This is a genomic window from Marinobacterium litorale DSM 23545 (assembly GCF_000428985.1).
In the GTDB taxonomy this organism is placed as follows: domain Bacteria; phylum Pseudomonadota; class Gammaproteobacteria; order Pseudomonadales; family Balneatricaceae; genus Marinobacterium_D; species Marinobacterium_D litorale.
Window position 1 is genome coordinate 1 of record NZ_AUAZ01000014.1, and the last position, 113,946, is coordinate 113,946.

Sequence of the window (113,946 nt, forward strand, 5' to 3'; positions counted from 1 at the left end):
GGTAGTTCAGTTGGTTAGAATACCTGCCTGTCACGCAGGGGGTCGCGGGTTCGAGTCCCGTCCGTTCCGCCACTTATTCGCACCTTTTCGGTGCTCCCTTCCCGGATGTAATCTTGTCGTCTTTCCGGCGGTCCAAGGAAAATGATCTCTGTCACAAAGCTTAACTCCCGGTTCCTGCTAGAGCGGGAAGTTCAGATGGGAATGCTCAGGCTCGATAAGCTTCACCCCCATATCAGTGGTAACAAGTGGTTCAAACTTCATCGGTTGATTCAGCGGCTGGAAAAAGGGGAGCGTCCCAATCTGATCAGCTTCGGTGGAGCCTGGTCCAATCATCTGCATGCACTGGCGTATGTGGGCCACTGCTTTGGTGTTAAAACGCTGGGTTTTGTGCGCGGGCATCCCGAGAGCCCTCCTACGGCCATGTTGGACGATGTGCGTGGCTGGGGGATGGAGATCCGGTTTCTTGGTCGCGAGGCGTATCGCCAGAAAGATAAGCCGGCATTCCTTGCGGAGCTAACCGCCGAGTATCCTGGTTGGGTTGTTATTCCCGAAGGGGGGAGCGGTGCAGACGCCGTACATGGGTGCCGACAGATCTGGGCCGATATGGAGGTGGGCGAGTGGTCGGAGCCCGATATACTGGCTTGTGCCGTGGGTACGGGTGGAACCTTGGCGGGACTGGTGGCGGGTAAGCCCCCAAGTACAGAGGTTATTGGTGTTCCCGTTCTTAACCTCGGGGAAAACGCCGTGGCCATGGTGCGCGGTCTCCTTGAGCAGGCGGGCTACGTCGATCCGGGTGGTTGGCACATCGACAGTCAGGGAGTGTTTGGTGGATATGCGCGGTTACCGGGGCAGTTGGCGCTGTTGGATCAGTTATTCTCGGCTAGGCACCACTTTGATCTCGACCCGGTGTACACATTGAAGTTGGTGATGTCGATTCATCGTGGAATCTTGAGGGGCTCGATTCCTGCGGGAAGTCGTGTCTTGCTGGTACACTCTGGAGGCTTGCAGGGGCGTCGAGGTTTCCAGGATAGAATCCAGAGGGCTGTTTCTGACTTTTATGGGCCGCTACCCCTATAATAGCGAGCGTTTACGCCTCTGTAAGGGAGGGTCGGGCTAAGCTAAGGGCATATTCATGGAAAATTTTCGCAATATCGGGTTGATTGGTCGCCTGGGTAGTAAAAAGGTGATCGATACGCTCAAAGCGCTGATCCGTTTTCTGGATGAGCAAGGCCTGAATGTCATTCTCGATCAGAAGATCGCCGAAGTGATGCCCGGGCACGGGCGTCAAGTCGCCAAGCAGTCACGAATGGGCGATAGCTGTGACCTGGTTATCGTGGTGGGGGGAGATGGAAGTCTGCTGGGGGCTGCCCGTTCGCTGGCCCAAAGTCATGTGCCGGTATTGGGCGTGAATCGCGGTAATCTGGGCTTTCTTACCGATATAGCACCGGCTGAGATCGAGGAGAAGGTTGCCGAAGTGCTGGCCGGGCGTTATGCCGTGGATACGCGCTTTCTGCTCGACGTGACAGTGAAGCGTGAAGGGGAGCCGATCGCTGAATCGACAGCGCTTAATGACTGCGTGCTCCACCCGGGCAAGGCAACCCGGATGATTGAATTCGAACTCTACATAGAGGGGCAGTTCGTTTATACCCAGCGTTCCGATGGTTTGATTGTTTCGACGCCAACAGGCTCGACCGCCTATGCGCTATCCGGTGGTGGCCCGATTATGCACCCTAAGCTGGATGCTCTGGTTCTGGTACCCATGTTCCCCCACACGCTTTCCAGTCGTCCTATCGTCGTTGACGGGAACAGCGAGTTGAAACTTGTGATCACAGATCGCAATGAAACCTACCCCTCTATCTCCTGCGACGGTCAAATGAATATCGCACTGGCGCCGGGTGATACCGTGACAATTCACAAAAAACCGCACAAGCTAAAGCTACTACACCCTTTAAATTACGACTTTTACCGGACATGTCGGGAGAAGTTGGGGTGGGGCACGAAGCTGGGTGAATAGGTGTGCTGGTGACTGAAGAACGACGCGGGGTAGACCTGATCGGTGATGTGCACGGTTGTGCTATCAGTCTGTGTCTGTTGCTGGACAGAATGGGCTACCGGCGCATAAACGGTGTTTACCGACACCCCCATCGACGGGTCGTTTTTATTGGCGATATTGTTGATCGTGGTCCCCATATACGCGAGGCGCTGCATATCGTCCGCGCCATGGTCGATGCCGGCGAGGCTGACATCATCATGGGTAACCATGAGTACAACCTGCTGTGCTATCTCACGCCCAAAGCGGATGGTGAAGGCTATCTGCGCGCGCATACGGCACGCCACCAGCGCATTTTGCAGCAGACGCTGGATCAGTTTCATGGACATGAGTATGAGCTGCAGGAGTATATGGAGTGGTTTCTGCAGCTACCCTTATTTATCGAGACCGACCGGTTCCGTGCTGTCCATGCCTGCTGGCACCAGACGTTGATCGATCAGTTTGTTGAGCAGAGGGGCGGCAACCGTATTGATAAGGCGTTTTTACTGCGCTCCGCCGAAGAGGGTAGTTTTGAGTGGGAGGTGATGGATCGCCTGCTGCGTGGCACTCACCTGCGTTTGCCCAACGACGAGGTTATTGTCAGTAAGGATGGGTTTAAACGCCACTTTTTCCGAACCAAGTTCTGGTCCGACAACCCTCAGCGCATGGGCGATGTCGTTTTCCAGCCCGATCCACTGCCTGAGCACATAGCGCGCCGCGAACTGACCGATTCTCAGCGTGCAGACCTGCTGCATTATGGCCCGGATGAAAAGCTGCTTTTTATGGGACATTACTGGTGCGAAGGAACGCCGGCACCGATTCGCGATAACATCGCGTGCCTGGATTTCAGTGCCGTTAAGTACGGCAAGCTGGTCGCCTACCGGCTCGATGATGAAACGGCGCTCCGGGCCGATAAGTTCGTCTGGGTTGATGTGGCACGAGAAGTCGGGCGCATGGATGTGGAGATGGGGGGGTGATTCCGGTCATTGAGGTTTCATTGGCCGAAGACCTGGCACCCTTCACGACCGTTCTGTGGGAGTACGAAGTGCCCCACCGGGTTGTGGAAGAAGCCGATCGCCAGATCTTACTGGTTTCTCGAAGCGTCGACCCGGGCCAGGTTCGCGCCCTGTATGACTATTGGAAGCAGGGGGGCGATCTGGGGCGAATCGAGTTACGACCGGTTAAGCGGAGACGGTTGAGTGCTCCACGGGTAAGCCCGGGCCGTATAAAAGCAACCCTGTCCCTGATTGCGCTGAGCGTTCTGGCGACCCTGTTGATCGGCTTTGGCGCCAACGATCAATGGATGGCGCGACTGACATTTGTCGACTTTACGTTGACCGGTGATGGCCGGCTTTATTTCGATAGCCTGCTCAGCATGCTGGAATCCGGGCAATGGTGGCGCTTGGTGACACCGGTTTTTCTCCATTTCAGTCTGCTTCATATTCTGTTCAACCTGCTTTGGGTGTGGGTTGTCGGACAGAGGGTGGAGGTGTTGCAAGGGCCCTGGGCGCTGATCGGGTTGGCTGCATTCACGGGTGTGGCTTCCAATGTGGCGCAGTTCTGGGTTTCCGGGCCGATGTTTGGCGGTATGTCTGGTGTGGTGTTCGGACTGCTCAGCTATACCTGGCTCTGGGATCGTCTGGAGCCCCACCGCCGCTTTGGTTTACCTCCGGCGTTAATGGGGTTAATGGTGCTCTGGCTGGCATTGGGTTTTACTGGCGTTTTAGAGGGGTTTGGACTGGGGGCTATTGCCAATACGGCACACCTGGTGGGGATGCTTGCAGGTTTGGCGTTCTGGCCGATTGGGCGCTTGTTTAAACCGCGGTAGAGCTGCACTGGCGTTAAATTCCTTTACCGCTGTAAGATGATCGGTTCTTGCAGTGCTCGCAGGAGAGAGACAATGAACTTTGAAAAAATGATCGAGGCGATGACGCCGGAGGTCTACGAGTCCTTAAAGCGTTCGGTTGAGCTGGGCAAATGGCCCAACGGCGAGCGCTTGAGCCAGGAACAGCGAGAAACCAGTTTGCGTGCAGTCATTGCTTATGAACATGCGCGCGATATGCCGCAGGATAAGCGCGTTGGCTTTATTGATCGAACCAAAGCGGATGGCAGTCAACATGGTAGCGATCCCCTGGCCGCTGAAACATTGAAGATATTGAATGAGCATTGATCTATCGGAGCCGCTGCATACCCAGGGCGCGCTGCGAAAAATGCAGGTGGTGCTCTCAACGCCGGTGGAGTATCGACTGGCGTTTAACGATGGGCAGACCGTTAAACTCAATGATCTGCTGGGGCAGCCCATCGAGTTGCAGTATGAGGGAGAGATCCACTGCCTTCACTGTGGTCGTAAAACCAGCAAAAGTTTTAATCAGGGATATTGCTACCCCTGTTTCAAGCGCCTGCCCCAGTGTGATTCCTGCATTGTGAAACCCGAACTCTGCCATTTTCATGAGGGTACCTGCCGGGATCCCGCCTGGGGCGAGCAGAACTGTTTTGCTCCCCATGTGGTGTACCTGGCGAATTCGTCCGGGCTCAAGGTAGGAATTACCCGGGCGCAGCAGATACCGACCCGGTGGATTGATCAGGGAGCCGTGTCTGCGCTCCCTATCCTCGAAGTTGATAACCGCCTTCATTCCGGTCTAGTCGAACGGATATTTGCCGAGCATGTCAGCGATAAGACCAACTGGCGTACGATGCTTAAAGGGGATCAGTCAGAGATTGATCTCACTGAGGAGAGAGCGCGGCTGTTGGCGCTGTGTGCCGATTCACTGGCCTCGCTTCGTGCTACGTATGGGGAGGCGTCGATCAGGGAACTCGATCGAGAACCGGTGCGGATCGAATATCCGGTGCTTGAGTATCCGGCCAAGGTCAGCAGCTTCAATTTCGACAAGCAACCCCGTGTCACAGGCACTTTGCTGGGAATCAAAGGTCAGTACCTGTTACTGGATACCGGTGTAATCAATATCCGTAAGTTTGGTGCCTATCAGGTCAGTATTCGCGCGTAAATCAGGAGTGATGATGTCGCAACAACAGCCACAAACCATCTATCTGAAAGACTATCAGGTTCCGTCCCATCTGATCGCAAAAACCGAGTTGCGCTTCGAGCTGGCTGAGGAAGAAACGCTGGTTCGGGCGACCCTGCATGTACGGCGCAATCCCGAGGGGGCTCAAGCCCGGCCGGCACTGGTCCTGAATGGGCATCCCTCTTTGGAGTTATGCCGTCTTTCTATCGATGGTCAGGTGCTTTCGGAGCGGGATTTTCAACGTACGGATGAGACGTTGACCATCACCCAGGTGCCGGAAGAGTTCACTCTGGAGTGTCTGACCCGTATTCATCCCGAGACCAATACTGCGCTTGAGGGGCTCTACAAGTCCGATGGTATGTTTTGCACCCAGTGTGAAGCGGAAGGTTTTCGCCGGATCACCTTTTACCCGGATCGTCCCGATGTGATGTCGGTGTTCAGTACGACGGTCGTTGCCGATAAAACGCGTTATCCGATACTGCTTTCCAATGGCAATCCGGTGGAAACCGGGGAGGAAGATGACGGCCGTCATTTTGTCACCTGGGACGATCCTTTCCCCAAGCCCGCCTACCTGTTTGCGCTGGTCGCCGGCGACCTCGCGGTGCTAGAGGATAGCTATACCACGAGCTCTGGTCGCAAGGTCAGCCTGAAGATTTATGCGGAGCGCAAGGACCTGGATAAGCTCGATCACGCCATGGCGTCGCTCAAAAAAGCGATGCACTGGGATGAGCAGGTATACGGCCGTGAGTACGATCTCGATATTTATATGATTGTCGCGGTGGATTTCTTCAACATGGGGGCGATGGAAAACAAGGGCCTGAATATCTTCAATACCAGCTGTGTGCTGGCGAGCCCGAAAACCACCACAGATGCCGCTTTTCAGCGGGTCGAAAGCGTCGTTGCCCACGAGTATTTTCATAACTGGTCGGGTAACCGGGTTACCTGCCGGGATTGGTTCCAGCTCAGCCTGAAAGAGGGCTTCACCGTCTTTCGTGATGCGGAGTTTTCGGCCGATGTGAACTCGCGCACCGTCAAACGGGTTGAGGACGTGACGCTGCTGCGAACGGCCCAGTTTGCCGAAGACGGTGGGCCCATGGCGCATCCGGTTCGTCCGGATTCCTACATGGAAATCTCTAATTTCTACACGCTGACGGTCTACGAGAAAGGTGCGGAAGTCGTTCGGATGATTCACAGCCTGCTCGGGCCTGAGCAGTTCAGAGCCGGGGCGGATCTCTATTTCCAGCGTCACGACGGTCAGGCCGTGACCACCGACGATTTCGTTAAGGCGATGGAAGATGCCTCGGGGCGTGATCTGACCCAGTTCCGCCGCTGGTACAGCCAGGCGGGTACGCCAAACGTGGAGGCCTCAGGTTCCTGGGATGCAGAACAGGGCCGTTACCGCCTTACGCTGCGACAGAGTACGCCGGCCACGCCGGGACAGGATGAAAAACTGCCACTCCATATGCCCATCGCCTACGGGTTGCTGGATCAACAGGGTCGTGAACTCAGCGCTGGTGTCCTTGAGTTGACCGAGTCTGAGCAGACATTTGTTTTTGATAACCTTCCTGGTCACCCGGTACCTTCCCTGCTGCGGGGCTTTTCTGCGCCGGTGAAGCTCAGTTTTGATTACAGCGACGAGGAGCTGATGCTTTTGCTGAAGTCCGATACGGATGGCTTCAATCGCTGGGATGCCGGTCAGCGTATGGCGGTACGCCTGATGCTGGGAATGATCGATGACTACCGGGCGGGCCGCTCGATCCAGGTACCATCACTCCTGGTGGAGAGTTGGGCCAGTGTGCTGCGTGATCGCTCGCTGGATCCGGCCATGGTGGCGCACTTGCTCAGACTGCCGGGCGAAGCCTATCTGGCGGAACAGTGTCAGACGGTGGATGTGGAAGCGATCCATGAGGTGCGCCAGGCGTTGCGAGAGCAGTTGGCGAATGCGTTAAAGGACGACTGGCTGCAGGCCTACAAGCGCAGCTGCCAGGACGGCGCCTATACCCCGGATGCGGAATCGATCGCACGGCGCAGCTTGAAAAACCTCTGTCTGGGGTATCTGCTGGCAACGGGTGAAGATGCGTGGCTGGCATTGGCCGAGGAACAGTTCAGCCGTGCCGACAATATGACGGATCAGCACGCGGCGCTATCGCTGGTGGTGCACTCATCTTTCCGGGAAGCTGGCGAGCGTATGCTGGATGCGTTCCATAACCAGTGGCAGCATGAGGCGCTGGTCATGAATCAGTGGTTTGCTGTACAGGCCAGTGATCCCTGGCCCGGTGCACTGGAACGGGTACAGAGGCTGGCCGAGCATCCGCTGTTCGATGAGCGCAATCCGAACAAACTGAGAGCGCTGATAGCCGCCTTTTGCGCCCAGAATCCGGTCCGTTTTCATGCCGAAGATGGCAGCGGTTACCGCTTCCTGGCGGATTGGATTATCAAGCTTAATACTTCGAATCCACAGGTTGCATCCCGGTTGCTGACCCCGTTAACCCGGTGGAAGCGCTACCCGGACGCCGCACAGGCTAAAATGAAGTCTGAACTGGAGCGGATTCTGGCTGTGGATAAGTTGTCGCCGGATGTCTATGAGGTAGTCAGCAAAAGCTTGGCTTGAACAAAGGTCTACACCGGGAACGGTTGACGTGTGGGTGTCGGATGCCGTTGAATTTGTCAGATAATAAAACTGCCAGGATGAGATAAAGGATGGAAAAATATTTAAGTGCTTCCGATAAGTTCGATCTGCAACAGAACTATCGCAGGTTTCTGAAATATCAGGAGCAGTTCAGCTTTGCCAATGAATCGCTAAAAGAAGCGCGGGCGAGCCGGGTGTGGGTGGTTGGTCTGATTACGCTGCTGTTTGCGCTGGCTTCCGATTTTTTCCTGGGGGCTGCTGCGGCGCTGTTTGGTCTTTATTTTTACCGCATAGTGCTCGCCTGGTATCAGAGCTCTCAGGCGGAAGAGGGGCGCGAGCAGATGGAGCGCTGGTTTGCCGGTAAGGGATTGAAGTTCCAGGGGCGGGTTCTCTATCACCGTAACGACGAACTGCTTGAAAGCCCGATCGACCCGTTTGACGACGCACTTTACCGCTAATTGACGGAGGCCGGGCGTGAAACGTGAGTATCGCCGCCTGAGCCGACGTACTCAATCCCTTCTGGCTGCGCCGGAAGGGATTAATGTGGACTTTAAACGCGAGGTGCAGGCGGTGCGCAGTGCCGATCTGGTTGCCTTCGCGAACTCACCGCTTGGCGGTACCCTTCTGATCGGCATCGATGAATATACCAGTCCCGATGGCGTGCAGCGTGGCCGGGTAGTCGGCTGTGATGTGGATGACCGGGCGCGCCTGTTGCTTGTCAACAAAGCCACGGAGTGTATTCCCAATATCGAGCTTCAGATCGTCACCGAAAACCTCTCTCAGTCCCGGCCGGTTTTGCGGGTCGAAATCCCTTCAGGGCGGATAAAACCTTACTGTACCCATGGCGGCGAGTATCGGATTCGAACGGATGGCCGAAACCGCGCGCTGCTCCCCGAGGAACTGCTGGCGATCTATATGGATCGGGAGGGGGAGCAGTTTATATCCCGCTTTCGTTACGCGGTGAGTCAACTTGAACACCAGGTTGAGGGCGTTAATCGCTCGTTGAGCCAGGGGATGTTGACGGTCAGCCAGCACCTGGAGGACCTGGACGACCAGTTGCGGCATACGCTTCACCGAATTGAGCAGCTGACTGACAGCAATAAGAAGCGTTCCCGAAACCTGCTGCAGGCCTTGAGAGAGAGCCAGCGCAGCATTACCCAGCTCGAACAGGTCGTCACACCGAAAATGGATGCGATGGGAGGCACCCTGTTACAGGATATCGAGCACAAACTGGGGATGCTGCTGGATTTGATCGACAATGACGTGGAGCTGGATGAGTCTCCTCCGGATGAGATGGATTGATGAAACTGACGCTGCGCAAATACTGGATTTTCGATCTGGATGGGACTTTGACGCGCCCGGTACATGACTTCGAGCACATTCGTGGCGAGTTGGGTCTTCATCCCGATGCCGATATTCTGGGGACGCTTGCGGACCTGCCGGAGCCGCAGCGCAGTGCGCAGTTTGCACGACTGGATGAACTGGAGCTGTATTACGCGTCCAAAGCTGAGGCAGCGATCAGTGTAAACGAAGTCCTGCAGGCGCTGGCGGAGCGTGAGTGCCGGATGGGTATACTGACTCGAAACAATCAGCCGGTTGCTCTACGCTCACTGGAGGCGATAGGTGCGGCGCATTACTTTTCCCCGGATGATGTGCTTGGTCGCGACGAAGCGCGGCCAAAGCCTGACCCGCATGGCATTGAGCAGTTGCTGACGCGCTGGCATGCCGATCCCGGGCAGGCTGTGATGGTCGGTGACTTTCGATATGACCTGGAAGCGGGTCGCGCCTGTGGCGTCGCGACGGTCTTTGTTGATCATGGAGTCCATCCGGGCTGGCCGGAGCTGACCGATGTGCGTGTGACCTGCATGTCCCAACTGCTGCAGTTGATTTGATCCCGGTCAGATGAGCGTGTGACTCTGGTCGGTCGGGGATCGATTTTTTGGCGGCGGTGCCAGAGATTTAGCTATAGTGATAGAGAAACCGGAAGAGCCAACCGGTTAGGCGTTAAGATTTTTATCAGCCATGTGGAGGGTTCGAATATGGCGATCATGACTGAGTTACATCAGGAGCATGTGAATCTGAAACGGCTTCTCGATATGCTCGATCGCAAGGTAGAGAAATTTCGCAACGGTACCCACCCCAACTTCCAGCTGATGTCGGATGTGGTCAGCTATGTGGGAGGCTACGCCGATACTCATCACCATCCCCGTGAAGACCGGATGTTCCATTATTTCGCCGGGCGTGATGCGGAAGTTGACAAGCTCACCGCCGAATGTGAACGGGATCACGAAGCGCTTAAGCACCTATCATCACAGCTGAAGGACTCCATCGAAGGTGTTCTCCATGATGCAGCCGTTGTGGAGCTGGATAAACTGGTGGATCACCTTGCACGCTTTGTACAACGTGAGAATGAACATCTGAACTTTGAAGAAGAGAAGGTGTTCCCGGCGTTGGATGCGGTGGCTACTCAGGCTGACTGGCAGGCGCTGGATGCCGAAATTCCCTCGCCAAGCGATCCGCTGTTTGGTCTGAAGCAGTCCGAAGAGTATCGAGACCTGTATCAGGCGCTGGCCGAAGATGACAGAGACGAGGGCTAAAACCTCGTCTTTACCGCGTATTCAGTGATTCCGAGCTGGCCTGTCGGTAAGGCTTAACCGGTAACAGCCGCTGACCTGTCACTCAAATAGCGTTCCACCGTATCTACAATCGCCTGGGTTTGCGGGTCGATCTCCAGGTTGACCCTGGCCCCGGGTTGTAAAACTCCAAAGGTGGTCAGACGCAATGTCTCCGGGATTAGATAGACCGAAAAACGGGCGGCTTCCACAGCAGCCAGAGTCAGGCTGCAGCCGTTCAAGCCCACAAAGCCTTTATTAAGCAGGTAGCGCGCCAGATCAGCGGGGCGTTCAAACCAGAGTATGCAGTTGTTCTCGCTGCGCTCGATCGACAGTAAGTTCAGTGTGCGATAAATATGCCCCGACATCGTGTGGCCGCCAATCTCATCACCGACACGGGCAGCCCGCTCAAAATTGACCCGATCACCCACACTGAGGTCACCCAGGTTGGTGGTGTTTAGTGTCGCTGCAATCAGGTCGAAACTGACGGCGCTGCCATCGAACTCTGCCACAGTAAGACAGGTGCCGTTGAGTGCAATGCTGGCACCGAGCTGCAAGTCCAGAGCGGATTCCTCCGGCAGTCTGACAGTCATACGCATAAAGTCGTCGCGGCGCGCCAACGTTTCAATGCACGCGGTCCCCTGCACGATGCCGGTAAACATCCTGTGCTAACCTCCAAGTATACGGATGATCGGATGGGTTAAACCGTAAGCCCATCCATGACGTATTACTGAATATACTGCATTCGCGACAGGGAGACGAACCATGAGAGTGTTGATCACTGGCGGTACCGGCTTTATCGGTCGTCATTTGATACCACGGCTGTTGACGCGAGGCGATCAGGTGATGGTGCTCAGCCGTCGGCCTCATGCAGCAAAGCTGGATTCGCGGGTTGCGGTGTATTCTGAACTCGCGCAGGTCGAGACACCGGTGGATGCCGTCATCAATCTGGCGGGGGCACCCATTGCGGACAAGCGTTGGAGTGACTCGCGTAAGGCGCTTTTGCGTGAAAGCCGTATTGAGCTGACCCGTGAACTGGTGCAGTGGATGGGGAGTTTGAGCGTTACTCCCAAGGTGCTGATTAGCGGTTCGGCGATTGGATACTACGGCAGTCAGGGCGATAAACCTCTGGGTGAGGATGCAGAGCCGAAACTCGGCTTCACTCACGAGCTGTGTGCTGACTGGGAGCGCGAGGCGCAGGTGGCGGAAAAGCTTGGAGTACGTGTATGTTGTATCCGCACCGGCGTGGTACTCGGCGATGGGGGCGCGTTACAAAAGATGCTGCCACCGTTCAAGTTAGGGCTCGGTGGGCCTATCGCGTCTGGCCGGCAGTGGATGTCCTGGATTCACGTGGAGGATGAAGTGGGCGCCATTCTGCATTTGCTGGATCAGGAGGCATTAAGCGGACCCTTTAACCTGACCGCGCCGAACGCGGTGTCCAACGAAACATTCAGCAAAACGTTAGCGAATGTGCTGGGCAAGCCCGCTTTTTTTCGCGTACCGGCTCCCGTTATGCACTTGATCATGGGGGAGGCTGCCGAACTTGTAGTGAAGGGGCAGCGCGTTATTCCGTCGAAACTAGAGGCGAGTGGTTACCGTTTTCGCTACCCGGAGCTGGAGTCCGCACTTAATCAGGTTCTGAACGCTTAGGTTTTGCGTTGCCGTCGTCGGTACCCTGTCCCGGGGCTCGTTCCAGGGCCTCCAGGGCTTCAAGGCGTTCGAGCGTCGTCACGGCACGCTCCAGCTGGTGTTCGATCCGGTCCAGGCGACTTTCCAGGCGTCCCAGGCGTTGGATGTTCTTATCCTCTTTCTCCACCATCTCCTGCTCGTCCCGTTCTATAAAGAAGACCGAGAAGCTCGCGGTCAGCATGGAGAATAATCCAATCCCGGCCAGGATAAGCAGCATGCCGAACAGGCGTCCTTCAGTGGTCGAGGGTACCAGGTCGCCATAACCGACGGTGGTCATTGTGACCCAGGCCCACCAGATGCCGTCCAATGGATCCTTGAATGCCGGATCAATACCGGATATCAGAAAACCGGAGATAACGAGAAACAGCAGCGCGACGCCCAGCGTTTTGCCCAGTTGGTGGCGCGCCAGAATATTGCGCAGGTCCTGGGACACCTTGAACAGGATGCCGATCATGATCAACAGCCGCAGACTGCGCAGGACCCCGGCGTAGAAGAGCTCGACTCCCCACAGCACCGGGAGGCCGGTCAGGATAATGACAGGGTTTAGCCAGTTCTGCCTGAGGTAGCGTTTGCGATCATCAACCAGGAGCAGCATGACGACGAGCTCAACCGTAAAGCAACACCAGATAAACCAGTCGGTGATTCGCGTCAGGACCGGATCGTCAACGCCTTCGGCCTTGAGGTACCAGTCCAGGAGAATCCAGATCGCCAACAGCAGCATCGGCCACTCAAGTCGCTTGGCCCAAAGTCGTGCACGCTCGTTCTCGCGGGTATCGACACCCCCGAGCCCAATTCGATTCATGAATGCGTTGTGGCGTGGGTAGTGGATGCTCACGGTTGACGGTCCTTGCCGATGGTGTCCATTACGATGCCTGTAGAAGTGTCTCGTCGACGTTACCGGAAGGAGTCGACGCGTTTAGGCGCCGACGGCGAAGGGCGTCGACCGTCTTGTAAAGCAGGTCTCCTTGCCAGAGTTCTGCGTTGTCGTGCAGCTGCTGTTCCAGATCGAGAATCAGGAAGTCCAGCGTCTGGTTGCGTGCGGCGTCACAGACTTCGGTCAAGCTGGAGGGCGCGCGTTCGGGCCAAAAATTCTGAGCCCATTCAATTAAGCGGGCACGGGCCATGGCCGCGTTATTCTGCTGACAGGCGATAGCCAGAGCCTGAAAGGTATTGCGCTCGGCACGTTCATTGGCTTGCAGCAGTTTGCGATGACGTCTGGCCTCGTCCTCGATTTCCTGGGCGCTGTTGGTCACCCGCTGCCGACGTAACGCGGCCCCGGTGTAGAGCCAGCCCAGTGCGCAGGTGATACTGGTCAATGTCAAAAAGAGGTTAGCCCAGGGAAACTCAGCCGAGCGGCCCTCAGCGGCTTCCGGACTTGTCGTTGCGGCGACGGGCGGTTCAGCGTCAATGAACGCAGGCGGTGAAACCTGGAATGAGCGAGGGGGGAGGGCCGCATGGCGTCCCCGGTCCAGTCGTGTATCCCACCAGTGCACATCGATGGGCGCCAACGTGAATTCGCCGGTGGCCAGTGGCTCGATAAACAGCGTTTCTGTGCGTGTGCTGACCAGACCAAACTGTGTTTCAGACTCTGACAGCTCAACGTTACTGCGATCGATGAAAAGGCCGTCCGGCTCTTGAGTCATCAGCTCGGGAAGCTGTTCAGCGGGTAACCCGGTCACCGTCAAACGAATAACACGCTTGATCCTGTCGCCAGGCTGAAGTGTCTCAGGGGTGGACCAGTTGTCTTCCAGAGACAGTCGCTCGGCCGGTAACCACTGGCCTTGTGATGAGCGGAAAGCCGGTGGCAGCACCTCGACTTCCAATGTTTCTCCCAGTAATTCGGTGATGGCGTGATCGCCGCGGTCCGGAAGGTGAAGGCTCGGCCCCTGGATCATAGCCAGCCCCTCCTGGTCGGGAAACAGTGCATACTGCTGTTCGGTGACCAGATAGGGCGTTCCCCTAAACTCCCCTTCGTATTCACGGCGTTCGCCCACCGTGCGTGCGGGAACGCCGTTAAGGGTTGGTGGCTCGATGCGAGCTGAAACGGGAAGAGGTTCCAGGTGATAGACACGTGCGGTGTAAAGCAGCTGCCCGTTCAGGTAGACCTCGCGACTGTCCAGCTGGGTTGAGAAGAAAAGACCGCTGCCTTCCTGGCCATTGAATGAGGGGCTGGCTTCACTGACCTGAACATCCACAGGTTCGGTTTGCTCTCCGGCGATGCTCAGGGGTGGTATGGTCAGGGTGCCGCTGGTTCGAGGCCGTAAAGAGACTTCCCAGCGCGTGCGTACCTCACGGCCAGCGCTGCTGTGGCTGGAGATCAGCGTGCGTTTGCTGCCCAGCAGGCGGAACTGGTCGAAAAGCGGAGAGAAATCGGGTTGCCCGTCCACACGGGCGGTGACTTCAACACTGAGCGTCAGGTTATCGAGCGCCGTGACCCGTGTTCGGTCCAGCGTCGCTGTAGCATCCGCGTTAGCAGTTGATAAATATCCCAGCAGTAACAGCGCAGCTAGAAGAGATCGCATCCAATCATCCGGACAGGTATTCCTGGGTGCCACTCGCAGTGACGTCTCAACCCATTATCAGCTAAGGAAAAATGCATCGCAACTGCACGTGAATCGGGGCCGGGTGGAATGCACTTCTCTTGGTGGTCTCAGCCGTGCTGGTTTGATGAAAGCTGCCATCAATGGAGCAATCCGCGGTATCCTTTACCTCAGAAGTAATAGCCTGTCTAAGATTGCCGATGAATGAATTAATAGTTGATCTGAATATCAGTGCCGACCAGTTCCTGCGGCTTTACAGAGGGGAAGTAGAAGATGTGGTGACCCGTTCCCGTGACGGTCGCCGGGTACGCTTTCCAGCCGGCAACCTGAGGCGTTTTGTGACCCGGGAGGGAATTCGGGGAGCGTTTCGTATTCGCTATGACGCTCAAGGCAAACTGACCGAGATCAGCCGGCTTTAAATCCGGCCGTTCGTGCCCCAGGCATTGGCGTGGGGGGGCGGATGACCGCTATAATAGCCGGCCTTTTTATGCGCTAGGATGAGGACTCATGCTTTACGATCTGGCTCGCACATTGATGTTTAAACTGGACCCGGAGCTGACCCACAACCTGGCCATCGGAGCGCTTTCGTTGGGGGCGGGGCTGGGTCTGGACCGGTTCTGTAACCGGGAGGAGTTTTCCGAACCCGTTGAAATCATGGGGTTGCGGTTTCCCAATCCGGTGGGCTTGGCTGCGGGGCTGGATAAAAACGGCGAGGCGGTTGATGGCCTTGCGGCCCTTGGGTTCGGGTTTATCGAGGTGGGCACCGTGACGCCTCGGCCGCAGTCGGGCAACCCTAAACCGAGACTGTTCAGAATTCCGGAGCATCGAGCGATTATCAACCGGATGGGGTTTAACAATGCCGGTGTCGATCAACTGCTGGTCAATCTTGAGCGAGCGCGCTACAAGGGGATCCTCGGTATCAATATTGGCAAGAACAAGACGACCGCCAATGACCGGGCACACGAGGACTACCTGGTTTGCCTGCGTAAGGTCTATGAGCGCGCCAGTTATATAACGGTCAATATCTCTTCGCCCAACACTCCGGGGCTGCGGACACTGCAGTTTGGTGAGTCGTTAAATACCTTGCTTGACGCACTTAAAACCGAGCAGGCACGGCTGACCCGGGTGCACGGACGCTATGTGCCGATCGCGGTGAAAATCGCGCCCGATATGAGTCGTGAAGAGATCACGCTGGTTGCCGGCTCACTGAAGACCTATGAGATGGATGCGGTGATCGCCACCAATACCACGCTGTCCCGTGAAGGTGTCGAAGACAGTCGCCATGGTGGTGAAGAGGGTGGACTCAGCGGGGAGCCCGTGCGTGGTCCGTCGAATACAACGATTCGCCAGCTGGCTGCCGATCTGGATGGAGCCCTGCCGATCATCGGTGTTGGCGGGATTTGTGAAGGCTTTGATGCTGCCGAGAAGCTGGAAGCGGGGGCTAGTCTGGTGCAGCTCTATTCCGGTCTGATCTACGCCGGGCCGCGGCTGGTACGTGATTCGATTCGGGAGATTGAGCTGCTGCGCAACGCGAAGCGTTGAGCAGCAGCTTGGGCCTGGTGTTTATTCTGAAGGTTGCGGCGGGCAGCAACCCGGCCCGGGTGAAGAGTAGAAATCCCTAAAAATCAATGTAGCGATGGATTAGCTTGAATTGCAGAAACGCCGGACATTCCGCTCCAGTGTGCCTCTCGTCCTTCACGCCAACCGCTCATCCAGTGGCTTCTCAGCTCCGTTGCCTGTACCGGGCATTCGCTCTGCGATTTGCCGCTCAGGCCGGCCTGGAAACCGCGGTTGAACAGAGTAGAGGTACGATCTCGTTTCTGTTTTTTCATAGTGCGCCTCACATTGTTCTATTCTTCGAAATAACGCCGGAGATGTTGCCGGCGCCTGACGCCTTGAAGGGACTTTACTTCCTGCCCTTCAGTTTCCATTCATATCGAATTTTGTTTTCGAGTGTAATTTAAAAATCCTATTCAAATGCAAGAGCTTATAGTGAGAGTTACGACGCATCTGCAAAAAAGTGTTTGTTTTCAGTAGATTGTCATTAACCTGAAACCTCAGTATGTATCGTGAAAAATTTTCACTTCGGTCAGCGAATCTGGCCAGCTTGAAGGAGACCGGTCACGCTAATGGAACTCTTTATTACCTGCCCCAAGGGGATTGAACAGCTGCTTGAACAGGAGCTGAGCACCCTGGGTGCGGAGTCCACCACTCAAACGGTAGCGGGTGTGAAAGCGCAGGGAGATCTGGCCTTTGCGTATCGCATCTGTTTGTGGTCCCGTCTGGCCAATCGTGTGCTCCTCCCTCTGGTTGAAGGAGAAGTGAGCGATGCGGATGCGCTTTATCAGCTGGTTCAACAGGTGGACTGGCTGGAGCACTTACGGCCAACCGGCACTTTGACCGTGGACTTCAATGGTCGCAGTGCCACCATACTGAATACGCATTTCGGAGCCTTGAAGGTCAAGGATGCCATCGTTGATCAGATTCGAACGGCCACCGGGCAGCGCCCAACCGTTGAGCGCAGTCGGCCGGATCTGAGAGTCAATGTTCACCTGGCCAAGGGGCGGGCAACGGTGGCGGTGGATCTCTCGGGTGAAAGCCTGCATCGACGGGGATACCGGCAGGAAGCCGGAGCTGCGCCATTGAAAGAGAATCTTGCCGCAGCGGTATTGATGCGTGCAGGATGGCAGGATAGTGCCTACCCCGCGTTGTTGGATCCGATGTGCGGCTCCGGGACACTGCTGATCGAGGCGGCTCTTATGCGCGCTGATGTGGCGCCCGGGTTGTTGCGAGAGCACTTTGGATTCCAGTTCTGGCTGGGGCACCGTGCCGAGGTTTGGAACAGCCTGCTGGATGAGGCCCGCCAACGCCGCGCGGCGGGTGCGAACGTCCCGGTACCGGATTATATCGGCTATGATGCCGATGACGCTGTGCTCCAGCGGGCACGGCAGAATGCCAGGCGCGCCGGCGTAGACGGCCTGATTAGATTCAAGCAGCAGGAACTGGCCCGGTTGACGGGGTTGGATCGGGTTGAACCCGGTCTGGTGCTGACTAATCCACCCTACGGTGAACGCTTGGGCGAAGAATCGGAGCTGATGTTTCTCTATCAGCTGTTTGGCCAGTTGCTGCATAAGCATTTTGCCGGATGGCGGGTCGGTGTTTTCACCGGTAACCCGGAACTCTGCAAAGTGATGAAGCTGCGTGCGGATAAGCAGTACCGGCTTTTTAACGGCACGATCCCGAGCCAGTTATTGCTGTTTCAAGTACATGATAAACCGGCGCAAGCCAAAGAAGCTCCGGCGCTATCTGAGCATGCGCGGATGTTTGAGAACCGGCTGCGTAAAAATCTCAAGCAGCTAGCGCGCTGGCGCAAACGCGAGGGGATTACCTGCTTCCGGGCTTATGATGCAGATATTCCTGAGTACGCCGTTGCGGTGGACGTGTATGAGCCTCTGGTCATGGTTCAGGAATATGCGCCACCGGCCAAGGTGGATAAGGTCAAGGCATTTGAGCGAATTCAGGAGGTGATGCAGGTTGTCGAGCACGTCTTTGAATTGACGCCCGACCAGGTTGTGCTCAAGCAGCGTAAACGGCAGCAGGGGAGTGCTCAATATACGCGTCAGAACGAGACGCAGCATTTCTATCAGGTGACTGAGCTGGGTTGTCGCCTGCTGGTTAACCTGCATGATTATCTGGATGCGGGTCTTTTTCTCGATCACCGTCCGGTGCGCCAACGTCTGCAAAAGATGGCCGCAGGTAAAGATGTCCTTAATCTGTTCTGCTACACCGGCAGTGCCACTGTGCATATGGTAGCGGGCGGAGCTCTTAGCTCCACCAGTGTGGATATGTCGGCTACCTACCTGGATTGGGCGCGTCGCAATCTGGCGCTCAATACCGATGACCTTTCCCCGCATATGTTTGTACAGTCCGACTGTTTCAAATGGCTGGAAAAGCCACGCAGGGAACGGTTTGATCTGATATTCATGGATCCGCCTACTTTCTCCAATTCCAAGCGAATGCAGGATGTACTGGATGTTCAGCGCGATCATGTCCAGTTGATAAAGGGAGCCATGAGTCTGCTGCGTCCCGGTGGCGTTCTGGTTTTTTCCAATAACTATCGCCGGTTCAAACTCGATTACGATGCATTGGCGGCGTTTGAGGTTGTTGATATTACCGGGCAGACCATCGATCCGGACTTTAAGCGCAACGCTAGAATTCATACGGTGTTCGAAATTCGACACCCCGCCTGATCTCCTCCCTTCCCAGATAGGTGCAGACCACTATGGGTGCACCTGTCTGGATATGATGCACCTATTTGTGGCGCGAATATTGCTTATTTTGGTGCATTCATTCAGCCGTTAGGGTTGATCATGGTGCAATACTCATAGTTATTGGTTGTTTTTTGGCCATTTTGTGCGTGTTTCATCAGGCGATCGCCCGCTATTCCCTGTAATGGTGCATCTGTAGTGATCTACATTTGTGCACCCCGGTTGGTTTGATGCCCCTTATAAGTGCAATAAATATAAGCAGGAGAGACTGTGGATACGATTAACAGTGCTGTAGAGACGCTGATGCAGAGCGCCAATACCCTGTTCATTCTGATGGGTGCGATCATGGTCTTTGCCATGCACGCCGGCTTTGCTTTCCTTGAGGTGGGTACCGTCCGTCACAAAAACCAGGTTAATGCGCTGGTCAAGATCATGACTGATTTCGGCTTTTCTGCGCTGGCTTACTTTTTTGTGGGCTACTGGGTGGCGTATGGCGTCACGTTTTTTGACGATGCTCAGACGCTGGCGCAGAACAGTGGCTATGATCTGGTTAAATTTTTCTTTTTGATGACCTTTGCTGCCGCAATTCCGGCGATTGTGTCCGGCGGTATCGCTGAGCGTGCGCGTTTTTGGCCGCTACTGAGCTGTTCGGCGCTGAGCGTGGCGCTGATCTACCCGTTTTTCGAAGGCGTCATCTGGAACGGCAATTTTGGGTTTCAGGATTGGCTGGAAGGCACTTTCGGTGCACCTTTCCATGATTTTGCAGGATCCGTGGTGGTCCATGGCGTAGGCGGGTGGATCGCTCTGGTGGCGGTGTTAATGCTGGGTATTCGTAATGGACGCTATCGGGGTGGGCGGCTGGTCGCTTTTCCTCCGTCCAATATCCCCTTTCTGGCCCTGGGTGCCTGGATTTTGTGTATCGGTTGGTTTGGGTTCAACGTGATGTCCGCCCAAACATTAGATGGTATTTCCGGGCTGGTTGCCGTTAACAGCCTGATGGCGATGGTCGGTGGTATCGTCGTGGCCACAATCCTGGGTAAGAACGATCCGGGCTTTATCCATAACGGCCCGCTGGCCGGTCTGGTGGCAATTTGTGCGGGCTCCGATTTGGTGCATCCGATAGGTGCTCTGGTTATCGGCGGTGTTGCGGGTGCGCTGTTCGTCTGGATGTTTACCCTGATTCAGAACCGTTGGAAGATCGACGATGTTCTTGGTGTCTGGCCTCTGCACGGGTTGTGTGGCGCCTGGGGTGGTGTAGCTGCCGGCATTTTCGGGGCACAAGGCCTCGGAGGGCTGGGTGGTGTAAGCCTGCTGTCGCAACTTATCGGAACACTGGCCGGTATCGTCGTGGCCGTGGTGGGTGCAGCCGTGGTTTATGGTGGTATTAAGGCAGTGGTTGGCCTGCGTCTGAGTGAAGAGCAGGAGTTTGATGGAGCGGATCTGAGCATCCATCGCATCGAAGCCACTGCGGACGATAAGTAGCAGCGATCAACTCAAATAAAAAAGCCCGCCGGTGGCAAGGCCAGCGGCGGGCTTTTTAGCGTAGATACACGGCTTTAGTGCTCGTGTCCGCCTTCGCCGTGGACATGACCGTGAGACAGCTCTTCTTCAGTCGCTTCACGCACGTTTACGACTTCCACGTCAAAATTCAGTGTCTGGCCGGCGAGCGGGTGGTTTCCATCCAGAGTGACAGTCTCATCCTGAACCTTGACCACGGTTACCGGCTGTTGGCCCCAGGGGGTCTGAGCCATGAACTGCATGCCGGGCTCGATAACATCGATGCCTTCGAAGTTGGAGCGGTCAACGTCCTGAACCAGCTCGTCGCGGACTTCACCATAGCCTTCAGTCGGCTCTACGGTTACGCTGAGCTTGTCGCCTTCGCCTTTACCGACCAGTGCATTTTCCAGGCCCGGAATGATGTTGTTGGCACCATGTAGGTACGCCAGCGGTTCCTGGCCCTGAGAGCTGTCGAGCTGCTCACCGGCACTGTTGGTCAGTGTGTAATGAATGGATACAACGGCGTTCGCTGCGATCTGCATCTGTATTCTCCTGCTGTTTCGGAGGTGCGTGACCTTACAGACAACCTGCTGGAGCTATGCCGCAATACCGGAGCGAACCGGCAAATAGACATTCAAAGCGGGGGATGACTGAGTGGTTGTGCAGTGCTCCCTGACTGGGCTGGTTTGTAAAGGCGCTCATGCTAACCACGCCTTGACGGCTGTGCAACCTTGATTGATCGAAAGCCGGGTATACAGCGTAACTATAGCCAAAGACTGTCGTTCAAGGGTAAGGGGAAGCGCCGAAATGAGCACGAAAGGCTGGTTTGCCGCCTGGGCTTTGAGTTGTCTGGGCGTATCTGCCAATGCTGCCTGCATGGATTGGATGGATCTGGATCTGCGCCGACTGGCTGGAGAGGAACGCGTTAATCTGTGTCAGGCCTACTCGGGCAAGGTGCTGCTGATCGTCAATACGGCCAGTCGTTGTGCGTTTACGGATCAGTATGAGGGGTTGGAAAAGCTCTACGGCCGGTACCGCGATCAGGGGCTGGTCGTGCTGGGATTTCCCTCAAATGATTTTGGCGGTCAGGAGCCGGGCGATGAAACCGGCATTCAAAATTTTTGTCGGACCACTTACGGGGTTCAGTTCCCCATGTTTGCCAAAGCCCATGTGCGCGGCGACGATGCCGACCCGTTGTGGCAACGGTTGATACAGCAAACGGGTGAAGCGCCGCGCTGGAATTTTTACAAATACCTCGTCGGGCGTGACGGGAGTGTCCGCCGTGTATACTCAAGTATGACATCCCCACAAAGCGGGCGCTTGATTGAGGCGGTGGAGGCGGCACTGGCCGAGCCCGAAGAATAAAGGAGCGGAAAAGGACAGGAATGACCATTCGAGAGAGAACAGTAGCAGTTGTAGGATGTGGTCTGGCCGGTATGCGGGCTGCAGAGCGTTTGCAGGCGGCGGGATGGCAGGTCACGCTGTTTGATAAAAGCGCCGGTACGGGAGGTCGAATGGCTTCCAGTCGTATCGGAGAGGCAAGTGCCGATCTGGGCGCGCCCGGAATTCAGACTGAAGAGATGGGGTTCGCACAGTGGCTGGAGGCGCTGGGGGCGGTGTCCTGGTCGCCGGGCCGGGCTAACTTTGCACTGGAATCGCTTAAAGCCGATCCGGTATGGGTCGGCGTGCCGCGGTCCAGCGCCGTCACACGGGCGTTGGTCGGTGGGGCGCAGTTGCGCACTCAAACCCGGGTTGGAGTTGTCTGGCCTGATCGCGAAGGCGTGTTATTGCGTGATGTTGAAGGTGAGGCACTGGGTCATTTTGACGCGGTTGTGATCGCAACTCCGGCGCCTCAGGCGGTACCGCTGCTGGATGCTGTACATCGCTTTCAGCAGCGTGCCGAGAACGTAGAGACCGCGCCGATTTGGTCGGTGCTTCTGGAGTTGCCTGAGCCATTAACGGCGCTGGCTCGTTTCCACTGGCTGGAGGGTGAGCACCCTGTGTTGGCGCGTGCCGTTCGTGACAGCGCCAAACCGGGACGTCAGGATGGAGAGGTCTGGATGTTGCAGGCTTCAGAGGCGTGGAGTGAACTTCATGTGGATGATGATCCGGCCAGCGTAGGCGAAGCGTTGATTGAAGCCTTTGGCAGCGTGCTTGGAGTGGCTGTTCACCCTCGCCACCAGCGGGTCCATCGTTGGCTGTATGGCCGTTCACAGCCGGAGCCCGGCAAACCGGCATCGCTGTGGGACGCAGATAGCGGTATAGGGGTGTGCGGTGATTGGCTTACAGGGGGCGATGCGCAGGGCGCTTGGGAAAGTGCGAACCACCTGGTGGATCGTATGCTGGAGCCGGATATTAAAGTGGCCTGACGCAAAGACTAAGGAGAGGATGTGACCAAAGCCCTGGCAAGTGGCGTGGATGACGCGCTTTCAGCGTTGGAAAAAGTGTTGTTGGGTAAGCGCAGGCAGGTGCGACTGGCACTGACGTGTCTGCTTTCGCAGGGGCATCTGCTGATTGAAGACCTGCCGGGGATGGGGAAAACGACGTTGGCCCATGGCCTGGCGCGGGTGCTCGGGCTCGAGGATCAGCGAGTACAGTTCACGTCCGATATGTTGCCGGCCGACATTATCGGTGTATCGGTCTTTGAGTCGGGTTCCGGCGAATTTCGCTTTCACGCGGGGCCCGTTTTCTGCCAGCTGTTACTGGCAGATGAAATAAACCGGACCACGCCCAAAACCCAAAGTGCTCTGCTGGAGGCAATGGAGGAAGGGCAGGTCACAGCTGATGGTCACAGCTATCGGTTGCCCAAACCGTTTTTTGTGATCGCGACTCAGAATCCGGTGACGCAGTACGGAACCTTTCCGCTACCGGAGTCACAGCTCGATCGCTTCCTGATGCGCATATCGCTGGGCTATCCCGCACCTGAAGTGGAGCGGGAGCTGTTGGCCGGGGGGGATACTCGCGAGCGGCTCGATGGGTTGCCACGATGTCTCAAACCGGATCAATTAATTGAAGTTCAGAGTCAATGCCGTCAGGTGCACGCATCGGCTGGCGTAATCGACTATCTGCAACGTCTGATTCAATACACCCGTGACAGTGATCTGTTCAGCTACGGCGTCTCTCCCCGCGGGGGGCTCGCACTTTTGCGCTGCGCCAGAACCTGGGCGTGGCTGGATGGGCGTAACCATCTTGTGCCCGAAGACATCCAGCAGGTCCTGGAACCGGTGATCGGCCACCGCGTGCGCCCGGCCGACGATATCGGCAGTCATGCCGGAGCCCGCTTGGTCAACGAGCTTTTGGCGCAGGTCGATGTTCTGGGCTGAGCGTCTGGGTTTGGCAGCGATTGCCCGGCGGATGCGCCAGTGGAGTCTGTCCAGGTTCCCACGCAGCCGGTCGGTAACGCTGACCCAGAACCGAATTTACATTTTGCCCACAGGATCGGGTTTCGGCTTTCTGGTTTTGCTGTTGCTTCTGCTGTTGATGGCGATCAACTACGAGAACAACCTGACCTATGCGTTTACCTTCCTGCTGGCCAGTCTGTTTGTCATTTCCATACTGCACACCTACGGTAACCTGGCGGGGTTGAAGCTCAATGTGCAATCGGGACAGAACTGTTTTAAAGGTGAGTATGCGGGCTTCACCCTGCAACTTCATGCGGCGCCGGGGCGGGATCATGAGCAGCTGAGTCTGAAGTGGGAAACAGGGCCGGAGCTGACACTGGATCTAACCGATCAGCGAATGACTCAGGTTGAGCTGTCCTGTCCGGCCCCGGCTCGCGGGTGGCTGGATCCGGGCCCGTTGCGTTTGCAAACGCGGTTTCCGTTAGGGCTTTTTCGTGCCTGGACCTGGATTGATACCGGATTGACGGCGCTGGTCTATCCCTACCCGCAGCCCTGTCGGTTACCCGGCGGTGGTGCCGGTGATAGCGATGATAGAGAGGGACTTACATATATCCAGGGTACTGATGAATATCAGGGTTTGTCTCGTTATCAGCCCGGCGTATCTCCGGGGCAGATCGCCTGGAAAAACTACGCACGGGGCCAGGGGCTTTATGTTAAGGATTATGCCAGCCTGATAAGTAGCGAGCTTTGGCTGGATTGGGAGAACTGGCCGGGTGGTGGCGTGGAGGCCCGCCTGTCCGGGATCTGCTACTGGGTGCTCGAGTTCAGTACGAGGCAGCAACCGTTCGGTTTGCGCTTACCCGGGTTTACGTTGCCCCCCGGGACCGGCGAGACGCATAAGCTCCGTGCCCTGCAAGCGCTTGCGCTGTTTGGCAAGGAGACAGTCTGATGCGTCAGATTAGCCGTGCGGCCGTCCTCTGGCAGTTGATCGCTTTTATTGCTGTGGTACTGCCACATTTCGGTTGGCTTCCATGGTGGCTGATAGGGCTCTGTGTCGGTGCGCCGGCACTGCGTTTAATGATTCATGCCGGACGTTGGCCTTTTCCACACTGGAGCATCAAGCTGGCGCTGGTCGTGGCGGTCAGTGGAGGTTTGCTGCTCACCTTCAATCGGGATACCGGCATGAGTGCGACCGTCGCACTGCTGGTGGCGGGTTTGGCGCTGAAGATGATTGAGATCTACCACCGGCGCGACGCGCTGGTGTTGTTGTATGTGGCGCTGTTCGTGGCAGCGACAACTTTCCTGTTTTATCAGTCTATCGGTGTCGCGCTCTATGTCATGCTGGCGTTGGGTGTGGTAATTACGGCCCTGAACAGCATTTTCCAGAACCCGATGCAGAACGACATGATGCGTCCGCTTCGACGCTCTGGACGGTTACTGCTTTTTTCGTTACCGATGATGTTGGTGTTGTTTCTGCTGTTCCCGCGAATCGGGCCGCTGTGGTCGATTCCATTGGATAGGCAGGCGGCGCGCAGCGGCCTTTCTGACACGATGTCGCCGGGCGAGATCTCCCAGTTGACACGCTCCGACGAGCTGGCGTTTCGGGCCGCGTTTTCCGACGCACCACCGTTACCATCCCAGCGCTATTGGCGCTCTCTGGTATACAGTCATTTCGACGGCCGACGCTGGACCCGGGAGCCCTGGGAGCAGCGTGCGAGGCTGGAGGATGAACGACTGATTGATGAATCCAGCCCCGTCACCTACGAGGTGATATATGAACCTTCCCGGCGCCGTTGGCTGGTGGCGCTCGATCAGCCTGCCGTTGCTCCGCGGGATTACCGACTGGGGTATGCCCGAACCCTGGTGTCGGATCGCCCGGTAGATCGTCGAATCAACTATGAGGTGACCTCCTATCTGCAATACAAGCTGTCGCCGGAGCTACTCAGTGAGCGCAAACGCGCACTGTTTCTGCAACTCCCGGAGGCCGGGAATGAGCGTGCGAGGGCTTTGGCGGACCAGTGGTGGCGGGCGGCGCAGCAGCGCCCAGAGCCGTTTGTTCAGCAGGTACTGAATTATTTTCGTGGGGACTTCAGTTATACGCTGACGCCGCCTGCTCTGCAGGGCGATACCATCGACCAGTTTCTGTTCGAAACCCGGCAGGGGTTCTGTGGCCACTACGCGGGCGCACTCGCTTTTTTGCTGCGCTCTGTCGGCGTTCCGGCGCGGGTTGTAGGGGGCTACCAAGGGGGAGAGTGGAACCCCTACGAGGGATATCTGACGGTGCGTCAATATGATGCCCATGCCTGGGTTGAATATTGGCAGCCCGCCGGGGGATGGGTGCGCGTGGATCCGACTGCGGCTGTCTCTCCCGACCGGGTGGAGGGGAGTGCGGATCAAGTGTTTGCACAGGACCCGGCTTTTCTATCAGAAACGCCGCTGGCGCGTTTGCGTTTGGGTCAGGATGGCTGGTTGGCGGAACTGCGTCGACGTGCCGAGGCGATTAATTTCAACTGGCACCGCTGGGTTCTGAACTATCAGGGCCAGCAAATAGAGCTGTTAAAGGGCCTGCTCGGGCAGTTGAGCATGGTGAAGATGGTGTTGGCCATGATGGGGCCGGTTGCACTGATCCTGGCAGCTGTCGCCTGGTTTCAGCTACGAGATAGGCGGCGCCGACCGTCTGACCCCATCAGTCGCGGCCTGACCACGATATTAAAGCGGCTGGAGCGGCAGGGTTTCCAGCGTCATCCTTCAGAACCGCTGCACAGGTTTCTGCGCCGAGTCGCCGAGGCGGCTCCAGAAGTGGCTGACCCGCTGTTGCGGCTGGCGCAAGCCGATGAGGCGGTTCGTTACGCGGAGGATCCGGGGCAGCGCGATACATTGCTGTCAGCGGTGAAAGCCTGTCAGAATGCGCTGGCAAGAAATACCAGTGTGATTCATAAGCGCATCGAGGATGAGAAAGCGGGTCGGTAAGATGGCAACAGAGATACCCTTCCCCTATCGGGTAGTGCGCAGCCGCAAGCGGCGCACCGCGTCCCTGAGTATCGATATGGGACAGGTGGAAGTGAGAGTACCTGCGTTGGTGGATAATGCGTGGGTGGAGCAGTGGTTGTTGAGTAAAAGCGACTGGGTTCTGCCCCGGCTGGCCCAGCAGCGGGAGGACCTGGCCGATCATGAGATACGGATTGAGCCCGGGGCCCAGATTTTTGTGGCAGGTGAGCCCCGGCGATTGAAATGGCGCCGTGGCGCGCGCAGTGGTGTGGTTGAAACACCAGACCATCTGGAAGTCATTATCTCCTCTAGAGTGCGAGTGGCCGAGGTTGATGCGGTCCATCGGCAGTTGAAAGCCTGGTTTGCCGAACGTGCTCAGAGCGTTTTGCCTGAGCGCTGTGAAGCGCTTGCTGAAGCCACCGGCCTGAAACCTGCCAAGGTGGTGGTTAAAGACTATCGGCGCAAGTGGGGACAGTGCAGCAGCTCGGGAACCGTTTCTTTAAATTGGCGTTTGGTCCATCTGGCACCGCACCTGCAGGATTATGTGATCATCCATGAATTGTGCCATCTTAAATATATGAACCACGGCCGTGAGTTCTGGGGGCTGGTGCATCGTCTGGACGCTGACTATGATCAAAATAGACGTCAATTGGCGCGAGCTTACCCCTATTTGATGTGGTGAGTTAGACTTTTGGAGGGTTGCCGCCCCCCCTTCAAAACCGCCACTATCTCGGTGAACCAATGCGCTGAATCCTTGTGGCTTTCTGGCTACAAGTTTGTTCATACATCGAGAAAAAGAACAATATGAGCCTATATACCTCCATTGAGCGCGCGCTGTTCAATTCGCTGACCAAGAAAATTGTTGGCAACGTGCTCTTCATTCTGCTCCCTCACGTGGTGCTGGTCGGCCTGGGCGTACACTACGCCAGCGAGATTCGCACTGCGCTGGAAATGTCGGGTGTGACCTCGGAGCAGCAGGCGATGATCGGAGCCTCGCTCGATACCTTCTGGACCTATGCCATGGCGACGGTGATCTTTGCCATTCTGGCCGGCATCGGTACGATCTTCTTCATGCGTCATCTGTTCCTGCGACCGATCCGCGAAATTACCCGGGTGTTGCGGGCAATCAAGGATAAGGATGGTGATATCTCGGCGACACTGCCGGAATATACCTATGACGAGATTTCCGATATGGCACGCGCCTATAACGCGTTCTCGGACAGTCTCAAAAAAATGATCGCGGAGACACGCAGGCGTTCTGTCAACGTGGCAGTCAGTGCCCAGCGTGTTCAGAAAGTGGTGTTATCGGCTCATAAATCCGCCATGACCCAGGAAGAGCAGGCCCAGCTGGTGTTTCAGTCCAGTAGCGAAGCGACCCAGGCGATTGATGAAATCGCCGGTACGACGCTAAAGATCAACGAGCAGAACAACGCCAATATGGAAGAGGTGCGCAGTTCAAACAGCGAGCTGCAGCGCGTTCTCGACCAAGTGGTGTCAATTCGCGAACTCGCCAGTAGCTTTCAGGACACGGTGGGGCAGCTGAGCCAGAATTCCGAGAACATCACGCACATATTATCCATGGTGCAGGACTTCTCCGAACAGACCAACCTGCTCGCTCTGAATGCGTCCATAGAGGCAGCACGGGCGGGCGATGCCGGGCGCGGTTTCTCAGTCGTTGCCGATGAAGTTCGAAACCTATCGCAGAAAGTCAGTCAGGCGACTTCAGAAATCGATACCAATATCGGTCAGATGTCGAAACTTGTGCACAATACGCGGGACAGCGCGCAGAATATTCTCAATTATGTCGAGGACACCGAAACCTTTATTGGTGACACCAGCACTCAGTTTCAGCGCTTGGTACAGGATTTTGAGGAAGTTAACTCTCAGCTGGCGGGTATCAGTGCCGCGATTGATGAGCTTTCCTACACCAATAAAGAGTCCCACTCTCATGTGGCCCAGATTACGGAGATCTCCGGCGGTATCAAGGATGAAATGGAGGAGTCACGTAGTTACTCGGAACAACTGGAGCTTTCGACCGAGGAAACTCAGGAACTGCTTTCACGCTTCATCATCGGCTTTGGCGGTTTCGAAAATATGATTCTGACCGGCCGTGGTTGGGCAGAAAAAACGACACAGGCGCTGGAAGAGTTGCAGGGACGTGGGTTGAATCTCTTTGATCACAACTACCGCCGGCTCAATGAAGGCCAGTCCCCGGAGAAATACGAAACCAGCTATTCCCAAGCCTATGAGTCGACGATGCGTCCGCTGTTCGATAGCTTTATTCAGGAGCGGCCCGAGTTTACCTATGCAATAGCGGTGGACCGTAACGGCTACGCGGCCGCACACCATAGCAAGGTATCGAAGCCGATGACCGGGGACTTCTCGGTGGACAATCTGCAGAGTCGCAACAAGCGGATCTTCGCCGGTAACCGCGCAGAGAAGCGCCGTGCAACCCACACATCGCCGTTCCTGCTGCAAACCTTTATCCGTGATACGGGCGAAGTTTTGAATGACCTGTCGATCCCGATCTATTTGAACGGGCAGCATTGGGGGGCTTTGATTATGGGGTTCGATCCCAAACATCTGCTGGATGAAGGGCAGGACTAGCGTCGGGTAGCGCTTGTTGGAAGAAAAAGAGGGAGCGTGATTGGCGCTCCCTCTTTTTATTTGGTCGTTGAGTCCCGGCTGCTTAGATTTCGATGTCAGCCACCAGCTGCTGAATCAGCTGCTTCATGATGTCATAGGACAGCGGCTTGCTGCACAGCGCCGATACCCCCGCATTCTGAATAGCCGCCAGCCGGTTTTCGTTCTGTTCCGATGTGATCATCATCACCGGCACGGTGGGCTGCTCGCTGTGGTGACGGATGTGTTCCACCAGTTCCAGGCCATCGATATTGGGCATGTTGTAATCAGAGATGACCAGGTCGAACATGCGCTCATTGAGGTAGCGCAGGGCTTCTGCGCCATCGGCAGCCTCAACAATATTCTCGATGCCGGTGGCGCTGAGAATCTGATGGACAAATTTACGTGACAGGGCGCTGTCATCCACCAGCAGTACGTTCATATCCTCGAACAGCTTTTCCTCTTCCTGATCGGGGTCGGTCAGCGAGTCAGTGATGTAATGCATGGTGCCCTGAAGAGCACGCTGCAGGTCACTGCGGGTGAAAGGCTTTGGCAGTATGGCGATGGCGCCCGCCTGCCGGATTGGTTCCAGGTAACGGTAGTGAGTTTCCGAGGAAACCAGCAGAAAGGTGATATCGGACAGTGATGGGTCCTGGCGCATCTTTGCGACCAGTTCGGTGCCGGTCATATCCGGAAGATGCATCGCCGACATAACAATATCCGGTCGGGCCAGGCGCATACGATCCAGCGCCGGGGCTGCCGATTCGAACTCTTCGATTTCGCGGATGCCGAGTTGACGCAGCGAATCGACAATAATGTGTCGCTGAACCCGTGAAGGCTCTATAACCTCAACCAGTAGATCTTCAATTTTCATAGAGTAGGGCCATACTTCGTCGTTGTAAGCGGACATTATCGATCGGGGCACCGCTGGAATCATTCTAGCACGGTTGGAGTACGAATCGAGAAAGAGTGAACTTGATCGATAACTCAGATTTTTGTTCAGCTAACTGTTCAGGTTAGGTTCATCTGGATTGCGTTATAATGGAGGTTCGCGTTCCCGCTGTGTACCGGAACATGGCCTGTATCGCGTTCAGGAGCGAAGGGCGTCGGTTATCATGGCGCCGGGTTGACGGATTTACCAACCCATCATCATTTTTCTTTTCCATATTTCAAGGTCGCCTCCATGGCGACCTTCTTTCTTTCAGGGGCTGGTTAACCGCGGCTTTCATAGTCTGACGGTAATGCGGGTCCATCCGCGGACCAGCCCAGTTGCTCCACGACCGGCCGGAACAGGTCACGTATTTCACTCTCGTCGGTACAGTCTTTTGCCTGCTCCAGCAGCGGCAGCAGATCTTCACGTCTGACTGAGCGAATCAGCAGTTTAATTTTCGGGATGTTGTAGGCACTGAGGCTCAGAGTATCGTAGCCCAGAGCGATAAGCAGCAGCACCGCGATCGGATCAGACGCCATCTCCCCGCAGAGAGAGACCGGCAGATCCAGCTTGCGGCACTGAGTCAGTATTTGCTCCAGAGCAACCAGCATGGCGGGATGCAGATTGTCGAACAGGTTCGAGACTCTTGGATTGTTGCGGTCCACCGCCAGCAGATACTGGGTCAGGTCGTTTGAGCCGACCGATACAAAATCGATGTAAGGTGCCAGCTTGGGCAACAGAAGCATGGCTGATGGCACCTCGATCATCATGCCGATCTCCGGCATTGAGGCATGAATGCCATCGCGTTCCAGTGCTGCCAGCGCTTTTTCGACCAGCTCTCTGACGGTTTTTATCTCATCAACCCGGCTGATCATCGGTACCAGGATTTTCAGGTTGCCATGCTCGGCATGGGCCCGGAGCATGGCGCGAATCTGACTGACCAATAGCTGGGTATTATCCAGCGTGAAACGGATCCCGCGCCACCCGAGGTAGGGGTTGCTTTCATTGATTTCAAAGTAGGGAAGCTGCTTGTCACCGCCGATATCCAGTGTTCGCATGGAGACCGGGTAGGGTGAATAGGCTTTCAGCACTTTTTGATAGATTCGATACTGTTCGTGCTCGGTCGGGAAGCTGTGATGAACCATAAACGGGATTTCGGAGCGATACAGTCCTACCCCCTCGGCGCCCCGCTGCAGGCCAGGCGTTGCGTCGGCGAGGAGGCCGGTGTTCGTCAGAAGCCTGATACGCACGCCATCCAGTGTCTCGGCAGCTTGGTCGCGCAGCCGGTCCAGCCCCTTCATAAAGCGCTGTTCTTGAACAATCATGCGCTTGTATTCAGAGAGCAGCGCCGGTGGCGGGTTGATAACGCACTCGGCCCGGTTGCCATCCACAATGACTCGAGCGCCTCGGTTGTGCTCCAGCTCAAGGCCTTCAACGCCCATCACGGCCGGTATACCCAGCGCATTAGCGACAATCGCGGTGTGCGACAGGGCTGAGCCATCGGTGCAGATCAGGCCTCGAATACGCTCCTGTGGGAAGGCCGCGATATCGGCGATGCTGATCAGGTCTCCCGCCAGAACAAGCTCCTCGTCCGGTGTTTCGATCACCTGTTGGTCGCGCTCGAGAATCTGGTTCAAGAGCCGCTGGCCGATATTGCGGATGTCCTCGCTACGCGCCTGCATGTAGGGATCGGCCGATTGCTCAAACATGCCGGCCATCTCATCAATGGTCTGCTTCAAAGCCCATTCGGCCGATGCGCCTTCGCTGATCAGTTTGATGACCCGCTCACTGAGCTCAGGACTTTGCAGCATCATCTGGTAGACGTGAAAGAGGGCGCCGACGTCGGCGGGGAGGTGTTGTCCCAAACGACCAGAGCCGGATTCCAGCTCTTCCCGGACGGCGGCCAGCGCATCCTGGAAGTCCTGTTTCTGTTGCGCCGGGTTGCTTGTTATCGAGGGTTTGACGTCAGAGAGAGACATCTGGGGGTGGATCTGCCAGAGGCGGCCACAACCAACGCCGGGTGCACCCTTCACCCCGTTATAACGGCGATAGGGCGAGCTGCTGTCAGGCAGGTTGGTCATCCACTTGCCATCACGGTGCAGCTGGTAAAGTGTACTGCCCAGCTGAGAGGCGACGGTGATTAAGAAAGCCTCGTCCTCTTCACTGAATGGTTCACGCTGATGCCCCTGAATGACCAGTACACCGACCAGTTTGCGCAGGTGTAGTAGCGGAACCCCGAGAAAGCGGTGGTACGCCATCTCATGGGTTTCCGGAATATATACGAATCGGTCATCAGCCGGCGCGTCGGCCAGGTTGACCGCGCTGAGCGTAGCCGCGATGTGGCCTACCAGGCCCTCGTTGATTGCAAGGTGGGCCTGTCCCACCGCTTCCGCCGAGAGTCCTTTAGTGGTGGCCAGGATCAGGCTGTCCCTTTCGGGGTTGCACAGGTAGATACTGCACACTTCGACATTGAGAAGCTCGCTCAGTCGTTGGACAATTGTCGCCATCATCGCCGACGGATCCTGAGTACGGGCGATTTGCTCAACAAGAGCGGTTAGGGTACTGAGCGGGTGATGCATGGTGCGTGAACTCCGGCAGGACTGAGCCCGACTATCATACCCCATTTTCCTGTCAGCTTGGGTGGTCTGGGGTGGGAATCCCTGGATTCGGGGCGGTATTACCGTGGTTATACAGTCAGGCTTATACAGCGCCGGGGGAGCTGGTACAATCCCATTTTGATCGCATGATGTCCATCGGGGGCGATTACTCACCAGCGCATGAATACAGAAGTCCTTTTGAGCCACAGCCTGCCGGTCTCCAAGATCTGCCAGACCGACATAGTTTGCTGCACACCTGACGATACGCTTGAGCTTGCGTTGCGGCTCATGGCGGAGCGCAATATCGGCTCTGTACTGGTCTGCCAGAACGAGGAACCGGTGGGGATCATCACCCGCCGAGATGCCATGACCTGCTGTCTGCGTCAGGCCGGTGGCGAGAGTGAACTGCTGCTGGGCGATATCATGTCGCGTCAGTTGCTGATCGTTGATCATGCCTCCGGCATTGATGAAGTGGGTGTCGAGCTGATGCGCCAGCACCTGCGCCACGCGGTGGTTGTGGATGCTTCGGGCAAATTGGTCGGTATCGCCAGTGAGAGCGATATCGTCAACAATCAGGGCGTGGAGCACGACCTGTTTCTGCGCAGCGTGGCAGATATTGCCCCCAAGTTGTCGCTACGCCTGGAAGGCGCTCAGTTCATGCGTGATGCCATTGATCTGTTGCGCTCCAACAATCAGAGTGCGGCGCTGGTGCGCTCCAATGGCGATCATTTCATTCTTACCGATACCGATGTTATCCGTATCCTGGCCAGCGGCTGTTCACTGGACCGTCCTCTGGTGGAGTTTGAGCTCTCCCGGTTAATTTCCATCGATGAAACGCTTAGCCTCTATATCGCGCGTAAGATCTTTCGACGCCACGGGTTTCGCCATCTCGGTTTGACGGATGAAGCCGGGCAGGTCACCCGCATTCTGTCCTACTCCGATATCCTGCGCAGTGTCGAGAAAGACTACGTTACTCGGCTGCGGGAGCTGCTGGCCAACCGCAATGAGGCGTTGCAGCGTTCGATGCACAATCTGAAACTGATTGAGCAGGTGATCAACGCGTCCATGGAAGGCGTGGTCGTCACGGACGCGTCGGGCCACATCCAGAGTGTTAACCCGGCTTTTACCGCCATCACCGGCTACCGGGCTGACGAAGTGATTGGAAAAAACCCCAATCTCCTCAGTTCTGGCCGTCATGACCGCCGGTTCTACGATCAGATGTGGCGGTCGTTGAAGCTGCGCGGCGAATGGCAGGGCGAAATATGGAATCGGAACAAGGCCGGTGTTGTTTATCCGGAGTGGCTAAGCATTACCGCGATCACTGACGGGGAAGGCAACATTACTCAATATGCGGCGATCTTCCACGATCTGACGGAGATGAAACGCTCTGAGGCCCGGATTCGTCAGATGGCGCAGTTTGATGATGTGACGCGGCTGGCCAACCGCAAGCTGTTTATGGATCGCCTGGATATGGCGGTTCACTATGCCGGCGATCAGCAGCGCAAATTCGCTGTTCTGGCCATCGACCTGGATCTGTTTAAGCGCATTAATGATCGCTTTGGTCACGACAGTGGTGATGAAGTTCTCAGGACCCTGGCCGGGCGTCTCGAAGAGTTTCTTCAAGGTGGAGATACCGCGGCTCGTCCCGGCGGTGATGAGTTTGCGCTGATCCTCAGTGATATCAGTGACGATACCCTGAACCGGCGGTTGGACCATCTGGCACGCGTAATCTCGACCCCTGTACTGATTGATGATTCTGAAGTACGAATAACCGCCAGTATCGGTGTGGCTGTGTATCCCCAGGATGGCGAGGGCGTTGATTCGTTACTGCGCGCCGCGGAAGCGGCCTTGCATCAGTCGAAGGAGGAGGGGAGAAACAGTTTCAGATTCTTCTCGTCCGAGCTGCATCAGCGTCGCCAGTCGCGGTACCTGATTTCGGCGCAGCTTCATCAGGCTCTGGATCGTGCGGAGTTTTCACTGGTTTACCAACCCAAGATCGATATCCGAACCCGGCAGGTGGTTGGCGTGGAAGCGTTGATTCGCTGGAGTAATGATGACTTGGGTATGGTGCCGCCGGACCAGTTCATTCCGCTGGCTGAAGACAGCGGAATGATCAATCCGATCGGGCGCTGGGTCATTGACGAGGCTGCAACTCAGGCCAAGCGATGGCTGGATGCGGGCTATCCACTTCAGATTGCGGTCAATCTGTCCGCCCGCCAGTTCCAGCATGGCGATCTGGTTCAGGTTATTGAATCGGCGCTGAAAAGAGTGCAGCTGGACCCGGCGTGGTTGAGCGTTGAGCTCACTGAGACAAGTTTTCTGCACAGTGCCGAGCAAACGGCTCAGGCACTGGTTGAACTCAGAGAGCTGGGTGTGGCGGTGGCGATCGATGATTTTGGTACCGGCTACTCCAGCTTGAGTTATATCCGCAATATGTCACTGGACCTGCTTAAAATTGATCGCAGCTTCGTCAACAATCTGGGCGAGGAAGAGCGCGATCGGCAGCTCGTCAGTGCCATGATCGCCATGAGTCAGGCGTTGGGTTTACAGGTGGTTGCTGAGGGTGTCGAAACCGATGAGCAGCTGACCTTGCTGGAGTCTCTGGGATGTAATCAGGCGCAGGGGTATGGCATTTGCCGACCGCAGACGCCGGGTCAGTTGGCAGCCTGGTACGCGCAGTACAATCAGCGCTTGATGGAGAGCTCTCGATGAAAAGCTATCTGTTTACGACCGATAATGGACGTGGTGGCGTCATGCTTTGTGATATCGACAGTCTTGAAGAGGCGGTTCCCTATCTGTGCGACCGCTTTGATGGCGTGATTCGCATTGAACAGGGCCTGGAGCTTTGGACGCGAGAGGAAGGTTTTGGCACCTTCTCGCCGAAACCTGTTGAGTCCGTGATGGGGGAATCGGGCGACCCCGGAGCCTGAGCGCCGGGGGCTTGGTTAAGAATGCGGGACGCTGCTGGCCTACCGATGACGCTGGCGGCGTTGAGGCTGCTTTCGTTCCTCCTCGACGCGGATGCGCAACGGCTCTGCGCGACCGGTGGGCCAGGCCATCAATACAACCGCCAGAGCGCCTGCGGCCAGAAGGGCTGTCATAAGAATTGTGGTCAGCATACTGTTGCCTCCTAGACTGCGTTATTGCAGTTTCTCATGTGTGCTATCAGCCTGCCTGACTGCGCCCGCCATCGGGTCAGTCAGCGATCGCTTCCTGCTGCTCGACAAAGGCCGCGAATTCGGTGTACCCACCGATATGTTCCTGACCGCAGAAAATCTGAGGCACGGTTTCCACCGGCTTGCCTACGGTCTTCTCAAGATCCGCTTTGCTTATACCTTCAGCATGAATATCAATGTAACGGAAATCAAGGTTTTTGATTTCACAAAGTTCTTTCGCGCGTTTGCAGAAGCCACAGCCTTCGCGGCCAAAAATCGTGATACGTTTCATCGCTTACTCCGATCTCCTTGTGCAGTTTGTGGCATTTAACCGTAAACCTGGGCTCACGAACAATGAGTATCAACAATGCCGTTCATAGTTGCTCGCTATCAGAACCAATCGTTGCGCGGTTTTCGGCGTCGAGGTAAGTAAGGTACCAGTAATCCGATCAACACGCCCCCCAGGGCGACCAGTCCGCCGTGGGTGAGCCAGCGCATCAAGTTTGACTGGTCCATGTTGGCGATCTCCGTTTTCAGCGTGGCGATCTCCTGCTCCAGCTGAGCCACCCGGGCTTGGTTTTGCTGACTCTCCTGAAGGCGTGAATTCGCCGAACTTTTTAAAACACGAATCTCCTGCTTTTGCGCCTCAACCTGCTGCCTGCTCGCGCTCAAGGCGGCCTCCAGCTCAGGCATGCGGCTCAGGTTGCTCACACCTTCATCAACAAACGGGGCGGGAACCCAGCCAACGCGTCCACCCTCAGTTTTGATCTGAACGTACTCATCTCTACGATCAAGTATCTCAACCGGTTCACCACTGGTGACCCGGCCGTTAATTCGGTACTGGTTGCTGGGGCCGCTGTTCATAAAGACGTAAACATCATCGGCGATGTGAGCGGCTTGTGCCAGGGAGTGGGAGCTGAGGCCGATCAAGGCCAAAAAAAACCATTTTTTCATCAAACTGTCCGCGAACTCTTGTGGATCTCGTTGTGTTAAAGCGTGTTGATACGGCCCGGCCCATCATGCGGTCCGACTCAAGCAGTGACTGCAGAGGGCCTGTGAAGTTCAACCTGTGTCAGGAAGTGACATCATATCATGGATCGCCAACAGGGCTTACGATGGTGTTTCGTTTGACTTTGCTCCGGGGCGACCCCATCCTTTGCACAGACCGCATGTGGCGGTCATTTCAACGCGCCCGGTGGGTTTGTCGAAGGCAGCGTGCGCGTTAAATCATTAAGGAATTGAGGGTTCATCGATGGAAAGCTTCTGGGATGTATACATAGTGCCCTGGGCACTGAATATTGTCCTTGCGCTGGCGATTTTCTTTGTCGGTCGCTGGGTGGCCAAGCAGATTGTGAATCTGGTGGGGCGGATCATGCGCCGCTCGAAAGTGGACGAGATGCTGGTCAACTTTGTGACCTCGATTGTCAACGTACTTCTGCTGCTCTTTATTATTGTCGCAGCGCTGGGTGAGCTCGGCGTTGATACCACATCACTGATCGCCTTGGTCGGTGCTGCCGGTTTGGCAATTGGTCTTGCGCTGCAGGATTCTTTGAAGAACTTTGCCGCCGGTGTTCTGCTGATTATCTTCCGTCCGTTCCGCGAGGGGGATTTCGTCGAGGTGGCCGGTATCGCCGGTATCGTTGAGCAGATCACAATCTTCAATACGATTCTTCGTACCGGTGATAACCGCGAGATGATCGTGCCTAACGGCGGGATCTACAGTGATGTGATCACCAACTACTCCAAGCGAGAGACTCGTCGCGTGGATATGGTGTTCGGGATCAGCTACGACGATGATCTACGCAAGGCCAAAACCATCTTGATGGAGATTCTGAAGGCCGACGAACGCGTTTTGGAAGAGCCGGAGCCGGTCGTTGTTGTCTCTGAATTAGCCGACAGCAGTGTTAATTTCAACGTGCGTCCGTGGGTGAAAACCGGCGATTACTGGCCGGTATTGTGGGATGTGACTGAGCGAGTGAAACTGCGCTTTGATGAGGAAGGCATCACCATACCCTTCCCGCAGATGCAGATCCATCGTTCAGAATCGCAGGACTGATCGACAGGCGCATCGGCGAGTTAGTCGCCGGTGCGCTCTATCCTTTCTTTCAGATCATCGCGTTCTACACGCAGGTTCTGTACTTTCACCCGCAGCTCAAAATTGTACGCGTACTGTTTATCCAGGCGTGTTTTCAGCCTTTCCAAAGCGGTTGCTTGCTCCCGGTTTTTCCGCTCCAGTTGTTCCACCTGGTGCTGGAGGTGAGCGACCATCTCCGATCCTCTTCGCGGTTTGCTGCTCGCTTGCTCGGTTTCATCGTCAGACGGCATTTCATACACTAAATGACTGTAAAGTGCTTTAAGATCCGCCGTCTCTCGTTCTGAATAGTGAACAGCTTCTCCCACCGCTGTATGTGCGGCAGCGGCCCCAATGGATCCGGCCAGCAGGTGTTCCAGCATCCGGTGCAGCTCCATCAGCTCGATGATTGTAATCCGGTGTTTGCCGCTGATCTGAAGATCCTCGCAGACTTGGCCTAATGCAGCGCTTGCTTTGCTTGGCTGAAGATAGCGCTGAAGAATTTCCAGGGCCTCTTCAAGTTTGGCGGGCAGTGTTATGTAGGCGTCCAGCCCGGTGGGTCGAGCTTGCTTGAACAGCGGGTTACCGCGCATGCAGGCGAGTAGCTCCCGGGTTAAACGGCGCTCATTCTTGCGGGCTCTGAACAGAAGGCTGCCGAGAAGATAGCCGCTGACATTAAAGGTGAGCGACCAGAATACGCTGTGACTGAGTGGGGGAAGCGTTTCCAAACCAAAGAGCTGCTCGGGTCTGAGTGCCTGAATGCCCAGCAGTCCGTTGTTCAGTATTGCGGGCGCGAGCCAGCCCTCCTCAACCCAGGCGGGGATGATCAGCGTGTAAAACCAGGCAGTAAAGCCCAGTGATAAGCCAAGCAAGGCCCCGCGACTGTTACCGCGACGCCAGAACAGGCCGATCAGCATCGGGGGCGCGAATTGCAGCACGGCTGCAAAGGAGATGAGTCCGATCGAAACCAGAATGTAGGAGTCATCTAGTATACGACCGGTCCAGTATGCGCCGATGAGGATCAGGCAAACCAATAACCAGCGCACTTGTAACATCCAGCTGCGGAGCCCCGACAGTGGCCGGATACGCTCGCATACTGGCAGTAACAGGTGATTTGAGGCCATGGTGGCCAATGTCATCGTGGTAATGATAATCATCCCGGTGGCAGCAGCGAAACCACCTAAAAAGGCCAGCAAGGTCATGGCAGGGCTGCCCACGATTTGTGGAATCAGCAGCATGAATTGATCCCCTTGATCCGCAGGCAGTCCCAACAGCAGTCCCGCACCGGTGATCGGGACAACAAACAGACTGATAGCAACGGTGTAGAGGGGGAACGTCCAGAGCAGCACGCGCCAATGATGACGACTGCTGTTCTCGACCACGGCAACATGAAACTGCCGAGGCAGGCAGTGAATCGCGGCGAACCCGAGAATAATCAGTGTCAGCCATTCGGTGCCGGCGTGGGGGCGTGCGGAGAGAGAGAACAGCGCGCCCAGGTCTTGTTCACCGATCTTGATCAGTATGTCGCTGGGACCATCGAAGAGAAAGTAGCTTATAAAAATGCCCAGTGTCAGAAAAGCGATCAGCTTGAGCACACACTCGGCCACAAGAGCCGCAATCATGCCTTGATGGCGTTCGGTCGGATCGAGCCTTCGGACCCCGAAAACGATGGTGAACAGGATCATAAGCATCGTGACCAGTGTCCCTGACAGGTTCCAGTCGGCACCTTCATGGGTGGCCGGGGTGATGACCGCCAGTGATCCCACGATTGCCTTAAGTTGGAGTGCGATGTAGGGGGTAACGCCGGCCAGAGCAACCAATGTGGCCAGAGCGGCGACAAGTTGCGAATGGTTGTAACGGGTCGAGATAAAGTCAGCAACGCTGGTTATACGGAACGCTTCCTTGGCCCTGACCATGCGCAGGAAGGTAACGCCAGAAAGCAGCATACCCAGTATTGCGCCGATATAGATGGCGAAAAACTGAAGGCCCCGCTCGGCTGCGAAACCGACGCTGCCGTAGAATGTCCATGACGTGAAAAATACCGCCTGAGACAGCGCATAGATCCAGGGGGATGAGAAGCGCGACTTGCCGGTGCTGATCCGGTGCTCCACCCACTGGGCCAGAATAAACAGCAGGCCCATGTAGACCAGTACGGTAAGGAGTACGCTAAGCGGTGAAAACATTCATGCTCTCCTGCCGGAACGGGCTTGAGGCAAGTATTGTTGTTGGCAGGTCGCCTTGCAACTCAATCCTGCTTGGCAGGAGGGGGCTCCGAATGACGGTGTGAGCACTTGGCGGGTGGGACGGGGTCAATACCCCCGTCACTGAGAGGGTGGCACCGCAGTATGCGACGAAGACCCAGCCAGGTTCCGCGCAAGGGGCCATGTTCCTCGATCGCTTCGAGGGTGTACTGAGAGCAGGTCGGATAAAACCGGCAGTTGCTGCCCAGAACAGGGCTGATCAGATACTGATATCCCTTTATCAGAAAGCGAAGCAGGCGGCTGAACAACTGGCGGACCCGACTCATGGATACTCCCGTTTTAGAATCATGGTTCGCAGTGTTTCAAGCCGCCTGATTAACGTCAAGCACCAGGCTTACGCCGGTTCAAGTTCCTCTACCTGAGTTTCCAGTTCAAGGACCTTGAGGTTGTGGTCTCGCACGCGTTTGAGGAGTTCCGGATTGTCGTTCAGCGACTCCCCGTAGGAGGGGATCATCTCCTTGAGTCGGGTGCTCCAGTCCGCTTTGCCCTGATGCTTGATAAAGCAGTTTTCGATAATGTTGATCATCGTGCCAACAGCTGTGGATGCTCCGGGAGAAGCACCCAGCAGAGCAGCGATGGAGCCGTCATCGGCGGTAATAACCTCGGTTCCGAACTCCAGTTTACCGCCTTTGTCCGCGTCTTTCTTGATGATTTGCACGCGCTGGCCGGCATAGGCCAGAGTCCAGTCTTCATCTTTGGCTTCCGGGAAGAATTTGCGCAGCGCATCGACGCGGGAGCTGTGCGATTGCAAGACTTCACCGATCAGGTAGCGGGTCAGGTCCATGTTGTGGATCGCTACGGACAGCATTGGTTTGATGTTACCGGCGCGGATGCTCTTGGGCAGGTCCAGAAAGGAGCCCTGTTTCAGGAACTTGGTGGTGAAGCCTGCAAACGGCCCGAACAGAAGTGCGCGCTGACCATCGATAATGCGGGTATCCAGGTGGGGGACCGACATGGGAGGCGCCCCAATGGGCGCTTTGCCGTAAACCTTGGCCAGGTGCTGCTCAACAATCTCGGGCTTTTTGCACACCAGCCACTGTCCGCTGACCGGGAAGCCGCCGTAGCCTTCGCCCTCTTTAATGCCGGATTTCTGGAGTAACGGCAGTGCGCCACCGCCTGCGCCAAGGAATACGAAGCGGCTGTTGACGACCTCTTTCTCACCGGTTTCGGTGTTTTTAAGGGTGACGTTCCAGCTGCCGTCATCCTGTCGATCCAGGTCCGCGACTATACGGCTCAGCAACAGGTCGAAGCCCTCCTGGGTACCGAGGTACTTGGCCATGGAGCGCGCCAGCTCGCCGAAGTTTACATCGGAGCCGTAGCGAACACGTGTAGCGGCGACTTTTTCACCCGGTGCCCGGTTCTTCATGACCAGCGGCATCCATTCTTTGAGAAGCTCCGGGTCCTCAGAATACTCCATGTCGGCGAATGCCTGATGGGCCGAGAGCGCTTCGTAGCGCTGGCGCAGGAATTCCACGTTCTCCTCGCCCCAGACGAAGCTCATGTGTGGAGTCGGGTTGATGAACTGTTTGGGGTTGGGGAGGATGTTGTTTTCGACCAGGTGGGACCAGAACTGAAGGCTGACTTCGAACGCGGCGTTGATATTGAACGCCTTGGTTGTGTCGATGCCGCCGTCCGGCTTTTTCGGCGTGTAGTTGAGCTCACAGTAGGCGGCGTGTCCTGTGCCGGCGTTGTTCCATCCATCAGAGCTTTCGCACGCCACATAGTCCAAGCGCTCAACCATGCAGATTTTTATAGCGGGGTCGAGCTGTTTGAGCAGCATACCCAGGGTTGTGCTCATGGCACCGGCCCCGACAAGCAACACGTCAACAGATTTTGTAGTCATAGGAAGTCGCCAATTGATAGTAAACAATGGGATTCAATACGCCACCTGCACGGGCTTTTGGCCTCGCTGGCACTGCTAACTGGAGCAGGCGCGGGTCAGGTGCCGTCCCCGCCGCCGATCCTCTGGGTTAGGCTGGAACGATGGGTTCCGCCGGATCAGTCGGGGTGGGCCGCCAGAAAGTCGGGCCCTGTTAAAATTGCCATCTGCAGCGCGCATCCACTGGAGGACGTCGCTTGCCGGCACGATGAAGACGCATAGATAGATGCATTTTCATCATAGTGTCACCGATTTATTGTTGCGCTGCATTATATGGAAGTATACGTGGAATTAAAGCGGTTAGAGCTAGGGGAACTCTCGGTTTTGTCGACAAAAAATGGTGAAAAGCACGTAATACAAGGGATGTAAGCAATTGTAAGACTTTGGTATCCCTGACCAAAGTCGAGCTTGATGGGGAGTGGCATTGGCCACTCCCCTGGGGGGGCTTACAGATGTTCTTCGGCGTATTCCGCCAGCCGCGAGCGGAAAATACCTTCAAAATGGATCGCCGCCGATCCATCGAAACCGCGGAAGCGCTCTACGATATAGGTCAGGCCTGAGGTCAGCGCCGTCAAATAATTGGAGTCGATCTGTGCCAGGTTACCCAGACAAACCATCTTGGTGTTTTTACCGCAGCGGGTGAGAATCGTCTTGAGCTGCTGAGGTGTCAGGTTCTGTGATTCATCGATCAACACAATCGCATTCTGGATGCTTCGGCCACGGATAAAGTTGAGTGACTTGAACTGAATGTTGGCTTTCTCGATCGCGTATTTCACGCTGCTCTGTGGTCGCTCATCATGCTCATGCATCGCTTCCAGGTTATCGTTGATCGAGCTGAGCCAAGGGGTCATTTTCTCCTCCTCGGTACCTGGGAGGAAGCCGATATCCTCGGCCACCGGCGGCGTAGAGCGGGTCACAATGATCTTGTTGTAAAGACGGTCTTCAATCACCAGCTCCAGCGCGCAGGCCAGCGCAATCAGTGTCTTACCGGAGCCCGCAGCGCCAAGCAGTATGCTCAGGTCGATGTCGGGGTCCAGTAGCGCCTGCATGGCAAACGCCTGTTGCAGGTTGATCGGTTGAATACCCCAGCAGGTCTGTTGCATCAGCCGGTCGTAACCCAGGTCGAGCAGGGTCACCTTGTCGTCGGTGACGGCTACCGTGCGCGCCGCGAAGTCGCGACTGTCATCGTAGATATATTCATTGGGGTACGTATCCGGTAGCAGTGAGCGGTCCACCTTGTGATAGGTTTTACCCTCTTCCTGGTAACTGTCGACTGTCTCGACCTGCTCCCAGAATGGTGCGTCCATGTGTTTATGGCCCGCAGGCAGCAGTTCTATATCGGAAACCAGCTGGTCGGTTCGGTAATCTTCAACCCGCTCCAGCCCGGCCCCCAGCGCCTTGAGACGCATGTTGATATCTTTGGTGACCAGTATGACCTGGCGGTGGGGGAAGGTGGCCTGCAGATGCAGGGCACAGTTGATGATCTTGTTGTCCTTGTTGCGTTCGTCCGGCAGAAAACCCTGGCGGGTTGTCAGTTCATGGTCCGGGAAGATGGAAAGCCGGCCCAGCTTGATAACGCGCTCCTTGCCCTCAAGACGTATCTGAACGCCTTTTGTGATCTGGCTGGCGCTGGTTGCGGTGCTGATTATCTCGTCAATCGCTCGGATGGCATGGCGTGCCTCGGCGGCTACGTGCTTTTTGCGGTCCTTGATGTCATCGAGTTCTTCGAGCACGGTCATGGGAATCGTAATGTCCTGCTCCTTAAACTGAAACAGGCACTTGGGGTCGTGGAGGAGGACGTTGGTATCGAGGATGTACAGCTTGGACGCGGTCATAGCTCGTTCCTTTTGCGGGCGCTTTACCCTCAAACTAAATCAAGGTGCCCGGCTTGACAATCACTATGAGGTTTTTGTGGGTGATCCGTGTTTGTTTTTGCAGGGTTGGTTGAATTATAGACAGTTAATGTGTCCCAAGTGCTTGTTTTAAGGTCGGTACTGGCCAAAATTGCCAGAGCGGTTCATAGTGAAAATGTGGGGCGGTCGCTTTTTTACGTAGAGTGAGGCTGCCCGCCCCGTATTCAGTTCGTGCAGGGAGGTCCTGATATGACCGATGCTTATGTCAATGCCAGCGTTACGCCGCTGGAGAGTCTGGACATGCTTTCGCCCTACGAGGTGGCAAAGCTTCAAGATAAGAGTCAGGGGGGGCTCTACCGTCTGTTGCGTCAATGTGCACTGGCGGTACTGAACTGTGGCAGTGAATTGGACAGTACGCGGATGGTGTTGGAGCGTTTCCGCGATTTCGATATTCAGATCAGCCATAAACACCGCGGGGTGAAGCTGGACCTGCTTAATGCACCGCCCTCGGCGTTTGTTGACGGTGAAATCATTCAGGGGATTCGGGAACACCTGTTCGCCGTTTTACGCGATCTTCTTTATGTGGAGGACGAGTTCAGGGATTGTTGTGAAGATCTGGATCAGTCCGCCATGGCGACGAACATGGTGTTCCATATTCTGCGCCACGCTAACGCGTTGAGACCGCATGTTAAACCCAATCTGATGGTCTGCTGGGGTGGGCACTCTATTCAGCGCCACGAATATGAATACACCAAAAAAGTGGGGTATGAACTGGGACTGCGCTATCTGAATATCTGTACCGGCTGTGGTCCGGGGGCGATGAAAGGGCCGATGAAAGGCGCAGCCATTGCCCATGCCAAACAGCGTATTCCGGACGCGCGGTATGTGGGGATTACGGAGCCCGGTATTATCGCGGCGGAATCCCCCAACCCAATCGTTAACGAGCTGATTATCATGCCCGATATCGAGAAGCGGCTGGAGGCGTTTGTGCGGTTGGGACACGGTATTATCGTGTTCCCGGGTGGGGTGGGTACCGCCGAGGAGATTCTCTATATGCTTGGCATCCTCCTGCAGGAGGAAAACCGGGATATCCCCTTCCCGTTTATCTTTACCGGCCCCTCCGGCAGCGAGGCCTACTTCGAAACGGTAGACCGTTTTATTGCCGATACGCTGGGCGAGCGGGCGCGAGGCCTGTATGAGATCATCATCGATAACCCCCACGCAGTCGCGGCCCGCGCACGTCAACGGGTCGATGAGGTCACTACTCACCGACGCGGGGCCGGTGAGTCATTTCATTACAACTGGCAGTTACATATACCGATGGGTTTTCAGCAGCCTTTTGAACCGACCCACGCCAATATGGCAAAGCTGAATCTATCAAAGCAACAGCCTGACCATGTGTTGGCCTCTCAGTTGCGTTGTGCGCTTTCCGGGATTGTCTCCGGCAATGTCAAAGAGCCCGGGATTCGGGCGATCGAAGAGTTTGGACCGTTTGAGCTCAAAGGGGAGCCTGAGGTCATGGAAGCCCTCGATCGGTTGCTCAGCTCGTTTGTCGAACAGCGGCGCATGAAAATCAACCACGAGGATTACAAACCCTGCTTCCGGCTGGCGCGACCGGCGGCGTCAGCGTCAGTCCAGAGCGTCTAACAAGCTTTCGGGCCGGCTGGCGCGCTGGAAACGCGCCAGCGCTTTCAGGTAATCCGCTGTGCCGGGCAGCGCGGTGGTACCTGAGAGACCAACACCGCTGCGTGTGGGCGGGTAAGCGCAGCCCGCATCGGACGAGGGTGCCAGGGCGTACTCGGCCAGACGTGCCTCGCGCTCGATATGTTCGCTCAGCGTTGTGTCGTCGGTAAACAGTGAGAGGGCGATAGCGAAGCCCGACCGGTTGATTTCATCGGTGACACGACGAATCTGGTCGCGGTTAAAACGGACAATGTACAGCAGAGGTCCATCGATCTGCTCCTGTAATTCATCCAGACTGTAAAGACGCAGGAGCGCGGGTGGGACATAGTACCCCTCTTCGAGCTCGGTTCGTATCTCGCCGTGGGCGATCAGCCTTCCTTTGGTTCGGAAACGCTCAATTTGAAGATAGGCACGATCCATCTGATCCCGGGTAATCAGGGGCCCTATATCGGTAGCACGATGCTCCGGTGGACCGATCCTGAGGTTTAACAGTGCCTGCTTCAGCATCTGTTCCAGCCGGTCGGCGATCGACTCTTCCACGTAAGCAACCCGCAAGGAGCCGGGGTTCTGACCATTATCCCTGAAGGCTGCCTCAATCAGTCTGGGCAATATCTGATTCAAGTCCTGATCGGAATCAACAATCGCCAGGTGACGGCCACCGGTGTCGGTCAGCAGTGGCAGGGGCGGTGCGCCAACCCGGCGGGTCAGCCGTCGGTAAACTTCCGCTGCAGCGGATGGATTGCCACAGAACATCACGCCGTCGAGGCGATAATCGTCCAGCAGAAAGTGCCCCGTGGACTCCAGAGAGCCGGGTAAAAACGCGGTTAAGTTGGCGGGAAGGCCTGCCTGTAACAGTAAACCGTAAAGGTGAGCGCTGACCAAAGTTGCCCGGCTGGCGGGTTTTATCAACAGTGCATTGCCCATCAGCAGCGCGGCACTGGTCGTGGCGCAGAACTGAAAGATTGGCTGGCTCCAGGGTAAAAGAGCAAGCAGAGTGCCCAATGGGTGTGGCGTGAGCGTACAGGTCCGTCCGGGAGATGCGCTCAACGGTGTACTCGACAGTACATGGGTGGATAGACGCAGATGCTGCCGAATCAGCTGAATACCCTGACGGGTCTCTTCCAGAAGGTCTTTCAGCGGTTTGCCGGTTTCCGTCGCGCCGATCAGCGCAACTTCAAGCTGCTGATCGCAGAGGAGCTGCGTAAAACGCTCGATAATCGAGTGTCGTTCATAGGGCGCTTGGTCGCGCCATACAATCTGCGCATCGGTGCACAGTGCGAATGCTTCACGGGTGTCATCCTCGGTCGCTTCCTGTACCTCACCGATGGGATCATGCACGGCGCCCGGATGGTTGATGGTTTGCGGCTCACTTCCGCCTTTCGGCTGACTGCCGATCACGGGCTTTCCATGCATCGGTTTGGCGCGCAGGCTATGGGTGATCTCATTCAGGCGCTCGCTGACGATGGTGAGCCCTTCATGTAAACAGGGTGCCCCCTGAATTGTTTCGCCCGTTTCACTCGCACTGGCCGATGAGGCCTCCAAAAGATCTATTCTCCAGCCACGTTCTTCGCACAGAGCCGCCAGATTGGGTTCAATGGTCGGCCCTTGCAGGATCAACGCCGGCGTCAATCCGCTGTTATTTTCACTCTCAAGAAAGGCACAGGCGGTCATCAGGTTGAGATGAATGCTGTTCGTGCTTTCCAAGTGGGGCTGGCAGTTGGCAAACGGCCAGGGTTGGGGCGAAAGATAGCTGCACTGATAAAGACGTACAAAAAGCGGGTGTGTCAGGTCAACGGTTAGCTTTTCCAGATAGCCCAGGGTGGGTAGCAGGCGTTTGGAAGCCGCGCTAAGCTCGATCCCGAGTTTGGCATCCGAGGGCGCAACTTCAAGCAGCCGCTGGAGTATTTTCAACCAGCTTTCCAGTTGCGTTTCAGAAGGCAGCGCAAGAATCAGAGCGGTGTCGCGCTCCTGAGCGATCTGTGCCAGGGCGGCCAGTTTACGCACCAGCGATTCCAGTAGTAGATCTATCGCCTCTACGGAACAGTTACCTTGCAGACTGAACGGATCCACCAATACTGAATCGCCACTGTTGCTCTGTTCGATCGCGTTCAGGTAGATGTTGAAACGGTGGGTTGCCTGCTCTGTGGTCAGGACGCGAGGGGAGGGGAGAGCGATCGTGGCGTCGTGCCGGTGGCTCTCCTTCGCAGCGGGCGGTTCGTCCCCGGAACTCAATGAAAGTTCAAGCTCCATGAGTGCCTGAAGCAGGTGCTCCGAGTCCGTGAGCGCAGCCTGAGCGACGCCCCGCCGCAGCTGCTGGGCGTTCATCAGACGGAACTCTTCCGAAAAGTATAAAGACGGCGGTAGCATCTCTGTTGCCTCTACATCCATGCAAAGTGAACCGGGAATTGCCGGCACGGATCGCTACCGTTGGTCATATCCGCGGAGCGTTCCTTAGGACAGTGTATCGGAATCCGCAGCAGATGCCATCGGCTTGTTCGTTGCCTGGAGTATGACTTTTGGGGTTTCAACCGCTATATTAGCGCGGTTTTTTCAATCTTTAGCGGGTATCGATTTTGCGGCGCAAACTTGTAGTGACCCTGACCACTGTGCACGGATCGCGGCAGTACACGCTTAATCAAATCGCAAAATATATCGTCGCGGCTTTTCTGTTGATGGCCGCGCTCAGCTTTTTTGTATCCAATCTGCTTTTGGTCAAGACCACCGATGATCTACTGGAGCTGGAAGATACGCACCAGCAGTTGTCGGATCAGTACGAACTGATGCTGGGAACGCAGCAGCTTTACCGGTCTGAGCTGAACTCATTGGGTGATGCGTTGTCATCGCTGTATGCCGAGCGTGAAGAGCTGGCACAGCAAAACCAGATGATGGGCACTGAGCTGGAAAATCTGGAGTCGATGTTGGGTGTACTGGACGCGGAACCCGCAGCGACGGCCCAGGAGCGGGCTGAGGTGGCCAAAGCCGCGGCGAAACAGCGTCTTTTCATGCTTTATGGTGTGCCGAACGGCGTTCCGATTCAAAGTGAGAGAATCAACGACCGGTTCGGGATGAGAAATCATCCGACACTTAAGAAACGCACCATGCATAACGGCATCGATTTCAAAGCCGCAAAGGGAACACCGGTGTATGCAACGGCGGATGGTGTGGTCGAGTTTGCCGGATATAACAAAGGGTCGGGATACGGTTATATGGTGCGTCTGACCCACAATCTGGGTTTCAAAACGTACTATGCGCATCTGGACTCGGTCAAAGTGAAGCCCAAGGCCTTTGTGCACAAGGGGCAGCTGATCGGTTTGAGCGGTAATTCCGGGCGCTCTACCGGGCCGCATCTGCATTACGAGGTACGTCACCTCTATACACCACTTGATCCGGAGCCGTTCATGAAATGGGGGCTCAATAATTTCGAATCGATTTTCTCCGCCGTCGAGGAGGTTCAGTGGGAATCATTAAGCGCAATGTATCCGCTAAATCAGGCGGCTCAGCCGTAACGATTATTGCTCAGGGCAACCGTTTTCACGGCGAAACCAGCATCAGCGGCAAGATGCATGTGGATGGCGAGTTCGCCGGCAGTATTGATTCCAGCGATGATATATCCATCGGGAAAACGGGGCGTGTGTCCGGTCGGATTCGGGCTCACGCCGTTAATGTCAGCGGGGAGCTCGAGGGTGAACTGGTGTGTGAATCACTGCATATCGAGCGCGGTGGGTGTGTACGCGCCAACGTTTATTGCGAACGACTCTCTATCGATAACGAAGGGTTGTTTGTGGGCGAGCGGCACCTTCCCGGGGACGATAAACTAACCTGGGAGGGAGAGGCATCGTTGCTACCCGCTTACGACACGCCCCCGTCCCCATCGGAGGAAACGGTTGAAGAGGGAAGTCTGATCGACTCGCTGCCCAGCCGGATTACGCTGTCGCGGGATTAACCCGGATCCAGTCAAGCCAGGGTTCAATCAAGGAGGGGTGGAATGTGTGAACTGCTCGGTATGAGTGCGAATGTGCCGACCGATATCTGTTTCAGTTTTGCCGGGCTCATGCAGCGCGGCGGTGGGACGGGGCCTCATCGTGATGGATGGGGTATCGCTTTTTACGAAGGACATGGCTTGAGAGCCTTCCACGACCCGATGCCCAGTGTAGACTCACGTATCGCAGAACTGGTGGTCGGCTATCCGATTAAAAGCTGTCAGGTTATCAGTCATATTCGGCAGGCCAATGTGGGCGATGTCTGTCTTGCCAACACCCACCCCTTTAGTCGAGAACTCTGGGGTTACATGTGGTGCTTTGCCCACAACGGCCAATTGGACCCCCGGCTGTTTGAATGGCCGCTTGGCCATTACCGGCCGGTCGGTAGCACTGACAGTGAATATGCGTTCTGTTGGCTATTAAATCAGATTCGCACCGCCTTTCCAGATGGACCGCCGGAAGATCACCAGGCCCTGATCGAGCTGATCCATGGCTGTTGTGAGCAACTGCGTGCCATTGGCGTTTACAACATGCTTTTGGGGGACTCCTGTCGTCTCTATTGCTACTGCACCAGCAAGCTTTCGTGGATTACCCGGCGTGCGCCCTTCGGCGAAGCACGTCTTAAAGACCGCGATATGATAGTTGATTTTCACGCCGAAACGACGCCGGACGACGTGGTGACCGTGATTGCCACCGAGCCGTTGACCGATAATGAAGACTGGCAGCGGTTGCTACCGGGCGATCTGATTGTATTCGCTGACGGCGAGGTCGAGAAACGGATCAGTACCCGGGGGCCGGAGGTGTGCTGATTCCCGCAAGTCTCTGTGACCTGCCGTCGGACCTGAGTCACCGCTTTGGAGAGCGCCCTGCCTTCGGTCACCTGGGCGAGAGCCTGAGCTACGTCGAGCTCGATATACTGTCGCGGCGTGTCGCGGCTTGGTTTCAGCATAATACGGATCTCCAGCCGGGGGAGCGGATCGCACTCCAGCTGCCCAATATCATGCAGTATCCGGTGGTGCTATTCGGTGCCCTGCGCGCAGGTCTGATTGTTGTCAGCACCAGTCCCTCTTACACCCCGGAGGAGCTTGAACGGCACTTTACCCAGTCCGGCGCGCGTGCACTGGTTGTGTACGACGCTTTTGCCTGGAAAGCGGCGCGGATACTGGCCCGAACCCCGATAGAGTATGTGATTACCACGCGCATTGCTGATCTGCATCCGCGCTGGAAGCGCTGGCCTGTGAACATGAAGGTGCGCTATCGCCGGGGCAAAACGCCGGCCTATCGGTTTCATGCCGGTTCCACGTTTAAATCGGTGCTTGAGCTTGAGACCGGGCGGTTCTGGGAGCCGCCTCTGTTCCACGCCCAGGATGTGGCTTTACTGCAATATACGGGGGGAACGACGGGACCTGCGAAAGGCGCAATGCTGACCCACGCATCCTTAATCTCCAACATTCACCAGCTGAGGACCCGGCTGAGTGAGGCAGGTCTGGAGGAGGGGCAGCGTTTGTTTCAGCCGTTGCCGCTTTACCATGGCTACTCACTGACGGTGGTGCTCTTGATGATGTCACTGGGCAGCTATGTGGAATTGATCCCCGACCCACGAAATCTGCGACAGCTTGCCAAGGCGTTCGAAAAGATAAACCCGACCGTGATTGCTGGTGTTAACCCGCTATTCGTCGCCCTCAGCCAGCATGCTGAGTTTACCCAGCTTGATTTCAGTAGTTTGCGATTGACGATCTCCGGCGGGATGGCGTTGACCGAGTCCACCGCGAATCGCTGGCACCAGGTTACCGGCTGTGTGATTACCGAGGGTTACGGTCTGACCGAGTGCTCTCCGGTTGTCAGTGTGGCTGAACCCGGTCGGATGCACCCGGGCAGTGTGGGTCGGCCGTTGCCCGATACCCAGGTCCGGATCATCGGTGATAACGGGGAAGTGCTGCCAACCGGAGAGACCGGGCGGATCCAGGTGAAAGGGCCTCAGTTAATGGCGGGATACTGGGATGGTATGGCCATTCGCTCCGGACTCTCCGGTGGCTGGTTTGCGACCGGGGATATCGGGCAGCTCGATGACCGCGGGGAGTTACGAGTCATAGAGCGAGAACAGGAGGTGATTCACAGTGCCGGTTTTAAAGTCTATCCCACGGAGCTTGAGAATGTGATCAGTGATCATCCGGGCATTCTCGAATGCGCGGTGATCGGAGTGCCCGACGAAGAGTTGGGAGAGTCGATTAAAGCCTATATCGTAGCCAATAACCCTCGCCTGACCCCCCGTGATGTACGCGATTATTGCCGCGAGCGACTGACTTCCTATAAGGTGCCGCGCAGTGTGGAGTTCTGTCGAGACCTGCCGCGTACCTCCATTGGAAAAGTTCAGCGTCGCCGGCTAAGGGACCAGGCGCTGAGTGAAATGCCAAAACTGCGTTAAAATCCCCGGTCCCAAACGACATCCCGAAACAGAGATCCCGAGGTTTTCTTGGTCGCTACACTTTCAGAACTGTTTGACCTCTTGCCTGAATGCCAGATCGCCGACCGCTTCCCGCTGCGCAAACAGCTGGAAAAGGCGAGCCGTGCAGATCAGATAGACCCCGAGCGCTTGAAAGCGTTAGCACAACGCCTTGAGCAGTCGATCGCCCGGGTGGAGGCGCGAGAAGCACTTCCGCGTCAGATCGACTACCCGGACCTGCCGGTGGCCGAGCGCCGCGAAGAGCTCCTGAAAGTGATCCGGGATAATCAGGTTGTGGTGATCGCCGGTGAAACGGGTTCAGGCAAAACCACCCAGATTCCCAAACTGTGCCTCGAGCTGGGGTTGGGCTGTAAGGGAATGATCGGGCACACCCAGCCGAGACGGCTCGCCGCCCGCAACGTGGCGGCGCGCATTGCGGAAGAACTTCAAACGCCGCTGGGAGAGCGGGTTGGTTATCAGGTACGGTTTCATGATCAGGTTTCGGAGCAGACTCAGATCAAACTGATGACCGACGGTATTCTGCTGGCGGAGACGCAGAACGATCGCTTTCTGGACCGGTATGAAGTTCTGATTATCGATGAAGCTCACGAGCGGAGTCTTAATATCGATTTCCTGTTGGGCTACATCAAGCGGATTCTGCCTCAGCGCCCAAGCCTGAAACTGATTATCACGTCGGCCACTATCGACCTGGAAAAATTCTCCCGTCACTTTGCCGGTGCTCCGGTTATTGAGGTTTCCGGACGCACCTATCCGGTGAAGACCCTCTATCGGCCGCTCCATGAAATGGAGGGGGATGATGAGAAGGCGATGGACCTCCAGCAGGGGATTCTGCAGGCGGTGGAAGAGATAGCTGATCTTGATAGACAGACCAAAAACAGTGGCGCTCGGGATATTCTCGTATTTCTGCCCGGTGAACGCGAAATCCGAGAGACAGCGGACCAGCTCAGGAAGGCCGTGAGTCAGGGGCGCCTGCGTGACCTGGAAGTGATCCCGCTCTACGCGCGGCTTTCAGTTAAAGAACAGAACCGTGTTTTTCATGGCCAGCGGGGAGCGGGGCGCAGGATTGTTCTTTCAACAAACGTGGCTGAAACGTCGCTGACGGTCCCCGGTATCCGGTACGTGATCGATCCGGGTCTGGCGCGTGTCTCCCGTTACAGCTATCGCTCCAAGGTGCAGCGTTTGCCGATTGAGGCGATCTCTCAGGCCAGCGCCAACCAACGTGCCGGGCGTTGCGGACGTATCGCGCCGGGTACCTGTATACGCCTTTATTCGGAAGAGGATTTTCTGAGCCGTCCCGCATTTACCGATGCCGAAATCCGGCGCACCAACCTGGCGGCGGTGATTTTGCAAATGCTGCAGCTCAAGTTGGGCGATATTGCACGTTTTCCGTTCATCGATCCGCCCGACTCCCGGTTTATCAATGACGGTTTCAAACTGCTTGAGGAGCTCGGCGCGGTCGACGGCAAGCGTCGTATGACATCGATTGGTCGGCAGCTGGCGCGTTTGCCGGTGGATCCCAGGATTGGCCGGATGGTGATTGAAGCCAGTCAATATGATGCGCTTAAAGAAGTGTTGATCATTGCCAGCGCGCTCAGCGTTCAGGATCCGCGCGAGCGGCCCCATGACAAACGCCAGGCTGCCGATGAAAAGCACAAGGCCTACCAGGATGATCAGTCCGATTTTATGACACTGCTAAACCTGTGGAACCTTTTTGAAGAGCAACGCCAGGCGCTCAGTCAAAACCAGCTGCGGCAGTGGTGTCAGAAGCACTTTATCTCCTTTATGCGGATGCGGGAGTGGCGCGACATCCATCGCCAGCTCCACCTGAGTATCCGGGAGATGAAACTCAGAGAGAATAGTGAACCCGCTGAGTACACGCCGGTACACCGTTCGCTGTTGGCCGGGTTGCTAAGCCACATCGGCAACCTGGCTGAGAAGGGCGAATACCTGGGCGCGCGCAACCGCCGGTTCCGGATATTTCCGGGGTCCGGGCTGTTCAAGAAAAGTCCCAAGTGGGTAATGGCGGCTGAGCTTATCGAAACGAGCAAGCTTTATGCGCATCAGGTGGCGCGTATTGAGCCCCAGTGGATCGAGCAACCCGCCGAACATCTGGTCAAGCGTAGCTGGTCGGAACCGCATTGGGAGAAAAAGCGTGCTCAGGTGGTGGCCAATGAACAGGTCTCCTTGTTTGGGTTGGTCATTGTCCCCAAACGAAAAGTGAACTTCGGCAAGGTCGACCCTATCGCCGCTCATGAAATTTTTCTGCGCAGCGCTCTGGTTGAGGGGGAGTTTGAGACGCGAGCCGATTTTTTCCGTCGCAATCGAGCGCTTCTTGATAGCGTCGAGTCGATGGAGTCCAAAACGCGGCGTCGAGATCTGCTGGTTGATGAAGAGACACTTTATCAATTCTACGCCGGTAAGTTCGATGCGCTCGGTGGTGGTCATGTTGTAAACGGGGCCGGTTTTGAAAAGTGGTACAAAGGTGTTAAAGCCAGGGATCCGAACGCCCTCATATTGACCGAGGATGATGTTCTCCAGCGTTCGGCCGAACATGTCAATGAAAATGACTACCCCGAACAGCTGCCGATGGAGGGGGTGAAGCTCAAGCTGGACTACCTGTTTGATCCTTCAGCTGAGACGGATGGCGTTTCGGTAGAGGTTCCGCTGCCGTTGCTTAAATCCCTGCCGGTCAGACGCCTGGAATGGCTGGTGCCGGGGATGCTGGAAGAGAAGGTAACCTCCATTTTAAAGGGATTGCCCAAACAGCATCGCAAACATTTTGTCCCGGTGCCGGATTACGCACGTTCTTTTTGCGAAGTGGTGACCTTTGGTGAGGGCGATCTATATGAAGCACTCAGTCATCATCTATTAAGAGCCTCAGGACATCGAATCGACCCGGTATTATTGCGCGAGTCCCATCTGGAACCTCATCTGCGTTTTAATATTGCGCTGCTCGACAGCAAGGGCAAAACGCTTGGCCAGGGGCGCGACTGGGAGTCCTTGAATAAGCGTTTCGCCAAACAGGCAGAGGAGGCGATCCAAAAGGATGCGGCGAAACCCTGGGGGGGGGAAGGAATTACCAGATGGGATTTCGGGGTCCTGGAACCGTCGGTTCGAGTAAGGCAGGCCGGGGGCCTTGAGGTGGAAGCTTTCCCGGGGCTGGTTGACATGGATAAAAGCGTCACCCTGCGATTGTTCAGCAGCGCCGATGAGGCGCGGTACCAGACCCGGCTGGGTGTGGCCAGGTTGCTGGCATTGAGTGTGCCTGAGCAGCTTAAAACGATCCGTCGTCAGTTGCCTCATATGGATAAGGTAATGTTGTTGACCGCCAAACGGTTCGATCGTCGTCGACTGGAGGATGACCTGCTGATCAGGGCGATCATCAGAGCCGCCGATGTTGATCAACTGCCGTCTACAGTGACCGAGGCCGATTTTGAGTCCGCCCGCACGCGGATGCTCAGTGTGCTGGAGCGCGAGGCGCATGCGTTGGTGGATTTTGTTATGCAGTGCCATCAGTGGGTTCATGAGATCGATAAGCGGTTGAACGGCCGTGTTGATCTGGTTGCGGTACCGGTACTCAACGATATAAAAGGTCAACTGAGTCGCCTGATCTTTCCCGGCTATCTGTCGCAGACGGAGGACCGCTGGTTAACACAACTGCCTCGGTACCTGGAAGCGATCCATGTGCGGCTGGAGAAGTTTCAGCGCGATATTCGTCTGCAAACGCTGCAATCAACTCAGCTTGAATCTTTTGAACAGCGCTATAAAAAGCGTTTAGAGGAGGCTCGGGCGCGTGATGCCGTGACCGATGAACTGAGGGATTTCCGCTGGTGGATTGAGGAGTACAGGGTATCGCTATTCGCCCAGCAGCTGGGGACACTATTTTCTGTCTCCGAAAAGCGCCTTAACAAGCGCCTGGAGGAGTTGATCTGAAGCAGTATATCCTAAGGTAGCCGCAAACCCCTGATATCGGGGTATTTAAAGGGTTGCAAGGGGCCTGGTGCTGTGCTGTAATGCGCCAAATTTAGGTGCTGGCGGTTTAGTCAACTAAATACGCGCCTAAAATGTTGCAGACGTAAAGAAGAAGCATCGGCCAGCGGCCCAAATGCTCCCATCTGCAGAAGGTTAATTTAGGTTTAAAAGCCTTTGAGTGGGCTAAATCAAAAAAGTTCACTCTCTGGTTTGAAAAGTTCATGAATTATAGTATTTTCGTAAGTAGCACTCCGGTGTGCTGAGAAAAACTAGAATTCACTACTAGTAAGTTGAATACTGAAGGGGAAATTTGATGAAAAAGTCACTGATCGCTCTGGCTGTTGCTGGCGCTATGGCTGCTCCGATGGCCGCTCAGGCCGACGCTACTCTGTACGGCTCTCTGCGTATTAAAGTCATGGATAACGACAACGTCAGCACTGGTGTTGTTGATAACTCTTCTCGTATCGGTATCAAGGGTTCTTCTGACCTGTTCTCCGGTGCTAAAGCTATCTACCAGTTCGAGCAGTTCATCGACACTGAAGCTGGTTCTTGGGGCGGCGGTCGTCAGTCCTACATCGGTGCTACCGGTGATTTCGGTACCTTCCAGCTGGGCCGTATGTGGACTCCGTACGCGCTGTGGACCGTATTCACCACTGATGTACTGGATAACGATACTACCGGTTCTTCCGGCTACGTGATCGGCGCGCACCGTACTCCGGACACCATCGCCTACATCACTCCGGCTATGGGTGGCTTCCAGGCTGCTGGTGCGGTAATCGCTACCGATGCAGACGCTGGTACTACTGACAACTCCGTAGACGTTTCTCACCTTGCTGCCAAGTACGAAATGGGCGGTTTCTTCGGTGCTGTTTCTTACCTGGGCTTCGAAGAAGGTAACCTGGACGACGTATGGTCTGTAGGTCTGTCCTACACCCTGGACGCTCTGTACCTGGGTGCTCGTTACGAAGATCGTGATTTCGTAAACACCGACGACCAGAAAGCATGGGAACTGGCTGCTACCTACACCATGGGTAACACCAAGCTGCTGGCTAACTACATCGACGACGAAGCTGATGACCTGGGTGACGACGACGGTCAGCAGTGGTCTATCGAAGCACAGCAGAAGCTGGGCAAGCAGGCTCGCGTATTCGCAGCCTATGCTGACTACGGCAACGACGTAGACGGTATCGAGCTGGGCTACCGCGTAGACTTCTAAGCTTGATTTAATTCAAGTAATAGAGAAAACGCCTCACACTGTGAGGCGTTTTTGTTTTGGGTGGACCGTCAGTTTGTTGATCAGGTTTCCGTCATATTTTTAGATCGATCTGTTGTACTGATTTGGTTTGGCCCTGCTCGGTCAGGAAAAAGCTGGTACTTCTAACCTTACCCAAGAGCTCATTATTCGAGTCCCGGATATCAAAAGGTGTAGCGATAGACCCCAGATGGATCGCGCCGACGTTTGCCTGTTTTAACGACAGAAGGTCGCTTTGATTGTCGGTCGGGCGAATCCAGACTCGGAGTTCATTGAAGATAGAGTCTGCTTCATCGATAAAGCCATTGCCGTCATCATCGTACGCTGCGAGTTCTTTAAAGCCGTCACCCGTTTGAGCCCCAAAGAGTTCACTGCCGTCATCTATTTTCCCATTCCCGTTTTTGTCCAGGGCAAGAAATCCACTGCCACTTTTTAATCGATTCACCTGTTCGCGGGTGCCGTCGGCATCGAGGTCGAAGCTAAACGTTGCGCTGTCCAAATCCGCTGAGGGCGCATCATAGTTGATGACCAGCGGATCTTTTAACTGAGCGCCGGCCGTGATGACCATCGAGCTGTTCTCGGTATAGCGGCGGGACATGGTCAAAGCTAGATCAACGTCGATCTCTTTCCCGTCCTGGGTCATGATCTTGCCTTTCGCGTTAAAATCCGTTTCCTCAATTTCGGTCCTCGACTCACGCCATTCGTAGCGCATCCCTTCAGCGCCGGCAAAATCTGAAGCAACAGTCGCCTGCTCAATGCGTGCCGAGTGCTTTATCTGAAGCTGAGTTTCATTCGTGATTTCACCTCCGGCCTGCAAACGACTGGCGTCAAAAAGCTCAATCTGTTTACCCGTCAGAGAGGCGATAACTGCGGCGAAAAGCTTAAGTTTGGGGTTTCCCGTGACAGTACTCGGAGCGACGGCCTGATCCACGGGATGGAGCTCTATTTTCAAACCGGATTTCACATCGAATCGGGGAGCTTGTTCCTCAGGTGCGCGCGCCTCAATATCTGCAGCAAGGCTGAGAGCGCGTTTGGACAAGCTGACCTCCCCATTACCTTTGTCCTCGATGGCTTCCGCGTTTCCATTTGCATTCAGCCGAAAATGCTCCAGTCGCTCAAACGACTCCGTGCGCACTTCTCGATGATGGCTTGCAGTTTGCAGGACATCTGAATTGCTAATAATCATGCTTTCACCCTGTTCAATGATGGGTGGGGCTCCGGCCGGAGAAAGGGGTGGCAGGTGGGCGCCCGATTGTCTTTGTATCGGCATTTTGCAGCGAATGTTTAATGTGGGCTTAATCATGACTTTAAAAATAGTTGAGTAAAATGGTAAGGTATGAGGTGTGAATGCCTGATGACCTGATGGAGGGGGGTATGGCTAAAGGGTTGGAAGCGCTCAGTTTCGACAACTCGTATGCGCGATTACCGGAACACTGGTATCAACGGATCGACATCAAGCCGTTAAAGGGGGCCCATCTGGCGAGTTTTAATCCTCCTGTGGCCGCTATGCTGGGGCTCGATCCGTGTGAGCTGGACCCGAATCGTCTGGTTTCTCAGATCAATGGAGACGTCTCAGTGCCAGGGGCTGATCCTATTGCAATGAAGTACACCGGACACCAGTTCGGGTTTTACAATCCAGATCTGGGTGATGGGCGTGGCTTGCTTTTAGGCGAAGTGATTAACGACAAGCGAGAGCGTTGGGATATCCATTTGAAGGGGATAGGGCGGACTGCATATTCTCGGTTCGGTGACGGGCGTGCTGTTCTGCGCTCCAGCATTCGTGAATACCTCGCCAGCGAGGCGATGGCGGGCCTGGGTATTCCCACAACCCGTGCGCTGTGTCTGGTGGCAAGCGATCAATTTACCCAACGCAATGGGATGGAGCCCTGCGCGGTATTGGCCCGAGTAACACCCTGTCATATCCGGTTTGGCCACTTCGAGTATTTTTTCTACAGTCGGCGGTATGACGAGCTCAAGCAGCTCGCCGATTACACGATTGATCGGTACTACCCGGAGTGTCGTAAAGCGGACAATCCCTACCTGGCGTTTTACCAGGCGGTCCAATCACGCACAGCTTCGCTGGTCGCTCTCTGGCAGTGTTACGGTTTTGTCCACGGCGTTTTGAATACCGATAATATGTCGGTGCTGGGCGAGACGTTCGATTACGGCCCCTATACCTTTATGGATCGATATGAGCCGGGCTTTGTTGCTAATAAAAATGACGATGAGGGGCGCTACGCGTTTGATCGTCAGCCGGAGATCGTGCTCTGGAATATGAGCGCCCTGGCTCAGGCACTGGTGCCGTTGGTTCCGCAAAAGGAGCTGGAACAGTCATTGGTGGGCTTCATGAAGGAGTTTCGCGATCAGGAAGCGCTCCGCATGCGGGCTCGGCTTGGATTTCAACGCGAAGAAAAAGGGGACCGGGAGCTCGTCGACGCATTCTTTCGTATCGCACGAGAGTGTCAGCTCGATATCAACCGGTTTCTCTACGCGTTAACCGAAGCAAACGATTTCAATGGCTTGGATCTGGCTTCGCTGTGCGGTCGGTGCGATACAGACGGAAGCCTTTCAGAATGGCTCGGACACTACCGGGAACGGTTGGCCCGGGAGGCGGCCAGTGACCCGATTCGGCGGGCTCAGATGAGATCGGTTAACCCGCGCTACGTGCTGCGTAACTACATGGCCGAGGAGGTGATCAGGGAAGCTCATAATGGTGATTATAAGCCGCTTAATAACCTGCTTGCGCTACTCCGCACGCCAGCGGAGAAAAATGAGCAGCTGGACCATTATGCCGGTACGCCACCGGATTGGGCGGGAGCAATCTGCTTGACCTGTTCTTCATGAGCGGGGCATGAGCGCCAGTTTTTGTGGTGATTACTGTTATGTGCCGGTTTCAGTGTATATATTGGGGGAGTTGGTTTAAATCGAAAGGAGATCCGTAATGTCGAATGAAGGATACCACGAGCCCATTGATGAGCTGTCCGATGAAACCCGGGATATGCACCGTGCCATTGTCTCATTGATGGAGGAGCTGGAAGCGGTTGATTGGTATAACCAGCGCATGGATGCCTGTAAGGATCCAGAACTCAAGGCGATCCTCAAGCACAACCGTGATGAGGAGAAAGAGCACGCGGCGATGGTGCTTGAGTGGATTCGGCGTCGAGATTCAAAGTTTGATGAGGAGCTGCGTGACTATCTGTTTACCGATAAACCGATAGCGCACGATTAAAACATCAGAGCGAGATAAAAATACCCGGCAATTGCCGGGTATTTTTGGTTATGCGCGCGGGATTGATTAGTCGGCAAAATAGTCCAGCGCCATTACATAGCCGAGCGTCCCCATACCGGCGATGATTCCCTCCGCCCGCATGGATACGTAAGAGTGGTGGCGAAAGGCCTCACGCTTATGGATGTTAGAAATATGCACCTCGACAACGGGATTGTCGAAGGTGTTCAACGCGTCGAGGATGGCGACTGATGTGTGGGTGTAGGCCGCCGGGTTAATGATAATCCCTGCTGCCTTATCACGCGCCTCGTGGATTTTTTCGACGAGGGCGCCCTCATAGTTGCTCTGGAAAAATTCGATTTCCAGCCCTAGTCCCCGCGCTTTCTCCACCATCCGCGCTTCCACGTCAGCCAGTGTCTCGTGACCGTAGATTTCCGGCTGTCGTTTACCCAGCAGATTCAGGTTGGGGCCATTAAGAACATAAATTGTTTTGCTCAAGCGCATATCTCCCTTCAGTCGATCAATAGCCGAATAGTCGTGGCAGGAAGGTTACTGTTTCCGGGATAAACGTCACAATGCCCAGCACAATCAGTTCGACGATAAACAAAGGCATGATTCTACGCGAAATCGCCCCGACGCCCACATTGGCGATCGAGTTGGAAACGAACAGGCATATACCCATCGGCGGCGTCACCAGGCCAATCATCAGGTTAAAGATAACGACAATGCCAAAATGAACCGGATCCAGACCCAGCTGCATGGCGATGGGATGCAGAATCGGAAGCAGAATCAGCATGGCGGCTATCCCTTCAAGGAACAGTCCAACAACGAGAAGAATGACGTTAACGGCCAGCAGGAACATCCAGGGACTGGTGACTTCGGCCAGTACCATCTCACTGACTTTCTGGGGAACCTGTGAGAAGGTCAGCAGCCAGTTTGCGACGGAAATGACGCCAATGATGATCAGTATGACGGAGGAGTCACGCATGGCGCGGATAAATACGTTGGGCAGGGCACGCAGGTGCAGGCTTTTCAGGACAAACATACCGGCGATCAGCGCGTAGCCGGCGGCCAGTGCGGCGGCCTCGGTTGGAGTCACAATACCGGTCAGGATCGATCCGACGATGAAGATCGGCATGAACAGCGGTACCCAGGCATCCTTGAAGGCAATCATCCGCTCTTTGAAGGAAAGGCGTTCATGCATCGGCGCGTAGTGCGCCGCCTTGGCGCGGACATACAGTGACAGGCCAATAGCCAGCAGGATACCGGGCGCGACACCTGCCAGAAACAGTGCCGGTACCGAAACACCGGACGTGATCAGTGCGTAGATGATGACTGGAATGCTGGGCGGAATCATCGGACCGATCACTGAAGAGGCTGCGGTTAATGCGGCCGCGAAGTCCCGGGGATAACCCTCTTTTTCCATCTCGGGAATAAAGATACGGCCCAGTGCAGAAGTATCAGCAACCGCGGAGCCTGAGAGGCCGGCAAAAATCACCGATGCCCAGATGTTGACCTGCGCAAGGCCCGCTTTCATATGGCCGACACAGGCATTGGCAAAGCGGATGATGCGGCCCGTTATCCCGCTCTCGTTCATCAGCTCACCGGCCAGAACAAACAGAGGGATAGCCAGGATGGCGAAAGAGTCGAGGCCGGAGAATAACCGTTGGCCGACCAGGCTGACAGAAAACGGAGTTTGAGACAGGTAGCCCAGGACTGCTATCAGAATTGAAAAGGCAATTGGACTGCCAAGAATCAGCAGCGCCAGCAGAATCATAAAACCTAACATGTTAATCCTCGCTCTGGGCTGTCTTGGACTTCAGGTGATCGGGCAGCTTGATCAGCGCAGCAAGGACCAATCCGACACCGCCAACAATAATTGCCGACTGGAACGCGCTCATGGGTATGCCGGTGCCCGGCGCATCGATTCCGCCCCTTTTCATGACGAACAGGTAGCCGGACCAGGCCAGAACGCCACCGGTGCCCAGGGCTATCAGATCCAGCACCAGATCGAGCACACGGCGTATCGGTGCAGGAACCCCTTTCTCGAGGAAACCAAACTTAATGTGTATATCTTCCATGTAGCACAGTACGGTGCCGAACATTGCACCGTATATCATGGCGTAGCGGGCGACCTCTTCACTCCATTGAATGGGGTAGTTGAACAGGTAGCGAGTCAGGCTGCTTATCAAAACGACGGCAAAAACGATGAAAAGCGAGCCCCCCGTCAACCAGGACAGGAGCTTTGAGTACAGATCTTTCATCGGGTTGTCCCAGATACAGGTAGGGTAGAAGTCACCGGGCCCTGCGGCCCGGTGACTGGGTCTTGCTAGAGTATAGTTGCGCTGGGTCAGTCGGCCATTGCGGCTTCAACCGCGCCCTGGGCTTTGTTGATCCAGGCTTCGTCGATCTCACCCTTGAGCCACTCGATCACCGGCGGCTGAGCGGCGCTGCGGAACTGTTCCAGCTGGTCGGCGGTGGGCGCGGTAATCTCCATACCTTCCTGAGCCAGCTTGGTCAGGCCTTCAGCGGAATTGAATTGCTGAACGGCACGTCCCATAACCCCCGCAACCTTGGCGGCGCGATCAACGGTGGCGCGATCCTTATCGCTCAAGCCCTGATATACATCATCGTTGATCACCAGGAAGTCGGTGCCATAGACGTGACCATCCAGGGTGATGTACTTCTGCATCTCGTAGAACTTGTTGTTGTAGATAACGCCGACCGGGTTTTCCTGGCCATCGACAACGCCGGTGGTCAGAGCCGACGGTACTTCCGGCCAGGAGATTGGTGTCGGCTGGCCACCCATCGCTTTAACCATTTCCACGTACAGCGGGGTGGTCATAACGCGAATCTTCAGACCTTCCAGATCTTTGGGTGTCTCGATCGGGCGCTTTGAGTTGGTGAAGTTACGGAAGCCGGTTTCGCCGTAAGCGAGAATACGCAGACCGGTTTTCTCGTAACAGTGCTGACTCAGCTCCTTACCGAACTCGCCGTCGAGAACCTCCCAGGCAACCGGAGCGGACGGGAACAGGTAGGGGGTCTCAAGCACTGACGCTTCCGGGCACAGCTTTGAGAACGGGCCGGAGACCATGGCCATGCTCAGTGTGCCATCCTGGGCAGACTGCAGCAGTTCGGTTTCACCGCCGAGCTGTCCGGCCGGGTAAACGTTAACTTCAATGCGGCCGCCAGACTCACCTTCAACCAGGTTCTTGAACACGGTCGCAGCAGCACCTTTTTTGGATGTGGTCCATTCCTGGGGATCCACGTGCGCAAGGGTCAGGGTAACGTCAGCAGCCTGAGCCTGGAGGGTTAAGGCTGCAGCAGCTGTTGCCAGGGCCGTGGTTATTTTTTTTGTCGAGAATTTCATGCTGTTTCCTTCTCTTCTTTGGGTCGTCGCTTCCATGGGGTTGGAGGCGCTACCGGTTTTTGTTGTACAGGTTGTCGTTAAACAGACGCGTGCTTATCGATGCTAGGAGGCTAGCAATTGGATTGACTATGGTCAAGTTAGTAGGAGTAAAGAAAAAATATCCTATATTATTCATAGTGGCCAATTAAATTATTGACGTAGGGTTATTTCGAAGTCTAACGTATAAACGTACCCGAACAGGTAGCGTGAATTTGGGTTTGTCAGCTATCGCCGCCTGGCGGGTGCTTTGGTTTGTCTTTCGGCGGAGAATAAGAATGGTTCACTTGGGGTTGATAGGTCGTTCAATCGCGCAGTCTCGTGCACCCGCACTGCATGAAATGCTAGGGGAGCTTCACGGGGTCGAGGTGCGTTATCAGTTGCATGATCCCGAGGAAGACAGCCCTGAAGCCTTCGTCCGGACGCTGGAGCAGATGCGTTCTGCGGGCTACCGCGGTTGCAACGTGACCTATCCGTTCAAGCAAGTCGCCATCGCCCACGCGCAAGAGATGAATTCGGCGGTAAAGCGGGTTGGGTCCTCCAACACCCTGCGTTTCGGCGATTCGATTTATGCGGGGAATACCGACTACACCGGTTTTATCCGCGGCTACCGTGGACGTATGGGCAGCGAAGAAGCGGGCTGTGTACTGTTACTTGGCGCCGGTGGTGTAGGGCGTGCGGTTGCTTTCGCCCTTGGCGAACTGGGTGCCAGTGAGGTGCTGGTCTTCGATCTGGATACAAAGGGGGCTGATTCCCTTGCACGTGCACTCGAAAACGAGGGTATAAAAGCGCGGGCTATTTCTGCTCAAGAGCTACCGGATGCAGCTCGGTCAGCGACCGGCCTGGTGAACTGCACGCCCGTCGGCCATTACAAGAGCCCCGGTAACCCGCTACCGGAGTCGGTGTTTGGCGGGCAGCGCTGGGCATTTGATGCGGTGTATACACCGCTGGATACTGAGTTTTTGCTGGCGGCCCACAAGCAGGGGCTGAAGATCGTTTCCGGATTCGACCTGTTTTTCTTCCAGGGAATTGATGCCTACGAGATATTTATGGATACGCGAGTGGATCCAGCCAAGGTACTGGAGCCGTTTAAGAAACGTTTCGATATTGTCAGTGATCTGATTTGAGTTCGGCCGTTTCGTATCGTTGTCATTGACGTTGGTCTCTTGGGTGCCTGGTGCACCCTTTTTTATTGCCTGAGCCATCCGGGCGACGCAGGCTCGATTAGTGTAATATTGCGCGTGGCATAAAAATGACGTTTGCGAGAAAACTTATGAATGGCGATCTTGATCGCAAGCTGGTAGGTGAATCCGCCTATGAGCGTCTACGTAATGACATTATGACCGGTGTTCTCCAGCCTGGGCAAAAGCTGAAGCTCAACGCATTGCGAGGGGCCTACAGCGTCAGTGTCAATACACTGCGAGAGACGCTGATGCGGTTGGCGTCGGATGGGTTCGTTGAAGTGGAAGGGCAGAAAGGGTTCCGGGTTAAGCCGGTATCGCTGGAAGACTTTGAGGAGTTGATCGAGCTACGGGAAACCCTGGAAACACTCGGCCTGCGCAAGTCATTTCAGAATAAGTCGAACGTCATTGACTGGAAGGCACGCCTGATCAGCGCACATTATCGGTTAAGCTGCATGGAAAAGCTGATGATTGAAGATGAGCATGCCAACGTCAGCGAGTGGGAGCGTGCTGACCGTGACTTTCATATGGCGATTGTGTCCAACTGTGGCTCCGAACAGTTGATTCGCTATCATGGTTCGGTGCTGGAACAGTTTATGCGGTATCAGCTACTCGCCCTGAAAAAACGGCCGTTCCGCGGGCAGGAGGTGGCTGACGAGCATCGCCACTTGCTGAACTGCCTGATTGAAGATGATCAGGAGGGCGCATTAAAAGCGCTGGCTGATCATATCAGCAAAGGTAACCAAACGGCGGTCTAAACACCGCCGTTTTCGTTTCTGTGATTGAAGGGCTTGTCGGTCGGATCAGGTGACAAAGGCAAGTAGCACGGTGACCGTCACGAACGAGAGTGCTGTGGTCAGTATCAGTATGCTGGCGCACTGGCTACCGTAGCCGTAATTCCCGCCAATAATCGGATAGATGCTCATCATCGGCATCGCCGCAATCAAGAGCGCCGCCAGTTCCAGCTCCGGGTCGAATGGCGGGAGCAGCCACAGCATCAAAGCCACCAGCAGTGGGTGTATCAGCAGCTTGCCAATAACAACCGGCGATATCTCTTTGAGTTCGCCTCGGATTGGTGTGCCAACCAGCGAGCCGCCGATGACAAAGAGAGCGGTGGCTGCGGAAGCCCGAGCCAGCATGTCGAGCGATTGATCAACAGCGCCCGGCAGCTGCAATCCGATCGCTGACGCCGCCAGGCCTGCCGTAATCGACTGGATAATCGGGTTGCGGATTACGCGGCCAAACACCGAGGCCCAGACCTCGCTCAGGCGCTTATCAGCGCGGTTGCCGGATCCATACTCAATGGCGATCAGAGCGAGCGGCAAAACGACGATATTCTCGACCATCACCGCCATCGCAAAGGCGTTGGCCGGAGGGTCGCCAAATACTTGGAGCAGCACCGGATAACCAATGAACATGCTGTTGGGGATGGCCATGCCGATTCCTTTCAGTCCCGCCGCGCCTAATCCGTTACGCAGTACATAAAGACTGAACAACAGCCCCAGGATGAAAGAACAGAGAGAGGCCGTGGCATATACGCCAACAAAGGAGGGGTCGATGATCTCACCAAAGTCCATTCGGGAAACGGTGGAGAAAATAGCCGCGGGTAGCGCAAAGTAGAGAACAAATCGACCCAGTCCGGGAATCGCTTCGGGCGCGACTAAACGGGATTTAACCGCAAGATAGCCAATTGCAATGAGCAGAAAAATAGGTGCAGTTATCGATAAAACGGCGGGCATAGCCTGTGCTCCCTGAAGCTGAGTGTCCCTGTTGATGCGGGTGTTGGAGGTATAGAGTCTTGATAGTGTGCGTCGGACAGAGGTGATGAACATTGCTGCCCGAGCGACCCATTTTTCTTGGTTTCATGTGCCAAGTCCAATAAGCAATTTGCGCCGACCTATAATAAAACCGATATGTGAACACATGATGTGACCAATCAGGTGAAAAATATAGGATATTAATATACATTAGTGGGTGAAAAAGATAATCACCAACTATACAGGCAGGATCCCTAGCATGAAGAAAGCACTGGCGACGGTAACCCTGTCGGGTTCACTACCGGCAAAACTGGAAGCGGCGGCGAGTGCCGGTTTTCAGGGCATCGAGATTTTTGAAAATGACCTGATCCAGTTTGATGGGTCCCCGGCCGATGTGCGCCGCATGGCCAATGACCTGGGTCTCGAGATTATCGCTCTGCAACCTTTCCGTGATATGGAGGGGATGCCAGAACCGATGCGCAGTCAGAAGCTTTACTATATCCAGCGGAAGTTCGAGCTGATGCACGAGCTGGGCACTGACCGGCTGCTGATGTGCAGTAATGTCTCACCCCATGCCAGCAATGATCGCGCACGTTGTGCAGCGGATCTCCATGAGATTGCGGAAATGGCTGCTAAAGAGGGATTAAGAGTCGGCTACGAAGCGCTTGCCTGGGGGCGGTATATAGCCGATTACGAGGACGCCTGGGATCTGGTGAAGCGGGCTGATCATCCGAACCTGGGGATCAACCTGGATACGTTTCATATGTTTGCCCGCGGCAATACGCTGGACTGTCTGCGCAACGAGATTACGGTCGACAAGATCGCCCTGGTACAGGTGGCGGATGCACCGATCATGCAGATGGATGTCCTTCAATACAGCCGTCATTTCCGCTGTTTCCCGGGGCAGGGGGATCTGCCAGTTGTCGAGTTTGTTCAGTGCCTGAAGGATAAGGGGTTCGACGACTACCTCTCGCATGAAATATTCAACGACGAGTTCCGCTCCTCCTCGCCGAAAGAGAAGGCGATTGACGGAGTCCGCTCACTGATCTGGCTGGAGGAGCAGACCAGTAAGCAGCCGGATATGCCCGAGCCTCAGATTACCGATGTGGAGTTCGTCGAGTTCGCAGTGGAGGGGGATAGTGGCGAAGAGCTGATTACGCTGCTTGAGCGCCTTGGCTTTCGTGAAACCCATAAACACCGCTCAAAGAATGTCAGTCTCATGCGTCAGGGGGATATCAACCTGATCTTGAACCGCGAGCCGGAGAGTCTCGCGCACGAGCATTTCCAGCTACACGGTGTGTCCGTGTGCGCAGTGGCCCTGGCCACCGATGATCTGAAAGCGATGCTGGAGCGCGCCGATCGATACCATCTGAGCCGCTTTGCCAATCAGGCGGGCCCGGGTGAGCTCAATATCCCGGCGGTGCGGGGTGTGGGGGATAGCCTTGTTTACTTTGTTGAACGGGGCGGGAAGTTTCGGTTCTTTGATATCGACTTTGTGCCGGTCGCTGAACGGTACGAGGACATCGGCCTCACCCGTATCGATCATATGGGGCAATCGGTCGCCAATACCGACTTCCTGTCAGCGTCTTTCTTCTATAAGTCGCTGTTTGGTTTCACAATCGAGCCGAGCCAGGATCTGCCTGATATCTATGGGTTAGTAGTAAGCCGCACCGCTGAGAGCAGCAACGGGCGGGTTAGAATTCCAATCAATATGACTGAAGCACGGCAGGCTTCTCCGCAACGTTTTATTCAGCGCTCTCGCGGTTCAGGCTTTCAGCAGATCGCGTTTGAATGTGAGGATATATTTCGCGCGGCGGCTGGAGCGGGGCCAGAAAATCTGCTCGCGATACCGGATAACTACTACCGGGATATCGAGGCAAAGTTCGCACTGGATAGCGATTTTCTCGCTAAGTTGAGGGCGCATAATGTCCTCTATGATCGTAATGAGTCCGGCGGCGAATTCTTCCATTTTTACACCGTGGAAACACATGGTGTCTTTTTCGAGGTGGTGCAGCGTAAGGAAGGGTATAACCGCTACGGCGAGGCCAATGCGCATATCCGTTTCGCGGCGCAGGCCCGCCAGTATGAGTTGCAGGACGATTTCGAAGAGAATGATATCTGATCCGAAAAAAGCGGCTTCGGCCGCTTTCTTATTGGATCAAGCGAGATTGAATCCAGTCTCGTGCCTTTAGGGCGTGCTTGAGTGATTCTTCCGCTGACAGAGATAGATATTTGTCGTTATACACGTCGAAGACGAAATCGCCTCGATAGCCCTTGTTCAGGCAGTAAGCGACCAGGTCACTGATCGCAGCGCCATGGCTGCCCTCTCCCGGGTAGAGCCGGTAGTGACGGGCGATATCGATTTGATCCTCCACCAGCGGGACGGATGTCATGGCGAAGTCGGAAAGCTGTACCAAACTGATGGCCGACGCTGGAATCGGGTCCAGCGTGTCGGGACTTTGCATCTGAGCCAGTAACTGGTAGCTGTCGATCACCAGGCTCAGATTAGCGTTATCGGCTCGCTGAATCAGCTCCCAGGCGGTGGTGTAGTTATTGATACTGGGCGACCAGGAGAGCGGCTTTAAACCGATACGGATGCCCTTGGGCGTTGCCAAGGTTGCCAGCGTGCGCAGATCTGAAGCAACTTTTTCGGCGTCCAGCTTTACGTGGATTGACGTGGCCGGCGTGACAATCAGCAGTTTGCAGCCCAGTTTTGCCATGAGTTTCAGATGTGACTTGGCCAGCTCCATCTTGTAGGCCATGATGCGCCCCGAATGTCCGCCGAAGTCTTTCACCTCCTGCAGCGCGCTGATCTTGAGTCCGCTGGCTTTAAGGCGAGCGATGGCTCCGGAAACGCCCTCCGGATCTCCAGACAGATCCAGAGCACCGAGCTCGATGGCACCGAAGCCTGCGCTACGCACTGCAGCGAGTTTCTCTTCAAGCGAGCCGGTCAGGCTCAGAGTGCTGATCGAGAAGTTTGGGGTATCCATGGTGCGTTATCCTCAAGCCGGGTCGGCGCTGATGAACAGGGTTACCGCAAGATTTTCAAGCGGGGCCTCAATACGATATTTCGGTTGTCCCGCACCGGCTGGGCTCAGCCTGATACCACGCTCTGACAGACGTTCACGGGCCCTCTCCAGATCCGCGACGGTAAACACGAGGCTGCTGATCTGCTCGTCCTGTAGATCACTCTCCGGGTTGGTTTCCAGTGTCAGTTCAAGCGAGCGATCCAGTGTCAGCCGGTTTTCATGCGTTGGGGTAAAGCCGAACAGCTGCGTGTAATAGTCCGTCCAGGGCTGGATGCGCTCGGGCGACATACTCAGACCCACCGATGCCACACGTTCCAGAATACCCGCGTCGTTGGGGGCATCCTTGAGCGGTTTGAAATCGATATCATAGATGTTGATCCCGTCACCGTAGCGATCGACCAGATAGATCTGAGAGCCGCCGATCGATTCAATCGCGGGGATATTCAGCTCCATAGCCCCTGCCGAGGTTGCAGCTTCCCAGGCACCCCGGGCAAGCAGGCTCTGATACGTGCTGCTGGCGTTGCCGGTGCGCAGAGCCAATGCACAGACCGAGGCCCCCAAACTGTCTGCATACGCGCTGGCAAAGCTGTTCTCCGATGCGTTCACAACCAGATTAATCTCCCCCTGGCGGAACAGAGTCACCGCTTTGCTGCGATGATGGGCGATGGCAACGAACCCCAATGCCTCCAGAAACTCGGCAGTCGCTTGCGGACTGCGGGTGGCCAGCTCAATAAACTCGAGCCCGGCAAATGGGGGAGGGCTCTCACCACTGCTTTGCGCGAAATAATCCTCAGGCATGCCCGGTGTGCTCCTTGGTTATCATCTAAAAGACCTGCTCTTCCAGTATAGGAGAGCGGGGCCGACGGCATAGAACAACGGCTGATTAGTTCTATGATACGTCTGTAAATAGATAGTATCTACTTAAAGAGATACTATTTAATGGTAATTATAAGCTAAAAGCTTCGGTGTGATATCCTAAAGCGGATAATCTGATACGGCGGTAGTCCCCATGAGTTCACCAGACGCTAACAGCACTCTGACCCAGTTACGCAATGACATTCTGGATGGCTCAATTGAGCCTGCCTGCAAGCTGTCGATTGCGCAGCTTGGCGAACGTTACGCCGCCAGTGCGGCCCCGGTTCGAGAGGCGCTATCAAGTCTGGCGGCAGAGGGGTTGGTGATTCGTAAAGGGCAGCGTGGCTATTGGGCAGCGCCCATCTCCATAGAGGAGTTTGTCGATGTGGCGCGGCTGCGGGAGATGCTGGAGGTTGATGCGCTCCGGCAATCGATTGAGAATGGCGATCTGGACTGGGAAGCGGATATCGCGGGTGCCCGGCACCGGGAGCTTCAGGTCCGCCGGGCGGGGCGCGATAGCTATCGACACCATGCAGTGGAGATGATCAGAGAAAATCGGCGTTTTCATCTGGCCCTGATTGCCAGGTGCCCCTCTCGCTGGCAGCTACGGTTTATTTCGACACTCTATGACCAATCCGAGCGCTTCCGTTGCCTGGCCTTGATCAATCAAGTCGATCGGCCAACGGTTGCGGACGATCATGAGCTGATCGTGGAAGCGGCATTCAACCGGGATGCAGAATGGGCCTGTGCGCTGCTGAGAGAACATATTTCCCGCTCTAACCAGCGGGTGATCGAGACGCTCTTCCCCAACCGTTAATCACCCGGATTGAAAAAAGACAGAAAAACGCCCTGGGGGACAGGGCGTTAGAGGCGATTACGCAGACTTGCCGGCGGCGCGTCGAGCTTTGATCGACTTCCACAACGGCGTTTGCGAAACAATCAGCAAGATGACGCAGAGCGAAAGGATGATCGACACCGGGTTGGTGACCAGCTCTCCCATCAGTCCCATGGGGCTGTCACCCACCGAGATCATGGCGCGGCGGTAAGAGGTGTCCATCAAGGGACCGAGTATGACACCCAGTATGATGGGACCCACCTGGAAGCCTGCCATCTTCAGGAAGTAGCCAAACACGCCAAAGCCCAGCAGCCAGAAAATATCCGCGATGTTGTTGTTGATAGCGTAAGCGCCCACCACCGACAGGATAATAATCAGCGGCAGCAGCAGACCTTTAGGCATCTCCACCATCTTGGCGAATACCTTGATACCGGTCAGGCCGAAGATCAGCAGAAAGATGTTCGCCAACACCAGGTTACCGACGGTGAACCAGAATAGATGCGGCGTTTCCAGCATCAGCATGGGGCCGGGGTTCAGGCCGTGAATATAGAGCGCGCCGATAAAGACCGCCGTAACCGCATCACCGGGCATACCCAATGTCAGCATCGGGATATAAGCACCCCCTACGGCAGCATTGTTTGCAGATTCCGGCGCAACCAGGCCTTCATAAGCACCTTTACCAAACGGCTTGGACGGGTTTTTCACTGAACGCTTGGCGTGGTCATAAGCCATCAGCGACGCAATATCGCCACCGGTACCGGGCAGGGCGCCGATGAAAACACCGATGGCTGAGGTGCGGATAGAGAGCGGAATATACTTTTTGACCACATCCCAGGAAGGAATGATCTTCGATACATCCTGCTTTATTGGTTTCAGACCGATATGGTGCAGTTGATAGAGCGCTTCGGAAACGCCGAAGAAGCCGATCATTGCGACCACATAGGGGATACCGCCAAGCAGCATTACGGTATCGAAGGTAAAGCGACCCTCCGCGGTCATCGGGTCCATGCCGACCATCCCGATACAGGCGCCGAGGGCCGCACAGAAAATACCCTTAGCCAGTGATTCGCCGGACAGGGAGCTGACCAGTAGCAGCCCAAGGAGTGCAAGCAGCAGGTAATCACGGGGGGCAAACATTAACGCCACATCGGAAACCACCGGTGCAGCCATTGCCAATACAGCGATGCCGACAAAACCCCCAATGACCGAAACCACGGTGGTGATGCCGATCGCCTGGCCCGCCAAGCCCTGTTTGGCCAGCGGAAAGCCATCAAACGAGGTGGCAATCGCTGAAGGAGCACCCGGGATGTTAAGCAGGATCGCGGAGCGCGATCCGCCGTATACACCTCCGATGTACACACCAACCATCAGCGCCAGGGCATCGTTAACATCCCAGGAGAAGGTGAAAGAGATAAGAATAGATACCGCCATGGTCACGGAAAGACCGGGTATCGCGCCCACATAGATACCGGCCAGTGTCCCCAGAGCGGTCAATGCCAGCAGAGAGGGGTCCAGCCAGGCCATCGTGAAGTAACCAAACATGGATTCAGCCATAAAATGTGCCTCCTTCAACCGGGCTCAGGGCAGGATGACCTGAAACAGGTAATGGAACACTCCGTAGATAGCACCTACGGAAACCAGGGCGATGATGATCGACTTAACAGGGCCTGCACCGCCCAGGAAAATAAAGCCGGCGATAAGAAACAGCAGGGTGCTGATCAAAAAGCCCAAAGGTTGCAGGATCAGCATATAGATGACGATCAGAGCCGTGAACAGGATGATGCGCAGTGGCACGAGTTCGGCGAGGACTTCGAAGAACCCCATGCCGTGGCCTTCGGTTTTACGTGCGATTCTAAGGTTGTCGATTACCAGGTACAGCATCGAGAGGCACATCAATGTGGCCGCACCGATGGGGAATGCCCCGGCGCTGCTGAGTCCGGAAAAGCCGGAGATGCGGTAGGCCTGATAGAGTACGAATAGGCTGAAAGCCAGTAACAGCCAGCTGGTGACGATTTCACCCGGATGGAGTTTGCGTATGAACTTCATAGCGTGTCCCGGTCGTTATTTTAGTACTTATAGGAGTTGGACCGTCAGTCTTTACCAGACGGCCACGCCTGTTAAAAAACAGAACTATGTTCTGGTATTGAATAATATTCCTATGTTGGCGTCAAGACGAAGGGGCTGATTGTTGATCCCTTGAGGGTCAATATTTCAGCTTTAACGTAGTAGGAAGGGGTTAGACGGCGTCGTTAAGTGCCAGGGTTTCCAGGTATTCAACCAGTTCGAGGTTGGCTTCGAGCTCTTTCGCTGTGGCTTGAAGTGCGGGCAGGAGCTGTTCCATACGCGCTTCAGTCAGGCGCGCAGTGGGGCCGCCAATACTGAGCACGGCAACGATCTTGCCGCTGCTTGGGCCGGTAATGCCAACAGTGATGGCGGACATGCCGGGTGACGACATGTTGATGACTTTACCAAAACCGCGTTTGCGGGTCGCTTTGAGATGTTCCAGTACGTCCGCGAAGCTGCTTGGGCAAGCGGGGCCGTGGGTTGAAGGATCAATAGGGCCTTGGGCAGCGATCAGGCGGATCGCCTCGTCGTCGCTGAAACTGGCCAACCAGACAAAGGCTGTAGCCGTGCAGTAAAGCGGCGCGTCGCCGCCGGATTCCGGATCGTATTTCAGGGCACTGGTTGCGCCCTGCGCCTTGACCATGAAAACCGGCCGACCTCGATCAATAATCGCCAGTCGCACGAGCTCCTGACAGTGTGCTGCCAGCGCGTCGATCTGGGGCTGGGTCGCATCAATCAAGCCGCAGCTGGCCAGATGCTGGATCCCCATATCGGCCATCCGGTGAGTCAGTCGGTATTGCCCACTGGTTTCATCCTGAATGACGTAGCCAAGCTTGTTCATCTCCCCGAGAATGCGGTGAACGCCGCTTTTGGGCATATCGATAGTATCGGCTATCAGTTGGAGGCCCACGCCGCGAGGCGTTTGCGCCAGCAGTTCAAAGATGCCCAGTGCACGTGAGAGTAAGCTTGCTGCCATAGTATTTCCGTTGGGTTTTTTAAGAGTATTTGGCCTGATTTATGCCCGGCTCGCAACACTCGCCAGTGTAGGGTAGGCGGCCCGGAAATGAAAACCGCGCCATAAGGCGCGGTTTTCGCTGTGCATCTCCCTTACGGGCGTGGAATACCCAGCTCTTCCGGCGATACCTTGGCGGCACCACCGTCTTGCAGCAGCCAGGTTGTCACTGACTGCCAGCGGTTGAGCCACTGGGTGGCTTCTTCGCCGCTGAGGTTTACCTCGATAGCGCCGAAGTTGCTGAGGAAGTTCTGAAATTCCGGCTCTTTAACCGCTTTAGAGAAGGCTTCTGAGAGTTTCTGCTTCACATCATCCGGGGCATCCTTCTTGACGAACACGCCGTAGAAAGGCCCCCAGGGCAGGTACTGCTTAAATTCCGGCAGCACATCGGTGATCAGCTGGGTGTTCTCAAAGCCTTCAATCTGCTCAGTGGACAGAACAGCCAGTGCTTTGGCGCGGCCTGCACGAATATTTTCACGGGCGGCGGACAGACCAACCGGCATGAAGTCAACGTGACCGCCGAGAAGCGCGGTTACACCGGGGCCTGTACCGTCGAACGGGATGCTTTTGACGTCAAAGTCGGTGACGCCCTGAATCATGTTATCGACAACAAAGGACAGACCGCCAGGTCCGGTTGAACCCATTTTAACTTCGTTAGGATTGGCCTGAACGTATTCCAGCAGCTCGCTCATGGTATCCCAGGGCGCATCTTTGTGCGTGAGGATAACAGGAACGTTACGGGCCAGTACGTTGACGGGGTAAAAATCGCTGTAGCTGAGGTCGGACAGCCCCATTACTCCGTAGAGCTGCGGGTTTTCAGCACCGAACAACAGGGTATAACCATCGGCAGGACGGCTGTTCACGTAGGTTGTAGCGATTACGCCGGTACCGCCCGGGCGGTTGACCAGTACAATCTCTTTACCCAGGTGCTTCTCGGCCAGCTTGCTGACTGTGCGAGTCACTGTGTCGGTTGAACCACCGGCACCCCACTGGATGATGCCGTGGATATTTTTCTCCGGATACTCTGCAAAAGCACCGGTGGTAGCCATCAGGGCGGCGGCGGCGAGACCGAAGATCGATTTCCGGTTCATCAGTTGCGTCCTCTGTTTTTAATTATTGAGTTTGATCGCTGGATCATTAAAGCGTTTAGTTTTGTTAAACGCAATACTTTTATGGAACAAAGTTCCGGTTTTTGTGCGATGACGTGTCTCACGCCTTGGGTAAGCCTGGAATCAGGCCCAGAGGGGTATCGCAGTAACCCCGTCTGTCAGGAGGGTCGGTCCGGTGACGTAGGCCGCTTCCGAACTGACCGGTACCACATACCTTCATGGCTTTACGCCTGGCCGAAATGATCGGCGAAAAAGGCCTTGGTCGCAGCTAACGCGGCCTTCGCTCGGGTCGGCGAGTCACCCAGGCTGGCGTTGGGGACCTCGACACAGATCGGCAGATCCTCCGGCAGGCGTGAGAATATTTCTTTCAGAGGGATGCCGCCGCTGCCGGGAAGCAGACGTTCCTCGCGGGCGGCGCGGATGATCTCCGCTTCGGTGGCCGGTTTTTCCGCCGGGGCATCACAGATCTGAGCATAGTGCAGCTGGCTTAGCGGCACGCGTTCAATATCGTCAACCAGGCTGTTGGAACGATCGAAGTGAATCGCATCGATCAGAACACCCGCGTTGGGGCGGTTGATCGCGGCTAGGATATCGATCGCCGAGCTCAGGTCCTTCACTTGAGTCCAGGGCATGAACTCCAGGTTGGGTTTCAGGTTATAGGGAGCCGCCGCATCGCAGAAGGCGGCAAAGTTTTCGCTGAAGCGCGGGATGTTCGGGTCATCCGCGGCCACCAGAATGCACTTCGCGCCGAGCTCGGCCCCGGTATCGAAAAACTGGCTGTAGCCCGCCGGGTTGAACTGTTTGTTGATCCGAACGATCTCCAGGTCGAACACCTCTATGCCGGTATCCCGCATCCGGGCAACAGTTTCTTTTAGCAGCGCCCTGTCTTCCATCAGCGGGTGATAGATACCACCAGGGGTGGCTGGCTCCAGGCGCAGGCCCACGGCGTTGTATCCGATATCGGCAGCGATACTGACGATCTCAGGCGCTTGCAGATCCAGCACGGTGAGAGGACCAAGGGCAAAGGGGTGTGAGTGGGCCATAACGGTCTCCGATAAAAATGCAGCTCAGGCAGGACGCTTCCTGCCAGGCTGCAAAAGGCGAACTTATTTAAGCGGTGATACAGGGGTCGGTGTGGCGACGGTGGATTTCATATCCAGCTCCAGCCAGTCCGGACCGCCCACCGGTGGCCAGGCACCCGCTTTAACGGAATCCATACGGGCCTTGGTGCGCTCTTCCAGAGAGCTGTAGGGCCAGATGTGGGTAATGCGCTGGCTGCCATCCACCGCGTACATGGCGATGGTGAGGGGGGAAAATTCGCTGCGCTTAGGTACTGCTTTCTCCCAGGCATCAATGGTCGGCTCCAGGCCGCCCTGCTTGAGTTGATAGGTCCGGATCTCATAGATCGGACCTTCTTCGGCGGGAGTGACGGCGGGCATGAACGGGAAGGGCGCGTAACTCTCCAGTGACATATTGGTCATAAACTCAGCGCAGCCGAACGGGTTGCTGCTGCGACGTACATTCTCACGCTCGGCCTCCAGATCCTCGGCGCTGTCGAAGCCACGGAAAATGATCAGCTGGTTGAGCTGGCCAATATCGGAGAACCAGCAGCCCAGCAGCGTGCCTTTGCTCTCGGGGGAATCGGTGTACGCCTTTACCGCGTCAGCGGCTTTGGCTGTGGTTCCCATATAGATAGTCAGCGTGGCGATTTCATAGCGCTTCATCGTTATGCTCCTCGGGTAATGTGGTCGATCGCGTTTGATTGGCGGCATGGTTTGCCGCGATGTAGCCGAAGGTCATCCCGGGACCGAGATTGATTCCCCCAGCGGGGTAACTGCCCCCCATGATGCTGGCCATATCGGTTCCAGCTGCGTACAACCCGGGGATAACCTCACCCCTGCTATCCAGCACACGGGCATGCTGGTCGGTGCGCAGTCCCATAAAGGTGCCCAGGCTGCCCTGCTCAATTTGCACGGCATACAACGGGCCCTTCTCTATGGGGCGTACACAGGGGTTGGGTTGATTGGTTGCATCACCGGAGATTCGGTTATAGGGCGTACTGCCCCGCCCGAAGGCCGGGTCCTCACCCTGTCTGGCGGCGCGGTTGTACTCTGCCAGCGTTTGTTCCAGCCCGGCCGCATCAATGCCGCAGGCGTGGGCAAGCTCGGTCGCGTTCCGGCCCCGCTTTAGATAGCCGGAACGCAAATGGTGGCGATAAGGCAGCGGGAAAGGACGGACATTGCCAAGGCCAAACCGGCGCATGAATGCGTGATCGCAGATCAGCCAGGAGATGGAGGGCTGGCCCGCGTCGGTGGCCGATAGTTGAGCGGTGGTGTAGTCGTAGTAGCAGTTGGCTTCGTTGACGAATCGCTTGCCGTTACTGAGAACACCAATCACACCGGGTTTGGCTCGCTCCAGCAGGTGAGGGAAGTGAACGGTCTCGCCGTCGGCTTTTCTCACAATAGATACGGGCGCGTACGCCGCGGGTGCCATCAGCTCCGTGTTGATCGATGCGCCGATCTCTTCACCCAGGCGCAAGCCATCACCGGTGTTGGTTTTGGGTGCCGCCGAGTAGTGCTCAAAGCCGTTGGGGCAGTGAGGCATCAATTGCTTGATCCGCTCCGCATCATGGGGGAAGCCGCCACAGGCGAGGACGACACCGCTGCGAACAATAATTGACTGGGTGCCGCCCTGTTCGGAGTCGGTTACAACTTCGGCAACCCGCCCACTGAAATCACGCACCAGCTTTTTGGCACCGGTGGAGACCCGAATCTCGACGCCCAGATCCAGTGCTGATTTAGCAAGCCGTGCAACCAGTGCATTGCCCGCTACCAGCTGCATGCCCCGGCCCCGCGTCAGCAGGTCCCACAGGTGGCGTGTTACCCGCTTGGTGACATACCAGCTGGATTTCGGTGAACGCATGACATTAAGAAAGTGGGCCAGGTCCTGCCCTGACGCGATACCCATACCCAGAAAGCTAATCTCGGCCAGCGGCGAGCGCAGATGGTCCATCTGCTTGCCCAGGGCGCGACCATCGAAAGGCTCGGCGGTCACGCTACGGCCACCGGTGCCGGCGTGCTCCACCCAGCCGTGAAAATCCGGAATGGCATTGCCGGGTACGAACTGGAGGCTGGTGTTGTCATGGAAAAAGCGAACCATCTCCGGGACGGCATCAAGAAAGGCGTTTACGCGAGGCGCATCGAAGTATTTACCCAGATCATTTTCCAGATACCTGCTAACCACCTCCTTTGATTCGACGATGCCGGCTTCTACCGCAAAATGGTTGCGCGGCGCCCAAAGCCAGCCCCCGGACCACGCAGAGGTGCCGCCGAATACAGGTTCCTTTTCGATCACGATCACCTTTTGGCCCAACCAGGCGGCGCGGACGGCGGCTGCCAGCCCTGATGCGCCGGAGCCGACCACGAGAAGATCGCATTCTATTGATGGGGTGCTCATCGGTTTCTGCTCTTTCTTGTTTTGGCAGCGGCTGTAGGCCGCTAGTCGAGCCCGGTGACTCGGATTTGCCCTTATCGATGGTTGAAAGATAACACCCTTCAAAATAGATTTAAACAAAAAACTTGAACAGAGTTCTGTTTTGGATCATGATTCATTCCATCGCGAGAACGGATCCTGTTCAGGATTCGGTGCATTCATGCCGCGCTCCCCTCAACAATAAGCAAGCGTTCCGGAGATCAACGATGACAATCACCGATGCAACTATTCAGAAATTGAGCATTCAGCTGGATGGCACCACCCAGGTCATCCCGATCGTGGGTTCGCCCATCGCTCAGGTGAAATCTCCGGCCGGTATGACCGAGTCGCTGCAGAGCAACGGTTGTAATGCCATAGTGGTGCCGACCCATGTACTGCCGGAAAACTGTGCTGAATATTTCGCCATGGCGCGCAAGATGCCCAATATCGGCGGCTTTCTGATCACCGTGCCGCACAAAATTTCGGCGGTTGAGGCCTGTGATGAAGTGTCCGAGCGTTCCAAGTTGCTGGGCGCCGTGAACTGCATACGCCGTCGTGAAGATAGCTCTTTTTATGGCGACATGTTTGATGGCGCTGCATATGTGGAAGCGTTACGCCAAAACGGATGTGCGCTTGAGGGCAAGAAAGTACTGCAGGTCGGTGCCGGTGGTGCTGGTATAGCAATAGCCCATGCGCTGTTGGAAAGCGGTGTGGCTGAGCTGAAGCTGTTCGAGTTGGATAAAGCGCGGCTTGATTCGCTAAAAAGCCGCCTGTCTCAGTGGGCCGACCGCATCACGACAGCTGAAGAGGCCGACCCCACCGGTATGGATGTAGTCATCAATGCGACCCCTTGCGGTATGAGAGAGTCGGATCCTATTCCCGTCAAAGTGGAAAACCTTACCGCCGACATGTTCGTCGGTGACGTGATCACCAAACCACTGGTGACTCCATTGCTGGAAACGGCCCGCTCTCTGGGTTGTGGCACCCAGACAGGCGCTGACATGTTCCGTGCAGTTCAGCATCTGATGACCGAGTTTCTGTTGGAAAAGGGCGCAGTCTGAACGGTAAGCGACGCGGCCAACCGACTCTGGAGCCAAATTCAACAAGGGGTAATTACATGTCCGCTAATGCAAAGACTTTCCTCCGTGATATGGAGAAAAACGCGCAATACGACGTGGTGGTGCTTGGGGCCGGTGCAGCCGGAATGGCCGCTGCCCTGTTTGCTGCGCTGGAGGGAAGTAAAGTTCTACTGGTAGAGAGCACGCCCTATGTCGGCGGTACCTCAGCCCTATCCGGCGGAACCACCTGGGTGCCAATGACCCAGTACGCCCAGCCAGGCGAAGATAGCTATGAGAACCTCAGCAAATTTCTCGACAACGCTGTGGGCGATTGTGCGCCCAAAAGCATGCGGGAGGCCTTTTTCCAGGCCGGCCCCGAAGCGATTAAGATCCTGACAGAAAACACGGATGTGGCGTTTCGTAAGTGTCCGTTCCATCCCGATTACATGGCGGACCTGGAAGGTGCAACCAGTCATGGCCGGGCGCTGGAGCCGCTGCCCTTTGTTACCCGTCATCTGGGCAAACATCTTAAACTGCTTCGCCCGCCGATTCCGGAGTTCACGGTTCTTGGTGGCATGATGATCAACCGGGAAGATATCGGTCATCTGCTGAATCGGTTCAAGTCGCCCAAGTCGTTTATCTACACCGTCCGTTTGGTGTTGAACTACGTCTGGGACCGTATTCGTTATGGGGCGCCGGCACGAAGCGTGATGGGCCATGCGCTGATCGCCCGCATGCTGTCATCGGCGATCAAACTCGGTGTTGATATCACCGTCGATACCGAAGCGACCGATCTGGAGCCGCTGGGAGAGGGGCGCAACAGGCTGACTCTCAAGCAGGGGCCGATCAGTCGCCATGTCGAGGTGAAAGGCGGTGTCATACTGGCCGGTGGTGGTTTTGGCCGTGATCCGTTTAAACGTGCCGCACTGTTACCGGCGGGAATGCCGCTTTACTCACCCACTGCGCCGGGCTGTACAGGCAGCGCTCACCGTCTGGTCGAGAAGCTGGGTGCCACCTATGGTTCGGCGGACGATCAGCCCGCTTTCTGGGCACCATGCTCAATTCGCCGCCGTAACGATGAGTCACTGGCTGTGTTCCCGCACTTCGTATTCGACCGGGCTAAGCCAGGCACGGTATGCGTTGATCAGGAGGGGAATCGCTTTGTTAACGAGTCGCTTTCTTACCATGAGTTTGGCAAAGCGATGCTTAACAGCGGCGGCAAAGCCAATCCCGCTTACATCGTTACCGATGCCCGTGCCATCGCCAAGTATGGCCTGGGTCAGGTGCGTCTCGGCGGCGATAAGCTGGCGCCTTATCTCCGCGACGGTTATCTGGTTGAAGGGAAAACCCTGGACGAACTGGCGCAGAAGCTGGGGCTTAACCCAAGTAATCTGAAGGCCAGCGTAGAGCAGATCAATCGAGCAGCACAAACCGGTATTGATGAACGCTTCCATCGGGGGGAAACCGTTTATCAGCGTGCAAATGGTGATCCCGAACATAAGCCGAATCCGTGCCTTGGGGAGCTTAGTGAGGGGCCTTTCTACGCAATCGAGCTTTATCCAGCCGATATCGGCACATCGAAAGGTTTGCTATCGGATGAGAATGCCCAGCTGGTAACCGCAGACGGTGAGGTTATCGATGGTATTTATGCAGCGGGTAACGATTTGAATTCGATCATGGGCGGTCGCTACCCGGGTCCGGGTATCACGATCGGGCCGGGTATCGTATTTGGCTATCTGGCCGCACGTCATGCCGTCGCGCGCAGCCGTGGCACCGTGACCAAGGAACGCAGGTCTGCCGTGGAGTAAACCACGGCGAAACACCCTGGTGCCGGAGCAGGCCCTCTCCGGTGGTTGTTGTTCGTCGTGTTCATGCGACGGCGAGCAGATGCATTGGGTACGTCCGGTTGGGCGTACCCTTTTTTATTGGCAGAGGATAACTCTGCAGCGGCTCAGGATTTGGCGTGGCGAAGGTATTCGGAGAGCTGGCTCAGCTCACTCAAGCGTTTGGCTGTAGCCTGGAGCGGTTCAAGGTAGGCGTTGATTTCGGCCTCGCCAAGGCGTGCTGTCGGGGCCCCAATAACCAGTGAACCGATAATCCGATCGCCGTTCTTGTCATATAGCGGAACGGCCAGTGCAGCCATTCCCGGGGAGGACATGTCGGCCACGTAGCAGTAGCCGCGTTCGCGGGTTTGCGCAAGGTAGGGCGGTATATCACTCAGTTTTTTGGGTACGTTGGGGCCACGCAGACTGGTGTCCAGCGGGCCTGCCGCCTCAATCCGGTCGAGCGCTTCCTGATCGTCGAAAGCCGTGAGCCAGGCGAACGCTGTGGCGGTGCAATACAGTGGCACTGGCTCAAACGGCGAGGGGTCGTATCTCAGTCCTGCCCGCATACCCTGGGCCATGGCGACAAAGTTGAGGCCGCTTTCGTCAGCCACAGCCAGGCGAACCAGCTCGCCACATTGACTCGCCAAGGTTTCCAGGTGGGGTTGGGCGACGTCGGTAATACCCTTGTCGGCTTGATAGCGCAATGCCATGGCCGAGAGTTTGGTGGTTAGCACATAGCAATCATTATGTGGGTTTAACGCCACGTATCCATAATGGTTAAGCTCGTTAAGCAGGCGTTGAGCGCCTGCTTTAGGCATCGGCAGCTGATCGGAAACCTGCTTCAGCGTTAACCCAAGCGGTTGATTGGCGAGCAATTCAAGCGCACCCAGTGCACGCTGAAGCAAGCTGGTGGCCATTTAAACCCCGTAGTTTTCAAAAATGGAACGACGTTCATTATTGGGCCCGAATGGGGTTCGATTTGCAAGTCCTAAGCGCGGTCGCGGCTGTCCCTGAATGCGCTCGGTGCCACCCCGGTGCGCCGTTTAAAGAAACGGGAGAAATAGGCCGGGTCGGAGAACCCCAGATCATATGCGATCAACGAAACGGGTACCGATGAGTAAATCAGCATACGTTGAGCTTCCAGCGTAATCCGGTCATGCAGCAGCTCGCTGATATTTTTGTCGGCAACGGCGGCACAGGCGCGGTTCAGTGAGGTGGTCGTGGTATGCAGCTTCTCGGCATAGAAAGTGGCAGGCTGGTGCTCGCGGTAGTGCTGCTCTACCAGTTGAGTCAGCTCGCGATAGAGTCGCTCGTAATGATCTTCGTCACGGCCTCTATGGCTGGCGTGGATGCGGCGGCCCACTTTCAATAGCAACGTATACAGCAGCCATTCGAACATCTGCTTGCGCCCGGTGCGTCCCTCCCGGTATTCCTGGTTCAGCTGATCGATCACCTGCTCGATAAAAGCCGTGTCTTCGGGGTGATCGCCCAGCGGCACAACCTGAGCTGTACGCAGCATCTCTTCGCCGAACGGGAAGTCTCGCTGGAACTGGTCATCCAGCAATACCAGCTGGGATACGGTAATCACCGAGCCATTGGTATTCTCCCGGCCAAACTCGAATCCGTGCACCACCGACTGTGGAATGGTGATAACACAGGGGGCATGTTCAATCCGCTCCTCACCATCGATATGAATACGTACCTGCCCGGTCCTGACGTAGATCAGCTGGTACATGCGTGGATGCGTGTGGATGTTGATGGTCCAGTCAAACAGGCGGGCGCGACTCTTGATATCCTCGATATGGATAAACTCAGGGTCGTCCGGTGACTGCGCTTCGCTATAGAGCGCGTAGTTGGAAATGCCCCGGGAGGAGCGTTTGACGGGAGAGCTGTTGTTCATTGTTATGCTCCCAGAAAAGCGAGGAGCCGGGTGGTTTGCCCGGCCCCTGTCGAGCGGTCTAGAGCAGGCCCAGAGCCAGTGAAGGGAAGGCGATAATCAGGGCGAGGCGCACTATATCGGACATTACAAACGGCATAACGCCCTTGTAGATGGAACCGATAGAGATATCGGGCGCGAACGCCTTTATCACGAATACGTTCATACCCACGGGCGGGGTAATCAGTCCGAGCTCTACGGTAATAACCGCAACGATACCGAACCAGATCGGGTCGAAACCGGCGGCTTCAACCAGCGGGTAGACAACCGGTACGGTCAACAGCAGCATGGCGATACTGTCCATCACACAGCCCAGCAGCATGAACAGGACCAATACGCAGATCAGGATCATGAACGGCGTCAGATTCAGCCCGTCGACGAAGCTGACCAGCTCGAACGAAATCCGCGACACGCTCAGGAAGTAACCGAAGATCTCCGCACCGATAATCATGAAGAAGATCATCGCTGAGGTGGTCAGGGTTTCCTGAATCGAATCGCGGAACTCCACCATATTCATGCCGCGGAAAATAGCGATCACCAGCGTGGCAAACGCGCCAATGGCTGCCGCTTCAGTGGGTGTGAAAATACCGGTGTAGATACCGCCGATGATAATGGCAAACACCCCGGAGAAGGGGATCAACCCTTTAAGACCGACCAGCTTCTCCTTGAAGCTGGTCGCATCGCCCGGGGTCGCCAGTTCCGGCTTGATCTTGACCAGAACGCTGATGGTTACACAGTACAGTACCAGGCCCAGGATGCCGGGAATCAGACCGGCAATAAACATATCACCGACAGACTGCTCGGTAATCAGGGCGTAGAGCAGCAGGGCGATGGAGGGCGGAATCATAATGCCCAGCGTGCCGCCGGCGGCCAATGTACCTGTCGCCAGAGAGTCGGCGTAACCGTGCTTTTTCATCTCGGGCAATGCAACGCGGGACATGCTGGCCGCCGTCGCCACGGATGAGCCGGAAATCGCGGAAAAAATGCCGCAGGAGAGGATCGCCGCCAGCGAGATACCGCCGCGCCAGGAGCCAAACAGCGTACGAGCCCCGCTAAACAGCTGGTCCGACATTTTAGCCCGTGATGCGAAGACACCCATCATGATAAACATCGGAATCGGGCTGAAACTATAGTTGGAAAGCGTCTCGAAAGGGCCGCCTTCAAGGATGGCCATGGCTGGATCAAAAGCGATAATCCAGGTGAAGCCGATAAAACCGATGGCCGCCATCGATAGCGCAATGGGTGCGCGCAGGGCCATCATGACCAGCATCAGCAGGATGCAGGTCAAACCGATCATGGCTGAACTCATGCGTTAAACCCCATAGCCGTAAAGAGACGCTGTTTTGCCACCAGCAGGGCGCGAATAGCCAGCATGGCTGTGCCAAAGACCGTGGCGGCATAGATGTAATTCATCGGAATCAACAGGTCCTGAGTGGTTTCGCCGGTCATGACAGAGGCGTGAATCGCTTCATAAAAGCGGACGCTCATACCGGTTGCCAGGAGCGTGTAACCCAGAAAGTAGATTGACTCCAGGAACGATTTCTTGCGCTCGCTGAGTCGTTCGGTAAACAGGTCAACCACTACTTGGGAGCGGTCGACGCAGTAGGGTAGTGCAAACAGGATCGTGAACAGCAGACCGAACTTGACGATCTCGATCCCACCCACAAAGGTGAGATCGACCCCGCCGTCTGTCACACCGAAGACAAAGCGAGTGGTGACGTCCAGAAGGACCGTCACCATCATCGTCACGATCAGCAGTCCGCTCAGCTGCATCATGTAATACGCTACAGCATCTACCAGACGTGCGATTGGTTTCATGTGTTACTCCGGAAGACAGACTTACTGGCAGAGTTTGGCCAGTTCAAGGGTGCGCGCGTAAACGTCGCGAGCCGGCAGTCCCTTGTCTTCAAGCTCCTGAAGGTAGTTTTCGGTCGCAGCAGCCACCACCGGTTTCCACGCTTCGTTTTCAACACCGCCTTCGATGGTCAGGATCTCATGACCGGCAGCAACAGCGTCCTTACGGCCTTCACCATCCTGTGCATCGAACACCATACCGGCCTTGTTGGCCCAGAGCATGCCGGAGTTGTCATCGATGACCTTCTGCAGGTCAGCCGGCATGGAGTCATAGGTACGCTTGTTCATGGTCACGACGAAAGACAGGCTGTAGAGGCCGATTTCCGTGTGCTTGGTCGCCAGCTCATTCAGACGGAATGACTTCTGACCTTCCCAGGGCAGGGATACGCCATCGATCACGCCACGCTGCATGGACTGGTAGGATTCCGGTGCAGGCATGCCGACTGGCTGTGCTTCAACTTCTTCGAGGATCTTGGCGACCACTGAGGTCGGGCGGCGGATACGCAGGCCTGCCAGATCGGACGGCTCTTTAACCAGGGTTTCCTTGGTGTGGATATGGCCCTGGCCGTGGGTGAACATGAACAGCGGGTGGGTTTCTTCGTACTCGCCGCTGGTCAGTCCTTCGTCATACATCTTCTGAATCACGCAGGAACCCTGCTGTGCATCGGTGACGATACCCGGCAGCTCCACAATCTGGGTCAGCGGGAAACGGTTAGCGGTGTATCCCTGCACGGTGGCGACGACGTCAGCGATGCCGTTGGCAGCCGCGTCATACAGTGCCGGCGGCTTGGCCAGGGTAGACGAGGGGTACATCTCCACTTCAATTCGCCCGTTGGAGTCCGCTTTCACCTTCTCTGCCCACGCGATGAAGACCTCTTTATGAGGCGCTGCAACCGGGGGGAAGAAGCTGGCAAAGCGCAGGTTAAAGTCGGCGGCCTGTGCGGCTGTTGTAACGCTGGTGGCCGTAGCGGCGATCGCTGCGGACAGAGCGGCTGTTTTAAGCATCTTTTTCATTGTGTTCGCCTCGTGTCGTTATCGTTTTTGCTTTTATTGTCGTGGGTCGGTCGTTGTTATCGGAGCGGTTGGGCTCCGGGTAAGGTTTGCGGGCCTTGCTTATGGAGTCGCCCTTTAATCAGGCGAACTCCTCGGTATCAATTTCTTGTTGTTGCACGGCGCTGTAACGGGGGCCATGCACGGTATTCTGGTTGATAATCGCGTCCAGACGCTGAACCGTGGCTGTATCCAGTTTGACCGGATCGGCGCCCAGATTTTCTTCCATATGGGAGATCAGTCGCGTGCCCGGTATCGGGATGATGTGATCGCCTTTGGACTTGACCCAGGCCAGTGCCAGCTGAGCGGGGGTGCAGCCAACGGCTTCTGCGACATTCAGATACTCATCGAGCAGCGCCAGGTTCCGGGTGTAGTTCTCTGCATTGAACCGCGGCATATTGTTGCGGATATCCTTGGGCTCCAGCGTGGATACATCACGCAGGCCGTTGGTCAGAAATCCGCGTGCCAGGGGGCTGAAGGCCACAAAGGCGATGCCGTTATCGCGGCAGAAGTCCAGTACCGCAATTTCGGCATTGCGGGACCAGAGGGAGTACTCGGTTTGAAGTGCGGCGATGGGATGCTCGTTCTGAGCCCGGCCCAACGTCTTGGCTGATACTTCGGACAGGCCGACGGCTCCAATCTTGCCTTCACGGACCAGATCACCCAGTGCACCCACACTTTCTTCAATCGGCACATTGGGATCGAGACGGTGCAGGTAGTAGAGGTCGATGAATTCGGTCTGCAGACGGCGCAGGCTCGCTTCACACTGGGCCTTGATTGTTTCCGGACGGCCGTCGATCTCTTTTTTGCCGCTTTCCTGGCCGATCGCCATACCGCATTTGCTGGCCAGGAAAAGGGAGTTACGCTTGCTGCTGAGCGCCTTGCCAACCAGAGTCTCGTTCTTGCCACCACCGTACAGGGTTGCGGTATCGAAATGGCGATAACCCATATCGAACGCTGCGTGCAGTGCCTGAATCGCTTCCTCTTCGGCCAGCGGCACGTTATAGGCGTGTGACAGGTTCATGCACCCCAGGCCGATGCCCGGGTTGGCGAAGTATTGGTTGAGAGCGCTTGCCATCTGAAAAGACCTCTTGTCGCGTTTCTTCCGTTACGAATGCCTGAGAGTAAAGGTGAGCCGACCCGGGGGGAGGGTCGGCTCATGCGTGCGCGGCTTAGCTGTTAGCTTCCAGGCACTGCTCCAGGCGGTTCAGGGTCTCCATAGCCGGCAAACACTGAGCAACGCTGGAATTCGGTTCGCGGCCTTCTTTAACGGCGGCGATAAACTCACGGTCCTGTAGCTCGATGCCGTTGTTGGATACAGCAACACCGGTCAGATCAACCGGGTTTTCGTTGCCATCGACCAGGTCGTCATAACGGGCGATGTAGGTGCCGTTATCGCAGATGTAACGGAAGAAGGTGCCGAAAGGACCTTCGTTGTTGAACGACAGGGACAGGGTGCAGATCGCGCCATTGGGCACTTTCATGCCGATGCTCATGTCCATGGCGATACCCAGGTCCGGGTGGTGCGGGCCTTCCAGCGCCTGGACTTTCTCAGCGGTTTCACCGGTCTGGTACTGGAACAGGTCGACGGTGTGGCAGGCGTGGTGCCACAGCAGGTGGTCGGTCCAGGAGCGCGGTTGACCCTTGGCATTGGTGTTGGTACGGCGGAAGAAGTAGGTCTGCACATCCATCTGCTGAACTTTCAGCTCACCGGCTTTGATCTTGTTGTGAATCCACTGGTGGCTGGGGTTGAAGCGACGGGTGTGGCCGGCCATGGCAACCAGGCCGGTTTTCTTCTGGACTTCAACCAGCTTGCGCGCATCTTCGATGTTGTCGGCCATCGGGATTTCGACCATGACATGCTTGCCGGCTTCCAGGCACTGGATCGCCTGAGAGGCGTGCATCTGAGTCGGAGTTGCCAGAATGACACCGTCCACATCGTCACGGGCCAGCGCTTCAGCCAGGTCGGTGCAGTAATGGCCGACGCCACGCTCTTCGGCAAACTGACGGATCACATCGATCTTGGTACCGACAACAGAAGTGACTTCAGCGCCTTCGATCTGGGCGATAGCGTCCATGTGCTTCATACCGAACGCGCCGGAAGCGCCTGCTACACAAAGTCTCATTCTCTCTCTCCTGAATTGGTCGATTCTCTAATACTTATAGGCGAGGTGATTTTCGCCCTGTTTCAGCCGCTGCGTGATCTGTCCAAGTTCCGGTTGGAGACGGGCAGATGCACTGCTTTGGGCCGAGCGTATTTCTTTTAGTGCATTCAATGTAGCACCGGGTTGTGAAGTTGGATAATTGAAAAACCCCTTGGGGTATTCAATTTTTGAAAAAGCGTTTTTTATTTCTCAGAGGTCGGCATAGTTTTGTGCCGCATCTCTAAGCATATCGAGGAACGCTTTTTGAGTCGGGGTGGCCTGCCAGTTGCGCCGTAAAGTGATACCGATAGGCCGTCGGGTGTGGCTTAGGGCGTAGGGCAGCACTCGCAGCAATCCCAGCGCACGTTCATGTTCGATCTGGTGGCTTGAGATCAAGGTGAGCCTGTCGCTGCCCAAAAGCAGTTCGCGAATAAGTATTTGCGAACTGGTCTCCACAAGGCGGGTCGGTGTGGCGATGCCGTGGTCGGTAAAAAGGGTATCAAAGAATGCGCGAGTGGGTGTCCCGAGGCGGGGAACCACCCAGGGGTAGGCTGCGAGGGTTTCCAGATCGAGCTCTTTCGCATACTCAAGCGGATGGCCGCGGCGTGCAACGACGGCCAGGGGTGGTGCCAGCAGCTCCTCCTGAATGATGTCATCCGTGGGCGGTGGAAAACGAAGAGCACCGATCAAAAAATCCAAGTCGCCATGGCGCAGGTGGTGGAGGAGGTCGTTATAGGGGGCATCGACAATGTTAAGGCCGATGTCCGGGTGCTCCGCTGAGAAGCGGTTGATGACATCCGGCAGTAAAGAGGTTCGCGCCAGGGGCATGCTGCCCAGAACGATTTTGCCCACTTCACGAAACTGCAGTGCGCTGATCTCGTAGTAGCCCTGATGAATCTCGGAAAAGCCCAGTTTGGCGGCTCGGGCCAGCGCTTTGGCGGCCTTGGTGGTGTTGATGCCGGTGCTGGTTTTCTCAAACAGGCGGACCTCCAGCAACTGTTCCAGCTCACGGGCGGCGCGATGCAGTGACGATTGGGATACCCCCAGATTGCGGCTGGCGATGCTGAAGTTTTGCGCCTCTGTGACCGCGATCAGCGCCCTCAGTTGGGTGGTGGTTAAAAGGGGCAGAATGTTGGTCTGGGCAGCCTGGCCGCGAGCCGCGCTGTTGCGCAGCGCATCCCGTGTTCCCTGTTCGATATAGTCCATGCAGCGCCGGATTCGGTTGTACCAGACCTGGCCCGCGCTATTGGGGTACATGCCGTCAGACTGACGGTCAAACAGGCCGGTTCCCAGCAGCTTTTCCAGCTTCGCGATGGCCTGCGTGATGGCCGGCTGAGACAAAAACACCCGGGGAGCCGCCTGGCTGATGCTCTTGCACTGAGCCACTTCTAAAAATACCCGCAGGTGACGCAGGTTGGGGATCACCAGTTCCATAAAAAGCCCTGTTTAAGATCGCTGGAATATAAGTGCTATATCAAAATCTAATAGGGTTTCGGTCAAAATGAAATAGCCATTGCACCGGGTGACGTCAATACTGTACTCACACTTAAAAGCTGACCCGCCTCCGCAGGGGGTGCAGCGCGCTCGCGCTCGCAAGCTTAACCGTCAACACGTGTATTCAGTATTAAGAGAGTCCCACGATGATTATCGACTGCCATGGCCACTACACAACAACTCCGCCGCAGGTCGGTGAGTACCGCGAGCAACAGAAAGCTGCGGTTGCCAAGGATCCGAACTATGTCGGTGAAAAAGGCTCCATCGTTATCAGCGATGATGAAATCCGCGAATCGATCGAGAACAACCAGCTCAAGCTGCAACAGGAGCGCGGTACCGATCTGACCATCTTCTCACCGCGTGCCAGCTGGATGGGGCACCATATCGGGAACGAGCACACCAGCCGTTTCTGGACCGAACAGCAGAACGACCTGATCCGCCGCGTATGTGATCTGTTCCCGAACAACTTTGTTCCTGTGGCTCAGCTGCCCCAGTCACCGGGTGTAGATCCGGCCAAGTCGGTTCCGGAAATTATCCGCACCGTGGAAGAGATGGGCTTTATCGGTATCAACCTGAACCCGGACCCCAGCGGTGGTCACTGGAACGGCTCCTCCCTGGCTGATCGTTCGTTCTACCCGATCTATGAAAAAATGGTCGAGTACGATATCCCGGCCATGGTTCACGTCAGCGCGGCTTGCAACGACTGCTTCCACACCACCGGTTCTCACTATCTGGGTGCGGATACCACCGGCTTCCAGCAGCTGATGATGTCCGATGTATTCACCGACTTCCCGGAACTTAAGATCATCATCCCGCACGGCGGTGGCGCTGTTCCTTACCACTGGGGCCGTTTCCGTGGGCTGGCGCTGGACCGCGGCTTTGATCTGGAAGAAAAAGTTCTGAACAACATCTACTTCGACACCTGCGTTTACCACCAACGCGGTATCGATCTGCTGCTCGATATCATCCCGACCAAGAACATTCTGTTCGCCTCCGAAATGATCGGTGCGGTACGCGGTATCGACCCGGAAACCGGTCACTACTTCGATGACACCAAGCGCTACATCGACAACAACACCGTGCTGAGCGCCGAGCAGAAAGCAGACATCTTCGAGCACAACACCCGTCGTGTATTCAGCCGTCTGAAAGTCTGATCCCGGTATCGAGAAGAGGTAAACCATGAAAGAAACAGTTGTAGTTCAGAAGATTGAACGCGCGGATCAGGCGGTTATCGACGGTCTGGCCGAGTGTGGCGTAGCCACTATCCATGAAGCCCAGGGCCGTGTCGGCCTGCTGGCCCACTACATGCGCCCGATCCAGCAGGATGTGGCGGTGGCCGGTTCTGCTATCACCATCTCCGGTGCCGCCGGTGATAACTGGATGATGCATGTGGCGATCGAGCAGTGCCAGAAGGGCGATATGCTGGTGTTCGCGCCGACTTCTCCCTCTGTTCACGGTTTCTTCGGTGACCTGCTGGCGACCTCCGCCCAGGCGCGTGGTGTTGTCGGTTTGGTGATCGATGGCGGTGTCCGCGATACCAAGGATCTGCGTCAGATGAATTTCCCGGTCTGGTCCAAGGCGGTTTTTGCCGAAGGCACCATCAAGGAAACCGTTGGCTCCGTTAACGTCCCGCTGGTCTGCGCCGATGAGCTGATCAACGCCGGCGACGTGGTTGTGGCCGATGATGACGGTGTGGTTGTGGTTCGCCGCGAACACGCCGCCGAAGTGCTGGAGAAAGCACGTAAGCGTATGGAGCTGGAAGAAGCCAAGCGCGTACGTCTGGCTAACGGCGAACTGGGCCTGGATATCTACGACATGCGCCCGCGCCTGAAAGAGAAGGGCCTGAAGTATGTCTGATGGCGTCCGCTGCATGTGGATGCGAGGCGGTACCTCCAAGGGGGGGTACTTCCTTGCAGAAGACCTGCCCACCGATATTGCCGAGCGCGATGCCTTCCTGCTGCGGGTGATGGGCTCGCCCGACTCGCGCCAGATCGATGGCATGGGCGGGGCAGACCCGCTCACCGCCAAGGTCGCCGTGGTAAAACCGTCCGAGCGTGACGATGCTGATGTGGACTACCTGTTCCTGCAGGTCTTTGTCGACCAGCCCATCGTTACCGACGCTCAGAACTGCGGCAATATCCTGGCCGGTGTCGGCCCCTTCGCCATCGAGCGTGGGCTGGTGCAACCCGAGGGGGATGAGACCGAGGTCAGCATCTATATGGAGAACACCGGGCAGATCGCCCGGGCTCGTGTCTCCACACCGAACGGCAAAGTGAACTACGTGGGTGATGCCAGCATTGATGGTGTTCCCGGCACGTCTGCGGCGGTCCCGATCACCTTTGAAGACACGGCCGGCTCCAGCTGCGGCGCATTGCTGCCCACGGGTAACACCGTCGACACCATCGACGGTGTCGACGTGACGATGATCGATAACGGCATGCCTGTGGTTGTCATGCGTGCTGAAGATATGGGCATCACCGGTACTGAAAGCCGTGAAGAGCTGGAAGCAAACGAAGCGTTGCGCGCCAAACTTGAATCGATCCGCCTGCAGGCGGGGCCGATGATGAATCTGGGTGATGTCAAAGAGAAGTCAGTCCCCAAGATGACCATGGTGAGCAAGGCCACCCGCGGTGGTGCGCTCTCCACCCGAACCTTCATTCCACACCGGTGCCATGCCTCTATCGGCGTACTCGGTGCGGTCAGTGTGGCAACGGCCGCCGTACTGGAAGGATCACCGGCGGCCGGTATTGCCGATATCCCCGAAGGCTTACGCAAGACTCTGTCGGTGGAACATCCCATCGGCGAGATGACCGTCATACTGGATATGGATGACGCCGGACAGGTCGGCTCCGCAGCGATTCTGCGAACCGCCCGCAAACTGTTCGATGGCGAAGTCTTTACTTTCAAGAATTGATAGCAGGTGCTGCAAGATGATGGATCCTGATTACCTCCCGTTTCACGCCAACCCGAGCAAGCCTGAGTTCAAGGCACCGGCTGGCGCGGTAGACGCTCACTGCCACGTATTCGGCCCGGCGGACAAGTTTCCGTACCACCCGAAGCGTAAATACACCCCCTGTGACGCATCGAAAGATCAGCTGTTCAGCCTGCGCGATTACCTGGGTTTCTCCCGCAACGTGATTGTCCAAGCCTCCTGCCACGGCACCGATAACGCGGCGTTGGTGGATGCACTGGAAACCGCCGGTGAACTGGCTCGTGGCGTCGCTGTGGTAGACCCGGCGATCACCGTCGAAGAACTGGAAGCGATGGACAAGGCGGGGGTGCGCGCCGTGCGTTTTAACTTTGTTAAGCGCCTGGTTGATACCACGCCGAAAGAGGTGTTCCTGTCGATTGCCGAGAAGATCAAGCCGCTGGGCTGGCACATTGTTGTCTACTTTGAAGCGCCGGATATGGAAGAGCTGATCCCCTTCCTGAACGAGCTCGACACCACTATCGTGGTCGACCATATGGGCCGTCCGGATGTGACGAAAGGCGTTGATCACCCGGACTTCCAGCGTTTCATCGATTTCATGAACAGCAACGATAAGGTCTGGGTGAAAACCACCTGTCCTGAGCGTCTGACCCAGACGCCGCCGGATTACAGCGACGTGGTACCGTTCATGAAGAAGCTGGTGGAGCTGTTCCCGGACCGCTGCCTGTGGGGCACCGACTGGCCGCATCCGAACATGAAATCCCATACCCCGGATGACGGCAAACTGGTTGATGTCATCCCGCAGATCGCCCCCACCGAAGAACTCCAGCAAAAGCTGCTTGTCGATAACCCGATGCGGCTCTACTGGTCCCGATAAAGGAGGACACCCGATGTCTGAAGAGAACAAGATTTGGGGTACATATAAGTTTGATGGGCCCATGTCCACCAAGGGCTACCCGCTCAACAAGATGTGCTACTCCTTCAACGGTGCCGAAGGACGTGAAGAATTCAAGAAGGACGAAGCGGCCTACTGCGATAAGTTCGGCCTGACGCCGGAACAGAAAGAAGCGGTACTCAAGCGCGACGTGATCGGCATGCTCAGAGCCGGTGGCAGTATCTACTACCTGGCCAAGTTCGCTGGCATTCTGGGCCTTAACGTCCAGGACGTGGGTGGCCTGCAGACCGGCAAGACAACCGAAGAGTTTCAGGCATATCTGGATAGTCAGGGGAGGGGCAAAAACAATGGCTAAGATTATCGGTGGTATTACGACCTCACACATCCCGGCCATCGGCGTTGCCATGGATCGTGGTATTGAAGACACCCCGTACTGGAAAGACTTCTTTGCCGGTTACCCACCCATCCGCGAGTGGCTGAACAAAGAGAAGCCGGATATCGCCATCGTGTTCTACAACGATCACGGCCTGGAGATGTTCCTGGACAAGAAACCCACCTTCGCCATCGGCTGCGCACCGCAGTACGAAAACGCCGACGAAGGCTGGGGCATCGCCACGATTCCCCCGGTGACCGGTGAAACCGAGCTCTCCTGGCATATCGTCAACGAGCTGATCGAGAACGACTTTGATCCCACCGTTTGTCAGGACATTAAAGTGGACCACGGCCTGACCGTGCCGCTCTCCCTGATGTACCCGGGCCGCAACTACCAGCACCTGAAGGTGATTCCGGTTTCAATCAACTGTGAACGTCACCCGATGCCCAAGCCGTCGCGCTGCTATGCATTTGGCCAGGCGATTGGCAGGGCGGTTGAGTCCTTCGCCGGTGATCAGAAAGTGGTTGTGTTCGGTACCGGTGGCCTCTCTCACCAGCTCGACGGTGAGCGTGCCGGCATCATCAATGCAGACTTCGATGAAGAGTGCATGGATAAGCTGGTCTCCGACCCGGAAGCACTGACCAAGTACACCAACGACGAGCTGACCGAAATTGCCGGTGCTCAGGGCGTTGAGCTGAACATGTGGATCGCCATGCGCGGCTGCATGCTGGGTAAGGTCAAGGAAGTACACCGCAACTACGTGGCGCCGATCTCCAACACCGGTGCCGGCACCCAGTTGCTGCTCCCGGAAGACTGAGTCAGGCTCATTTCTGGCAGGTAGCATGTGGAGTGCGCCAGAAGTGATTCAGGCGGTGCCCGAAAGGGCGCCGCTTTTTTATAGCCAAAAGAAGGTAAACTACACCCTATCAATATTGGCTCCTGAGCACCTTATGTCAGATTCTCACTCGGTTATCATCGGACTCTGTAACCCGAAAAGCCCCACCAACGTGGGCGCTGTGCTGCGCGCTGCCGGCTGCTACCAGGCAGGTGAGGTGCGCTACAACGGCGAGCGTTTCGCCCGCGCCGCCAAATTCAGTACCGATACCAAGAACCGTCGCCTTGATATCCCGCTCACCCAGGCCGATGACCTGTTGCAGGACATCCCACCAGATACTCAGGTGGTCTGCATCGAGTTTGCAGAAGGCGCCCAGCCGCTTCCCGGCTTTACCCACCCGGACCGCGCCATCTACATCTTCGGCCCCGAAGATGGCTCCATCCCCCAACAGCTTGTCGACCGCGCTCATCATGTGGTTTATATCCCGACTATCGGCTGCATGAACCTGGCCGCCACCGTCAATGTCGTGCTCTACGACCGCCTGGCCAAAGCCAACCTGCCCATCGACCATGCCGAACGCATCGCCACCAGCCGGGATATCAATAACCGCTTAGTAGCGCGGCCTGGGAGCAGGTGATCAAAGATCGAGAGACTTTTTTAACCGCCTTCTGCAAACGGACTCATGCGTACGATAGCGTCGCATAACGCCACTGCGCGGGTCCTGTGCCAGCCGGGCGCTGGGAAAGAGAAACTGCCACTCCCAGTTGGCAGCGGCTTTAGGCCATTTGCGAGATAAAGCATCCGGCAGCCACACCTCGCCATACCCTTGGGCTAAATCCCGGTCGTGCACTGTTAGTCCAACGGCGTCTTGGGCTCGTCGCCGACGATGATGCCGGACTGAGGTTGGGCGGGATCTGACATCACGGCACTACTGAGGTAGTGCCGGGCTTTGAGCTGCCAGTATCATGGACGTTGTTGTCAAACCGCGCTAGATTTGAGGTATTCAGGAGAAACAGGAAGCGCGACATGGCCATTGAGGGCTCAGGGAACACCGTCATAGAAGGTTACATGATGCTGCGAGCATCCTGTGGCCACATACCCTTGAAAAGCTTTTCCCTTATTAATAGAAGCCGTTGCCATGCGGATGGGCGCTTGAGTTCAACAGACATTTATACGGTCTGCGGAGCAGACCGTATAAATGCTTAGCTGTTATGTTTGAAAAGGAGTAGTGAATTGCCAATCCCCATAACCTTCTACGTCAACGAGGCTATTGGCGTTGAAGCGGTACAAAGCCTTTGCGGGGAGTTGGAGTCGGCGGGGTTTGGTCTGTCGTTTACAGAATATCCAAACCGCCCAGCAGCAGCACTCGAATGGCTTCTGCCTACAGGCGTCGTCTTCTTCATGGCGAAGAAATATCTCGAAACCCTTGCTGAAGCAGCGGCAAAAGATCACTACCCAGCAATAAAGAGCTTCATCACTGAAAAAATCCAGCCTCGCTTCATTGGGCCGGATGCCGAAAAAATGGTCATGATGATGCCTGGAGGGAACGTAAAAGATACGGGGCCTTTCTCTAGAACATTCTCGGTATCAACGAAGGTTTCAAATTCGCTCATGTCAATCGAAGTCAAACTGCTGTTTAAAGAAAACACAGAGCCCGAGGAATTAACTGAAGGGCTTTCTGCATTCTCAAAGCTGTTTTCACAGCACGAGGAAGGCGAACTGATGGAGAAGCTTATCGCAATGGATCAGGGAAGGTCTTGGGCCAAAGTGGTTTGGTTCAATCCCGAGAGCAAAGCAATAGAATTAATAGATGCAGTGCAAAGTGGCAAGGAGAAGCGGTTGGTCTCCAAGAGTGTCGAGCGAACATAACAAGTAGCTCTTGTCGTTCGTCACTTTGTTCCTCACTGGGAGGCCCGGCTTCGCCGTGCGCCCCAAAGCATGGGCGTTAGGCATGATTAACTTCAACATCCACACAGATAAAATAGAGTCAATCGAGGAACACAAGCTTCCTCTGATCGAAGCTATAAAAGAGCTAAAAAGTGCTGACAGAGCCTATGAAAGGATGATACGGGTTGGAGTCGGCAGCTTTTTTGAGTATGAAGCAGCATGGCGAGATTTTCTGCACGCGATTGATCGTGTATGGAATAAGACGGCTGCTAGATGCAAAAACGAAGTTAAATGGCCAAAGCTAAAATCCAAGTATGAAGGTCTCCGGAAAAACGACCCTCTACTAAAATATATAATTCAGGCTAGAAATGTAAGTGAGCATACGATATCTCCTGTTGTTAAAGATTGGAATGCTAATTTAAGGGCAAGACCTACAAAAAATGGAATTCAATTTGACTGGAACCATTGGGATAGGCCGCTGCTACCTGTTACTAATAGAGGTACGACATTTCTTCCTCCAAAAAAACATTTGGGAAAGCCGATGAATTTTTATATGAGGAGTGGGCAAGAAGAACCCAAAATAGTTGCTGAATGCGCTATGTATTTTTATTTGGAAATGCTTAATGAAGTTGGAAAAGAGGTTTTTGGATAGTAATGCCCAATAATTCGTTGAAAATCGTTCGCTTTGCTCACTGGGACCTCAAGAGCTACGCTCTTTCGGCTTTTTAACGACGCGTTAATGGATGCATTAAATGGATTATGTCGAGATTGAGTTAACTCAGGGTAATATCAACAATAACCATCTATACCTATCGTCGGTAATCGAGTTCTTTCCAAAAGACTCGATTGGTGGCAGCAACGAAAGCAGCTTAGCCCATAGACTTTTGGAAGTTCATAGTGGCATTGCATCCCCTGTGCGCACTGATATAGCTGGTGATAAGAAAATATTTCGTCGTCGCTCATGGGTAGGTGAGTTCTTTGAAGTTCATGGCTTGGTGGCTGGTGATTGGGTAGTAATCGAGAAAACGGGTGCTGATCGTTATCATGTTTATCCGAAGCGAAAATAATATTTTAAAAAGACTCTAAATTACGAGCGATTAGTGAAAATTATCAGGCCATTTTGCCACTACGAGTAATGCATAATCAGCCGCTGTTGCCTGAAAGTTTCTGTACCGTTTTGCGGCTTTAAAATAGCCGTAAGGCTCCGCATATACATCTACAAGGAGGTAGCACATGAAGTGCCCACACTGTTCAAAATCAGTGAGCCTTTTCTCAAAGAAAATGAATAAGTTTGGGAAAGAAAAGGTCTGTCCGGAATGCCAGAAACCGTTACAGCTTACCGTAAGCCTGAAAGTGGCAGCCATCCTAATAATCCCGAGTATTGCCGTTGCGCTATTGCTTAAACCCGTTTTTGTAAATGTAGGCCTTAGTGGTTATTTGGTAACAGGATTATGCACAGGCGTTTTGGTATTGCTTTCATTGAGGATAAAGGCGCCGTTAGCTAAGTCAGAAGGAGATTGAAATGGGAGCGGGAGGAGAGGCCAATCACGAATTGGGAATTGCAAAGCGTGATATCGAAAACGTATCCAGCAGTCGCATTAGTAGCGACCCGCACAATGTTCAAACGCAATGGTCGCAACGTTATATGGGAGAGCGCCTATTGGGAATGAGTCTGTCCCTGGTATTTATAGTATTAGCTATGGTTTGGTTTTTCGATACTCCTTCACTTTATCGATATAGTGTTAGCGCAGGTGTACTGATTTTATTCATATTGGCTTTGGTCATGAAGGTGTCGCGTAGAAAACGACTGAAGCGAATTAGAGCGCAGCACCTCAGAGAGCTTGAAGAGCAATCAAGAAATTGAAATGGCTAACAATTATAACGTTTACTTACCTCTAGGGCCGAGGCTAAAATTTTCGATTTTCGCCTATTGTGTGCCTCATCTCGCACAAAAGGACGACTATAAAATAGCGTATTTTGAAGAGTCTTCTGATTTTAAAAGAGTTAAAATTCGTGAAATTCAGATAAATTAAATTGTTTTTCGCGAATAGGAACATGATATGAATGAGCCAATGCTTTATATCTTTTCCGGGCTGCCAGGCGTTGGTAAATCAACCCTCGCTAAAGCGTTGGCGAAGAGAATCGGCGCTGTGTATTTAAGAGTTGATACGGTAGAACAGGCCATTAGAGATTTGTGTGACGTTCAGGTTGAAGGGGAGGGGTATTCTCTTTCATATCGATTGGCCTCTGATAATTTAAAGATTGGCAACGATGTTGTGGCTGACTCTTGTAACCCTATCAAGTTGTCTCGTATGGAATGGGTTCAGGTGGCGGAAAAGTCAGGCGCTTATTTTCTCAATATTGAGATGGTCTGTTCCGACCGGTCGGAGCATCGGCAAAGAGTGGAAACACGGGCACCGGAGGTTGAGGGGTTGACGTTGCCCACCTGGGAGCAGGTGAAAAAGCGTGAATATCATTCATGGCATTGTAGTAGGATGGTGATCGATACGGCATCCCGGTCTGTTCATGAGTGCGTGGAGCAGATTATGGAGTATGCCCGGTAAATCGCATGTGATTGTGTCCAGATAACATCCTGGTAGTCTGAGAATGAACGCTAAATACAAGAGACGTATAGATGATGTCCTTACCTATATCGGTGAGAATCTTGATAGGAAAATATCACTTGCCGAGGTTGCAGCAGTCAGTAACTTCTCGCCCTATCATTTTCATCGTATTTTTACCGGTATCGTTGGCGAAACCGTTAATGACTACATCGCTCGGAGAAGGTTGGAGCGTGCGGTCAATCTGTTGATCTTTAAACCGAAAATTTCTGTTACAAAAATCGCTTTGGATTGTGGTTTTTCCTCTTCGGCTAACTTTTCAAAGGCGGTAAAGCTTCATTTTGGCTTCAGCCCTTCAGAGATTAGAAACCCCGTCGCGATTAATGATAGCAAGATTGGAAAAATATATAGCAAGTATGGAAAAGATTTTAACCCGGCTGATTTATATCCTGCTCGCACCACTTATGAGCTGAACAGTTCAACTAAAACTGAGGATATCAATATGAATGTCGAGGTTAGGGACTTAGGTCCATTACGCATATGTACGCTGTCTTCTGAGCGTGGTTACGAGTCGGATTCCATCTTTCAGGCCTGGGATAAGTTGATAGCCTGGGCTATCAATAAAGGGATTCCCGCAGAAGAGCAGCAGCGCTTTGCCTTTGCCTTTGATAATCCAACGGTTACGCCAACCGATAAGTGCCGGTACGATGCGTCGATTGTTGTGGGTGAACATGTACAGGTTAGTCCCCCGTTTTCTGTGTCGGAGATTCCTGAGGGCCGGTATGCGGTGCTTCATTTCAAGGGAAACCCGGAGGACACGCTGAGTGCCCAGCTGAGTATCTATTCGAACTGGTTGCCTGATAGTGGGTTCGAGCCGGACCACTTTCCGATGTTGGAGCGTTATCTGAATGACGTGCGTGTCGATGGTTTCATTGAGCTGGAGATCTACGTAAAACTTAAGGACGTTTAACGCATCAAGGGGCAGTGAGAACAACATGGTCAACCTGACTCTGTTGTTCTCGCGGCTTAGTGGCGCTGTTTATTAAGCGAGATACGATGTGAGCGGTTCGGTGCCGCTGACCAGTTGTGCCTCTCCGTTCCCAAAGGACCAGTTCTCTTCCAGGTTTTCGGTCAGGGTGATCACCAGGTCATTTGTGTTGTGCTGTGTGCGACGATTGATCTCATCGGCGATGGCCCGGAACAGTGCCTGTTTCATGGCCCGGCTGCGGCCGGATTTCGCGGTAATCTGTACATAGATGATCTGGTCGCTATGGGGGATGCCCATATAACGCTCGGGCCAGATCAGGTTTTCGGTATCCACCTCTTCGATAATCTGGAATCTGTCCTCTTCAGGAATATTGAATTTCGTCACTAACGACTGATGTACCGACTGGCTGATTTGCTGTTTGAACTCCGGGCCGGTGCCTTTCTTTAGCGTGATACGTACCAATGGCATTACAGGCCTCCCGTGTTTTCAACCACAAGGTTTTCGACTAACTGGCGGTCTGTGGTGACGTGTGATGTGGGGCAACCGAAGACCATGACCAGTGGTTCCGGCCCCGGATTCATAAGTTGATGCACGGTGAGCGGCGGGATAATAAAGGTATCACCTTCCACAACGGTGGCCGGGCCTTGCTGCTCCGGGGCTGGACTCGCCTTGGCATCGACGGTCCACAGAAGTCCTTTGCCTTTAATCACCTGGTACAGCTCATCGCCCTGTTGATGAAAGTGGGCCGTGAGTCGTTTTCCGGGTGGTATTTCAGTCGCATACAACGAAAAGGCGTCATCACCGGAGAGGTGGGCCAGACTGATGCCAACGGCTTGGTCGGGCACGGCTTCGCTGAGTGCTGCGTGGATATTCCTGATCGGTAGCGGATTCATGGAGCAGTACCTCGTTGTGTGGGTTTAGAGGCACTATAAATCAGGTCAATATATGGTATAAGTGAATAATAGCAATTTTATTAATCGATATTCGTAATCAATATGCTCAGTCTGGATGAACTATTCGCTTTTCGCACCGTTGCTGTCAGCGGCAGCTTTACATCGGCAGCCGAGCAGCTGCATCTGACCCAATCGACAATTAGCCACCAGATTCGTCGTCTGGAAGAGCATCTGGGGCAAAAGCTGTTTACACGCACAACTCGCTCGGTGCGTTTGACTCAGGCAGGTGAGCGTTTATTGCCTTATGCTGAGCAACTTCTTGATACGGCACAGGCGGCCCAGCGAAGCCTCGCGGTGAATGCCGTCAGCGGTCGCGTGCGCCTTGGTGTACCGGAAGAGATTGCCTATCAGCAGCTGCCGGCCTTGCTCGACAAGTTTCGCTTGCACTACCCGAAGGTTGAGTTGGTGGTTGAGGTCGGCCTGAGTCAAAAGCTGAGGGAGCAGCAGAGCGCGGGTGGCCTGGACATCACCATCGTAAAGGAGGCACCACCTTCCCAGGCGGCGCTCCGGACTGAACCTTTGGTCTGGATGGGAACGCCGCAGGTGCTATCCATTGATCCACTGCCGGTCGGGTTTCTTCCCGGCCCCTGCAGTTTCCGGAGCGAGGCTGTTCAAGCACTGGCAGAGTGCGGCCGTAACTACTCGGTTATTCTAACCAGTGCGAGTTTGCTGGCACTTAAAGTCGCGGCTGAGCATGGCTCCGTGGTCACGGTGCTGGCTCAGTCCCAGTGCCCGCCCGAACTTGTGCTGAATGCCAAGGCAAGCGGTTTACCGGCGTTGCCGGAAATGGGTTATCGGGTTATTACAGGGAACAAACCAAGCGAGCCGATACGCATCGCGGTGGAGATCATCCATGAGCTGCTGGTAGCGGCACATTCAAACTGATATGTCGGAAATAGGGAATATTGTTATCGACTCTGCCTTACCTGGATTGGCAGGTATTCAGTGAACACCCCCGGTCATTGGGGCATTGCAGTGCAAGCTGAATAGCCTGTGCTTGGTTGTGGGGCGTTAAAGGGGTGGGGACCCTGATATAGGCTGGATTCGGACGCTCTGGGAGCGGCGTGATATTTGCACAACCGTTACACGGTGTGTAACGCAGAGTGACGAATCCTATGAGCCTTTCTCAACCCCGTTTTCGCTCCTCCCAATGCGAGTCCAGTGTGCTGGCCTCGGTGACGCTTGGCCTGGAGGAGTTTATCGACCGGCAGGGCGGCGACAGCCGTCAGGTGCTGTCGCGGGCCGGGCTGCGCTCGGGGCTGTATCGCGAACCCAATCGTCATATCTCGCTGAAGAACTACTGCCACTCCATGCACGAGGCGGCGCGCTCCACCGGCAACGAGCATTTCGGCCTCTGGTTCGGTGAGCAGTTCGACCCGGAGGGGCTGGGCCTGTTCGGCTACTTCGCCACCACCTCGCCCGATCTGCGCAGTGCCATCACCGGCATGCAGGGCTGCTTCGATGTGTTCCAGCGCAATAGCCTGCTCGGTTTCAGCATTGAAAAGGGGATCTGCCAACTGGAGTACCGACTGCTCGATGGCGATATCGTTGACCGGCGTCAGGATGCGGAGCTGACGGTGGGCATGCTCAATAACGTGCTCAGACGTGCGCTGGGCGAGTGCTGGTCACCGCTTGAGGTCCACTTTCAGCATCCGGCACTGGTTAACTCCGAGCCTCACCGCGATGCATTTCAGTGTGACGTACGCTTCCAGCAGGCGCGTAACCTGATTCTGTTCCCCGAATCCTGTCTCGATAAACCGATGCCGGATGCCAACGAGATGCTCAACAATGTGGTGCGCGGCACTCTCAGCGAGCTGGTGGGTCATCAGCCGCGCCTGCTCAGTACCGCGCAGCGGGTCAAGAGCGAACTGCTGGAGCTCTTGCCCGAGGGGGACGCCGGTATCGAACAGGTCGCCCGGCGGCTGAATCTGTCAAAGCGTACGCTGCAGCGGCAGCTGTCGGCGGAGTCCTATTCCTTCAAGGAGCTGCTGGATGAGCTGCGCGAGGAGCTGGCGCTCTATTATCTGGAGTATCAGCGTCTGAGTATTTCCGAGGTGGCCTTCCGTCTCGGATACTCCGAGATCTCGGCGTTTACCCGCGCCTTCATCCGCTGGAAAAACATGAGCCCGAGCGACTGGCGTACTCGCTGATCTTCTCCGTTATGTGGTGCCACTGACAGTTGGCACCGAATGTCAAAAGTGCGCGCTCTGCGGTCAAGGCCCTTAATCCCCTCCACTGAGACACTACTTCCGTCCGAAACTCAAAAGGAGGGAAGTGGATGTCTCATCAACCCAACATGTTGTCCTCCGTCTGGAGAGCGCCTCAGGAGAATGTCCTGGAGGAAGCGCACATCTTTCTGGAGCGGCACGGCGTTAACTATATTCTTGCCCAGTTCGTCGATCTGCATGGCGGCATCAAGAGCAAAGCGGTGCCGGTGCACTGCCTTAGAGACCTGACCGAGTCCGGCGCAGGCTTTGCCGGTGGCGCCATCCTCGGCTTCGATATGAGCCCGCAGGACCCGGAGTTCATGATGGTGGCGGATCTATCCACACTGGCACTGATGCCCTGGTTGCCGGGTTACGCCTGTATTCGCGGTCACGGCTTTGTCGGCGACAGCCATTATCCGCTGGACCCGCGCAATGTTTTGGCCGCACAGACCGAGCGCCTCAGCCAGCGCGGCCTGCGCCTGATGACCGGTCTGGAGCCGGAGTTCTACCTGCTCAAACGCGACGAGAACGGGGCGGTGGTGCCGTTTGATTCTACCGATACCCTCGATAAGCCCACTTACGACTATCAGGGACTGACCCGCAACGCGCCTTTCCTGGAAGGGTTGTACGACGCCCTTACCGCGATCGGTCTGGAGGTGTATCAGATCGACCATGAGGACGCCAACGGCCAGTTTGAGCTGAACTTCAAGTATGACGAGGCGATGAAATCCGCCGACAACATGCAGTTCTTCAAAATGGCGGCAAAGGAGGTGGCCAACAACCTGGGCGGCATCTGCAGTTTTCTGCCCAAGCTCAGTGCCACCACCACCGGCAACGGCATGCACGTGCACTGCTCGCTGGTGGATGAGAAGGGCGACAACCTGTTCCACGATGAAACCGATAGCAGCGGTATGGGACTGTCGAAAACGGCCTACCAGTTTATCGCCGGGATCATCGAACACGCACCGGCACTCTGTGCGCTGCTCTGCCCCTCGGTGAACTCCTACAAGCGTCTGATTACCGGCGCACCGGGCTGCCCCAGCTGGGCGCCGGTGTTCATTGCCTACGGCGATAACAACCGCTCGGCGATGGTGCGTATCCCTTACGGGCGCATTGAGGTCCGTATCGGCGATAGCAGCATGAACCCCTATCTGGCCCAGGCCGCGATCATTGCCGCGGGTCTGGATGGAATCGACCGTGAGCTGGAGGCGCCCGAAGCCCACTCGGTGAACTTCTACGACCTCAGTGCCAGCGAGATTGCCGAACTGGGCGTGTCGCGCCTGCCCGAGAACCTCAACGACGCGCTGAATGCACTGGAGCAGGACAGTCTGCTGCGCGAGGCGCTGGGAGATCGCCTGACGGCCAGCTTCCTGAAGCTCAAGCGTCAGGAGTGGCATGCCTATCACCGCGCCGTTTCCGAATGGGAAATCAACAACTATCTCACCTTCTACTGATTGATGGGGCTGCATCATGATCAAGATTACTGAAAAACAGGTCGAACAGTTCCGCAAGGATGGCTTTCTGATCGTCGATAAACTGATCGAGCCGGACGCGGCGCAGGCGATCCTCGATCGCTATGAGGGTATCTTTCAGCGTGGCGAATATGAAACCGGCATAAAGCCGGATGAGGTCAACCTGCCCGCCGGCGACCCTCCCTTCACCCACCAGATCTGCAACGCCTGGAAATCGGATCTGGCGGTGGCACGGCACATTTTGTCCGAGGACCTGGGCAAGGCCTGCGCCCAGCTTGGCGGCTGGAACGGTGCGCGCTTGATGATTGATAACCTGCTGTGGAAACCGGTTAACGGTCGGCCCATCGGTTTTCATCAGGACAGCATGTATTCACTCTGGATCGATAAGCCGGCGTTGGTCAGCTGCTGGCTGGCGCTGGATCACACCACCGCGGAAGGGGGCACGCTGGTCTACATCCGGGGCTCGCACAAGTGGGGGGGCGCCAAGCCGATCATGCAGTTCCATGGCCCGGAAGACGACTTGAAAGAGGTGCGTGAGTGGGCTGAAACCCATGACCTTGAGCTGGATCTGGTGCCGATCGAAGTACCGCCGGGTGGTGGTGCCTTTCATGACGGCTGGCTCTGGCACGGCTCCCGTGTTAACCGCGCCGATGTGCCGAGGCGGGCATTGGCCGCGCACTTTTTCCAGTCTGACATTCAGTTCAACCCGGAGCTGATGACCGTCGGTAACGGGCCTATCTACGGCCGCTACAAGAAGTTTGGCTCCAACGAGGTGGATGAAGCCTACTTCCCGATCACCTGGCGCGAGGATGGCTACCGCACACCGGGGTTGGACGAGTATCTGGAAAAAGGGATTGTGTGATGAAGATCGTCGCAATCATGGCCGGTGGCATGGAGGGCGATCTGGAGTCAGGCCGTATCGGCGAGGCGGTCCGTGACAGGGGCGGGGAGCTGCAATGGTTCTACCGCCGTCATGGCGACGCGCTGCCAGAGTCGATCGACGACTATGACGGTTTGATTGTCTTTGGTGGTGAGGTGAGCGTGCATGATCCGGCGCTCAAGCCCTACTTCGATCAGCTGGGCGGGCTGATCCGCCAGTTCCATGAGGCGGGCAAGCCGATTCTCGGCTCCTGCCTCGGCTGTCAGTCAATCGCGTATGCCTTTGGGGCGCAGGTGCGGCCCCAGGGGTTCCTGGAGTACGGCTTTACACCGTTGAGACTGAACGAAGCCGCCAACGGCGACCCGCTGTTGGGCGGGCTTGAGCAGGAGCAGATGCTGTTCGAAATGCACTCCGATACCTTCGACCTGCCGGAACAGGCCACCCTGCTGATGGAGGGCGAGGCGGTTACCCATCAGGCGTTCAGGATTGGCGAGCGTACCTACGCCTTTCAGTGCCATTTCGAGGTAACGCCCGAGATCGTGGGTATCTGGACCCGCCGCGAACTGATCGGCAACCCGGGCCAGGATCAGCAGCAGGTAGCGAACCTGGTGGAGCAGGTGGGACGGGACTTTGAGCGCTATCAGGCACAACAGACTCAATTCGCTCGCACGCTGATGGCGCGCTGGCTCGACCTGATTTGATGCCGTCGCCGGGTGTGTCGCACGCACCTCCGTACGCAGTTAAATCCCAAATGATCATGCGTTCTTGGAAACGACGGTGCTGACGTTGTCATACCCACTTGGTATCTTCTACGTCTGGTATGAACGGTCGTTGTGATCGATCGGGTGTAGATCACGTGTAACATTAGGGTACAGGGGTGCCATGGAAAGGCTTGCAGATGAAATTTGGATAGCTGATGGTGCTCCGGTTCCATTTCTAGGGTTGCCGTTTTCAACCCGGATGACCGTTGTCCGACTGTCAAACGGGGAGCTTTGGGTTCATAGTCCCATTAAGATATCGGAGTCACTCAAAGCTCAAATCGACGATCTCGGGTGCGTGAGGTATCTGATTGCACCCAACCATCTGCATCATTTGTTTCTCTCGGAATGGATAGCTGCCTACCCTGAGGCCCAAGTGTTTGGCACTGACGGGGTTATCAAAAAACGCAATGATATCCGCTTCCATGCGTCTCTCAATAGTGACCAGGACTGGGGCTGGAACGCGGACATTGAAAGCGAGGTATTTACCGGCTCTCCCCTCATGGAGGAGGGCGTGTTTTACCACCCACGTTCCGGCACATTGATTGTCACGGATCTGGTCGAGAATTTTTCCGGCCATGAATTCAGCTATTGGCAACGATGGGTAGCTAAAGCCGTTGGCATTCTGGCACCCAATGGAAAAACGCCTTTGGATTGGCGTTTGAGCTTTGCGTTTGGCAGAAAGGAGGCACGTCAGCATCTCGACAGGATGCTGTCCTGGCAGCCCGACATCCTGGTTATGTCCCACGGTGAAATTATCAAGGAAAACGCGGCTCAGTTTTTGATGAAGTCTTTTAATTGGCTTCTGTAAGTAACGCCTCGCGCATCAGGGCCCCGATAGGAACAGATTACCCAGTGTATGAATATCAGACCTTCCACATCTAACGATATCGAGGCGATCATCGAACTGTTCCATGATTCTGTCCACCAGATAGCCGTGCGCAGTTATAGCCCGGAACAGCTGTCGGTCTGGGCCCCGGAACAACCAGATATTGAGGTATGGCGCTCGCTACTCCACGGATTAGAGACGCTGGTTGCCGAGGTGGACGGGGTTATGGCGGGTTTTATCTCTTTTAGTGCGGGTGGTCATATAGATCTGCTGTATACATCGCCGCGGTTTTCCCGGCGGGGTGTGGCCTCTGCGTTATATGAAGCCGCGGTAAGGCGCCTGCTATCAATCGGGGTGCAGGAACTCTCGACAGAGGCCAGCCTCGAAGCGAGGCCTTTTTTTCAGGCGAAGGGCTTCGGTATTGTTGAAGAGCAGCTCGTGGAGAGACAGGGGGTGCGTTTAAAGCGCTTCGCCATGAGGCGGGTGCTTTAGGTCAGTATAGGGTGTTGAAACAGGGAACCTGACTATGGATATGAAATCACATTTTGAACTGCTGGCCAGTTATAACCAGTGGATGAACAACAAGGTGTATGAGGCGGCGAGCCGTTTGAGCGAGGCCGAGCTTGCCCGGGATCGGGGTGCGTTCTTCAGTTCTATTCTCGGTACCCTGAACCATCTTGTGGTGGGCGATACCCTTTGGCTTAAACGCTTTGCCACGCTTCCGGGGTGTGAAGCGGCGCTGAGGGAGGTTGCTGAACTTCCAGATCCGGAAAGCCTGAACCAGGTTGTCTTTTCAGACCTGGAAGCGCTGCTTGAGCGCAGGGTCTGGCTGGATGAACAGATTGTCCGTTGGATAGGTAGATTGTCTGAGCAAGACCTGACTCAGGTGCTGGGCTACCACAACACGAAAGGTGTTCGTTCCGATAAGCGCCTTTCCAGCCTGCTGCTTCATTTTTTTAATCATCAGACTCACCACAGGGGGCAGGTGTCCACGTTGCTTTCCCAGGCCGGTGTGGACGTGGGGGTGACCGACCTGCTGGCGCTGATTCCCAATGAGCCTCAGCTATAGGCTATCGTTTGAGAAAGCCGTGGACTGTTCTCAGCAGCGGCTCCAGAATCCGATAGGCAGGTATCGCTCGCTTGAGTCTGTTACCTTCCTATCCCTCAATATTATCCGATCAAAGGATACCTATGCTTTCTCGCTGTTTATGGATACTGACACTGTTGTTAGCTCTGCCGGCCAACGCCGCAGCGCTGGATCCGATGCTGGCAGAGAAACCCACCGGTGCACAGGTGGCGCTGCTTGTTCAACCGCTGGACGGTGGCGCTTTGCAGGTATCTCATAATGCGGATCTGCTGCTGCCGCCGGCCAGTACCCAGAAACTGCTGACGGCTCTGGCGGCCGAGCTGACGCTGGGCAAGGAATTTCGTTTTGTAACGGGACTGGAGGCCAACGGGAGCGCCAGCGGTTCGAATTGGCAGGGTGATCTGAAGCTTAGCCTCAGTGGTGCGCCCGACTTTAGCCGCAAACAACTGGGTGAGCTGCTCGATCAACTCAAGGCGCAGGGGATTCAGCGCATCGATGGCGACATACTGCTCGATGGCAGCCGGTTCAGTGGTTATGAACGTGCCCCGGGCTGGCCCTGGGATAATCTGGGCGTGTGCTACAGTGCACCGGCTTCGGCATTCACCATAGAACACAACTGTGTCGCGGCCAGTCTGGATACCAAAGGGCAGTCCCAAACGGCGCGCCTGTTTGTGCCGGGGCATCAGCCGGTCAGCGTTGAGTCCGATGTGGCTTTGGTCAGCCGTGAAGTGAAAGATGACACCCTGTGTGAGCTATTGTTGGATAGAGGCGCTGCCAATCAGTATTGGCTGCATGGCTGCGTGACCGATGAGCGCGAGGTCTGGCCGCTTAACTTCGCCGTTAATGATACGGCGGCTTATCTGGGCGATGTTCTGAAACAGGAGCTGGACAGTCGGGGTATCGCTCTGAGCGGGCAGATCCGCCCACTATACGAAGGCGGAGAAGGGAGCTGGCGGTTGCTGGCGCAGGTGGCCTCTGCGCCGCTGTCTGAGCTGCTGGAGGAGATGCTTCAGGACTCCGACAATCTTTATGCGGATAATCTGCTCAAAACGCTTGGCGCGCAGCAGGGCGGCATCGGCTCTTTCGCCATCGGTGTCAGGTCACTTAAACAGATATTACGGGAGCAAGCCGGCGTCGATCTGGGGTTGTCTGCACTGAAAGATGGCTCAGGCCTGTCTCGGGATAACCTGCTTACAGCCCACCAGTTGGCAGCGGTGCTGGGATATCTGAACGCGCATCCGGATCTGGTCGCCCACCGCGTGCTGCCGGTGGCGGGGGAGAGTGGAACCCTGCGTTATCGCCGAAGCCTCAGGTATGCACCCTTAGCCGGTAAGATTAGGGCCAAAAGCGGCACCGTGAACGGTTCCTCCAATCTGGCCGGTTTTATCGAAGCTGCATCCGGCAAGCGTTATCTGTTTGTGCTGCTGGTCTCCGGCATCGCCCGGGGGGATGAGCCGGCGGAAGCGCGGGAGGCGCTCACCGAGTTTGAGCGAAGCCTGCTTGAAGCTGTATACAATCGGGGATGAGGTGCCGATATGCTGAACAACAATCTGCTGCGAAAACTGGATGTTCAGGATATCGCTATCTTTCTCTCGTTGTTCCAAACTCACAACGCCCGTAAAACGGCGGATGAATTGAGCGTCAGTCCGCCCACCGTGAGCTACTCGCTTAAGCGTTTGCGTGAGAGCCTGGGGGATGAGTTGTTTGTGCGTGAGAGCAGCGGACTGCTGCCTACGGCACGAGCGCTGCATATCGAGCCCTATCTGCGCAATGCGCTGGAAGCGATAAACCGTTCAGCGGAGGGTGTGGCAGAGCTGGATGACCGCGAACTGCCGCTGGAGTTATGCGTACCCGAGGCGTTCGAACTGTTGCTACTGCCCCGGTTGATGAAGGCCGCTCTGGACTGCTCACCGCGCCGTATCCTGCATATGCAGAAGCTGCGTGAGAAGCTGCCCACCGAGGAACTGATGGCGGGCAAGGTGGATCTGCTCTGTGTGCCGGGCCCCGGCGCATACTTCCAGTTGCACCCGGATCTGGAACGTCGTCCTCTGTTTGAGGACCGTTTCGTCTGTATGGCGCGGGGCAACCGGCCACGGCAGGTATCCCTGGATGAGTACTGCGATGCCCTGCATCTGTACCCGTCACCCTGGCAGTCACCACGCAATATGGTCGACCTCTGGCTCGAGCAGCTTGGTCGCACGCGCACAGTCGTGGCCTGGGCCAGTAACTATCAGGCGTGCCTGAATATGCTCGAAGAGTTGCCCTGCATGATGATGCTGCCGGAAAGCCTGCTTGAAACGCTGCGTATTCCCCCGGGCGTGCAGGTAAACCAGCCGCCGTTGGGTTGTCCCAATTTTACTTTTGATATGGTCTGGGCGCCCTCCAATGACAGCCCCCGTCGTCGCTGGTTGCGCGAACAGCTGACGCGGATCTGTGAGTCAGACCCGCGCCTGGGCCATAGCCACTGAGTCTTCAGGCCATGGCCGCCAGCCCTTCCCAGGCGTTGGCCAGCCCGGTGACATTGCTTTCCGGCGACAGATCCAGGCCCTGGGCAATATGTCGGTGAACCTGAGTGATTCCCAGCAGGCCCAGCAGCTGCTCCACGGCGGGTAGCTGATGCTCGTCCTGTTCCTCCACAACTCCGCCCCGGGTGGAGATCAAGAACACATCTTTATCGCGTAGCAGACCACGTGGGCCTTGGGCTGTGAACTCGAAGCTGATACCGGCGCGGGCCAACAGATCGAAGTAAGCCTTCAGCTGCGAGGGGATCCCGGCGTTATAGAGCGGTAACGCGATGACCACTGTATCGGCGTTATCGAACTCGGTGATCAAGTCGCCGGAGAGGCGCCGGTAGGCCAGTTGTTCGGCACTCAGTTGATCGGCATCGAGCCGCAGGGCATCCCACTGCTTCGGGCCCAGGTGGGGTAGCGGGTTGGTAACCAGATCCCGGGTGATGACTCGGGTATCTGGCCGGTTAGCCAGGCGACGTTCGATAAAACGCTCACTGAGCAGGGACGATCGGCTTTGCTCGCCGTTGACGCTGGTTTTGAGATAGAGCAGTTCAGACATGGTGTGTCTCCCAAGTTTGAGTACAAATGCATCTTCAGATTACCCAGTGCCTGCCGGGCCATAATCGGAAAATCCGAACGTGACTTTTAATCTTTAAACCTGATCGGCTCTGACAAACCGCATGCTTTCCATCAATCAATCGAAACAGGGGAGAGCGTGATGGAACGGGTAATGAACACCTCGCTGGGGGCACACCTGATGATGCTGTGTTGGGCTTTGTTGGTCGGAGGATCGTTTCCGCTGGCGGCAACGCTGGATCAGAGCCTGTCTCCGGTATGGCTCACGGCCGTGCGGTTTTTTATCGCAGCGGGGCTGATGCTGCCATGGGTTACGCGTGGTGAGGGCTGGCTACCCCGTACGCGAAAAGCCTGGTTCAGCTACACGTTGCTGGGTAGTTTTCTGGCCGCATTTTTTGGCTCCCAGTTCTGGGCACTCAACCTGACTTCAGCGCTGTCTGTGGCGGCACTGTTTGTAACACTGCCATCACTGGCCTGGATGATGGCCACGCTTGTCCGTATTGAACGCTCAGGTGTAGGCCGTTTATTGGTTCTTATAGTGGGCGCGGCCGGTGCGCTGGGGCTGACGCTCCAGAGTCGGGTGACGGACGGCACCGAGTGGGCGGGCTTTGGCGCCGGGGAGTGGCTGTTTCTGGCAGGGTGTGCCTGTTCTGCGGCCTATTCGGTCTCTTCGCGAGTGTTCGTGCTGCGTGAGTGGCTGCCGGAGAACCCCCTGTTGGCCACGTTCTGGAGCCTGTTGATCGGCGCAGCACTGTTACTGCTATTAACGCCGTTTCAGGCTCAGACCGGTGTACAGTTCTGGCAGTTGCTTGGTGTTGATGATCTCTTGGTGCTCGCACTGCTGGCGCTGTTTGGCAGTTTTATGACCTTCTGGATACTGCAGAGCGCCATGCAGGTATTGATGCCGAGCAGTGTGGCGGCCTACTGCTACCTGACGCCTCTGGTTTCCCTGGCGCTGGTCCTGCATGAGGGGAGCGTTCAGCCCGGCCTGTTAACCTGGGCCAGCCTGGGGTTACTGCTGTTCACTGTGGGTTGCCTGATTGGCTCTGAGCGCGGCAGCCCGGCGGGTTGAACCGGTACCTGTCGCGGCTGGCCAGAAGATGCATTCATTTTATTGAAGGAATGTCGTCAGATTACTGTCTTTAAACCTCAACCGAAGTGACATTTTAAGTGACCGGGCCGGTCATATAACTTGTATAGACTTCTTCCAAATTCACTAGGGAAATGGGATGGACTCCCCCTCCTATGGCATTTATGTGCCAGATTGGTAGTTGACTCAACCAATCGTAAAGAAGGAGCCCATCATGGAAATTATGCGTATTGGTCTCGACTTGGCCAAGAATGTTTTCGAAGTCTATGGGGTTGATGAGCAGGAGCGACCGGCTCTGCGTAAGACGCTCAAGCGCAGCCAGGTAATGAAGTTCTTCGCCCAGCTTAATCTTTGCATTGTTGGTATTGAAAGCTGCGGTAGTGCCCATCACTGGGCCCGAAAGCTCCGCAGCTTTGGCCATGAAGTCCGGATGATGGCCCCTCAGTTCGTGGCGCCATACCGAAAGAGCGATA

106 protein-coding genes and 2 pseudogenes are annotated in these 113,946 nt (G+C 55.7%); 66 read left to right on the forward strand and 42 right to left on the reverse strand.

Going from position 1 to position 113,946, the window contains the following annotated elements; genetic code table 11:
* The first annotated feature begins 141 nt into the window (after nt 1-141).
* The 11 genes from G403_RS23030 to G403_RS0111300 all read left to right on the forward strand — a co-directional run bounded on the left by G403_RS23030 (nt 142) and on the right by G403_RS0111300 (nt 10,278).
* Entirely contained in the window at nt 142-1,077 is a 936-nt protein-coding gene (locus G403_RS23030) for a 1-aminocyclopropane-1-carboxylate deaminase/D-cysteine desulfhydrase (protein ID WP_051298892.1), read from the forward strand.
* Between the two features lie 55 nt (nt 1,078-1,132).
* Nucleotides 1,133-2,014 carry an NAD(+) kinase gene (locus G403_RS0111255; protein WP_027854089.1) on the forward strand — a complete coding sequence of 294 codons (882 nt, stop codon included), beginning with the start codon at nt 1,133-1,135 and terminating at the stop codon, nt 2,012-2,014.
* 8 nt (nt 2,015-2,022) lie between these two features.
* Nucleotides 2,023-3,006 carry a metallophosphoesterase gene (locus G403_RS23035; protein WP_036233592.1) on the forward strand — a complete coding sequence of 328 codons (984 nt, stop codon included), beginning with the start codon at nt 2,023-2,025 and terminating at the stop codon, nt 3,004-3,006.
* Nucleotides 3,003-3,857, forward strand: a complete 855-nt coding sequence (locus tag G403_RS0111265; protein WP_027854090.1) for a rhomboid family intramembrane serine protease — start codon at nt 3,003-3,005, stop codon at nt 3,855-3,857. Before G403_RS23035 ends, G403_RS0111265 begins: the two co-directional genes overlap by 4 nt.
* A gap of 72 nt (nt 3,858-3,929) precedes the next feature.
* Nucleotides 3,930-4,199, forward strand: coding sequence for a YeaC family protein (locus G403_RS0111270; protein ID WP_027854091.1), 270 nt, complete (start codon nt 3,930-3,932; stop codon nt 4,197-4,199).
* Complete coding sequence (locus G403_RS0111275) at nt 4,189-5,034, forward strand: DUF2797 domain-containing protein (RefSeq protein WP_036233545.1); 846 nt, start codon at nt 4,189-4,191, stop codon at nt 5,032-5,034. Before G403_RS0111270 ends, G403_RS0111275 begins: the two co-directional genes overlap by 11 nt.
* A 13-nt stretch (nt 5,035-5,047) precedes the next feature.
* Nucleotides 5,048-7,663: an aminopeptidase N gene (gene pepN / locus G403_RS0111280; RefSeq protein WP_027854093.1), complete on the forward strand. Its 2,616-nt coding sequence runs from the start codon at nt 5,048-5,050 to the stop codon at nt 7,661-7,663.
* A gap of 89 nt (nt 7,664-7,752) precedes the next feature.
* Nucleotides 7,753-8,139, forward strand: coding sequence for a hypothetical protein (locus tag G403_RS0111285; RefSeq protein ID WP_027854094.1), 387 nt, complete (start codon nt 7,753-7,755; stop codon nt 8,137-8,139).
* A 16-nt stretch (nt 8,140-8,155) separates the two neighbouring features.
* Nucleotides 8,156-8,983, forward strand: a complete 828-nt coding sequence (locus G403_RS0111290) for an AlbA family DNA-binding domain-containing protein (protein ID WP_027854095.1) — start codon at nt 8,156-8,158, stop codon at nt 8,981-8,983.
* Nucleotides 8,983-9,573 (forward strand): HAD family hydrolase, encoded by a 591-nt coding sequence (locus G403_RS0111295; protein ID WP_027854096.1) that lies wholly within the window; start codon nt 8,983-8,985, stop codon nt 9,571-9,573. The genes G403_RS0111290 and G403_RS0111295 overlap by 1 nt, the downstream gene beginning before the upstream one ends.
* Before the next feature lie 147 nt (nt 9,574-9,720).
* Nucleotides 9,721-10,278, forward strand: coding sequence for a hemerythrin domain-containing protein (locus tag G403_RS0111300; protein WP_027854097.1), 558 nt, complete (start codon nt 9,721-9,723; stop codon nt 10,276-10,278).
* Between the two features lie 53 nt (nt 10,279-10,331).
* Here G403_RS0111300 and G403_RS0111305 read toward each other — a convergent pair whose 3' ends face one another.
* Nucleotides 10,332-10,955: a riboflavin synthase gene (locus G403_RS0111305; RefSeq protein ID WP_027854098.1), complete on the reverse strand. Its 624-nt coding sequence runs from the start codon at nt 10,953-10,955 to the stop codon at nt 10,332-10,334.
* Between the two features lie 103 nt (nt 10,956-11,058).
* Between G403_RS0111305 and G403_RS0111310 the strand changes: the two genes are divergently transcribed.
* Nucleotides 11,059-11,943 (forward strand): TIGR01777 family oxidoreductase, encoded by an 885-nt coding sequence (locus tag G403_RS0111310; protein WP_027854099.1) that lies wholly within the window; start codon nt 11,059-11,061, stop codon nt 11,941-11,943.
* Here G403_RS0111310 and G403_RS0111315 read toward each other — a convergent pair.
* Entirely contained in the window at nt 11,921-12,817 is an 897-nt protein-coding gene (locus tag G403_RS0111315; protein ID WP_245578282.1) for a potassium channel family protein, read from the reverse strand. The two genes, G403_RS0111310 and G403_RS0111315, sit on opposite strands and share 23 nt — an antisense overlap.
* Nucleotides 12,818-12,845: 28 nt before the next feature.
* A complete protein-coding gene (locus G403_RS24515; RefSeq protein ID WP_051298894.1) occupies nt 12,846-14,504 on the reverse strand; it encodes a BatD family protein in 1,659 nt (552 codons plus the stop codon).
* Between the two features lie 218 nt (nt 14,505-14,722).
* Here G403_RS24515 and G403_RS0111335 point away from each other — a divergent pair, with 218 nt between their 5' ends.
* Both G403_RS0111335 and G403_RS0111340 read left to right on the forward strand, forming a co-directional pair.
* Complete coding sequence (locus G403_RS0111335; RefSeq protein WP_027854103.1) at nt 14,723-14,941, forward strand: DUF2835 domain-containing protein; 219 nt, start codon at nt 14,723-14,725, stop codon at nt 14,939-14,941.
* Nucleotides 14,942-15,029: 88 nt separating this feature from the next.
* Nucleotides 15,030-16,064 carry a quinone-dependent dihydroorotate dehydrogenase gene (locus G403_RS0111340; protein ID WP_027854104.1) on the forward strand — a complete coding sequence of 345 codons (1,035 nt, stop codon included), beginning with the start codon at nt 15,030-15,032 and terminating at the stop codon, nt 16,062-16,064.
* A gap of 83 nt (nt 16,065-16,147) precedes the next feature.
* Here G403_RS0111340 and rmf read toward each other — a convergent pair whose 3' ends face one another.
* Nucleotides 16,148-16,354, reverse strand: coding sequence for a ribosome modulation factor (gene rmf, locus G403_RS24960; protein WP_084404015.1), 207 nt, complete (start codon nt 16,352-16,354; stop codon nt 16,148-16,150).
* Between the two features lie 297 nt (nt 16,355-16,651).
* Here rmf and rlmKL point away from each other — a divergent pair, with 297 nt between their 5' ends.
* Together rlmKL and G403_RS0111350 are read left to right on the forward strand one after the other, a co-directional pair.
* Nucleotides 16,652-18,772, forward strand: coding sequence for a bifunctional 23S rRNA (guanine(2069)-N(7))-methyltransferase RlmK/23S rRNA (guanine(2445)-N(2))-methyltransferase RlmL (gene rlmKL / locus G403_RS0111345; RefSeq protein WP_027854105.1), 2,121 nt, complete (start codon nt 16,652-16,654; stop codon nt 18,770-18,772).
* 288 nt (nt 18,773-19,060) lie between these two features.
* A complete protein-coding gene (locus tag G403_RS0111350; RefSeq protein ID WP_027854106.1) occupies nt 19,061-20,272 on the forward strand; it encodes an ammonium transporter in 1,212 nt (403 codons plus the stop codon).
* A 74-nt stretch (nt 20,273-20,346) separates the two neighbouring features.
* On the opposite strand, the gene G403_RS0111355 is transcribed toward G403_RS0111350, so the two are convergent.
* Nucleotides 20,347-20,829, reverse strand: coding sequence for an FKBP-type peptidyl-prolyl cis-trans isomerase (locus G403_RS0111355; protein ID WP_027854107.1), 483 nt, complete (start codon nt 20,827-20,829; stop codon nt 20,347-20,349).
* A gap of 265 nt (nt 20,830-21,094) precedes the next feature.
* On the opposite strand from G403_RS0111355, the gene G403_RS0111360 reads away from it, so the two are divergent.
* The 7 genes from G403_RS0111360 (at nt 21,095) to G403_RS0111390 (ending at nt 29,223) form a co-directional block, all read left to right on the forward strand.
* Complete coding sequence (locus G403_RS0111360) at nt 21,095-21,652, forward strand: glutathione peroxidase (protein ID WP_027854108.1); 558 nt, start codon at nt 21,095-21,097, stop codon at nt 21,650-21,652.
* Between the two features lie 20 nt (nt 21,653-21,672).
* Complete coding sequence (locus G403_RS23040) at nt 21,673-22,656, forward strand: NAD(P)/FAD-dependent oxidoreductase (protein ID WP_084404016.1); 984 nt, start codon at nt 21,673-21,675, stop codon at nt 22,654-22,656.
* A 21-nt stretch (nt 22,657-22,677) separates the two neighbouring features.
* Nucleotides 22,678-23,610: an AAA family ATPase gene (locus tag G403_RS0111370; protein WP_245578286.1), complete on the forward strand. Its 933-nt coding sequence runs from the start codon at nt 22,678-22,680 to the stop codon at nt 23,608-23,610.
* Nucleotides 23,597-24,577, forward strand: coding sequence for a DUF58 domain-containing protein (locus G403_RS0111375; RefSeq protein ID WP_027854110.1), 981 nt, complete (start codon nt 23,597-23,599; stop codon nt 24,575-24,577). The genes G403_RS0111370 and G403_RS0111375 overlap by 14 nt, the downstream gene beginning before the upstream one ends.
* A complete protein-coding gene (locus tag G403_RS23045; RefSeq protein ID WP_051298898.1) occupies nt 24,577-26,598 on the forward strand; it encodes a transglutaminase TgpA family protein in 2,022 nt (673 codons plus the stop codon). The genes G403_RS0111375 and G403_RS23045 overlap by 1 nt, the downstream gene beginning before the upstream one ends.
* Nucleotide 26,599: 1 nt before the next feature.
* Complete coding sequence (locus G403_RS0111385) at nt 26,600-27,298, forward strand: M48 family metallopeptidase (protein WP_036233552.1); 699 nt, start codon at nt 26,600-26,602, stop codon at nt 27,296-27,298.
* 122 nt (nt 27,299-27,420) lie between these two features.
* A complete protein-coding gene (locus G403_RS0111390; RefSeq protein WP_027854112.1) occupies nt 27,421-29,223 on the forward strand; it encodes a methyl-accepting chemotaxis protein in 1,803 nt (600 codons plus the stop codon).
* A gap of 82 nt (nt 29,224-29,305) precedes the next feature.
* Here G403_RS0111390 and G403_RS0111395 read toward each other — a convergent pair whose 3' ends face one another.
* Both G403_RS0111395 and ptsP read right to left on the reverse strand, forming a co-directional pair.
* A complete protein-coding gene (locus G403_RS0111395; RefSeq protein WP_245578294.1) occupies nt 29,306-30,148 on the reverse strand; it encodes a response regulator in 843 nt (280 codons plus the stop codon).
* Nucleotides 30,149-30,450: 302 nt separating this feature from the next.
* Entirely contained in the window at nt 30,451-32,793 is a 2,343-nt protein-coding gene (ptsP, locus tag G403_RS23050) for a phosphoenolpyruvate--protein phosphotransferase (RefSeq protein ID WP_342665439.1), read from the reverse strand.
* Between the two features lie 153 nt (nt 32,794-32,946).
* Here ptsP and G403_RS23055 point away from each other — a divergent pair, with 153 nt between their 5' ends.
* Both G403_RS23055 and G403_RS0111410 read left to right on the forward strand, forming a co-directional pair.
* Complete coding sequence (locus tag G403_RS23055; protein WP_036233555.1) at nt 32,947-35,478, forward strand: EAL domain-containing protein; 2,532 nt, start codon at nt 32,947-32,949, stop codon at nt 35,476-35,478.
* The gene (locus G403_RS0111410) at nt 35,475-35,696 is read left to right on the forward strand and encodes a hypothetical protein (RefSeq protein WP_027854114.1); all 222 of its coding nucleotides are present in this window, start codon (nt 35,475-35,477) and stop codon (nt 35,694-35,696) included. Before G403_RS23055 ends, G403_RS0111410 begins: the two co-directional genes overlap by 4 nt.
* Nucleotides 35,697-35,735: 39 nt before the next feature.
* Here G403_RS0111410 and G403_RS25285 read toward each other — a convergent pair whose 3' ends face one another.
* From G403_RS25285 to G403_RS0111425, 3 genes are all read right to left on the reverse strand, one after another.
* The gene (locus G403_RS25285; RefSeq protein WP_156899685.1) at nt 35,736-35,885 is read right to left on the reverse strand and encodes a hypothetical protein; all 150 of its coding nucleotides are present in this window, start codon (nt 35,883-35,885) and stop codon (nt 35,736-35,738) included.
* A gap of 76 nt (nt 35,886-35,961) precedes the next feature.
* Entirely contained in the window at nt 35,962-36,213 is a 252-nt protein-coding gene (locus G403_RS0111420) for a GrxA family glutaredoxin (protein WP_027854115.1), read from the reverse strand.
* Nucleotides 36,214-36,311: 98 nt separating this feature from the next.
* The gene (locus tag G403_RS0111425; protein WP_027854116.1) at nt 36,312-36,875 is read right to left on the reverse strand and encodes a TIGR04211 family SH3 domain-containing protein; all 564 of its coding nucleotides are present in this window, start codon (nt 36,873-36,875) and stop codon (nt 36,312-36,314) included.
* A 298-nt stretch (nt 36,876-37,173) separates the two neighbouring features.
* On the opposite strand from G403_RS0111425, the gene G403_RS0111430 reads away from it, so the two are divergent.
* The gene (locus G403_RS0111430) at nt 37,174-37,977 is read left to right on the forward strand and encodes a mechanosensitive ion channel family protein (RefSeq protein WP_027854117.1); all 804 of its coding nucleotides are present in this window, start codon (nt 37,174-37,176) and stop codon (nt 37,975-37,977) included.
* 20 nt (nt 37,978-37,997) lie between these two features.
* Here G403_RS0111430 and G403_RS0111435 read toward each other — a convergent pair whose 3' ends face one another.
* The 4 genes from G403_RS0111435 to G403_RS0111450 form a co-directional block, all read right to left on the reverse strand.
* A complete protein-coding gene (locus G403_RS0111435) occupies nt 37,998-40,175 on the reverse strand; it encodes a sodium:solute symporter family protein (protein ID WP_027854118.1) in 2,178 nt (725 codons plus the stop codon).
* A 62-nt stretch (nt 40,176-40,237) separates the two neighbouring features.
* Nucleotides 40,238-40,519, reverse strand: coding sequence for a membrane protein insertion efficiency factor YidD (gene yidD, locus G403_RS0111440; RefSeq protein WP_036233559.1), 282 nt, complete (start codon nt 40,517-40,519; stop codon nt 40,238-40,240).
* 68 nt (nt 40,520-40,587) lie between these two features.
* Entirely contained in the window at nt 40,588-42,096 is a 1,509-nt protein-coding gene (gene mqo / locus G403_RS0111445) for a malate dehydrogenase (quinone) (protein WP_027854120.1), read from the reverse strand.
* A gap of 482 nt (nt 42,097-42,578) precedes the next feature.
* Nucleotides 42,579-43,967, reverse strand: coding sequence for a PhoH family protein (locus G403_RS0111450; RefSeq protein WP_027854121.1), 1,389 nt, complete (start codon nt 43,965-43,967; stop codon nt 42,579-42,581).
* Nucleotides 43,968-44,234: 267 nt separating this feature from the next.
* Here G403_RS0111450 and ppnN point away from each other — a divergent pair, with 267 nt between their 5' ends.
* Nucleotides 44,235-45,632 carry a nucleotide 5'-monophosphate nucleosidase PpnN gene (ppnN, locus tag G403_RS0111455; protein WP_027854122.1) on the forward strand — a complete coding sequence of 466 codons (1,398 nt, stop codon included), beginning with the start codon at nt 44,235-44,237 and terminating at the stop codon, nt 45,630-45,632.
* On the opposite strand, the gene G403_RS0111460 is transcribed toward ppnN, so the two are convergent.
* Complete coding sequence (locus G403_RS0111460; protein ID WP_169719901.1) at nt 45,615-47,993, reverse strand: aldehyde dehydrogenase family protein; 2,379 nt, start codon at nt 47,991-47,993, stop codon at nt 45,615-45,617. The genes ppnN and G403_RS0111460 overlap by 18 nt on opposite strands.
* Before the next feature lie 266 nt (nt 47,994-48,259).
* Here G403_RS0111460 and G403_RS0111465 point away from each other — a divergent pair, with 266 nt between their 5' ends.
* The 6 genes from G403_RS0111465 (at nt 48,260) to G403_RS0111490 (ending at nt 57,300) form a co-directional block, all read left to right on the forward strand.
* The gene (locus G403_RS0111465) at nt 48,260-49,174 is read left to right on the forward strand and encodes a M23 family metallopeptidase (RefSeq protein ID WP_245578303.1); all 915 of its coding nucleotides are present in this window, start codon (nt 48,260-48,262) and stop codon (nt 49,172-49,174) included.
* Nucleotides 49,123-49,611 carry a bactofilin family protein gene (locus G403_RS0111470; protein WP_027854125.1) on the forward strand — a complete coding sequence of 163 codons (489 nt, stop codon included), beginning with the start codon at nt 49,123-49,125 and terminating at the stop codon, nt 49,609-49,611. Before G403_RS0111465 ends, G403_RS0111470 begins: the two co-directional genes overlap by 52 nt.
* 42 nt (nt 49,612-49,653) lie before the next feature.
* Entirely contained in the window at nt 49,654-50,457 is an 804-nt protein-coding gene (locus tag G403_RS0111475) for a class II glutamine amidotransferase (RefSeq protein ID WP_027854126.1), read from the forward strand.
* Nucleotides 50,451-52,073, forward strand: a complete 1,623-nt coding sequence (locus G403_RS23060; RefSeq protein ID WP_051298902.1) for an AMP-binding protein — start codon at nt 50,451-50,453, stop codon at nt 52,071-52,073. Before G403_RS0111475 ends, G403_RS23060 begins: the two co-directional genes overlap by 7 nt.
* 48 nt (nt 52,074-52,121) lie before the next feature.
* Entirely contained in the window at nt 52,122-56,045 is a 3,924-nt protein-coding gene (hrpA, locus tag G403_RS0111485) for an ATP-dependent RNA helicase HrpA (protein ID WP_027854127.1), read from the forward strand.
* A gap of 352 nt (nt 56,046-56,397) precedes the next feature.
* Entirely contained in the window at nt 56,398-57,300 is a 903-nt protein-coding gene (locus G403_RS0111490; protein WP_027854128.1) for a porin, read from the forward strand.
* A 91-nt stretch (nt 57,301-57,391) separates the two neighbouring features.
* Here the strand turns inward: G403_RS0111490 and G403_RS24520 are convergent, their stop codons facing one another.
* The gene (locus G403_RS24520) at nt 57,392-58,522 is read right to left on the reverse strand and encodes an EF-hand domain-containing protein (RefSeq protein WP_051298904.1); all 1,131 of its coding nucleotides are present in this window, start codon (nt 58,520-58,522) and stop codon (nt 57,392-57,394) included.
* A 161-nt stretch (nt 58,523-58,683) separates the two neighbouring features.
* Between G403_RS24520 and G403_RS0111500 the strand changes: the two genes are divergently transcribed.
* Nucleotides 58,684-60,180, forward strand: a complete 1,497-nt coding sequence (locus tag G403_RS0111500; protein WP_245578305.1) for a protein adenylyltransferase SelO — start codon at nt 58,684-58,686, stop codon at nt 60,178-60,180.
* A 97-nt stretch (nt 60,181-60,277) separates the two neighbouring features.
* On the forward strand, nt 60,278-60,565 hold the full coding sequence (locus tag G403_RS0111505) for an encapsulin-associated ferritin-like protein (RefSeq protein WP_027854130.1): 288 nt from the start codon (nt 60,278-60,280) through the stop codon (nt 60,563-60,565).
* A 66-nt stretch (nt 60,566-60,631) separates the two neighbouring features.
* On the opposite strand, the gene aroQ is transcribed toward G403_RS0111505, so the two are convergent.
* The 4 genes from aroQ to G403_RS0111525 all read right to left on the reverse strand — a co-directional run bounded on the left by aroQ (nt 60,632) and on the right by G403_RS0111525 (nt 63,932).
* The gene (gene aroQ / locus G403_RS0111510) at nt 60,632-61,066 is read right to left on the reverse strand and encodes a type II 3-dehydroquinate dehydratase (RefSeq protein WP_211232678.1); all 435 of its coding nucleotides are present in this window, start codon (nt 61,064-61,066) and stop codon (nt 60,632-60,634) included.
* 16 nt (nt 61,067-61,082) lie between these two features.
* Nucleotides 61,083-62,351, reverse strand: a complete 1,269-nt coding sequence (locus tag G403_RS0111515) for a TRAP transporter large permease (RefSeq protein WP_027854132.1) — start codon at nt 62,349-62,351, stop codon at nt 61,083-61,085.
* Nucleotide 62,352: 1 nt separating this feature from the next.
* Entirely contained in the window at nt 62,353-62,826 is a 474-nt protein-coding gene (locus tag G403_RS0111520; protein ID WP_027854133.1) for a TRAP transporter small permease, read from the reverse strand.
* Between the two features lie 86 nt (nt 62,827-62,912).
* The gene (locus tag G403_RS0111525; protein WP_027854134.1) at nt 62,913-63,932 is read right to left on the reverse strand and encodes a DctP family TRAP transporter solute-binding subunit; all 1,020 of its coding nucleotides are present in this window, start codon (nt 63,930-63,932) and stop codon (nt 62,913-62,915) included.
* A gap of 314 nt (nt 63,933-64,246) precedes the next feature.
* Here G403_RS0111525 and G403_RS0111530 point away from each other — a divergent pair, with 314 nt between their 5' ends.
* Nucleotides 64,247-65,095, forward strand: coding sequence for a shikimate dehydrogenase family protein (locus G403_RS0111530; protein WP_027854135.1), 849 nt, complete (start codon nt 64,247-64,249; stop codon nt 65,093-65,095).
* 146 nt (nt 65,096-65,241) lie between these two features.
* On the forward strand, nt 65,242-65,907 hold the full coding sequence (locus G403_RS0111535) for a GntR family transcriptional regulator (RefSeq protein WP_027854136.1): 666 nt from the start codon (nt 65,242-65,244) through the stop codon (nt 65,905-65,907).
* 45 nt (nt 65,908-65,952) lie between these two features.
* Here the strand turns inward: G403_RS0111535 and G403_RS0111540 are convergent, their stop codons facing one another.
* Complete coding sequence (locus G403_RS0111540) at nt 65,953-66,888, reverse strand: AEC family transporter (protein WP_027854137.1); 936 nt, start codon at nt 66,886-66,888, stop codon at nt 65,953-65,955.
* Between the two features lie 277 nt (nt 66,889-67,165).
* Here G403_RS0111540 and G403_RS0111545 point away from each other — a divergent pair, with 277 nt between their 5' ends.
* Entirely contained in the window at nt 67,166-69,028 is a 1,863-nt protein-coding gene (locus G403_RS0111545; RefSeq protein ID WP_027854138.1) for a bifunctional sugar phosphate isomerase/epimerase/4-hydroxyphenylpyruvate dioxygenase family protein, read from the forward strand.
* 28 nt (nt 69,029-69,056) lie between these two features.
* Here the strand turns inward: G403_RS0111545 and G403_RS23070 are convergent, their stop codons facing one another.
* From G403_RS23070 to G403_RS25875, 3 genes and pseudogenes are all read right to left on the reverse strand, one after another.
* Entirely contained in the window at nt 69,057-69,896 is an 840-nt protein-coding gene (locus tag G403_RS23070; RefSeq protein ID WP_036233561.1) for a sugar phosphate isomerase/epimerase family protein, read from the reverse strand.
* A 12-nt stretch (nt 69,897-69,908) separates the two neighbouring features.
* Nucleotides 69,909-70,223 carry a VOC family protein gene (locus G403_RS25870; protein WP_425411707.1) on the reverse strand — a complete coding sequence of 105 codons (315 nt, stop codon included), beginning with the start codon at nt 70,221-70,223 and terminating at the stop codon, nt 69,909-69,911.
* 75 nt (nt 70,224-70,298) lie between these two features.
* Nucleotides 70,299-70,733: pseudogene (locus G403_RS25875) on the reverse strand (VOC family protein); the annotation flags it as partial.
* A gap of 211 nt (nt 70,734-70,944) precedes the next feature.
* Between G403_RS25875 and G403_RS0111560 the strand changes: the two are divergent.
* A complete protein-coding gene (locus tag G403_RS0111560) occupies nt 70,945-71,607 on the forward strand; it encodes a GntR family transcriptional regulator (protein WP_027854139.1) in 663 nt (220 codons plus the stop codon).
* Nucleotides 71,608-71,664: 57 nt separating this feature from the next.
* On the opposite strand, the gene G403_RS0111565 is transcribed toward G403_RS0111560, so the two are convergent.
* The 7 genes from G403_RS0111565 to G403_RS23080 all read right to left on the reverse strand — a co-directional run bounded on the left by G403_RS0111565 (nt 71,665) and on the right by G403_RS23080 (nt 79,266).
* Nucleotides 71,665-73,179 (reverse strand): tripartite tricarboxylate transporter permease, encoded by a 1,515-nt coding sequence (locus G403_RS0111565; protein WP_027854140.1) that lies wholly within the window; start codon nt 73,177-73,179, stop codon nt 71,665-71,667.
* 24 nt (nt 73,180-73,203) lie between these two features.
* Nucleotides 73,204-73,671 (reverse strand): tripartite tricarboxylate transporter TctB family protein, encoded by a 468-nt coding sequence (locus tag G403_RS0111570; RefSeq protein WP_027854141.1) that lies wholly within the window; start codon nt 73,669-73,671, stop codon nt 73,204-73,206.
* 190 nt (nt 73,672-73,861) lie between these two features.
* On the reverse strand, nt 73,862-74,665 hold the full coding sequence (locus G403_RS0111575) for an IclR family transcriptional regulator (RefSeq protein ID WP_027854142.1): 804 nt from the start codon (nt 74,663-74,665) through the stop codon (nt 73,862-73,864).
* 131 nt (nt 74,666-74,796) lie between these two features.
* A complete protein-coding gene (locus G403_RS0111580) occupies nt 74,797-75,792 on the reverse strand; it encodes a tripartite tricarboxylate transporter substrate binding protein (RefSeq protein ID WP_027854143.1) in 996 nt (331 codons plus the stop codon).
* Between the two features lie 242 nt (nt 75,793-76,034).
* On the reverse strand, nt 76,035-76,853 hold the full coding sequence (locus G403_RS0111585; protein WP_027854144.1) for a sugar phosphate isomerase/epimerase family protein: 819 nt from the start codon (nt 76,851-76,853) through the stop codon (nt 76,035-76,037).
* Between the two features lie 63 nt (nt 76,854-76,916).
* The gene (locus tag G403_RS0111590; RefSeq protein WP_027854145.1) at nt 76,917-77,534 is read right to left on the reverse strand and encodes an NIPSNAP family protein; all 618 of its coding nucleotides are present in this window, start codon (nt 77,532-77,534) and stop codon (nt 76,917-76,919) included.
* On the reverse strand, nt 77,521-79,266 hold the full coding sequence (locus G403_RS23080; RefSeq protein WP_036233564.1) for an FAD-dependent oxidoreductase: 1,746 nt from the start codon (nt 79,264-79,266) through the stop codon (nt 77,521-77,523). Before G403_RS23080 ends, G403_RS0111590 begins: the two co-directional genes overlap by 14 nt.
* Before the next feature lie 242 nt (nt 79,267-79,508).
* Between G403_RS23080 and G403_RS0111600 the strand changes: the two genes are divergently transcribed.
* The gene (locus G403_RS0111600; RefSeq protein ID WP_027854146.1) at nt 79,509-80,342 is read left to right on the forward strand and encodes a shikimate dehydrogenase family protein; all 834 of its coding nucleotides are present in this window, start codon (nt 79,509-79,511) and stop codon (nt 80,340-80,342) included.
* 56 nt (nt 80,343-80,398) lie between these two features.
* The gene (locus G403_RS0111605; protein WP_027854147.1) at nt 80,399-82,147 is read left to right on the forward strand and encodes an FAD-dependent oxidoreductase; all 1,749 of its coding nucleotides are present in this window, start codon (nt 80,399-80,401) and stop codon (nt 82,145-82,147) included.
* Nucleotides 82,148-82,290: 143 nt separating this feature from the next.
* Here G403_RS0111605 and G403_RS0111610 read toward each other — a convergent pair whose 3' ends face one another.
* The 8 genes from G403_RS0111610 to G403_RS0111645 form a co-directional block, all read right to left on the reverse strand.
* Nucleotides 82,291-83,082 (reverse strand): IclR family transcriptional regulator, encoded by a 792-nt coding sequence (locus tag G403_RS0111610; RefSeq protein ID WP_027854148.1) that lies wholly within the window; start codon nt 83,080-83,082, stop codon nt 82,291-82,293.
* Nucleotides 83,083-83,153: 71 nt separating this feature from the next.
* The gene (locus G403_RS23085) at nt 83,154-84,065 is read right to left on the reverse strand and encodes a helix-turn-helix domain-containing protein (RefSeq protein ID WP_051298911.1); all 912 of its coding nucleotides are present in this window, start codon (nt 84,063-84,065) and stop codon (nt 83,154-83,156) included.
* Nucleotides 84,066-84,123: 58 nt separating this feature from the next.
* Nucleotides 84,124-85,410: a TRAP transporter large permease gene (locus tag G403_RS0111620; RefSeq protein ID WP_027854149.1), complete on the reverse strand. Its 1,287-nt coding sequence runs from the start codon at nt 85,408-85,410 to the stop codon at nt 84,124-84,126.
* Nucleotides 85,407-85,919, reverse strand: a complete 513-nt coding sequence (locus G403_RS23090; protein ID WP_036233567.1) for a TRAP transporter small permease — start codon at nt 85,917-85,919, stop codon at nt 85,407-85,409. Before G403_RS23090 ends, G403_RS0111620 begins: the two co-directional genes overlap by 4 nt.
* Nucleotides 85,920-85,940: 21 nt before the next feature.
* Nucleotides 85,941-86,969, reverse strand: a complete 1,029-nt coding sequence (locus G403_RS0111630; protein ID WP_027854150.1) for a TRAP transporter substrate-binding protein — start codon at nt 86,967-86,969, stop codon at nt 85,941-85,943.
* Nucleotides 86,970-87,087: 118 nt separating this feature from the next.
* The gene (locus G403_RS0111635; protein WP_027854151.1) at nt 87,088-88,083 is read right to left on the reverse strand and encodes an aldo/keto reductase; all 996 of its coding nucleotides are present in this window, start codon (nt 88,081-88,083) and stop codon (nt 87,088-87,090) included.
* A gap of 94 nt (nt 88,084-88,177) precedes the next feature.
* Nucleotides 88,178-89,131, reverse strand: coding sequence for a Gfo/Idh/MocA family oxidoreductase (locus G403_RS0111640; protein ID WP_027854152.1), 954 nt, complete (start codon nt 89,129-89,131; stop codon nt 88,178-88,180).
* Between the two features lie 228 nt (nt 89,132-89,359).
* On the reverse strand, nt 89,360-90,583 hold the full coding sequence (locus G403_RS0111645; RefSeq protein WP_027854153.1) for a LysR family transcriptional regulator: 1,224 nt from the start codon (nt 90,581-90,583) through the stop codon (nt 89,360-89,362).
* Nucleotides 90,584-90,789: 206 nt separating this feature from the next.
* Between G403_RS0111645 and G403_RS0111650 the strand changes: the two genes are divergently transcribed.
* The 13 genes from G403_RS0111650 (at nt 90,790) to G403_RS0111715 (ending at nt 101,093) form a co-directional block, all read left to right on the forward strand.
* Nucleotides 90,790-91,797, forward strand: a complete 1,008-nt coding sequence (locus G403_RS0111650) for an amidohydrolase family protein (RefSeq protein ID WP_027854154.1) — start codon at nt 90,790-90,792, stop codon at nt 91,795-91,797.
* Between the two features lie 25 nt (nt 91,798-91,822).
* Nucleotides 91,823-92,500, forward strand: a complete 678-nt coding sequence (locus G403_RS0111655) for a 4-carboxy-4-hydroxy-2-oxoadipate aldolase/oxaloacetate decarboxylase (protein WP_027854155.1) — start codon at nt 91,823-91,825, stop codon at nt 92,498-92,500.
* The gene (locus G403_RS0111660) at nt 92,493-93,557 is read left to right on the forward strand and encodes a 4-oxalomesaconate tautomerase (RefSeq protein ID WP_027854156.1); all 1,065 of its coding nucleotides are present in this window, start codon (nt 92,493-92,495) and stop codon (nt 93,555-93,557) included. Before G403_RS0111655 ends, G403_RS0111660 begins: the two co-directional genes overlap by 8 nt.
* Nucleotides 93,558-93,573: 16 nt before the next feature.
* Entirely contained in the window at nt 93,574-94,449 is an 876-nt protein-coding gene (locus G403_RS0111665; RefSeq protein WP_211232679.1) for an amidohydrolase family protein, read from the forward strand.
* A 13-nt stretch (nt 94,450-94,462) separates the two neighbouring features.
* On the forward strand, nt 94,463-94,822 hold the full coding sequence (locus tag G403_RS0111670; protein ID WP_027854158.1) for a protocatechuate 4,5-dioxygenase subunit alpha: 360 nt from the start codon (nt 94,463-94,465) through the stop codon (nt 94,820-94,822).
* Nucleotides 94,815-95,657 (forward strand): class III extradiol dioxygenase family protein, encoded by an 843-nt coding sequence (locus tag G403_RS0111675; protein ID WP_027854159.1) that lies wholly within the window; start codon nt 94,815-94,817, stop codon nt 95,655-95,657. The genes G403_RS0111670 and G403_RS0111675 overlap by 8 nt, the downstream gene beginning before the upstream one ends.
* Nucleotides 95,658-95,790: 133 nt before the next feature.
* Nucleotides 95,791-96,312 carry an RNA methyltransferase gene (locus G403_RS0111680; RefSeq protein WP_027854160.1) on the forward strand — a complete coding sequence of 174 codons (522 nt, stop codon included), beginning with the start codon at nt 95,791-95,793 and terminating at the stop codon, nt 96,310-96,312.
* 596 nt (nt 96,313-96,908) lie between these two features.
* Nucleotides 96,909-97,544 carry a hypothetical protein gene (locus G403_RS0111685; RefSeq protein WP_027854161.1) on the forward strand — a complete coding sequence of 212 codons (636 nt, stop codon included), beginning with the start codon at nt 96,909-96,911 and terminating at the stop codon, nt 97,542-97,544.
* An 82-nt stretch (nt 97,545-97,626) separates the two neighbouring features.
* Nucleotides 97,627-98,214, forward strand: a complete 588-nt coding sequence (locus G403_RS24525; RefSeq protein ID WP_156899687.1) for a hypothetical protein — start codon at nt 97,627-97,629, stop codon at nt 98,212-98,214.
* A gap of 100 nt (nt 98,215-98,314) precedes the next feature.
* Nucleotides 98,315-98,629: a hypothetical protein gene (locus G403_RS0111695; protein WP_027854162.1), complete on the forward strand. Its 315-nt coding sequence runs from the start codon at nt 98,315-98,317 to the stop codon at nt 98,627-98,629.
* A gap of 455 nt (nt 98,630-99,084) precedes the next feature.
* Nucleotides 99,085-99,426 carry a hypothetical protein gene (locus G403_RS0111705; RefSeq protein WP_027854164.1) on the forward strand — a complete coding sequence of 114 codons (342 nt, stop codon included), beginning with the start codon at nt 99,085-99,087 and terminating at the stop codon, nt 99,424-99,426.
* A gap of 196 nt (nt 99,427-99,622) precedes the next feature.
* The gene (locus tag G403_RS23105; protein WP_036233575.1) at nt 99,623-100,126 is read left to right on the forward strand and encodes a P-loop nucleotide/nucleoside kinase family protein; all 504 of its coding nucleotides are present in this window, start codon (nt 99,623-99,625) and stop codon (nt 100,124-100,126) included.
* A 43-nt stretch (nt 100,127-100,169) separates the two neighbouring features.
* Nucleotides 100,170-101,093 carry an AraC family transcriptional regulator gene (locus tag G403_RS0111715; protein WP_027854165.1) on the forward strand — a complete coding sequence of 308 codons (924 nt, stop codon included), beginning with the start codon at nt 100,170-100,172 and terminating at the stop codon, nt 101,091-101,093.
* 72 nt (nt 101,094-101,165) lie between these two features.
* On the opposite strand, the gene G403_RS0111720 is transcribed toward G403_RS0111715, so the two are convergent.
* Nucleotides 101,166-101,579 (reverse strand): tautomerase family protein, encoded by a 414-nt coding sequence (locus tag G403_RS0111720; protein WP_027854166.1) that lies wholly within the window; start codon nt 101,577-101,579, stop codon nt 101,166-101,168.
* Nucleotides 101,579-102,004: a cupin domain-containing protein gene (locus tag G403_RS0111725; RefSeq protein WP_027854167.1), complete on the reverse strand. Its 426-nt coding sequence runs from the start codon at nt 102,002-102,004 to the stop codon at nt 101,579-101,581. The genes G403_RS0111720 and G403_RS0111725 overlap by 1 nt, the downstream gene beginning before the upstream one ends.
* A 102-nt stretch (nt 102,005-102,106) precedes the next feature.
* Between G403_RS0111725 and G403_RS23110 the strand changes: the two genes are divergently transcribed.
* The 10 genes from G403_RS23110 (at nt 102,107) to G403_RS23125 (ending at nt 111,765) form a co-directional block, all read left to right on the forward strand.
* On the forward strand, nt 102,107-102,949 hold the full coding sequence (locus G403_RS23110) for a LysR family transcriptional regulator (protein ID WP_036233579.1): 843 nt from the start codon (nt 102,107-102,109) through the stop codon (nt 102,947-102,949).
* A gap of 230 nt (nt 102,950-103,179) precedes the next feature.
* Entirely contained in the window at nt 103,180-104,214 is a 1,035-nt protein-coding gene (gene qhpR / locus G403_RS0111735) for an AraC-like transcriptional regulator QhpR (RefSeq protein WP_027854168.1), read from the forward strand.
* 128 nt (nt 104,215-104,342) lie between these two features.
* On the forward strand, nt 104,343-105,725 hold the full coding sequence (gene glnT / locus G403_RS0111740) for a type III glutamate--ammonia ligase (protein ID WP_245578306.1): 1,383 nt from the start codon (nt 104,343-104,345) through the stop codon (nt 105,723-105,725).
* Between the two features lie 16 nt (nt 105,726-105,741).
* Nucleotides 105,742-106,605, forward strand: coding sequence for a phytanoyl-CoA dioxygenase family protein (locus tag G403_RS23115; protein ID WP_036233582.1), 864 nt, complete (start codon nt 105,742-105,744; stop codon nt 106,603-106,605).
* The gene (locus G403_RS23120) at nt 106,605-107,324 is read left to right on the forward strand and encodes a type 1 glutamine amidotransferase (protein ID WP_051298916.1); all 720 of its coding nucleotides are present in this window, start codon (nt 106,605-106,607) and stop codon (nt 107,322-107,324) included. Before G403_RS23115 ends, G403_RS23120 begins: the two co-directional genes overlap by 1 nt.
* 181 nt (nt 107,325-107,505) lie before the next feature.
* Complete coding sequence (locus G403_RS0111755) at nt 107,506-108,192, forward strand: DUF4336 domain-containing protein (RefSeq protein ID WP_027854170.1); 687 nt, start codon at nt 107,506-107,508, stop codon at nt 108,190-108,192.
* Nucleotides 108,193-108,240: 48 nt separating this feature from the next.
* Nucleotides 108,241-108,702 carry a GNAT family N-acetyltransferase gene (locus G403_RS0111760; RefSeq protein WP_027854171.1) on the forward strand — a complete coding sequence of 154 codons (462 nt, stop codon included), beginning with the start codon at nt 108,241-108,243 and terminating at the stop codon, nt 108,700-108,702.
* 34 nt (nt 108,703-108,736) lie between these two features.
* A complete protein-coding gene (locus G403_RS0111765; protein ID WP_027854172.1) occupies nt 108,737-109,279 on the forward strand; it encodes a DinB family protein in 543 nt (180 codons plus the stop codon).
* Between the two features lie 122 nt (nt 109,280-109,401).
* Nucleotides 109,402-110,823, forward strand: coding sequence for a D-alanyl-D-alanine carboxypeptidase/D-alanyl-D-alanine endopeptidase (gene dacB / locus G403_RS0111770; protein ID WP_027854173.1), 1,422 nt, complete (start codon nt 109,402-109,404; stop codon nt 110,821-110,823).
* Nucleotides 110,824-110,832: 9 nt separating this feature from the next.
* Nucleotides 110,833-111,765, forward strand: coding sequence for a LysR family transcriptional regulator (locus G403_RS23125; protein WP_051298918.1), 933 nt, complete (start codon nt 110,833-110,835; stop codon nt 111,763-111,765).
* A gap of 4 nt (nt 111,766-111,769) precedes the next feature.
* Here G403_RS23125 and G403_RS0111780 read toward each other — a convergent pair whose 3' ends face one another.
* Nucleotides 111,770-112,366: an FMN-dependent NADH-azoreductase gene (locus tag G403_RS0111780; protein ID WP_027854174.1), complete on the reverse strand. Its 597-nt coding sequence runs from the start codon at nt 112,364-112,366 to the stop codon at nt 111,770-111,772.
* A gap of 159 nt (nt 112,367-112,525) precedes the next feature.
* On the opposite strand from G403_RS0111780, the gene G403_RS23130 reads away from it, so the two are divergent.
* Nucleotides 112,526-113,455, forward strand: a complete 930-nt coding sequence (locus tag G403_RS23130) for a DMT family transporter (RefSeq protein ID WP_084404018.1) — start codon at nt 112,526-112,528, stop codon at nt 113,453-113,455.
* Nucleotides 113,456-113,687: 232 nt separating this feature from the next.
* A pseudogene (locus G403_RS0111790) lies at nt 113,688-113,946 on the forward strand (IS110 family transposase); the annotation flags it as partial.

Bases quoted from the DNA above. Each gene is read 5' to 3' on its own strand.
- G403_RS23030 (WP_051298892.1), top strand. From the start codon at position 142: ATGATCTCTGTCACAAAGCTTAACTCCCGGTTCCTGCTAGAGCGGGAA.
- G403_RS0111255 (WP_027854089.1), top strand. From the start codon at position 1,133: ATGGAAAATTTTCGCAATATCGGGTTGATTGGTCGCCTGGGTAGTAAA.
- G403_RS0111270 (WP_027854091.1), top strand. From the start codon at position 3,930: ATGAACTTTGAAAAAATGATCGAGGCGATGACGCCGGAGGTCTACGAG.
- G403_RS0111275 (WP_036233545.1), top strand. From the start codon at position 4,189: ATGAGCATTGATCTATCGGAGCCGCTGCATACCCAGGGCGCGCTGCGA.
- pepN (WP_027854093.1), top strand. From the start codon at position 5,048: ATGTCGCAACAACAGCCACAAACCATCTATCTGAAAGACTATCAGGTT.
- G403_RS0111285 (WP_027854094.1), top strand. From the start codon at position 7,753: ATGGAAAAATATTTAAGTGCTTCCGATAAGTTCGATCTGCAACAGAAC.
- G403_RS0111295 (WP_027854096.1), top strand. From the start codon at position 8,983: ATGAAACTGACGCTGCGCAAATACTGGATTTTCGATCTGGATGGGACT.
- G403_RS0111300 (WP_027854097.1), top strand. From the start codon at position 9,721: ATGGCGATCATGACTGAGTTACATCAGGAGCATGTGAATCTGAAACGG.
- G403_RS0111305 (WP_027854098.1), bottom strand. From the start codon at position 10,955: ATGTTTACCGGCATCGTGCAGGGGACCGCGTGCATTGAAACGTTGGCG.
- G403_RS0111310 (WP_027854099.1), top strand. From the start codon at position 11,059: ATGAGAGTGTTGATCACTGGCGGTACCGGCTTTATCGGTCGTCATTTG.
- G403_RS24515 (WP_051298894.1), bottom strand. From the start codon at position 14,504: ATGCGATCTCTTCTAGCTGCGCTGTTACTGCTGGGATATTTATCAACT.
- G403_RS0111335 (WP_027854103.1), top strand. From the start codon at position 14,723: ATGAATGAATTAATAGTTGATCTGAATATCAGTGCCGACCAGTTCCTG.
- G403_RS0111340 (WP_027854104.1), top strand. From the start codon at position 15,030: ATGCTTTACGATCTGGCTCGCACATTGATGTTTAAACTGGACCCGGAG.
- rmf (WP_084404015.1), bottom strand. From the start codon at position 16,354: ATGAAAAAACAGAAACGAGATCGTACCTCTACTCTGTTCAACCGCGGT.
- rlmKL (WP_027854105.1), top strand. From the start codon at position 16,652: ATGGAACTCTTTATTACCTGCCCCAAGGGGATTGAACAGCTGCTTGAA.
- G403_RS0111355 (WP_027854107.1), bottom strand. From the start codon at position 20,829: ATGCAGATCGCAGCGAACGCCGTTGTATCCATTCATTACACACTGACC.
- G403_RS0111360 (WP_027854108.1), top strand. From the start codon at position 21,095: ATGAGCACGAAAGGCTGGTTTGCCGCCTGGGCTTTGAGTTGTCTGGGC.
- G403_RS23040 (WP_084404016.1), top strand. From the start codon at position 21,673: ATGACCATTCGAGAGAGAACAGTAGCAGTTGTAGGATGTGGTCTGGCC.
- G403_RS0111375 (WP_027854110.1), top strand. From the start codon at position 23,597: ATGTTCTGGGCTGAGCGTCTGGGTTTGGCAGCGATTGCCCGGCGGATG.
- G403_RS23045 (WP_051298898.1), top strand. From the start codon at position 24,577: ATGCGTCAGATTAGCCGTGCGGCCGTCCTCTGGCAGTTGATCGCTTTT.
- G403_RS0111385 (WP_036233552.1), top strand. From the start codon at position 26,600: ATGGCAACAGAGATACCCTTCCCCTATCGGGTAGTGCGCAGCCGCAAG.
- G403_RS0111390 (WP_027854112.1), top strand. From the start codon at position 27,421: ATGAGCCTATATACCTCCATTGAGCGCGCGCTGTTCAATTCGCTGACC.
- G403_RS0111395 (WP_245578294.1), bottom strand. From the start codon at position 30,148: ATGTCCGCTTACAACGACGAAGTATGGCCCTACTCTATGAAAATTGAA.
- ptsP (WP_342665439.1), bottom strand. From the start codon at position 32,793: ATGGGGTATGATAGTCGGGCTCAGTCCTGCCGGAGTTCACGCACCATG.
- G403_RS23055 (WP_036233555.1), top strand. From the start codon at position 32,947: ATGAATACAGAAGTCCTTTTGAGCCACAGCCTGCCGGTCTCCAAGATC.
- G403_RS0111410 (WP_027854114.1), top strand. From the start codon at position 35,475: ATGAAAAGCTATCTGTTTACGACCGATAATGGACGTGGTGGCGTCATG.
- G403_RS25285 (WP_156899685.1), bottom strand. From the start codon at position 35,885: ATGCTGACCACAATTCTTATGACAGCCCTTCTGGCCGCAGGCGCTCTG.
- G403_RS0111420 (WP_027854115.1), bottom strand. From the start codon at position 36,213: ATGAAACGTATCACGATTTTTGGCCGCGAAGGCTGTGGCTTCTGCAAA.
- G403_RS0111425 (WP_027854116.1), bottom strand. From the start codon at position 36,875: ATGAAAAAATGGTTTTTTTTGGCCTTGATCGGCCTCAGCTCCCACTCC.
- G403_RS0111430 (WP_027854117.1), top strand. From the start codon at position 37,174: ATGGAAAGCTTCTGGGATGTATACATAGTGCCCTGGGCACTGAATATT.
- G403_RS0111435 (WP_027854118.1), bottom strand. From the start codon at position 40,175: ATGTTTTCACCGCTTAGCGTACTCCTTACCGTACTGGTCTACATGGGC.
- yidD (WP_036233559.1), bottom strand. From the start codon at position 40,519: ATGAGTCGGGTCCGCCAGTTGTTCAGCCGCCTGCTTCGCTTTCTGATA.
- mqo (WP_027854120.1), bottom strand. From the start codon at position 42,096: ATGACTACAAAATCTGTTGACGTGTTGCTTGTCGGGGCCGGTGCCATG.
- G403_RS0111450 (WP_027854121.1), bottom strand. From the start codon at position 43,967: ATGACCGCGTCCAAGCTGTACATCCTCGATACCAACGTCCTCCTCCAC.
- ppnN (WP_027854122.1), top strand. From the start codon at position 44,235: ATGACCGATGCTTATGTCAATGCCAGCGTTACGCCGCTGGAGAGTCTG.
- G403_RS0111460 (WP_169719901.1), bottom strand. From the start codon at position 47,993: ATGAACGCCCAGCAGCTGCGGCGGGGCGTCGCTCAGGCTGCGCTCACG.
- G403_RS0111475 (WP_027854126.1), top strand. From the start codon at position 49,654: ATGTGTGAACTGCTCGGTATGAGTGCGAATGTGCCGACCGATATCTGT.
- G403_RS0111490 (WP_027854128.1), top strand. From the start codon at position 56,398: ATGAAAAAGTCACTGATCGCTCTGGCTGTTGCTGGCGCTATGGCTGCT.
- G403_RS24520 (WP_051298904.1), bottom strand. From the start codon at position 58,522: ATGATTATTAGCAATTCAGATGTCCTGCAAACTGCAAGCCATCATCGA.
- G403_RS0111500 (WP_245578305.1), top strand. From the start codon at position 58,684: ATGCCTGATGACCTGATGGAGGGGGGTATGGCTAAAGGGTTGGAAGCG.
- G403_RS0111505 (WP_027854130.1), top strand. From the start codon at position 60,278: ATGTCGAATGAAGGATACCACGAGCCCATTGATGAGCTGTCCGATGAA.
- aroQ (WP_211232678.1), bottom strand. From the start codon at position 61,066: ATGCGCTTGAGCAAAACAATTTATGTTCTTAATGGCCCCAACCTGAAT.
- G403_RS0111515 (WP_027854132.1), bottom strand. From the start codon at position 62,351: ATGTTAGGTTTTATGATTCTGCTGGCGCTGCTGATTCTTGGCAGTCCA.
- G403_RS0111520 (WP_027854133.1), bottom strand. From the start codon at position 62,826: ATGAAAGATCTGTACTCAAAGCTCCTGTCCTGGTTGACGGGGGGCTCG.
- G403_RS0111525 (WP_027854134.1), bottom strand. From the start codon at position 63,932: ATGAAATTCTCGACAAAAAAAATAACCACGGCCCTGGCAACAGCTGCT.
- G403_RS0111530 (WP_027854135.1), top strand. From the start codon at position 64,247: ATGGTTCACTTGGGGTTGATAGGTCGTTCAATCGCGCAGTCTCGTGCA.
- G403_RS0111535 (WP_027854136.1), top strand. From the start codon at position 65,242: ATGAATGGCGATCTTGATCGCAAGCTGGTAGGTGAATCCGCCTATGAG.
- G403_RS0111540 (WP_027854137.1), bottom strand. From the start codon at position 66,888: ATGCCCGCCGTTTTATCGATAACTGCACCTATTTTTCTGCTCATTGCA.
- G403_RS0111545 (WP_027854138.1), top strand. From the start codon at position 67,166: ATGAAGAAAGCACTGGCGACGGTAACCCTGTCGGGTTCACTACCGGCA.
- G403_RS23070 (WP_036233561.1), bottom strand. From the start codon at position 69,896: ATGGATACCCCAAACTTCTCGATCAGCACTCTGAGCCTGACCGGCTCG.
- G403_RS25870 (WP_425411707.1), bottom strand. From the start codon at position 70,223: ATGTCGCCCGAGCGCATCCAGCCCTGGACGGACTATTACACGCAGCTG.
- G403_RS0111560 (WP_027854139.1), top strand. From the start codon at position 70,945: ATGAGTTCACCAGACGCTAACAGCACTCTGACCCAGTTACGCAATGAC.
- G403_RS0111565 (WP_027854140.1), bottom strand. From the start codon at position 73,179: ATGGCTGAATCCATGTTTGGTTACTTCACGATGGCCTGGCTGGACCCC.
- G403_RS0111570 (WP_027854141.1), bottom strand. From the start codon at position 73,671: ATGAAGTTCATACGCAAACTCCATCCGGGTGAAATCGTCACCAGCTGG.
- G403_RS0111575 (WP_027854142.1), bottom strand. From the start codon at position 74,665: ATGGCAGCAAGCTTACTCTCACGTGCACTGGGCATCTTTGAACTGCTG.
- G403_RS0111580 (WP_027854143.1), bottom strand. From the start codon at position 75,792: ATGAACCGGAAATCGATCTTCGGTCTCGCCGCCGCCGCCCTGATGGCT.
- G403_RS0111585 (WP_027854144.1), bottom strand. From the start codon at position 76,853: ATGGCCCACTCACACCCCTTTGCCCTTGGTCCTCTCACCGTGCTGGAT.
- G403_RS0111590 (WP_027854145.1), bottom strand. From the start codon at position 77,534: ATGAAGCGCTATGAAATCGCCACGCTGACTATCTATATGGGAACCACA.
- G403_RS23080 (WP_036233564.1), bottom strand. From the start codon at position 79,266: ATGAGCACCCCATCAATAGAATGCGATCTTCTCGTGGTCGGCTCCGGC.
- G403_RS0111600 (WP_027854146.1), top strand. From the start codon at position 79,509: ATGACAATCACCGATGCAACTATTCAGAAATTGAGCATTCAGCTGGAT.
- G403_RS0111605 (WP_027854147.1), top strand. From the start codon at position 80,399: ATGTCCGCTAATGCAAAGACTTTCCTCCGTGATATGGAGAAAAACGCG.
- G403_RS0111610 (WP_027854148.1), bottom strand. From the start codon at position 83,082: ATGGCCACCAGCTTGCTTCAGCGTGCACTGGGTGCGCTTGAATTGCTC.
- G403_RS23085 (WP_051298911.1), bottom strand. From the start codon at position 84,065: ATGAACAACAGCTCTCCCGTCAAACGCTCCTCCCGGGGCATTTCCAAC.
- G403_RS0111620 (WP_027854149.1), bottom strand. From the start codon at position 85,410: ATGAGTTCAGCCATGATCGGTTTGACCTGCATCCTGCTGATGCTGGTC.
- G403_RS23090 (WP_036233567.1), bottom strand. From the start codon at position 85,919: ATGAAACCAATCGCACGTCTGGTAGATGCTGTAGCGTATTACATGATG.
- G403_RS0111630 (WP_027854150.1), bottom strand. From the start codon at position 86,969: ATGAAAAAGATGCTTAAAACAGCCGCTCTGTCCGCAGCGATCGCCGCT.
- G403_RS0111635 (WP_027854151.1), bottom strand. From the start codon at position 88,083: ATGGCAAGCGCTCTCAACCAATACTTCGCCAACCCGGGCATCGGCCTG.
- G403_RS0111640 (WP_027854152.1), bottom strand. From the start codon at position 89,131: ATGAGACTTTGTGTAGCAGGCGCTTCCGGCGCGTTCGGTATGAAGCAC.
- G403_RS0111645 (WP_027854153.1), bottom strand. From the start codon at position 90,583: ATGGAACTGGTGATCCCCAACCTGCGTCACCTGCGGGTATTTTTAGAA.
- G403_RS0111650 (WP_027854154.1), top strand. From the start codon at position 90,790: ATGATTATCGACTGCCATGGCCACTACACAACAACTCCGCCGCAGGTC.
- G403_RS0111655 (WP_027854155.1), top strand. From the start codon at position 91,823: ATGAAAGAAACAGTTGTAGTTCAGAAGATTGAACGCGCGGATCAGGCG.
- G403_RS0111660 (WP_027854156.1), top strand. From the start codon at position 92,493: ATGTCTGATGGCGTCCGCTGCATGTGGATGCGAGGCGGTACCTCCAAG.
- G403_RS0111665 (WP_211232679.1), top strand. From the start codon at position 93,574: ATGATGGATCCTGATTACCTCCCGTTTCACGCCAACCCGAGCAAGCCT.
- G403_RS0111670 (WP_027854158.1), top strand. From the start codon at position 94,463: ATGTCTGAAGAGAACAAGATTTGGGGTACATATAAGTTTGATGGGCCC.
- G403_RS0111675 (WP_027854159.1), top strand. From the start codon at position 94,815: ATGGCTAAGATTATCGGTGGTATTACGACCTCACACATCCCGGCCATC.
- G403_RS0111680 (WP_027854160.1), top strand. From the start codon at position 95,791: ATGTCAGATTCTCACTCGGTTATCATCGGACTCTGTAACCCGAAAAGC.
- G403_RS24525 (WP_156899687.1), top strand. From the start codon at position 97,627: ATGATTAACTTCAACATCCACACAGATAAAATAGAGTCAATCGAGGAA.
- G403_RS0111695 (WP_027854162.1), top strand. From the start codon at position 98,315: ATGGATTATGTCGAGATTGAGTTAACTCAGGGTAATATCAACAATAAC.
- G403_RS0111705 (WP_027854164.1), top strand. From the start codon at position 99,085: ATGGGAGCGGGAGGAGAGGCCAATCACGAATTGGGAATTGCAAAGCGT.
- G403_RS23105 (WP_036233575.1), top strand. From the start codon at position 99,623: ATGAATGAGCCAATGCTTTATATCTTTTCCGGGCTGCCAGGCGTTGGT.
- G403_RS0111715 (WP_027854165.1), top strand. From the start codon at position 100,170: ATGAACGCTAAATACAAGAGACGTATAGATGATGTCCTTACCTATATC.
- G403_RS0111720 (WP_027854166.1), bottom strand. From the start codon at position 101,579: ATGCCATTGGTACGTATCACGCTAAAGAAAGGCACCGGCCCGGAGTTC.
- G403_RS0111725 (WP_027854167.1), bottom strand. From the start codon at position 102,004: ATGAATCCGCTACCGATCAGGAATATCCACGCAGCACTCAGCGAAGCC.
- G403_RS23110 (WP_036233579.1), top strand. From the start codon at position 102,107: ATGCTCAGTCTGGATGAACTATTCGCTTTTCGCACCGTTGCTGTCAGC.
- qhpR (WP_027854168.1), top strand. From the start codon at position 103,180: ATGAGCCTTTCTCAACCCCGTTTTCGCTCCTCCCAATGCGAGTCCAGT.
- glnT (WP_245578306.1), top strand. From the start codon at position 104,343: ATGTCTCATCAACCCAACATGTTGTCCTCCGTCTGGAGAGCGCCTCAG.
- G403_RS23115 (WP_036233582.1), top strand. From the start codon at position 105,742: ATGATCAAGATTACTGAAAAACAGGTCGAACAGTTCCGCAAGGATGGC.
- G403_RS23120 (WP_051298916.1), top strand. From the start codon at position 106,605: ATGAAGATCGTCGCAATCATGGCCGGTGGCATGGAGGGCGATCTGGAG.
- G403_RS0111755 (WP_027854170.1), top strand. From the start codon at position 107,506: ATGGAAAGGCTTGCAGATGAAATTTGGATAGCTGATGGTGCTCCGGTT.
- G403_RS0111760 (WP_027854171.1), top strand. From the start codon at position 108,241: ATGAATATCAGACCTTCCACATCTAACGATATCGAGGCGATCATCGAA.
- G403_RS0111765 (WP_027854172.1), top strand. From the start codon at position 108,737: ATGGATATGAAATCACATTTTGAACTGCTGGCCAGTTATAACCAGTGG.
- dacB (WP_027854173.1), top strand. From the start codon at position 109,402: ATGCTTTCTCGCTGTTTATGGATACTGACACTGTTGTTAGCTCTGCCG.
- G403_RS23125 (WP_051298918.1), top strand. From the start codon at position 110,833: ATGCTGAACAACAATCTGCTGCGAAAACTGGATGTTCAGGATATCGCT.
- G403_RS0111780 (WP_027854174.1), bottom strand. From the start codon at position 112,366: ATGTCTGAACTGCTCTATCTCAAAACCAGCGTCAACGGCGAGCAAAGC.
- G403_RS23130 (WP_084404018.1), top strand. From the start codon at position 112,526: ATGGAACGGGTAATGAACACCTCGCTGGGGGCACACCTGATGATGCTG.